Source organism: Okeania sp. SIO1H4, assembly GCF_010672695.1.
Lineage (GTDB): Bacteria > Cyanobacteriota > Cyanobacteriia > Cyanobacteriales > Microcoleaceae > Okeania > Okeania hirsuta.
This window is the reverse complement of record NZ_JAAHGB010000007.1, coordinates 306,852-421,007: the sequence shown is the minus strand read 5'-3', so window position 1 is coordinate 421,007 and position 114,156 is coordinate 306,852. Positions and strand designations below refer to the sequence as shown.

At 38.4% G+C, this 114,156-nt stretch carries 101 protein-coding genes and 3 pseudogenes; 35 read left to right on the top strand and 69 right to left on the bottom strand.

Translation table 11 applies throughout. The features are described 5' to 3' along the window. Positions 1-422 precede the first annotated feature (422 nt). From F6K06_RS09195 to F6K06_RS09185, 3 genes are all read left to right on the top strand, one after another. Positions 423-1,223 (top strand): class I SAM-dependent methyltransferase, encoded by an 801-nt coding sequence (locus F6K06_RS09195; RefSeq protein WP_124143946.1) that lies wholly within the window; start codon positions 423-425, stop codon positions 1,221-1,223. 885 nt (positions 1,224-2,108) lie between these two features. Further along, complete coding sequence (locus F6K06_RS09190) at positions 2,109-2,525, top strand: XisH family protein (protein ID WP_124143063.1); 417 nt, start codon at positions 2,109-2,111, stop codon at positions 2,523-2,525. A 160-nt stretch (positions 2,526-2,685) separates the two neighbouring features. Beyond that, a complete protein-coding gene (locus tag F6K06_RS09185; protein ID WP_124143062.1) occupies positions 2,686-3,021 on the top strand; it encodes a XisI protein in 336 nt (111 codons plus the stop codon). Positions 3,022-3,430: 409 nt separating this feature from the next. Here F6K06_RS09185 and F6K06_RS09180 read toward each other — a convergent pair whose 3' ends face one another. Together F6K06_RS09180 and F6K06_RS09175 are read right to left on the bottom strand one after the other, a co-directional pair. Further along, positions 3,431-7,318, bottom strand: coding sequence for an AAA-like domain-containing protein (locus F6K06_RS09180; RefSeq protein WP_287308942.1), 3,888 nt, complete (start codon positions 7,316-7,318; stop codon positions 3,431-3,433). A gap of 524 nt (positions 7,319-7,842) precedes the next feature. Continuing rightward, positions 7,843-8,007, bottom strand: coding sequence for a hypothetical protein (locus F6K06_RS09175; RefSeq protein WP_287240127.1), 165 nt, complete (start codon positions 8,005-8,007; stop codon positions 7,843-7,845). Positions 8,008-8,438: 431 nt separating this feature from the next. Here F6K06_RS09175 and F6K06_RS09170 point away from each other — a divergent pair, with 431 nt between their 5' ends. Together F6K06_RS09170 and F6K06_RS09165 are read left to right on the top strand one after the other, a co-directional pair. Then, the gene (locus tag F6K06_RS09170; protein ID WP_287240130.1) at positions 8,439-8,909 is read left to right on the top strand and encodes a hypothetical protein; all 471 of its coding nucleotides are present in this window, start codon (positions 8,439-8,441) and stop codon (positions 8,907-8,909) included. Between the two features lie 72 nt (positions 8,910-8,981). After that, a pseudogene (locus F6K06_RS09165) lies at positions 8,982-9,158 on the top strand (DUF2059 domain-containing protein); the annotation flags it as partial. A gap of 674 nt (positions 9,159-9,832) precedes the next feature. Here F6K06_RS09165 and F6K06_RS09160 read toward each other — a convergent pair. Beyond that, complete coding sequence (locus F6K06_RS09160; RefSeq protein WP_124155774.1) at positions 9,833-11,755, bottom strand: AAA-like domain-containing protein; 1,923 nt, start codon at positions 11,753-11,755, stop codon at positions 9,833-9,835. Between the two features lie 149 nt (positions 11,756-11,904). Between F6K06_RS09160 and F6K06_RS09155 the strand changes: the two genes are divergently transcribed. Further along, positions 11,905-12,027: a hypothetical protein gene (locus F6K06_RS09155; RefSeq protein ID WP_275670358.1), complete on the top strand. Its 123-nt coding sequence runs from the start codon at positions 11,905-11,907 to the stop codon at positions 12,025-12,027. Between the two features lie 585 nt (positions 12,028-12,612). Here F6K06_RS09155 and F6K06_RS09150 read toward each other — a convergent pair. Both F6K06_RS09150 and F6K06_RS09145 read right to left on the bottom strand, forming a co-directional pair. Then, the gene (locus tag F6K06_RS09150) at positions 12,613-12,735 is read right to left on the bottom strand and encodes a hypothetical protein (protein WP_287240135.1); all 123 of its coding nucleotides are present in this window, start codon (positions 12,733-12,735) and stop codon (positions 12,613-12,615) included. 30 nt (positions 12,736-12,765) lie between these two features. Continuing rightward, positions 12,766-13,293, bottom strand: coding sequence for a DUF4330 domain-containing protein (locus tag F6K06_RS09145; protein ID WP_124143048.1), 528 nt, complete (start codon positions 13,291-13,293; stop codon positions 12,766-12,768). A gap of 1,279 nt (positions 13,294-14,572) precedes the next feature. Between F6K06_RS09145 and F6K06_RS09140 the strand changes: the two genes are divergently transcribed. Then, entirely contained in the window at positions 14,573-15,427 is an 855-nt protein-coding gene (locus tag F6K06_RS09140; RefSeq protein ID WP_124155481.1) for a M48 family metallopeptidase, read from the top strand. Between the two features lie 514 nt (positions 15,428-15,941). Next, entirely contained in the window at positions 15,942-16,094 is a 153-nt protein-coding gene (locus F6K06_RS09135; protein WP_161564307.1) for a hypothetical protein, read from the top strand. 564 nt (positions 16,095-16,658) lie between these two features. Here F6K06_RS09135 and F6K06_RS09130 read toward each other — a convergent pair. The 5 genes from F6K06_RS09130 to F6K06_RS09110 all read right to left on the bottom strand — a co-directional run bounded on the left by F6K06_RS09130 (position 16,659) and on the right by F6K06_RS09110 (position 21,616). Continuing rightward, positions 16,659-17,471 (bottom strand): DNA-binding domain-containing protein, encoded by an 813-nt coding sequence (locus F6K06_RS09130; RefSeq protein WP_287240139.1) that lies wholly within the window; start codon positions 17,469-17,471, stop codon positions 16,659-16,661. A 411-nt stretch (positions 17,472-17,882) separates the two neighbouring features. Then, the gene (locus tag F6K06_RS09125) at positions 17,883-18,782 is read right to left on the bottom strand and encodes a DUF692 domain-containing protein (protein ID WP_124155483.1); all 900 of its coding nucleotides are present in this window, start codon (positions 18,780-18,782) and stop codon (positions 17,883-17,885) included. Positions 18,783-19,203: 421 nt separating this feature from the next. Then, a complete protein-coding gene (locus F6K06_RS09120; protein ID WP_287240142.1) occupies positions 19,204-19,476 on the bottom strand; it encodes a DUF2282 domain-containing protein in 273 nt (90 codons plus the stop codon). A 377-nt stretch (positions 19,477-19,853) separates the two neighbouring features. Next, entirely contained in the window at positions 19,854-20,123 is a 270-nt protein-coding gene (locus F6K06_RS09115; RefSeq protein ID WP_124143053.1) for a hypothetical protein, read from the bottom strand. A 161-nt stretch (positions 20,124-20,284) separates the two neighbouring features. Beyond that, on the bottom strand, positions 20,285-21,616 hold the full coding sequence (locus F6K06_RS09110) for a Rieske 2Fe-2S domain-containing protein (RefSeq protein ID WP_287240145.1): 1,332 nt from the start codon (positions 21,614-21,616) through the stop codon (positions 20,285-20,287). 428 nt (positions 21,617-22,044) lie between these two features. Between F6K06_RS09110 and F6K06_RS09105 the strand changes: the two genes are divergently transcribed. Beyond that, positions 22,045-22,917 (top strand): DUF4437 domain-containing protein, encoded by an 873-nt coding sequence (locus F6K06_RS09105; RefSeq protein WP_287287884.1) that lies wholly within the window; start codon positions 22,045-22,047, stop codon positions 22,915-22,917. A gap of 208 nt (positions 22,918-23,125) precedes the next feature. Beyond that, positions 23,126-24,145, top strand: a complete 1,020-nt coding sequence (locus F6K06_RS09100; protein ID WP_124155706.1) for a zinc-binding alcohol dehydrogenase family protein — start codon at positions 23,126-23,128, stop codon at positions 24,143-24,145. 239 nt (positions 24,146-24,384) lie between these two features. On the opposite strand, the gene F6K06_RS09095 is transcribed toward F6K06_RS09100, so the two are convergent. Next, entirely contained in the window at positions 24,385-25,182 is a 798-nt protein-coding gene (locus F6K06_RS09095) for an SDR family oxidoreductase (RefSeq protein WP_124155707.1), read from the bottom strand. 158 nt (positions 25,183-25,340) lie between these two features. On the opposite strand from F6K06_RS09095, the gene F6K06_RS09090 reads away from it, so the two are divergent. The 3 genes from F6K06_RS09090 to F6K06_RS09080 all read left to right on the top strand — a co-directional run bounded on the left by F6K06_RS09090 (position 25,341) and on the right by F6K06_RS09080 (position 27,967). Further along, entirely contained in the window at positions 25,341-26,813 is a 1,473-nt protein-coding gene (locus F6K06_RS09090; protein WP_287240151.1) for an NAD(P)/FAD-dependent oxidoreductase, read from the top strand. Between the two features lie 398 nt (positions 26,814-27,211). Further along, positions 27,212-27,337 carry a hypothetical protein gene (locus tag F6K06_RS09085; RefSeq protein WP_287323216.1) on the top strand — a complete coding sequence of 42 codons (126 nt, stop codon included), beginning with the start codon at positions 27,212-27,214 and terminating at the stop codon, positions 27,335-27,337. A 447-nt stretch (positions 27,338-27,784) separates the two neighbouring features. After that, positions 27,785-27,967: a hypothetical protein gene (locus F6K06_RS09080; RefSeq protein ID WP_192901338.1), complete on the top strand. Its 183-nt coding sequence runs from the start codon at positions 27,785-27,787 to the stop codon at positions 27,965-27,967. A 9-nt stretch (positions 27,968-27,976) separates the two neighbouring features. On the opposite strand, the gene F6K06_RS09075 is transcribed toward F6K06_RS09080, so the two are convergent. Then, on the bottom strand, positions 27,977-29,200 hold the full coding sequence (locus F6K06_RS09075) for an alpha/beta hydrolase (protein ID WP_287240156.1): 1,224 nt from the start codon (positions 29,198-29,200) through the stop codon (positions 27,977-27,979). Positions 29,201-29,243: 43 nt separating this feature from the next. On the opposite strand from F6K06_RS09075, the gene F6K06_RS09070 reads away from it, so the two are divergent. The 3 genes and pseudogenes from F6K06_RS09070 to F6K06_RS09060 form a co-directional block, all read left to right on the top strand. Next, positions 29,244-30,191, top strand: coding sequence for an SDR family NAD(P)-dependent oxidoreductase (locus F6K06_RS09070; RefSeq protein WP_287240158.1), 948 nt, complete (start codon positions 29,244-29,246; stop codon positions 30,189-30,191). 17 nt (positions 30,192-30,208) lie between these two features. Then, a complete protein-coding gene (locus tag F6K06_RS09065) occupies positions 30,209-30,583 on the top strand; it encodes a helix-turn-helix domain-containing protein (RefSeq protein WP_287240161.1) in 375 nt (124 codons plus the stop codon). Next, positions 30,525-31,010: pseudogene (locus F6K06_RS09060) on the top strand (RNA-guided endonuclease InsQ/TnpB family protein); the annotation flags it as partial. The gene F6K06_RS09065 and the pseudogene F6K06_RS09060, both read left to right, overlap by 59 nt. Positions 31,011-31,052: 42 nt before the next feature. On the opposite strand, the gene F6K06_RS09055 reads toward F6K06_RS09060, so the two are convergent. From F6K06_RS09055 to F6K06_RS09035, 5 genes are all read right to left on the bottom strand, one after another. Further along, entirely contained in the window at positions 31,053-31,205 is a 153-nt protein-coding gene (locus F6K06_RS09055; protein WP_287323220.1) for a hypothetical protein, read from the bottom strand. Between the two features lie 122 nt (positions 31,206-31,327). After that, complete coding sequence (locus F6K06_RS09050; RefSeq protein ID WP_124143182.1) at positions 31,328-32,614, bottom strand: glycosyltransferase; 1,287 nt, start codon at positions 32,612-32,614, stop codon at positions 31,328-31,330. Positions 32,615-32,631: 17 nt separating this feature from the next. After that, positions 32,632-33,918: a glycosyltransferase gene (locus F6K06_RS09045; RefSeq protein ID WP_287241343.1), complete on the bottom strand. Its 1,287-nt coding sequence runs from the start codon at positions 33,916-33,918 to the stop codon at positions 32,632-32,634. 13 nt (positions 33,919-33,931) lie between these two features. Further along, entirely contained in the window at positions 33,932-35,212 is a 1,281-nt protein-coding gene (locus F6K06_RS09040) for a glycosyltransferase (protein WP_124143180.1), read from the bottom strand. A gap of 47 nt (positions 35,213-35,259) precedes the next feature. Then, positions 35,260-36,144, bottom strand: a complete 885-nt coding sequence (locus F6K06_RS09035; protein ID WP_124143179.1) for a UTP--glucose-1-phosphate uridylyltransferase — start codon at positions 36,142-36,144, stop codon at positions 35,260-35,262. A gap of 656 nt (positions 36,145-36,800) precedes the next feature. On the opposite strand from F6K06_RS09035, the gene F6K06_RS09030 reads away from it, so the two are divergent. Then, positions 36,801-37,163 carry a Lin0512 family protein gene (locus F6K06_RS09030; RefSeq protein ID WP_124143178.1) on the top strand — a complete coding sequence of 121 codons (363 nt, stop codon included), beginning with the start codon at positions 36,801-36,803 and terminating at the stop codon, positions 37,161-37,163. A gap of 2,040 nt (positions 37,164-39,203) precedes the next feature. Continuing rightward, a pseudogene (locus F6K06_RS09025) lies at positions 39,204-39,494 on the top strand (IS1 family transposase); the annotation flags it as partial. 565 nt (positions 39,495-40,059) lie between these two features. Here the strand turns inward: F6K06_RS09025 and F6K06_RS09020 are convergent. The 7 genes from F6K06_RS09020 to F6K06_RS08990 form a co-directional block, all read right to left on the bottom strand. Next, positions 40,060-41,736, bottom strand: coding sequence for a M14 family metallopeptidase (locus tag F6K06_RS09020; RefSeq protein ID WP_287241342.1), 1,677 nt, complete (start codon positions 41,734-41,736; stop codon positions 40,060-40,062). 700 nt (positions 41,737-42,436) lie between these two features. Further along, complete coding sequence (locus F6K06_RS09015; RefSeq protein WP_287241340.1) at positions 42,437-43,015, bottom strand: CPBP family intramembrane glutamic endopeptidase; 579 nt, start codon at positions 43,013-43,015, stop codon at positions 42,437-42,439. A gap of 727 nt (positions 43,016-43,742) precedes the next feature. After that, positions 43,743-43,922 (bottom strand): hypothetical protein, encoded by a 180-nt coding sequence (locus F6K06_RS09010; protein WP_124143175.1) that lies wholly within the window; start codon positions 43,920-43,922, stop codon positions 43,743-43,745. After that, on the bottom strand, positions 43,906-44,973 hold the full coding sequence (locus F6K06_RS09005) for a DUF3326 domain-containing protein (RefSeq protein ID WP_287241338.1): 1,068 nt from the start codon (positions 44,971-44,973) through the stop codon (positions 43,906-43,908). The genes F6K06_RS09010 and F6K06_RS09005 overlap by 17 nt, the downstream gene beginning before the upstream one ends. A 165-nt stretch (positions 44,974-45,138) precedes the next feature. Beyond that, a complete protein-coding gene (locus F6K06_RS09000; protein ID WP_124143173.1) occupies positions 45,139-45,333 on the bottom strand; it encodes a hypothetical protein in 195 nt (64 codons plus the stop codon). Positions 45,334-45,559: 226 nt separating this feature from the next. Further along, positions 45,560-45,880 (bottom strand): 2Fe-2S iron-sulfur cluster-binding protein, encoded by a 321-nt coding sequence (locus tag F6K06_RS08995; protein WP_287241336.1) that lies wholly within the window; start codon positions 45,878-45,880, stop codon positions 45,560-45,562. A gap of 1,155 nt (positions 45,881-47,035) precedes the next feature. Next, a complete protein-coding gene (locus tag F6K06_RS08990; RefSeq protein WP_287241334.1) occupies positions 47,036-49,777 on the bottom strand; it encodes a phycobilisome rod-core linker polypeptide in 2,742 nt (913 codons plus the stop codon). 1,260 nt (positions 49,778-51,037) lie between these two features. Between F6K06_RS08990 and F6K06_RS08985 the strand changes: the two genes are divergently transcribed. The 5 genes from F6K06_RS08985 (at position 51,038) to F6K06_RS08965 (ending at position 63,066) form a co-directional block, all read left to right on the top strand. After that, entirely contained in the window at positions 51,038-52,234 is a 1,197-nt protein-coding gene (locus F6K06_RS08985; RefSeq protein WP_124143170.1) for a bifunctional 2-polyprenyl-6-hydroxyphenol methylase/3-demethylubiquinol 3-O-methyltransferase UbiG, read from the top strand. An 831-nt stretch (positions 52,235-53,065) separates the two neighbouring features. Then, the gene (locus F6K06_RS08980) at positions 53,066-53,710 is read left to right on the top strand and encodes a class I SAM-dependent methyltransferase (protein WP_124143169.1); all 645 of its coding nucleotides are present in this window, start codon (positions 53,066-53,068) and stop codon (positions 53,708-53,710) included. A 274-nt stretch (positions 53,711-53,984) separates the two neighbouring features. After that, positions 53,985-61,718 (top strand): polyketide synthase, encoded by a 7,734-nt coding sequence (locus F6K06_RS08975; RefSeq protein ID WP_287241332.1) that lies wholly within the window; start codon positions 53,985-53,987, stop codon positions 61,716-61,718. A gap of 26 nt (positions 61,719-61,744) precedes the next feature. Next, entirely contained in the window at positions 61,745-62,929 is a 1,185-nt protein-coding gene (locus tag F6K06_RS08970; protein ID WP_124143167.1) for a condensation domain-containing protein, read from the top strand. Further along, positions 62,923-63,066: a hypothetical protein gene (locus F6K06_RS08965; protein ID WP_287241331.1), complete on the top strand. Its 144-nt coding sequence runs from the start codon at positions 62,923-62,925 to the stop codon at positions 63,064-63,066. Before F6K06_RS08970 ends, F6K06_RS08965 begins: the two co-directional genes overlap by 7 nt. A 666-nt stretch (positions 63,067-63,732) precedes the next feature. Here the strand turns inward: F6K06_RS08965 and F6K06_RS08960 are convergent. Beyond that, on the bottom strand, positions 63,733-63,897 hold the full coding sequence (locus F6K06_RS08960) for a hypothetical protein (protein WP_161564933.1): 165 nt from the start codon (positions 63,895-63,897) through the stop codon (positions 63,733-63,735). 41 nt (positions 63,898-63,938) lie between these two features. On the opposite strand from F6K06_RS08960, the gene F6K06_RS08955 reads away from it, so the two are divergent. The 9 genes from F6K06_RS08955 to F6K06_RS08915 all read left to right on the top strand — a co-directional run bounded on the left by F6K06_RS08955 (position 63,939) and on the right by F6K06_RS08915 (position 71,845). Next, positions 63,939-64,382 (top strand): ATP synthase subunit I, encoded by a 444-nt coding sequence (locus tag F6K06_RS08955; RefSeq protein ID WP_124143165.1) that lies wholly within the window; start codon positions 63,939-63,941, stop codon positions 64,380-64,382. Positions 64,383-64,448: 66 nt separating this feature from the next. Then, positions 64,449-65,198: a F0F1 ATP synthase subunit A gene (atpB, locus tag F6K06_RS08950; RefSeq protein WP_124143164.1), complete on the top strand. Its 750-nt coding sequence runs from the start codon at positions 64,449-64,451 to the stop codon at positions 65,196-65,198. Between the two features lie 346 nt (positions 65,199-65,544). Next, complete coding sequence (gene atpE, locus F6K06_RS08945) at positions 65,545-65,790, top strand: ATP synthase F0 subunit C (protein ID WP_011611801.1); 246 nt, start codon at positions 65,545-65,547, stop codon at positions 65,788-65,790. Positions 65,791-66,134: 344 nt separating this feature from the next. After that, positions 66,135-66,620 (top strand): F0F1 ATP synthase subunit B', encoded by a 486-nt coding sequence (locus F6K06_RS08940; RefSeq protein WP_124143163.1) that lies wholly within the window; start codon positions 66,135-66,137, stop codon positions 66,618-66,620. Between the two features lie 92 nt (positions 66,621-66,712). Then, on the top strand, positions 66,713-67,246 hold the full coding sequence (locus tag F6K06_RS08935) for a F0F1 ATP synthase subunit B (RefSeq protein ID WP_124143162.1): 534 nt from the start codon (positions 66,713-66,715) through the stop codon (positions 67,244-67,246). After that, positions 67,243-67,788, top strand: coding sequence for an ATP synthase F1 subunit delta (gene atpH, locus F6K06_RS08930; RefSeq protein WP_287241326.1), 546 nt, complete (start codon positions 67,243-67,245; stop codon positions 67,786-67,788). Before F6K06_RS08935 ends, atpH begins: the two co-directional genes overlap by 4 nt. Positions 67,789-67,832: 44 nt before the next feature. Beyond that, on the top strand, positions 67,833-69,350 hold the full coding sequence (gene atpA, locus F6K06_RS08925) for a F0F1 ATP synthase subunit alpha (RefSeq protein ID WP_287241325.1): 1,518 nt from the start codon (positions 67,833-67,835) through the stop codon (positions 69,348-69,350). A gap of 325 nt (positions 69,351-69,675) precedes the next feature. After that, the gene (locus F6K06_RS08920; RefSeq protein ID WP_124143159.1) at positions 69,676-70,623 is read left to right on the top strand and encodes a F0F1 ATP synthase subunit gamma; all 948 of its coding nucleotides are present in this window, start codon (positions 69,676-69,678) and stop codon (positions 70,621-70,623) included. A gap of 340 nt (positions 70,624-70,963) precedes the next feature. Next, positions 70,964-71,845 (top strand): shikimate dehydrogenase, encoded by an 882-nt coding sequence (locus F6K06_RS08915; protein WP_124143158.1) that lies wholly within the window; start codon positions 70,964-70,966, stop codon positions 71,843-71,845. A gap of 559 nt (positions 71,846-72,404) precedes the next feature. Here the strand turns inward: F6K06_RS08915 and F6K06_RS08910 are convergent. The 11 genes from F6K06_RS08910 to F6K06_RS08860 all read right to left on the bottom strand — a co-directional run bounded on the left by F6K06_RS08910 (position 72,405) and on the right by F6K06_RS08860 (position 88,473). Continuing rightward, positions 72,405-73,442 carry a methyltransferase gene (locus tag F6K06_RS08910; protein WP_124143157.1) on the bottom strand — a complete coding sequence of 346 codons (1,038 nt, stop codon included), beginning with the start codon at positions 73,440-73,442 and terminating at the stop codon, positions 72,405-72,407. Between the two features lie 446 nt (positions 73,443-73,888). Continuing rightward, on the bottom strand, positions 73,889-77,863 hold the full coding sequence (locus tag F6K06_RS08905) for a non-ribosomal peptide synthetase (RefSeq protein WP_240038764.1): 3,975 nt from the start codon (positions 77,861-77,863) through the stop codon (positions 73,889-73,891). A 182-nt stretch (positions 77,864-78,045) separates the two neighbouring features. Continuing rightward, positions 78,046-79,017 carry a DMT family transporter gene (locus F6K06_RS08900; RefSeq protein WP_124143155.1) on the bottom strand — a complete coding sequence of 324 codons (972 nt, stop codon included), beginning with the start codon at positions 79,015-79,017 and terminating at the stop codon, positions 78,046-78,048. Positions 79,018-79,437: 420 nt separating this feature from the next. Then, positions 79,438-80,547 carry a D-alanine--D-alanine ligase gene (locus F6K06_RS08895; RefSeq protein ID WP_287241321.1) on the bottom strand — a complete coding sequence of 370 codons (1,110 nt, stop codon included), beginning with the start codon at positions 80,545-80,547 and terminating at the stop codon, positions 79,438-79,440. Between the two features lie 492 nt (positions 80,548-81,039). Next, the gene (locus F6K06_RS08890) at positions 81,040-81,291 is read right to left on the bottom strand and encodes a hypothetical protein (RefSeq protein WP_124154323.1); all 252 of its coding nucleotides are present in this window, start codon (positions 81,289-81,291) and stop codon (positions 81,040-81,042) included. Further along, a complete protein-coding gene (locus F6K06_RS08885; protein ID WP_124143154.1) occupies positions 81,288-82,283 on the bottom strand; it encodes a DMT family transporter in 996 nt (331 codons plus the stop codon). Before F6K06_RS08885 ends, F6K06_RS08890 begins: the two co-directional genes overlap by 4 nt. 44 nt (positions 82,284-82,327) lie before the next feature. Beyond that, on the bottom strand, positions 82,328-83,857 hold the full coding sequence (locus F6K06_RS08880) for a sodium/proline symporter (protein WP_240038763.1): 1,530 nt from the start codon (positions 83,855-83,857) through the stop codon (positions 82,328-82,330). A gap of 153 nt (positions 83,858-84,010) precedes the next feature. Further along, positions 84,011-85,375: an ATP-grasp domain-containing protein gene (locus F6K06_RS08875; protein WP_124143153.1), complete on the bottom strand. Its 1,365-nt coding sequence runs from the start codon at positions 85,373-85,375 to the stop codon at positions 84,011-84,013. Positions 85,376-85,450: 75 nt separating this feature from the next. Further along, positions 85,451-85,807, bottom strand: a complete 357-nt coding sequence (gene panD, locus F6K06_RS08870; protein ID WP_124143152.1) for an aspartate 1-decarboxylase — start codon at positions 85,805-85,807, stop codon at positions 85,451-85,453. 246 nt (positions 85,808-86,053) lie between these two features. Beyond that, complete coding sequence (locus F6K06_RS08865; RefSeq protein ID WP_124143151.1) at positions 86,054-86,899, bottom strand: O-methyltransferase; 846 nt, start codon at positions 86,897-86,899, stop codon at positions 86,054-86,056. A 230-nt stretch (positions 86,900-87,129) separates the two neighbouring features. Next, positions 87,130-88,473 (bottom strand): sedoheptulose 7-phosphate cyclase, encoded by a 1,344-nt coding sequence (locus tag F6K06_RS08860; protein WP_124143150.1) that lies wholly within the window; start codon positions 88,471-88,473, stop codon positions 87,130-87,132. A 1,744-nt stretch (positions 88,474-90,217) separates the two neighbouring features. On the opposite strand from F6K06_RS08860, the gene F6K06_RS08855 reads away from it, so the two are divergent. Next, positions 90,218-90,442 carry a hypothetical protein gene (locus F6K06_RS08855; protein ID WP_124143149.1) on the top strand — a complete coding sequence of 75 codons (225 nt, stop codon included), beginning with the start codon at positions 90,218-90,220 and terminating at the stop codon, positions 90,440-90,442. A gap of 305 nt (positions 90,443-90,747) precedes the next feature. Continuing rightward, positions 90,748-91,611, top strand: a complete 864-nt coding sequence (locus tag F6K06_RS08850) for a pentapeptide repeat-containing protein (RefSeq protein ID WP_124143148.1) — start codon at positions 90,748-90,750, stop codon at positions 91,609-91,611. A 242-nt stretch (positions 91,612-91,853) separates the two neighbouring features. Here the strand turns inward: F6K06_RS08850 and F6K06_RS08845 are convergent, their stop codons facing one another. Continuing rightward, positions 91,854-92,333 carry a hypothetical protein gene (locus tag F6K06_RS08845; RefSeq protein WP_124143147.1) on the bottom strand — a complete coding sequence of 160 codons (480 nt, stop codon included), beginning with the start codon at positions 92,331-92,333 and terminating at the stop codon, positions 91,854-91,856. Positions 92,334-92,596: 263 nt separating this feature from the next. Here F6K06_RS08845 and F6K06_RS08840 point away from each other — a divergent pair, with 263 nt between their 5' ends. After that, on the top strand, positions 92,597-92,785 hold the full coding sequence (locus F6K06_RS08840) for a hypothetical protein (protein ID WP_124143146.1): 189 nt from the start codon (positions 92,597-92,599) through the stop codon (positions 92,783-92,785). A gap of 535 nt (positions 92,786-93,320) precedes the next feature. Here the strand turns inward: F6K06_RS08840 and prfA are convergent. The 32 genes from prfA to rplC form a co-directional block, all read right to left on the bottom strand. Continuing rightward, entirely contained in the window at positions 93,321-94,430 is a 1,110-nt protein-coding gene (prfA, locus tag F6K06_RS08835) for a peptide chain release factor 1 (RefSeq protein WP_124143145.1), read from the bottom strand. 120 nt (positions 94,431-94,550) lie between these two features. Beyond that, the gene (gene rpmE, locus F6K06_RS08830; RefSeq protein ID WP_124143144.1) at positions 94,551-94,802 is read right to left on the bottom strand and encodes a 50S ribosomal protein L31; all 252 of its coding nucleotides are present in this window, start codon (positions 94,800-94,802) and stop codon (positions 94,551-94,553) included. Positions 94,803-95,504: 702 nt separating this feature from the next. Beyond that, a complete protein-coding gene (gene rpsI / locus F6K06_RS08825; protein ID WP_124143143.1) occupies positions 95,505-95,915 on the bottom strand; it encodes a 30S ribosomal protein S9 in 411 nt (136 codons plus the stop codon). Between the two features lie 5 nt (positions 95,916-95,920). Further along, on the bottom strand, positions 95,921-96,370 hold the full coding sequence (rplM, locus tag F6K06_RS08820) for a 50S ribosomal protein L13 (RefSeq protein ID WP_287241314.1): 450 nt from the start codon (positions 96,368-96,370) through the stop codon (positions 95,921-95,923). A gap of 344 nt (positions 96,371-96,714) precedes the next feature. Continuing rightward, the gene (truA, locus tag F6K06_RS08815) at positions 96,715-97,557 is read right to left on the bottom strand and encodes a tRNA pseudouridine(38-40) synthase TruA (RefSeq protein ID WP_338043123.1); all 843 of its coding nucleotides are present in this window, start codon (positions 97,555-97,557) and stop codon (positions 96,715-96,717) included. 202 nt (positions 97,558-97,759) lie between these two features. Further along, the gene (rplQ, locus tag F6K06_RS08810; protein WP_124143141.1) at positions 97,760-98,110 is read right to left on the bottom strand and encodes a 50S ribosomal protein L17; all 351 of its coding nucleotides are present in this window, start codon (positions 98,108-98,110) and stop codon (positions 97,760-97,762) included. A gap of 171 nt (positions 98,111-98,281) precedes the next feature. Then, positions 98,282-99,244: a DNA-directed RNA polymerase subunit alpha gene (locus F6K06_RS08805; RefSeq protein WP_124143140.1), complete on the bottom strand. Its 963-nt coding sequence runs from the start codon at positions 99,242-99,244 to the stop codon at positions 98,282-98,284. Between the two features lie 24 nt (positions 99,245-99,268). Then, complete coding sequence (gene rpsK, locus F6K06_RS08800; RefSeq protein WP_124143139.1) at positions 99,269-99,664, bottom strand: 30S ribosomal protein S11; 396 nt, start codon at positions 99,662-99,664, stop codon at positions 99,269-99,271. 809 nt (positions 99,665-100,473) lie between these two features. Then, positions 100,474-100,749 (bottom strand): zinc ribbon domain-containing protein, encoded by a 276-nt coding sequence (locus tag F6K06_RS08795; protein WP_338043122.1) that lies wholly within the window; start codon positions 100,747-100,749, stop codon positions 100,474-100,476. A gap of 19 nt (positions 100,750-100,768) precedes the next feature. Further along, complete coding sequence (gene rpsM, locus F6K06_RS08790; protein ID WP_124143138.1) at positions 100,769-101,152, bottom strand: 30S ribosomal protein S13; 384 nt, start codon at positions 101,150-101,152, stop codon at positions 100,769-100,771. Between the two features lie 87 nt (positions 101,153-101,239). Next, positions 101,240-101,353: a 50S ribosomal protein L36 gene (gene rpmJ / locus F6K06_RS08785; RefSeq protein WP_124143137.1), complete on the bottom strand. Its 114-nt coding sequence runs from the start codon at positions 101,351-101,353 to the stop codon at positions 101,240-101,242. Between the two features lie 104 nt (positions 101,354-101,457). Beyond that, positions 101,458-101,682, bottom strand: a complete 225-nt coding sequence (gene infA / locus F6K06_RS08780) for a translation initiation factor IF-1 (protein ID WP_008191178.1) — start codon at positions 101,680-101,682, stop codon at positions 101,458-101,460. 228 nt (positions 101,683-101,910) lie between these two features. Then, on the bottom strand, positions 101,911-102,504 hold the full coding sequence (locus F6K06_RS08775; RefSeq protein WP_124143136.1) for an adenylate kinase: 594 nt from the start codon (positions 102,502-102,504) through the stop codon (positions 101,911-101,913). Then, the gene (secY, locus tag F6K06_RS08770; protein WP_287241298.1) at positions 102,504-103,844 is read right to left on the bottom strand and encodes a preprotein translocase subunit SecY; all 1,341 of its coding nucleotides are present in this window, start codon (positions 103,842-103,844) and stop codon (positions 102,504-102,506) included. Before secY ends, F6K06_RS08775 begins: the two co-directional genes overlap by 1 nt. Positions 103,845-104,094: 250 nt before the next feature. Further along, positions 104,095-104,547 carry a 50S ribosomal protein L15 gene (gene rplO / locus F6K06_RS08765; protein WP_287241296.1) on the bottom strand — a complete coding sequence of 151 codons (453 nt, stop codon included), beginning with the start codon at positions 104,545-104,547 and terminating at the stop codon, positions 104,095-104,097. Between the two features lie 194 nt (positions 104,548-104,741). Further along, positions 104,742-105,275, bottom strand: coding sequence for a 30S ribosomal protein S5 (gene rpsE / locus F6K06_RS08760; RefSeq protein WP_287241294.1), 534 nt, complete (start codon positions 105,273-105,275; stop codon positions 104,742-104,744). 51 nt (positions 105,276-105,326) lie between these two features. After that, a complete protein-coding gene (gene rplR, locus F6K06_RS08755) occupies positions 105,327-105,689 on the bottom strand; it encodes a 50S ribosomal protein L18 (RefSeq protein WP_124145117.1) in 363 nt (120 codons plus the stop codon). Next, the gene (gene rplF / locus F6K06_RS08750; RefSeq protein ID WP_124145118.1) at positions 105,689-106,228 is read right to left on the bottom strand and encodes a 50S ribosomal protein L6; all 540 of its coding nucleotides are present in this window, start codon (positions 106,226-106,228) and stop codon (positions 105,689-105,691) included. Before rplF ends, rplR begins: the two co-directional genes overlap by 1 nt. Before the next feature lie 284 nt (positions 106,229-106,512). After that, a complete protein-coding gene (gene rpsH, locus F6K06_RS08745) occupies positions 106,513-106,914 on the bottom strand; it encodes a 30S ribosomal protein S8 (protein ID WP_124145119.1) in 402 nt (133 codons plus the stop codon). A 30-nt stretch (positions 106,915-106,944) separates the two neighbouring features. Continuing rightward, the gene (gene rplE, locus F6K06_RS08740; protein ID WP_124145120.1) at positions 106,945-107,490 is read right to left on the bottom strand and encodes a 50S ribosomal protein L5; all 546 of its coding nucleotides are present in this window, start codon (positions 107,488-107,490) and stop codon (positions 106,945-106,947) included. 64 nt (positions 107,491-107,554) lie between these two features. Beyond that, a complete protein-coding gene (gene rplX, locus F6K06_RS08735; protein WP_124145121.1) occupies positions 107,555-107,923 on the bottom strand; it encodes a 50S ribosomal protein L24 in 369 nt (122 codons plus the stop codon). Further along, the gene (rplN, locus tag F6K06_RS08730) at positions 107,924-108,292 is read right to left on the bottom strand and encodes a 50S ribosomal protein L14 (RefSeq protein ID WP_124145122.1); all 369 of its coding nucleotides are present in this window, start codon (positions 108,290-108,292) and stop codon (positions 107,924-107,926) included. A gap of 92 nt (positions 108,293-108,384) precedes the next feature. Continuing rightward, positions 108,385-108,633, bottom strand: a complete 249-nt coding sequence (rpsQ, locus tag F6K06_RS08725) for a 30S ribosomal protein S17 (protein ID WP_124145123.1) — start codon at positions 108,631-108,633, stop codon at positions 108,385-108,387. Between the two features lie 114 nt (positions 108,634-108,747). Further along, entirely contained in the window at positions 108,748-109,026 is a 279-nt protein-coding gene (gene rpmC, locus F6K06_RS08720) for a 50S ribosomal protein L29 (protein ID WP_124145124.1), read from the bottom strand. Continuing rightward, on the bottom strand, positions 109,027-109,443 hold the full coding sequence (gene rplP / locus F6K06_RS08715) for a 50S ribosomal protein L16 (RefSeq protein ID WP_124145125.1): 417 nt from the start codon (positions 109,441-109,443) through the stop codon (positions 109,027-109,029). A 177-nt stretch (positions 109,444-109,620) separates the two neighbouring features. Next, positions 109,621-110,349, bottom strand: a complete 729-nt coding sequence (gene rpsC / locus F6K06_RS08710) for a 30S ribosomal protein S3 (RefSeq protein ID WP_124145126.1) — start codon at positions 110,347-110,349, stop codon at positions 109,621-109,623. A gap of 51 nt (positions 110,350-110,400) precedes the next feature. After that, entirely contained in the window at positions 110,401-110,757 is a 357-nt protein-coding gene (gene rplV, locus F6K06_RS08705; protein WP_124145127.1) for a 50S ribosomal protein L22, read from the bottom strand. 37 nt (positions 110,758-110,794) lie between these two features. Next, complete coding sequence (rpsS, locus tag F6K06_RS08700) at positions 110,795-111,070, bottom strand: 30S ribosomal protein S19 (protein WP_124145128.1); 276 nt, start codon at positions 111,068-111,070, stop codon at positions 110,795-110,797. A 220-nt stretch (positions 111,071-111,290) separates the two neighbouring features. Next, on the bottom strand, positions 111,291-112,154 hold the full coding sequence (rplB, locus tag F6K06_RS08695; protein ID WP_124145129.1) for a 50S ribosomal protein L2: 864 nt from the start codon (positions 112,152-112,154) through the stop codon (positions 111,291-111,293). 64 nt (positions 112,155-112,218) lie between these two features. Next, the gene (locus F6K06_RS08690; RefSeq protein WP_124145130.1) at positions 112,219-112,530 is read right to left on the bottom strand and encodes a 50S ribosomal protein L23; all 312 of its coding nucleotides are present in this window, start codon (positions 112,528-112,530) and stop codon (positions 112,219-112,221) included. Beyond that, positions 112,514-113,152 carry a 50S ribosomal protein L4 gene (gene rplD, locus F6K06_RS08685; protein ID WP_124145131.1) on the bottom strand — a complete coding sequence of 213 codons (639 nt, stop codon included), beginning with the start codon at positions 113,150-113,152 and terminating at the stop codon, positions 112,514-112,516. Before rplD ends, F6K06_RS08690 begins: the two co-directional genes overlap by 17 nt. A 22-nt stretch (positions 113,153-113,174) precedes the next feature. Continuing rightward, entirely contained in the window at positions 113,175-113,858 is a 684-nt protein-coding gene (gene rplC, locus F6K06_RS08680; RefSeq protein WP_124145132.1) for a 50S ribosomal protein L3, read from the bottom strand. Positions 113,859-114,156 lie beyond the last annotated feature (298 nt).

The window sequence follows — 114,156 nt, the reverse complement described above, 5'->3', positions numbered from 1 at the left end:
ACCGATTTGAAGCCTGTGGAGAAGATAAGTTGCAGACAATAGTCAGTGGTCTTCTGGGAAACAGGAAGCTAGCTCCAAAGCTCATGCAATCATTCATGGGTAAGTTTGGGTAAGTTTAGTAGAACGGAACAAGAATCTATTAACTGGTAAAAGTCCCCCTTTATTGATCCCCCTCCCGTCCCCCTTGGAAAGGGGGAAGCCAGAGGATGCTGCGCTTTTTGTTGAACGGGGGATTTGGGGGGCGCGTGATGTAGCAAATGAGACTTTTCAGACAACCTCTTAAAAAGCGGGGTTTTAGACCAATGTTATTTTGATAACCTGCGTTAACTTTCCTTAACCCAACCAGCAAAACTATAAAGCATTTATTATGCTAAAATATTCTCTATTTTTATACCATATATTATTCTGAATTCCTGAAAAAAATGCAAGACAAAATATTAGCTAAAGAAAGACAATTCCACGATATCTGGGCATCAACTATTGATATAGAAGGTATTCGAGTAGTTGATTATTTTGAAAGTTGTACTGCTCCAGAAAATAGATTTATTCTCCAACAAATGGGGGATTTAACTAATAAATATTTGTTAGATTTAGGCTGTGGTGCAGGGGAAAATAGTGTTTATTTTGCTAAAAAAGGAGTGCGGTGTGTGGCGACTGATTATTCTTCTGGAATGGTGGATGTTGCTGTTAAGTTGGCTGAAACAAATGGGGTACAAATTGAGGGGAAAGTTATGGATGCAATGGCTTTAGAATTTGCCGATAATACTTTTGATTTTGTTTATGCTTCTAATTTACTTCACCACTTACCAAATCCAAAGTTAGCAATTAGAGAAATGCACCGCGTTCTTAAACCTGGTGGTAAAGCTTGTTTTTGGGACCCGTTGAAACATAATCCTGTGATTAATGTTTATCGACGTATTGCTACAAAGGTTAGAACTGAGGATGAAATGCCTCTGGATATTAATCTTGTTAATTTTATTAAATCTCTCTATTCAGAAACAGCTTACGATACTTTTTGGTTGGCAACTTTGTGGATTTTTTTAAGGTTTTATTTAATTGAAAAAGTCGATCCAAATAAGGAACGTTATTGGAAAAAAATTATTATCGAACATCAAAGATTAGAACCAATGTATCGGAAATTAGAAAGATTAGATGGGGTATTAAAAAAGTTGCCTTTGATGAAAAGATTTGCTTGGAATTTAGCAGTAGTTGCAACTAAATAGTGCAGAAGGAAGAAGGAAGAAGGAAGAAGGAAGAAGGAAGAAGGAAGAAGGAAGAAAGGGTTTAGTTAGGGTCTGCTGAATAAAGTCTTTTTGCTCTTTGTAGGAGACAGCTATACTGGAGACAGCTATACTGGAGAAATGGGAATGTAGAGGAGGTAGGAGCAAGAATTGTCTCTCAATTTTTCTGCCATAATCATCCTAAAATACCAGCATGCATGAGCTTTTTCCACCAAAAAGTTGGTACTTTTTTCAACGCTAAAACGCTAAAACCTTTATCTGTAAATACTTTTAGAATTAATCAGCAAGCCCTAGTTATCTAAGAAAGAAGGAAAAATCTCGTGTTGTCTGAGTTTTAAGCTTTCGATTATAGTATAAAATAATATAGTAATCCTATTTTATTTGTGTCAAAAATCTTACTGCTTTTTAGGGAACACTTAACTGGGAACAGGGAACAAGTAAGAGTTTCAGTTTTTTTATTTACTTTTTGATTTGTCACGACCTATTTAGGATTGCTATAGTCAAGTATTGATGTAATATCATGTCCGGATAATTAGTTATAAAAAAACTTTCTCCTTCTTCTCCTGTTGTTCTTCTTTATTACCTCTTTCCTCCTGACTCCTGACTCCTGACTCCTGAGGACTCCGTAGTTATTTATTTATCACTGTTTAACCGGACATGATATAAAATTATGCCAATTTTAAAAAATAATGTTACGAATAGTAAAAGGAATAAAAAGACAAATGTAGGATATGCTCTTTGACAAAAACGATGATTTACGACCTAAAAAACGCTTTAAATAGTATTCATTCTGACTCCTGACTCCTGACTCCTGACTCCTAAGAAATATCCTAGCTATTTGTAGCAAACATTTATCAATTTGGTATTATGCCTGCTAAAGATATCTTCCATGATGCTGTTAAAAACGCTTTAATCAAAGAAAATTGGACAATTACTGATGACCCCCTTTATCTAGAATTTGGTGGTGTTGATATGTATGTCGATCTGGGTGCTGAAAAACTTATTGGCGCTGAAAAAGAGGGAAAACAAATCGCAGTTGAAATCAAAAGTTTTCTTCGACAGTCCCTAATTTCCGAATTTCATAACGCCTTGGGGCAATTTATTAACTATCGAACAGTATTAAGGAGAAATCAACCAGGCAGAACTCTCTATTTAGCTGTGTCTGAAGATGCTTATGAAAGTTTTTTTACTCTTATTTTTACCCAAGTAGTAGTTGAAGAAAATGAAATTAAATTAATTGTCTATGATGCTAAAAAAGAGGTTATTGTTCAATGGAAAAATTAGCTAAATAGGGAACACTTAACTGGGAAAAGGGAACAGATGGGAGTTTCAGTTTTTTGATCTACTCTTTGATTTGTCACAACTTATTTAGGATTGCTATAGTAGTTGAAGAAAATGAAATTAAATTAATTGTCTATGATGCTAAAAAAGAGGTTATTGTGCAATGGAAAAATTAGCTAAATATCGAGAAAATATTAAAAAGATTATTACCGACTATAGTCAATATAAACCATCTTATGGAGAGATAGAAGTACAAGTTATTTTTGATGAAGAACGCGACCATTACCAATTAATAAATGTAGGTTGGCACGGCAATAGACGAGTACGGGGTTGTGTATTACAAATAGATATTAAAAATGAAAAAATTTGGATACAACATGATGGTACAGAAATTGGTATTGCTAGTGAATTAGTAGATTTAGGAGTACCATCGTCAGATATTGTTCTAGCTTTTCACGCACCCTATAAACGAAAATATACAGGTTTTGCTGTGTCTTGAAAAGGAAAAAAAAGACAGTTTCTATGCAAAACTGAACCTACTGTATAATTGTCAACGTTCGGAGGATATTTTGGTAATATAGCAGTGAGCGCTGGTATATTTACAAATTGTAGTAGGGGCAAAAGAGCTAGAAGTCTTATATGATTCCTACGGAATGCTTGCGCAAACGGCAATTTATTCCCCCTGTTCCCTGTTCCCTGTTCCCTGTTCCCTGCGCACAGCGCTATATTTATAATATTATGTCCGGATAATTAGTTATAAAAAAACTTTCTCCTTCAACTCCAGTTGTTCTTCTTCCTTCCCTCTTTTCTCCTGACTTCCCCTCCCCTCCTGGGAGGGGTTAGGGGTGGGTTGGGAGGGGCGAGGGGTGGGTTGACTCCTGACTCCTGAGGACTCCGCCGTTATTTATTTATAACTGTTCAACCGGACATGATATAACACCGTCACACAAATGGCGATCGCTTTCACTAACATTAGGGTTATTTTCGAGGTAGTCGCGCATCCAGTTGCAACCCCATTCATGGAGGCGATCGAATTTCCAAACGTTCCACAATTTTACTGTTTTGTCACCACTAGCAGTTGCGATCGTCTCTCCATCTCGACTAAATGCTACACCATTAACCTCATTCTCATGGCCGGTGAGAGTCTGTAATAATTTCCCTTCTAGGTTCCACAATTTCACTGTTTTGTCACGACCAGCAGTTGCGATCGTCTCTCCATCAGGACTAAATGCTACACCATTAACCTCATTCTCATGGCCGGTGAGAGTCTGCAATAATTTCCCTTCTAGGTTCCACAATTTCACTGTTTTGTCACGACTTGCAGTTGCGATCGTCTCTCCATCCGGACTAAATGCTACACCTCTGAGGGATCTCTCATGGCCGGTGAGAGTCTGCAATAATTTCCCCTGAAGGTCCCACAACTTCACCGTATAATCAGCACTTGCAGTGGCAATAGTCTTTCCATCCGGACTAAAAGCTAAACCAAAGACCCAATCCTCATGGCCGGTGAGAGTCTGCAATAATTTCCCCTGACGGTCCCACAATTTCACCGTATAATCAGCACTTGCAGTGGCAATAGTCTTTCCATCCGGACTAAAAGCTAAACCAAAGACCCAATCCTCATGGCCGGTGAGAATCTGCAATAATTTCCCCTGACGGTTCCACAGTTTTACCGTTTTGTCAGCACTTGCAGTGGCAATAGTCTCTCCATCCGGACTAAAAGCTAAACCAAAGACCCAATCCTCATGGCCGGTGAGAGTCTGCAATAATTTCCCCTGACGGTCCCACAATTTCACCGTATAATCAGCACTTGCAGTTGCGATCGTCTCTCCATCCGGACTAAAAGCTAAACCAAAGACCCAATCCTCATGGCCGGTGAGAGTCTGCAATAATTTCCCCTGACGGTTCCACAGTTTTACCGTTTTGTCAGCACTTGCAGTGGCAATAGTCTCTCCATCCGGACTAAATTCTACACCCCAGACCCAGTTCTTATGGCCGATGAGAGTCTGCAATAATTTCCCCTGACGGTTCCACAGTTTTACCGTTTTGTCAGCACTAGCAGAAGCAATCATCTGGCCATCCGGACTAAATGCTACACTATTAACCAAACTCTCATGGCCGATGAGAGTCTGCAATAATTTCCCCTGACGGTTCCACAGTTTTACCGTTTTGTCAGCACTTGCAGTGGCAATAGTCTCTCCATCCGGACTAAATTCTACACCAAAGACCGCATCCTCATGGCCGGTGAGAGTCTGCAATAATTTCCCCTGACGGTTCCACAGTTTCACCGTTTTGTCAGCACTTGCAGTGGCAATAGTCTCTCCATCCGGACTAAATTCTACACCAAAGACCGCATCCTCATGGCCGGTGAGAGTCTGCAATAATTTCCCCTGACGGTTCCACAATTTCACCGTTTTGTCATAACTTGCAGTGGCAATAGTCTCTCCATCCGGACTAAATGCTACACCCCAGACCCAGTTCTTATGGCCGATGAGAGTCTGCAATAATTTCCCCTGACGGTTCCACAATTTCACCGTATAGTCAGCACTTGCAGTGGCAATAGTCTCTCCATCCGGACTAAATTCTACACCAAAGACCGCATCCTCATGCTCTACCAGAGTCTGCAATAATTTCCCCTGACGGTTCCACAGTTTTACCGTTTTGTCATAACTTGCAGTGGCAATAGTCTCTCCATCCGGACTAAATTCTACACCAAAGACCGCATCCTTATGGCCGGTGAGAGTCTGCAATAATTTCCCCTGACGGTTCCACAATTTCACCGTATAGTCAGCACTTGCAGTGGCAATAGTCTCTCCATCCGGACTAAATGCTAAACCATTGACCTCATCCTCATGTCCCTGAAGACGGTTAAGTTCTCGGTACTTTCCATCATCTATATATATAGCTTGACTCAGAGCATCTATTATCTGCATTTTGCTCTCATCCTGGGGTTGGAATATCTCCCTAGCGAGTGGTAGTTGTTTCGCCGCTCTCAATGCTTGCAACAACCCTTCAAAATATTTGCCAGAGTTAGACAATAATTTAGAGGTAATACTTTTTCCCACTGCTTCTGCTTCTGCCAACTTCAGGTCTGCTATCTGCTTCGCTTCTTCTAATATCTGATTTGCCTTTAACTGAGCATCCAACTTTACCTGCGCTTCCAACTTCTCCAACTCGATCGCCTGTTTCTCCACCTCCTGAGCAGCAGCTAAAAATTGATAGTCGCGATCGCTCAGACTTTTATCCACAGACCACGCTAAAGCATCAGTCAATGCTTGACCCCGTAACAGTCGAGACTCGTCCTGATATTCTGACTCTTCCCAAGCAGTAAATGCTTCTGAGTAGGGACGCAACTTTTCCAACTCTTTTTCTACCCACTGGAGATTAAACACTTCTTGATAAATACGGTTAGCAACCTGCAACCGCTGTTCCTGTTTTACTACTATACCTGTAAGACGGAGTTCCATTTGGTTGGGGTTGTCATTTGCCTGGATGTGGGATTCCCTAACCCCTCCCAGGAGGGGAATATTGGGAGTGTGGGGAGTATCGCTTCTGAGTTCTGAGTTCTGAGTTCTCAGTTCTAAAGTGTGGGGAGTATCGCTTCTGAGTTCTGAGTTCTGAGTTCTCAGTTCTAAAGTGTGGGGAGTATCACTTCTGAGTTCTGAGTTCTCAGTTCTCAGTTCTAAAGTGTGGGGAGTATCACTTCTGAGTTCTGAGTTCTCAGTTCTCAGTTCTAAAGTGTGGGGAGTATCACTTCTGAGTTCTGAGTTCTCAGTTCTCAGTTCTAAAGTGTGGGGAGTATCACTTCTGAGTTCTGAGTTCTCAGTTCTCAGTTCTAAAGTGTGGGTGATTAAAATCTGCTGATACAGACCTAATAACCGACTCGCCCGTTTTTCATTCACCAACAGGCGATCGCGTATTGTCTTTAAATGTTCTGGGTCATCATGTACTTGCCAATTGTCTATTATTCTCTGTCTGAGCAAATTGGCGACCCATTCTGCCTCTTGGTCATCTGGTACAATTTCTGGACTATCCTGAATTAATTTACAAACTTTCTGGGTCAAAAATGGTTGGCCTCCGGTCCAATCTAAAATCACCTCCATCAACTTATTAATATTGGTAGTTTTGTTAATTAAACCTTGTGCTAATGGTTCGACTTCAGCTAACTGAAAACCTGTTAATTTTATGGCTCTACCAATATTAAAAGGAGTACGTTTTTTATCTTTAATTAAATCTGCGGGAGTTGCGACTCCAATCATGGCAAAAGTTAACCTTTGATAATCAGAATTATCTGCCCGTTTATTGTAACAATCTCGGACAAGTGCGAAAAAGTCATCAATGTTAAAAGGTAGGCTGATGGTACTGTCTATTTCATCGATAAAAATTACAATTTGTTGGCAAATAGAAGGCAATAAGTTTTGACTAATAAATTTACTAAACCGTTTGATATTGGAAAGTTTGTTATTGCCTTCCCAAAATTCCTCAATATCAAAATCATCATCTAAATTTAAGGCAGTTAAAATAGTATCAATAATACTGGCGTACCATTCTGAAGGGGTAATATCATAAATGCCAATTTCTGTCATATCAATGCTGACACAGGCAACATTTTCTTGTTTTAAGCGTTGCATTGTTTTGACTCGCAAGCTAGATTTTCCCATTTGCCGGGAGTTTAATACATAGCAAAATTCTCCGTTTTTTAAACCTTGATATAAGTCTTCATCTGCTTGTCTTTTTACATAAGTTTTGGCATGAATTGGCAGACTTCCACCGATGTAGTATTCGTAATTATTCATAGTTAATTTGAAGAAGGAAAAGGGAAGAAGCAAGAAGCAAGAAGTGGATAGAAATTCCCACCCTAACCTGATAGCTCAAAGCTTTTAGTTGACAGCTAGTTATACCAATTTCATAAAATATTGCAAAGGGTGAGGACACACTTAACTGGGAACACCGGAGCTGGGAACAGAGAAAGAAAAACATAAATATTAAAGAGGAAAAAAGGTGGAAATTTTAGAATTTATGGAATTTATAATTTTTTCTTTTAAGAAGAAATCACAAATTAAGATGTAACTGCCTTTGCGTGAATTTGGTATTAAAGTATTAATCTTTAGATTTCCACCAATAGACTAAAGCATCATAGCAATATTGTATGAAATTGGTATAAGTTAGGGCTTGCTGATTAAATCTACAAGCATTGATATATAAAGAAAAGTGCCTTTTTGGGGTCGAAAAAAGTGCGCCTATTTCAGTCATTAACGCTCAAAAAGTTAGTATTTTAGGCGCATAGTTGGGCAGAAAAATCTAGGGACAATTCTTACTTCTACCTCCTCGCTCCCGACCCATTTCTCCTGTCTCCTGTCTTCCCCTCCTGGGAGGGGTTGGGGGTGGGTTGTCTCCTGTCTCCTACAAAGAGCAAAAAGACTTTCCATACGCAAGCCCTAGTTAGCTTGTTGAGTTTGGCGATCGCTCTACTCAAGCTACTCAAAGGTTAGCTCCGTCTCAATTTATTAGAGTATGATATTCATCAATCAGATATACCTATTTTTATTCTTTTTATTTTTATTCTTTTCTGTTTCCTAAAATATTGATAATTAAACCTTGCAAAAAAATCATTATGTTATAATTATTATACCAATTTCATAAAATATTGCAAAGGGTGAGGACACACTTAACTGGGAACACCGGAGCTGGGAACAGAGAAAGAAAAACATAAATATTAAAGAGGAAAAAAGGTGGAAATTTTAGAATTTATGGAATTTATATTTTTTTCTTTTAAGAAGAAATCACAAATTAAGATGTAACTGCCTTTGCGTGAATTTGGTATTAGAATCAAGAACAAAGAAAATATTGGAGTTAAGGCTTCATTTTTGATTATACGTCTACCTCTAATCAACTTAAATTAACTTAATTTGACTCATGTTAAAACAAATATTCCTAATTAGTTTAACTTCATCATTGTTTTTCCTAAATTCTGAAGTTTCTAACCCTCAAATTTTTCCTAATTATTCTGAATCTAATCTGAGAGTATCCCAGAAAACTTCTACAAGAAAACAACAACTGATCGATCGATATTTGGAACTTATAGGAGGCGAAAAAACATTTCAAGAAGTAATTCGAGCTATGTTGTCTCAAATGGAACAACAATTCAGTTCTATTTTAACTTCTGAATTAGTTGAAAATCAACAACTTTCTCCCGAAGAAAGGCAACAAATTACAAATAAGCTCAACCAAGAAACAACCAGTATTATCCGGAAATCTAATCAGATGTTTCTCGAACGTATTAGCTATCAACAAATTGTTGAAGAAGTTTACTATCCTATCTATGTTGAAGAAGGAGACAGGAGACAGGAGACAGGAGACAGGAGGAAAATTACATGGGGATTCTAACCCCAAGTAATTTTGAACACCGTGTAGACGGTGGGGTATTAAACCCACAAAGAAAATGATAAATATTTTACAGAAGAAGATTTGCAGACATTAATTGAATTTTATCAAACTCCAACCGGAAGAAAAACTATTGAACTTATGCCACAATTGTTTCAAGAATCTATGCAAAGAACAGCTCAGGTACTCAACCCAAAAATTAAGAGTGTTATGCAAGAGATTATTGCTGAGGAATTACAACGTATCAACTAATACCATTTCTCAAAAACTTTTCTACATTTTGTTGAGTAGGGAACCCACCCCTAACCCCTCCCAGGAGGGGAAGTAGAGGGGTGGGGGAGAAGTAAAAAGTAAGAATAATTCATATTAACTGGGCTATTTTTAGCAAAAAAGTGATTCTATCTGTTGTGATTAATTAATAACTGAAGTATTACCCAAGTATAGTGTTACTTTTAGGAATTGGTATAATACCATTTTGATAAATGTTTGCTACAAATAACTAGGGGATTTTTTAGGAGTCAGGAGTCAGGAGTCAGGAGTCGTATGGGAATTGCTTCAATACCACTTTTTAGGTTGGAAATCATCTTTTTTGTCAAAGGGATGTCTCCTGAAAATTATTTTTATCCCTCTTACTATTCGTAACATTCTTTTTTCAAAATGGTATATTGAAGAAGGAGACAGGAGACAGGAGACAGGAGACAGGAGGAAAATTACTTATGGATAGTCAACGAAGGGCCGCTCCGCGTCTACGCTCCCCCAAGTAATTTTGAACACCCCCGTTGACGGTGGGGTATTAAATCCACAAAGAAAATGATAAACTAAAGTCCCATCATTGAGTTTTTACTTCCTAATTCTTCTGACTTTTGATTTATAACTTATAATTTTAATTTCCGTGAAACGGTATAACCCTCTTCCTTCTTCCTTCTTCAAAAATGAACTCGAAAATATTCTTTATATAAACTACACAAAGGCACCACAGCATTTCCCCGAAATTTAACTAATCCCATACTCCGCAATTTAAAAGCCTCAATTGTACCAATTTCCACAGGAGTTTTTGCATTAACAACTTTTGTCATTGCCTTCTGTAAAGTTTCATCTTTTTGCAAGTTCAACAAATGTGGATGTAAGTGATTATAGTAAGGTCCTTCATCAGTTGCTGCCAGTTCTAAAAGTCGTTCTAAAGTAATTTTTCCACTAGCAATTTGATAAAGTGCTAGACGTACTAAATAAGGATGGCCTCCTAACATTTCCATTAGTTTTTCAGACCAATTTAAAGACCATTTTAAACCATGTATTTCTACTAAATATTTTACCTGTTCTAAATTAAATTCTGGCAACTCAATTCCTAATCCCACATTGAAGGGAGACTGATTAATATTCAGAGGAATATAAACCTCCTTAGAATGAACAATTATTAATCGTAATCTTTGCCAATCAGGATTATTTTTACCTTGTTCGTGCCAAGCTCTTAATAAGGCAAAAAAATCTGTTGCTAGACCGGGATTTTGGAAAATTTTGTCAACTTCATCTAATCCTAAAACTATGGGAGCTTTAATTTCAGCGAGCAAATATTTATCAAAATATTTTGTACACCTTTTTTTCACTCCTAAGACTTTTTTCCAATATTTATCTAACTGTTCTTCTAAACCCAATTTGTCGCTAATACTTGCACAAAACCACTGCAAAAATTTGTCTAAGTTTTCGATAAATTCCGTATCTATAGTTTGAAAATTTAGATCAACTATTCGATGACCTTGCTGACTAGAATGAGCTAAAATTCGGGATAATAAAGAACTTTTTCCCATTTGTCGAGGCGCTTTAATTCTAATTAATGCGTTGGGTTTAACAATAGCTTGAAAACATTCTGATTCGATAGGCGATCGCTCAATATAAAAAGGAGAATTTAAAGGAACTTGACCAGAAGGTAGTTCTATATCAGAAATAGGTATATCAGTAGGAGTGTCTATTGAGTTTGCGTAGCATATATTATGTTTTTTCACTCTTATTAAATTTGATGTAATATTCGATAATTCTGCCAAAGCAACTTTAGCGTCTAGGTAGCGTAGAGGCCAGTGAATATTCACCATTTTTATGAAAAAACTAACTAACTCATCACTGACATCGGAAGAGGAAAAGAGTTTTTTACAGTCTATTTCTCCATAGCTATTTAGGGGAAATAGTTGGGGAGGTTTTCCTGTTAAAGCTTGAATTGCAGTTACTCCAACAGCATAAATATCGCTAGCAAATTGGGGTCTACCTTGTAGTTGTTCTATAGGCATATAACCACGAGTTCCAATGGTAATAGTGCTAGTAAATTCCCCATACTTACCAACTACTATTGTACTAACTTCTTTAACTGCTCCAAAATCAATTAATACTAATTTCCCACCAGTTTCTCGCCTCATAATATTTGCCGGTTTTATATCCCGATGAATTACATTATTTTGATGAACAAAACTCAGTAATTCCAGAATATCCGTTAAAAAATTGATGATTTGAAATTCACTCCAATAGGAATTCATTTCTCTAGTTAAATCGTGACCTACTATCAGTTCTTGAACTAGGAAAAATTCTCCTTCATCTTCAAAATAAGCATATAAAGTTGGGATTTGAGCATGGCAACCTAATTTTTTTAAAATCCTACCTTCTTGCTCAAATAACCTCTGAACTTCTAAACTTTTTTGTGTCGGTTTTAGCCTCTTAACAACACATTTTGGTTTGGGAATTTCCGGCATATCTAAATCTTCTGCAATATAAGTTTCACCAAATCCACCACCTGTGCCTAATTTTTCAATAATTTGATAACGTTGATGTAGAATTTTTCCGATAAGAGAATTATTTTTAGACATAAGTAAATACTTTGATCAAAACTTTAATTATTTTCAGAAAGAAGAAGGAAGAAGTAAGAAGGAGGAAGGCATTTAGTTATCTCGGAGATCAGGTGGATTATTGATATTTGATTATTTCTCCTGGGAAGTGCTAACCAAACAGCTATTCCTTGAAGAAGGAGACAGGAGACAGGAGACAGGAGACAGGAGGAAAATTACATGGGGATTCGCTCCCCCAAGTAATTTTGAACACGACCGTTGACGGTGGGGTATTAAACCCACAAAGAAAATGATAAATTAAGAGTAGTAATAACGACTACTATAGATAAATTTTACTCTAAATTTTTTAGGTATCCTAGAAATTTGTTAATCAAGCGATCGCTTTCTTCTTTTATACTCATAGTTTTGGTCATTTTTCCAGAAAATTTAGATGCCTTTTCTGTCTATTATTACCCCTTAATATCTGTATTCTATTTTTTAGCTTGCTTGTTCATTCCATCGAGACTTTAATTGTAGTGATTTTCAAATAGATAGACTACAGTGGCCAAAGTATTTTCCTACTCCCTCTCTTGGTGCGCTACCAGATGCGTCTGTCACCGACGCGGGGTCGCACCGCTACTCCCTAACTCAAAAGAATTTTGTAGTTACTAAAATGGGTAGTCCTGCATGGTAATGGTGAGGATATATATTTTTTAATTTTTCTCACACTCCCCATCCCCCATCTCCCCACACTTCTTTGACCATTACTATGCACCACCACCCTAAAATGAATTGCGCTGTAAAATTATCTTTTTATTTTTGGTTTAATACCCCACCCTCTACAGGGTGTTAACAATTAATTGGTTGGGGTTATAAGACACGGAGTGGCGTGTCGAAGACTATCCCCATCCATTTTTTCTTCCTTCTTCCTTCTTCCTTCTTCCTTCTTCCTTCTTCCTTCTTCCTTCTTCCTTCTTCAAGGTGTATTTTGCACAGGCCAGATATTTTGTGGAACAAAACACACCCTATTAGACTTCTATAAAATCAGAAAATTACTCTCTTACTCGCACATCAATCACACTAGCATTAAAATTATAATCCGCACCCTCCAACTCAATTGTCATACCAATTTTTACCTTAATATTTCCTAATACAGGACCATCATCAGTCACTCTACCTTTACCTTCCAAAGTTAATAAAAGATTCCGACTAAAAAGTTCTTTATCTCTAGGATCTGGCAAAGCTTTGACTGAGCCATCAGGCTGAGGAACTGCCACTTTTCGAGTCATAAATTCCACAGATTTTAGGTCAACTTTTCCATAAGGTTGATTTCTAATAATTAATTGAGTTTTCTCTCCTTCCCTTAATAATTTTTCAGGGTTCCGTCCTTTTAAACCTAAAGCAATAGCATCTACTTCCATTGGTTTAGTAATAATATTACCCACTTGAGCAACAGAAGTTTTATTAGTACCAGGAACGATAAATATTCCCAGTAATACCATTAAAATTATTAACACAGCGCCCACATCTAAGACACTGACTTTACCAAATAATCGTCCTTGAGAATCGAGAATTTTCATAATTTCATCAACTAATAATTACAAGTGATATTGGGTATCATTTATTGCCATTCTTTTGTCGATAACCAGGATGGTTAGGTAATAGACATCTCCTCCACGCATAGGGAGTAGGCAGCTTTGCTGTAGACATTAGGGAACCCACCCCTCGCCCCTCCCCCTCCCAGGAGGGGAAATAACTGATAATTTATGTGTGATAATTGATTTGATTTTGGATTTTTACCAGATTTCTAATACACATAATTTTCATTTAGAAAATCTCTTCTTAAAGATATTACCACTTAATATCATGTTTAGCCAAGCACCAATAATAGAGTTTTGTAATTGTACATTTAACACAATAAATATCATTAAAATTTGCCAGCGTAACGATAAATAAAGATTTGTATATCTGTAATTAAATTGACTTTAATAACGTGGTAAATTGTAAATTTTAGGTAATACTTATATATTTTTTTCGACGAAAATTTTATTTTCAAAATAAGTTCAATGTAAGCATTTCCTGCGGAATGCTGCGCAAACAGCTTTTTAATGAATGAAGCAAACATTCGTTTTTCTACTACATTCTCAACTAAAGATTCATACTATTAAGCTTTGATAAAAAAGCAATTTTATCCTTTAAAGCTGATAACGCAGTTCCGACCATAGGAGCCTAGCTGAAGTCCACATTTCCTCGGATAAGAGGCTAGCTGACTGCTGAATGCTTACAGTTAAATGGATGAAGATAAGGAGGTTTTTTATTAGCTAAACTCCCTTATCTTCGGTAGTAAAATCAAATTTTAGCTTTGCGGAAAAGCTATCAATAACTTTTGTAGTGAATGACAACAACAACCAAATATCATTCACTAATTTATTTGTAATAGCAGTTGAAGGAAAAATTAGGACAAATAGCAGTCGAAGGAAAGGTTAGGACAAATCAAAATATTAAAATTAAGGCAACGTCAGATTTTTCCTTCTTCCTTCTTTAATTCTTTCTTCTGCTATAGCAATGTGCGCTGGCATATTTACAAATTGCAGGAATTGTCCAATAGCTAAAAGTCTTATATTATCAGCAATTTATTCCCCCTATTGCCTTCCGGAGCTGTTGCCTGTTGCCTGCGCACAGCGCTATAACTGACCGGTGACAAAATCCTAAAACAATTACAAATCAAAAATGATTGACTTTTAACTTTTGAATGCATGACTGTCTTGAGTGCGTCTTACATTCTGAGGTTTCCTCAGAATTACGCACTCGCTCTTAACTTCCACGTAGCGGCACTAGTACCTTTTAATCTAAAAGCTCATGTTGAAAAAACTATCTCTAATTACTCGTTCTTCCTTTCGTCAAGTATCATACCCATTAATATCTGTAATGGTCGCTGCTAGTTTATGTGCAGGTACAGCATCTCCCAGTCAAGCTATTCCCTGGGGAGAATTAATTTTCCAGAGTATTCAGATGATTCAAATTTCTAACCTGTCTGACCGCCAAGAAGTTGAACTTGGTAAACAAATTAATCAACAATTATTAAAACAGAGAAATCTTAAAATTTATCGCGATCGCGCAGCTAACGAATATATTAATAGAATTGGCCAAAGATTGGCTACTGCCAGTCCCCGTCCAGACATTCCCTATACTTTTCAAGTAGTAGAGGATGACAGTATAAATGCTTTTGCCACTATGGGAGGTTTTGTCTATATCAATACTGGTTTAATGAAAGCTGCAGAGAACGAAGCAGAATTAGCTAGTGTTGTTTCTCACGAAATTGCCCATATTGCTAGTCGTCATGCAGTAAAACAGTTACGTCAGACATTATTGGCCCAGGGTTTAGCTACTGCAGCAGGTGTAGATGATAGTGTTGCTGTCCAAGTTGGGGTAGAATTAGCATTACGGCGGCCTAAAAGTAGGGAGGCAGAATTTGAAGCGGATGCAATAGGTATTGAAACATTAGGTAGAGCGGGATATGCTCAGTATGGTGCAATTACATTTATGGAAAAATTGCTAAAAAAAGGTTCTCCACCATCTTTTCTTAGCACTCATCCCGCAACATCAGCGAGGATCGAGCAAATGAAACAAATGATTGATCCGGAATTTGCTTACAATGGTGATGGGTTGGATGATAGACGTTATCAGGTTATTGTAAGTCAATTAATTCCGTAGTTAAAATTCACTGAAAAATTGGGTCTGAAATGTAAGCATTTCCTGCGGAATGCTGCGCAAACAGCAGTCAGCTACAGCTATCAGCTATTAATTTATTGCCTTGAGAGCAGGAATTAGTATTAAAAAATTCAAGGAGAATTATAAAATATGGGAAAAAAACTGACCTTGACCTTAGCAGTGTATATACATTATCTATGAAACAGCTAAAAGCTGACCGCTAATAGCTGAATGCTTACTCTGAAATTTCCCCCTTCTAGGGGAATTTTTTCATTTTAGGGAATAGGGAATAGGGAGCAAGGGGAAATTTGTTGGTGCAGCATTCCGCACGAAAATAATATTCTCGCTTCAACAGTTATATACAGCAGATTTCAGGTAAATGAGGTACACATAAGAATGGTAAAGTGTTTCCAGTGCGGGCATCTTGCCCGCGACTGATGTATCTTACTAATATGAAATACGTTTTCATTAATCGATAATGGATAATTGATAATTAGGGTTTGCTGAATAAAGTCTGTTGGTGGGGGTAGGAGACAGGAGACAGGAGACAACCCACCCCTCGCCCCTCCCCCTCCCAGGAGGGGAAGACAGGAGAAATGGGGATGAGCGAGGAGGTAGTAGTAAAAATTGTAAGAGTGATTTTTCTGCCATAATCATCCCAAAATACTAGCATGCATGAGCTTTTTAGACCGAAAAGCTTGCACTTTTTAAAGACAAAAAAAGGCAGCAAACCAATATCAGTCAATGCTTTGATATTTAATCAGCAAGCCCTAATTACCTCTGGTTAAAACCGTTACGGAATTGAATATAAGGAAATATTATTTCTTTTCTTGGTTGATTGGATATGGCGAGGAGACCCGTTCTTGCAGACCCGCTCCGAAGATCGCCATTCCACCCTTCGGGAAGCTACGAAGATCGACCGCTGTCTTGGTTGATTGGATATGGCGAGGAGACCTCGCCATCCCTCAACCGCTTTTTTCCCCTTAAAAGGGTCGGCTTTAAACCTGAATTATTTAATTATTAATTATTAATTATTCGGTAATTTTTACTATGGCTAATTAATGAGACTTGATATTAGATAATTATATCTATTATTTTGACTTTTTATAGTAGTCGAAGGAAAGGTTAGGACACCTCAAAAGCTTAAAACTCAAACAACATAATATTTTTCCTTCTTCCTTCTTTCTTCTTCCTTCTTCCTTCTGCTATACCTATTTTTTTCTTCAATATCTGTTTATTCATCCTTCTTCCCTCTTCCCTCTTCCTTCTTAACACAAAAATTATCAATCCAACCTCGCTGTACAAACAATGGAAGTAATGAACCCACATCAACTTGAGGTTCAATATCAGCGACTTTTTCGCAAACAATTTCAAATGGATAATTCCCTTGAAAAATCTTTAGTAATTCCCATTCTTCATTATTGGGTAAATCAATTCGCATATCATAACCCTGTCGCCACAAAAATATTTTTACTCCACCTTCATCTAGACTTACCGTTTTATCATCTTGATAATCTGGTTGATTGACTTGCCAAATTCTATGAATAGGATAAATAGACTCTAATAAAACACTATTTTTCGGTAAATACAAAATCAAATCTCCCCATTTTTCTTGAGGAATTTCACCCAAAGCTTGAAAATCTAAACCCTTTGTATCTTCACCACAAAAAACTCGATGCCAATGCCATTCTAAACGTGCTATATCTGGCAGATATGCTAAATGTTTTACTGGTTCAAAATCTGTCAGGAAATCTGCAAACTGTTCCCCATAATCTCCTAAATCAGGTGATAAACAAGGAAACTGATTAATAAATTTTAATGCCATTGCTTCAAAAAACTTTTCTCCTACTAACTGGCATAACACAGGATAAATTGACATTAATGTATTACTCAAATTTCCAACAACATTACCCCTGTAAATTGCCAAACTTTCCGCAGGTGTTAAATTATTTGGTGCCTTAATATGTTTGCTTAATTCTTCTATACTAATACTGTCTTTTTTCCATACAGCTTGCAGAAATAAATTTTGTAGATTAATATTTTCCATTACCAAATAATTAATAATTAGGGTTTGCGCTCAAAAGTCTTTTAGTAGGGGTAGGAGACAGGAGACAGGAGACAGGAGACAGGAGACAGGAGACAGGAGAAATGGGAATGAGCGAGGAGATAGGAGCAAGAATTGTAAGAATGATTTTTCTGCCCAACTATGAGCCTAAAATACTAAATTTTTGAGCATGAATAGCTGAAAAATTTGCACTTTTTTATACCAAAAAAAAGCTAAAGTTTTTATATGTAAATGCTTTTAGATTTAATCAGCAAGCTCTAATTAAATAATTAAATAATTCAGCTTAAAAGCCTCCCCTTGAAAGGGAAAAAAATAAATTTTTTCCTTAAGGGTCAATCTTCTCCCTAAAAGGGAGAGGTAATTATCCATTATCCATTATCCATTATCCATTAATCAACTGACCTTTTGTAATAATTTTTCAGCTTTATTTGCTTCTGCCATTAACACTTCAAAACTTGGAATATCTGTATCCCATTCTATTAAAGTAGGTACACTACCAAACCTTACCAAGGCTTCTTCATACAACTCCCAAACTGGAGGATGTACAGGATAACCGTGAGTATCTAATAGATAATTTTCCTTTTCTTCATAACCTGCCAAATGAATTTGTTTAACCCTTGTTGGTGGGATGCCATCCAGATATTTTAGAGGGTCAATTCCATTATTTATAGCATTAACATAAAGATTATTTATATCCAGAAGTAAGTAACAGTCAGCTTTTTTTACTAATCCCTCAATAAACTCCCATTCCGACATAGTTGAATCTGTAAAAGTTAAATATGGAGAAGGATTTTCAATCAAAATTTGCCTACCTAAAAATTCTTGTACTTGTAGGATACGCGATGCCACAAAATCCATCACCTTTTCTGTATAAACCAGCGGAATTAAATCGTTAAGATAGTGACCACTGACAGATATCCAAGATAAATGGTCAGAAATAAAATCTGGTTCAACTTTTGCTGCTAAATTTTTTAGGCGAGTTAAATAATCTAAATCTAATGGGTCTGTTGAACCCAAAGACATTCCTACTCCATGTAAAGTAACAGGATAATCTTGACGAATTTTTTCTAAATAAAATAGTGGTAAACCACCAGCACATAAATAGTTATCTGATAAAACTTCAAACCAATTTACTTTCGGTTTTTGAGTCAGAATATATTGATAGTGGAGCGAACGTAAAGCAATTCCTGAACCTTGAATTGAGGAGGACTGAATACAGGGTAAATATCCCTTGCTTTGCCACTTTGGATTAACATCAAATTCTAGTTTTTGAGATTGTATTTTGGTTGTCATAAACTGTTTTTATTTAAGAATAAATAAGGAAGAAGGAAAAAGGAAGAAGGAAGAAAGAAGAAGGTAAAACCGAAGAACGGGAAAAGTTGATTGGGCTGAAAAGTTGTCGCCCCACATCTACAAACCCCAATTGAGTGCATCTCATATTTGTAAAAATACTTTTTTCCTATTCCCTATTCCCTATTGCCTAAAAGCAATAAATTTTTGGCTTTATTCTTGCATTGAGATGTACCCATAAAAAAATATGGCATTTTTTAATTATAAGCTAATTTGACGAGAGATAGAAATAAAGAAAGAGATACTTTATATAAAATATTTTTCCCTTCTCAATTCTATTAACCTCAAATCATAACTTTATTAAAAAATACCACAAACAATTTTTGTAATAATAATTTAACTTTTTAGTTAATATGTAGCGAGTCTATTTCTTAAGAGTTGCACCAACAATTTTTTCACAAGTACCTTCTGGAACATAAATCCACTCGTTAGGATCTCCACTTACTGTTGACTGACCTGAACAGCTATGGCCATTAGCACCACAATCATTCATACCTTTTCTAACAATACCAGCACATTTTTCCATACCTTCTTTGCCAGCAAGAGCTTCCTGACTATTACCAAAAGTGGTAAGACCAACAGCTAAGACACCAGTTATTGCACTAGCTACAACTAATTTTTTGTTGATGTTTTTCATAATATTATTTTCTCCAATTAATTTAGTTCAACCTTACACTTATAAAGTATTCAGTATCCATATTAACATAGTCTATGAAAAATCTGAGATTCACCTGAGAAAGTGGTAAGGGTTTAGTGAGTATTTTTTTGCACTAATATCGGGTCATTCCTACACCAGTTCAGAACTTACTTAACTCCTATTTCTCATCAGATAAAGTTTTCTTAATTTATCATAAATTATTAGATAATTTATTCTTATTTATCCTCTACTTTCTATTCAATAAAATAAAATTCTCATTCCTGGCTTTTAGGTTAATTAAATTGATGATATTAGTTGAACTCATAGACATCTCCAAAAATTAAAAATCAAAGCAATTATTATCTATAAATTGTCAATTATTTATCCCTGTTCCCTATTCCCTCTTTTCTAGATATTTCTATTAAATAATTTGCGATTATCCTAGCTTCTACTTCGTAGCATGGATAGTGAACGCACTCGCGCGGAATCTCGACGTGTTTGGCAACTGCTGCTCCTCCATCCAATTGCGATCGCGGTACAAACCAAATCTGGTCCCCAGGTACAGTTCCCTCAATAGTATTGAGATTGAGATCGAGGGATTTAGTGTTTTGATAGGGGGTCTTGTTGGGAAGAGCGACAGAATTCATAGATTTCCTCTGTGGAAGTTATTTTAAACCATTTTAATTCAGAACATTTAATATCACAAAATGAGTAATTTTGCAAGATATTTATCAGACTTATTTAGTGACTATCTAAATTAATATTTGTATCTTATTATCACAGATTGTTGCATACTTTTGAAAGCAATTCATTTTTTAGCATGGATATAATCAACAAAGTAAAATTGAGGAATTAACCACAATTTCAACCAAGCATAAACTCCCATTCCTAAAAGTGCAGTAATTACTAAAGGTAAACCGACTTTGATACGCAACTCATCTGGAAAAATAGCAACTCCAGACACAATAATTATGAAATAAGTTATCAGGAAAATTTGTAATCTTTGTAGATTTTTCAATGCTTGCCGACAACTTCTACAATGCTGAGTATGTTGTTGATAACGATCCAATATAAAAGCACGATTATTATTTATTAGTGAGTTATTTGGTATGCTAATTCCTACTTTACTCCAAGGTAGTTGACCATCACAATATTTATCAAACCAGTTCCTAAATTCAATTACTAAACGGTCTGCACTTGTAGGTAACTTGTAAGCTGTTTTCCAACTTTCACTTAATTGTTTTTGTTGAAGTAAATGCTCTTGTTGACTTAATATAATCATATCTCCATCGATAACTAAATTACGAGTTTGAATATGATCCCACCAACGCGGTGTCAGTCGATGAATTGTTTTAGCAAAATTCCTGGGAAACTGAGCAACAATTCTAGATTTACCAGGGGATACAGGCAAACAATAAGTAACAAGTCCTATTTTTTTTCCACTGCCACCAATACTAATTTCATACTCTAAACGACAAGGTGGTTCAAAAGTAATTTTTGTCGGCAAATTTCCAGGACTAGAAACTTCAATTAAATCAATAGTAGATTCCACAATTTCCATAACTATTGGTCCAGCTTTTTCTCTATTCCCCTGAACCCCGTGATGAGCAAAAGGAACATGACTAGGATCTGCTACATTTTCTACTAAAGTTTGCCAATCATATTCGAGATCGCGGACATAAGAAGACCACACAAAACCCTTCTCAGCATCTATTTGTGGTGATAATGGTAAGGGTGTAGTATCAGCTAAGTCTGCTGTTTTCGCATCAGGCCAAACCCATAGTAAATCATTTTCTTGACGCACTGGTAAGGCAGTTACACAGAAATTTCTTTGATTTTTGGCAATAATTTCAGGATTTTCAGCTTGGGGAATATGAGTACAGATACCTTGAGAATCAAATTGCCAACCATGATAACTACACATTAAATTACCAGTTTTATCATCAACACGACCCTCACTTAAGGGTGCTAGACGGTGAGGACAAACATCTAAAAATACCTGGTAATTCTCAGAATATCTTGGCTTCCAGATAACTAAACGTATTCCCAGCAGAGTGACGGGAACTGGGATTTCTGGATCTAGGTCTTCAATAGGTGAAAGAGGATACCAGTGCTGAAAAAAGTTAAATTCGGTTTGCATTGTATTTTAGGTAGTCAGTTATCAGTACCTCTGCAATAAGGAGGCTTGAAATATCGAATATTCTGTTCTCTTGGTCGATTAGATATGGCGTTCCCTTCAGGATCGGAGGGAAGGGAAACCCACTCTCGCAGAGCCACTCCAATTTTACCTTTCCTGTCGAATCCTATGCAAACGCATAGTTCTAGTTTATGATTGTATTTTGGCAAAAATAGTTTGCATTCTTAGCTATTTTATTGTATAATATAGCACAAATAAACTGCTTTACCATCCAAATTTATTCTATTACTTGATACAGACGAGGACTCATCAGATTTTAAATTCATCTGCTCGGTTCCGCAGTCTCTCATGGAAATCATAATTTGCTCCAGAGTAAGACTGTAATGGTGATTGGGTAGTCTGACGCTCTTGGAGAAATTAAAATGATCAAAATGAAGAACATAAGAACGTTTCTATTACTCGCACTAGCACTTATAAGCATCGTAATCGTCGCTTATACTAGCTCCCAGGTCACATCCCAAACCATAGAGCTGGAATCAGCAGCCAAGCCAACCTCCGAGGTCGTCTTAAGGTCCGAAGTCCAGTGGGGACCGCTCAACCCCGCCCGCGGCGACCAAAGCCCGAGGGCTGGTACCCTTTGGGGCGATCGCACTAGCTCCGGGCCTTCAGGCTTCCTCGTAGAGTTTGTGGACGGCTTCTCGTCGCCACCTCACATTCACAATATCACCTACCGTGGAGTGGCCATTAGCGGCACAGTTCACAACGATGACCCGAATGCCGAGAAGATGTGGCTGCCGACGGGTTCTTTCTGGACACAGCCAGCCGGAGGTGTGCACATTACCGCTGCCGAGGGCAGCAACAACCTGGCATACATAGAGATCGATGAGGGGCCGTATCTCGTCCTTCCTACTGAGGAGGCGTTTTCTAGCGATGACAAGCCGATTAATGTGGACCCATCGAACATTGTTTGGATCGATCAGCCCGGAATGCCTGCCTCTGCCAATGGACAAAAGGTAGCTTTTCTTTGGGGCAACCCGCAGGACGATCAATTATACGGAAGTTTTGTCAAGCTACCTGCTGGGTTTACTGGAAAGATACGTAGCCACGGCTCGACATTCCATGCTGTGGTAATCCAGGGTCAACCACAGTACCAAGTGACGAGTGAGACCGATCTCAAGACCTTGGTGCCGGGCAGTTATTTCACCTTGAAGGAAGAGTCGGTGCATCAAGTCTCGTCTAAAGCAACAGAGGAGAGCATCATCTATATACGCACGAATGGCAAGTTCGACGTTATTCCGGCGTAGTCCAAGAAGTAACCTCGCCCGATCCTAATAAGCTAGCTAATATAGCACTACGCATTAAGGTTAAGACATTTACCCATCCTGTTCGCGGAGCGTTTCCGCACCGAAAACCCTTTGACAGTCTACTGTTCCCTGTTCCCTATTCCCTATTCCCTATTCCCTATTCCCTAGCGCGTAGCGCCATAATATTTAAAATTTGGAGGTAAAAACTATGAAAGCAGTAGGTTTAACTCAATATTTACCGATTAACAACGAAAATAGTCTATTAGACGTTGAAATTCCTAAACCCACAGCTAAAGGCAAAGATTTATTGGTACAGGTTAAAGCAATTTCTGTTAACCCAGTAGATACTAAAGTCCGCGCACCTAAAGATAAAGTTGAATCCGAACCCCGCATTCTTGGTTGGGATGCAGCAGGTATCGTGGTAGAAGTTGGAGAAGCAGTAACAGAATTCCAACCTGGAGACGAGGTTTATTATGCAGGAGATATTACTCGTCCTGGTAGCAACAGCGAATTTCATTTAGTGGATGCCAGAATTGTTGGTCGCAAACCCCAGAATTTAGATTTTGCTCATGCAGCAGCTTTTCCTCTTACTGGTATCACTGCTTGGGAAGCTCTATTTGAAAGATTGAATATTGATCAAAAAGGAGCAGATGCGGGTAAATCAATTTTAATTATCAATGGTGCAGGGGGAGTTGGTTCTATTGCGATTCAAATAGCGAAAAAGTTAGCCAAGCTGAATGTTATTGCTACAGCTTCTCGTCCTGAAACTATCGCTTGGTGTCAAAAACTTGGTGCTGATGAGGTGGTCAATCATCGCAATAATCTTGCGGAAGAAATTGATAAAGTTGGTTATCAAAATGTCGATTATATTCTGTGCTTGAATGACACCGATGGTCACTGGCAAGCTATGACTAAAGCGATTAAACCCCAAGGCACGATCTGTTCCATTGTCGAAAACGAACAACCGCTAGATATGAATACTTTGAAGAGTAAGAGTGCTGGCTTTGTTTGGGAATTTATGTTTACTCGCTCCATGTATCAAACAGAAGATATGGCAGAGCAAAGCAATTTACTTAATGAGTTGAGTCAACTGATCGAAGATGGTGTAATTGTTACAACTTGCAATGAGGTAGTCAAACCGATCGATGCTAAAAATCTACGGGATGTTCATCAACGTCTTGAAAAGGGTAGAACTATTGGAAAAATTGTTTTAGCTGAATGGAATTAATTTTTAACTAGCTATCAGCTATCAGCTTTCAGGTATAACACTAGGATTGACACATAACTACCAGATATTGTAAGGGTTAACGGCCGTTAACCCTTACAAATGCTGTATAATACCAAATTGATAAATGTTTGCTACAAATATCTAGGGTATTTCTTAGGAGTCAACCCACCCCTAACCCCTCCTGACTTAACCATTCTATAACTGTTTAACCAGATTTGATATTAGATTGTCTTTTGATTTCAAATCAATCGATCGCTAATCCAATCAACCAACCCAGGGAAATACTGCTTGAAAATATGCAAACTTTGAGCTGCTCCATCGGGAAATACATGAAGTTGGTTACGAACAATGGCTTTAATTGTTTTTTCCATTACTTTAGCTGGATTAGTTGCGAAGCGTTCAGGAAAACCTTCCTTGCCTTGAGCTAGCGTTCCATAACGTTCCGAGAGAAGAATAGGGGTACGACTGAAAAAGGGATAAACAACAGTGACTTTAACATTATAGCTTTTTACTTCATTAAAAAGTCCTTCACTAAAACCACGCAAGCCAAATTTACTGCTGGAATAGTGAGCCATTCCCCCAGCACCTATCCAACCTGCTAGAGAAGAAATATTGACAATGTGTCCTTTTTGGCGCTCGATCATCCCTGCAGCAAAAAGAGAACTCAACCGCATTGGTGCTAGTAAATTGACCTGCATCAACCGTTCCCATTTATCAGGGGGAACTTCGTCCATCCGACCAAATAATCCTATTCCCGCATTATTAATTAAAATATCAATGGGTATATCTAATGCTTTAACTCGATCGTAGAGATTCAAGCAGCCTTCGCGGTGAGAAAGATCGCTCTCAATACAAGAAATTATTTTCCCTGTAGTGATTTCGCTGGTTATTTTAGAAGCTTGCTCATCTAGAGAATCTTGTTTGATATCGCTCAGGACTAAATGGCTGCCAGCTTGTAATAACTGGCGCGTAAGTTCCTGGCCAAAACCCCCTGTGGCACCAGTCAGGACTACTGTAGCGTGATTTAGTTCGGTCATCTGATTTGGTTGTATGATAACTCACTTATATTGACGTGCTTAATTCTAAGGTAAGACAGTTAGCTGTATATATTTTTTTTCGCGTAGAAGATTTAGAATGTAAAAAACAGTGAGGTGAGCGGGTTCGCAGCCAAATAAGAAGAGAGGAGAATTAAATCATGTCCACGAAACACTTTGATATTGCAATTGTCGGAGCTGGACTTTCTGGTATCGCAGCCGCTTACTATCTACAGCTCAAGTGTCCCAGCAAAAACTACATCATTCTGGAAGGTAGAGACTCAATGGGCGGAACTTGGGACTTCTTCCGTTATCCAGGCATCCGCTCCGATAGTGATATGTATACCCTGGGTTATAGCTTTAAGCCCTGGCCCAAAGCCAAATCTATTGCTGACGGGCCATCAATTTTGAAATATATTCAGGAAACAGCCTCCGAGAACGGCATTGACAAACACATTCGCTATAGTCTCCTGGTGAAGAAAGCTAGTTGGTCAAGCGATCGCGCTGTCTGGACAGTTGAAACTGAATGCAAGAAGACGGCTGAGACCCTTCTCTTTAGCTGCAACTTCCTTCTAATGTGTTCTGGGTATTACAGTTACAAAGAGGGTTATACACCTAAATTCAAAGGGATGGAGTCCTTCAAGGGGGAAATAGTTCATCCACAGGATTGGCCAGAAAACCTCAACTATCGCGATCAGAAAGTGGTTGTCATTGGCTCTGGGGCTACTGCAATTACCCTAATCCCGGAAATTGCAAAGGATGCAAAACACGTAGTAATGTTGCAGCGATCGCCTACTTATGTTGTCTCAAACTCTGAGTCTGATGTGCTTGCCAATCTCTTAAACAAGTTCATGCCCAAAAAGCTGGCTTATGCTATACTTCGTTGGAAGTATATCCAACGCCAACAATTACTTTACCGTGCTACGCGCACGAAACCTGAGAAGGTTAAGCAGAAACTGCTCGAGCTGGTCCGCAAAGAACTTGGAGATGACTACGATGTCGAGACTCATTTCACCCCACGCTACAACCCTTGGGACCAGCGCCTTTGTCTCGCACCGAACGGCGATTTATTTGAGGCAATCAAGTCAGGTAATGCCTCCGTCATCACTGATATAATTGAGACCTTCACTGAGAAGGGTATACTCCTGAAATCGGGCAAAGAGTTAGAAGCTGACCTCATTGTTACAGCGACAGGGCTAAACATGATTATACTCGGTGGCGTGCAATTCAGTGTAGACAACCAGGCAATTGAATTTCCGAATGCCTATACTTATAAGGGTATGATGTATTCGGATATACCGAACCTGGTCTCGGTCTTTGGCTACATCAATGCTTCCTGGACTCTGCGTGCCGAACTCGTGGCGGAATATGTGTGTCGGTTGGTTAACTACATGGACAAGATGGGATTTCGTCAGTGTACGCCACGTTTGCGCGATCGAGATGGGAATATGCAAGGACGATCTTTAATCAAAGATTTTTCTTCTGGCTATATCCAGCGGGTGATGCACTTATTCCCGAAGCAGGGTGACTGCGAACCCTGGTTCTACCCGCAGAACTACCAGCGTGACAAGAAAATGATTCGTCATGGGGCACTTGAAGATGGTGCGTTGATATTTAGCAACAAGGAAACATAACTTTAACGCCCCTACAGAATTTATTTTTGTAATGGGGATGCGTGAGCAACTCTCCAAAAATATTGCGCCTTAAAAGGCGGGGTTGCACGACCCATATTATCAGGAATTACGCACCAAGCGCCATATATTGTAGGGGCGAATGGCATTCGCACCCTACTGATAGCGTACTGTCTAAGAATTTGCGTAAGTCCTGATCTTATCTGGATAATTAGTTATTGTATGATGAGAGGAGTCAGGAGTCAGGAGTCAGAAAGGATGAGAGTTGGAGTGATCTGGGGATATTCCGGCATTTTATGTCTGCATTGAATGGAAGTAGAAAGTGCGATAACTGTATAACCGGATTTTATATTAGACCCATATTATTTTGATAAATCATATCATGTCCGGTAGCATCGGTCTTGTATAGCAAAGGTAAGGAAGAAGAAAGAGGGAAGAGGGAAGAAGGCTACCCTCGCAAGAAAAAAACCATCATTTCCTGTAGATATTCACCCTTGGGTTTACACAAACGATATAAACGGACATGATATCAGGACTTACGCAAAGGCACTATGTATAGAGTCCAATGACTATTGGACAATAGTTTTGAGGGCTATATATAGCGTATCTGCGTAAGTCCTAAAATGATTATTATTATCAAACGCGAAAAATCAATATTTTAGACAGGGTCTTACAGCGGTTTTCATTTGGGTAAACCACAGTAGGAGCGATTTCCTACGGAATGCTCCTAATTACGCGAATCGCCCCTACAAGATTTTGCTTGTGAAGATGTGGTTCATCAAGAGTGAAAAGCGTTGTAATAGTTGAAACCATTATCCCACAATGGTTTTGAAGCTATTTTCATATCAAGTCCGTTGAATTCGGTATAAAAAAATGTTCCATCTTCAACCATTACCAAATATTTCTCAAGCTCCCCATCTCCCCTACTCCCCCAGGGTGAATTTATTGTCACGCCTAGAAAAAAAGAGGAGGGGGTGGGGAGTGTGGGAGGTGTGGGGAGTGTGGGAGGTGTGGGGAGTGTGGGAGGTGTGGGGAGTGTGGGGAGTGTAGAAAGCACAGGAACTCAACAAAAAATAGGGTTGCAAATATTCTCGCTACGACAAAGAATTAGCCCTGCCCTACTCCCCTACTTCCCTACTCCCCTACTCCCCATCTAATTACGGATTCTATATCACCCCGTGAAGCACAGATGCTAAAAAGCGTTCGGTATAATACAAAGCAAGCTGATTGCTAATCCCAGGAAAAACTGCGTCAAAGGAGTGTTCTGCCCAGGGGATTTCTAAAAAAATAGCCTGGTTGCCAGTTGCTCGCAGTTGATTGTATAAAACTCGTCCAAACTTAGGTTCTACGATATGGTCGCGACCTGCATAAACCAGTAAAGAAGGGGGAAGAGCAGGTCTAACATAACTTTTGGGAGAAGCTTTTTGATACAGTTCTAAGAGTTCGTCTGGTGTTCCTCCCAAAAAATCCCGCAGGACAGTATTTATATTGATAGGATTGGGAAAAGGTAGATTGCGGAACTGTTCTATTAAGTCACTAGGTGCGTAGTAACTTACCACTGCTCGAAAAGGCATAGCACCTTGCTCGTAAGCAGCCAGAGTTGCTAAATGGCCTCCTGCTGAACGACCCATTATCGCTATGCGTTCAATATCTACTTCCAAATTATCCGCATGGGCTTGAATATACTGCAAGGCTGCTCGTACATCTTCGAGTTGAGCGGGAAATTTATACTTGGGTGCATGGCGGTAATCAATAGCTATTACTGAGTAGCCTTGAGCTGCTATGTAACAACTAAACCTCTCATAATTATCAGGACTGCCTTGTCTCCAAGCTCCACCGTAGACAATTACCACAGTAGGAAAGTTCTGCAACTTTTGTGTAACTAAAGGCTGGTAAACATTTAGTTTGAGGTCTACTCCATCGGGACTGGCAAAGACAATACCTCTTTGAGTCTGAACTTCCTTTTTAGGAAGCCCACGAAAAACATCTGCAAGGACAAATGGTTGGGGACGCATTTGGGCTTTTAAGTCTTCAGGAACACTTTGTAAATAGTCTGTTCCCAAAACCGTCTCCATCTCAACAGCAAAGTTAGTGTTGGTAGTAGCTAGCTGGCTCAGTGGAAGTAAACTTAATATTAGGCCAAGTAAGCTACAGATGAAGATGAGAGCAGACCACCAAGTTTTGTGAACAAAAACTGTTAGTATCAGCGCAAGCAGATTCAGGCAAATCAGCCAAGGGCTAATTTCTGGAGTTGCCACTGCCAAAGGTAAAAGAAAAGAATTCGGAGCAGGAACTACAATCCAGAGACTGAAAAAAAGTCCTAATATACTCAATAGCAACGGAACTAACCACCAGAACTGTAAAATCTCTGATAAGTTTGGTTGAAGCATCGTTTTTCGCTAAACTGTATTTGGTAAACTATAGTAAGTAATTATGACAGACCTGAAAGGTAAAGTAGCATTGGTTACAGGAGCAACGCGGGGTATAGGTAAGGGCATTGCAATAGGTTTAGGTGAGGCCGGTGCTACTATCTATATTACAGGTCGTAGTCTCGAAAAACCTTGTGTTAATGATGGCGTTTCCGGTACTCTCCAGGAAACACAGTTAGCTATTGAAAAAGCTGGTGGTAAGTGTATTCCCGTTCAAGTAGATCATGCGGATGACGAGCAAGTACGGTTACTCTTTGAGCGCATTGAAAATGAACAACAGGGGCAACTCCATATATTAGTGAACAATGTCTTCTCAGGAGTAAAGGCCATTAGAGATGCCTACGGTCGGCCATTCTGGAAATCTGAACCTAGTCTTTGGGATCTGGTTAATAATGTCGGTCTTCGCAGTCACTATATTAGCAGTGTATTTGCTGCCCGAATGATGGCTCCTCGTGGGGGGGGAATTATCTTTACTATCTCTTCCTGGGGTAGTATGTCTTATCTATTTGGTGCTGCTTATGGTGCGGGTAAGGCAGCAAGCGATCGCCTGGCAGCAGATATGGCAGTAGAGTTAAAAGCAGATAATATTGCTTCTATATCTATTTGGCCGGGGATTGTCGGTACAGAGCATATAATTAATTTTACCAATCAATTGAGTCAAAGTAATACTGTAGATATTTTTGGCGATCGTGAAAATTGGGAAACTCCTTTGTTTACAGGTAGAGTTATTGCGAATCTGGCTGCTGAACCAAGTATTATGAGTCATACGGGTAAGGTGCGGATTGTTGCTGAACTTGCTGAAAAATATAATATTGTAGATGAGAATGGTAATTGTCCTATATCTCTACGTTCCCTTCGTTTTTTAATTCCTTTTACTGTTCCTGCACTGAGAAAATATGCGTGGTTAATACCAAATTTCAAAATCCCTTGGTTTTTATTGCTATGGGGCTAACTACTGAAGCCGAATAATTGGACAAAGTTGGAAAAATATTAATAAATCTTGAAAACCTGCTGATTATCTGCTATGGTATATTAAACTTTTTTAAACTATCAGAGACTTTTTTTCATGGTGTGCGTGTTCAAATGCAATCAATTAAGACCAAATTAAAAGTTAACAATCAGCAGAAAACAATACTTGCCAAACACGCAGGAGTAGCTCGTCATGCTTATAACTGGGGATTGGCAACCTGTATAAAAGAGTACGAAGAAACTAAAAAACGCCCAAGCGCCATCACCCTGCATAAGCGTTTAGTAGCTGAAGTCAAATCAATTAATCCTTGGTATTATGAGGTATCGATCGGGTGCCCCACAACAAGCATTAAGAGATTTAGAGAGGGCATTTAAAAACTTTCTAACTATTCCTAAATGTGGATTTCCAGTCTTGAAGAAAAAAGGTAGAAAAGACAGTTTTTACTTAGAAGGTAGTATCAAGATTATTCAAGGAAATTACATACAACTACCAAGAATAGGAATAGTAAAAACTTATGAAATCTTACCATCTGTACCAGTTAAAAATGTGAGAATATCAAAAAAAGCAGATAGTTGGTACATCAGTTTTAAATATGATTTTGAACCAGCTCCAACAGAAAAAGTTGGAGAAACTATTGGCGTAGATATAGGCATAAATACATTAGCAACCTGTTCTGATGGCAGTAAATTTGCCAACGTTAAAGCCTATAGGCAAGCCAAAAAACAATTAGTTCGCCATCAACGTGCAGTCAGCAAAAAAGTTATTGGTTCTAAAAACAGACGCAAAGCAGTAAAAAAACTAGCAAAGGTTCACAAGAAAGTCGCCGATATTAGAGCAGACGCACTACATAAACTCACAACATTGTCTCCTGTCTCCTGTCTCCTGTCTCCTGTCTCCTGTCTCCTGTCTCCTGTCTCCTGTCTCCTGTCTCCTGTCTCCTGTCTCCTGTCTCCTGTCTCCTGTCTCCTGTCTCCTGTCTCCTGTCTCCTTCTTCAAAGGTTTTTTATTCCCTCTTCCGGAGCTGTTGCCTGCGCACAGCGCTATATAAAGTGCGACAAATGTATAACCGGATTTCAGATCAGGAGAAAAGTAGAAGTTGAAAAATTGTTTCTGCCTTCCTAGTTTATCGTTTCAGCTAAGACTGGTTTCCCTGTAGAAACTGCCTGTTCAATAATATCAGCAGCACGAGTTACTCCACCTGATCGCTTAATTGCTGACTGTAATCTTAAAGCATTTTGTTTATATGAAGGTTGTGTTAGTACCTGGGAAATTTCTGTTCGTAACCGTTCCACAGTCAAACGCTTCAGTGGTATAGCTTCCCCTGCTCCACTCCAAGCTATTCGTGCTGCTATTCCTGGTTGATCCAGAGCAATAGGAATAGCAATCATTGGTACTCCATTGTTTAAACATTCTAGAGTTGTGTTCATTCCTGCATGAGTAATAGTCAGAGTAACTTTTTGCAGCAGTTCTAACTGAGGTGCATATTTGACAACTAGGGGATTTCCCGGTAAGTTCGGTAGAGATTCTGGAGTTGCCGAACCCCCCAGAGACATTACTAACTGAGCATCCAACCCGTCACAAGCTGCTGCAATTTTATCAAAGACATCAATAAAACGATTTACTAAGCTTCCCAGAGAAGCGTAAATCAAAGGTTTCCCAGTCAACTTATCCCAAGGGAAGGGAACAGGTTCTCTAGTGCCTGAATAATGATAGGGTCCTGTGAAATGAAACCACTTAGGCAAATTTTCCCTGGGAAATTCTAACTCAGCAGGTTGTTGACTAATTTGAGCTAGTTGGGAATATACATCATTAGGATGAGAGTACAAAGGCAAATTCCATTGGCGACGATACTCTGCTATCAAATCTCTCACAGGTTTTCTGAGTAGTCCAGACCAGGTATAAGCAGATAGGTTGCGGAGTTTTCCCCACAAGGTAGGGTTATATTCCCAACTTTTAAAATGAGGTGGAATAGCATAATCTAGATGAAATACCACTGCACTACAAATAGTAATAAAAGGAATTTCCAAAAGATCGGCGATCGTTCCTCCTGCGATTGAAATTGAGTCAATGAGCAAAGCATCTATGCCAGCATTTTTAATAAGTTGTGGAGCATCCTTAAGTAAAACATTCGCCCCATTTTTTTTGAGCTGAATACCATAACGTAAAGCAGCTATTCCACTGAGTTGACTTAAATGATACAAAGATTTTTTCATTGCCTCTGGAGAAAGGTCTTCTTGACCATAGTCAAGATATTCCAATCCTGCTGCCAATACCTTAGCTTCATAACCAACTATTCCAATAAAGGTGACGCGATGACCTCGCCTTTTTAATTCTTGTGCCAAAGGTAGCATTGTATTTAGATGTCCTGTAAATTGTGTAGGACAGATCGCACCAAAATGAGTCACAATAAGTTGTTTTCTAGTTAGATAGTTCCTGCTAAGACAGGTTTTCCTGTAGATACTGCTTGTTCAATAATATCAGCAGCACGAGTTACCCCACCCGATCGCTGAATTGCTGACTGTAATCTCAAAGCATTTTGTTTATATGACGGTTGTGTTAGCACTTTGGAAATTGCTTTTCTTAATCGAGCTACAGTCAAACGCTGCACTGGTATTGCTTCCCCTGCTCCACTCCAAGCTATTCGTGCTGCTACTCCAGGTTGGTCAAAAGCAATAGGAATAGCAACCATTGGTACTGCATTATTTAAACATTCTAGAGTTGTGTTCAGACCTGCATGAGTAATAGTCAGAGTAACTTTTTGCAGCATTTCTAACTGAGGAGCATATTTGACAACTAGGGGATTTCCGGGTAAGTCGGGTAGAGATTCTGGAGTTGCCGAACCACCAAGAGAAATAACTAACTGAGCATCTAACCCTTCACAAGCTGCTGCAATTTTATAAAAGACATCAACAAAACGATTTACTAAACTCCCCAGAGAAGCATAAATCAAAGGTTTTCCTGTCAACTTATCCCAAGGGAAGGGAACAGGTTCTCTAGTACCTGAATAATGATAAGGTCCGGTGAAATGAAACCACTCAGGCAAATTTTCCCTGGGAAATTCCAACTCAGCAGGTTGTTGACTAATTTGAGCCAGTTGATAATTAGGAGTATTAGACTGAGGTTGCAAAGGTAAATTCCATTGAGTACGATATTTACTCACCACATCTATCAAAGGTTTAGTCCAGCGTCTAGACCTACGGTACTCAAATTCGTTACGCAGTTTTGCCCACCAGGTGGGGTTATATTTCCAGTTAGTGAAAATAGGAGGAACGGTATTCTCTTGAAGAGATAGCACTACGCTATAAATAGTGATAAAAGGAATTTCCAGAAGCTCGGCGATCGCTACCCCTCCTGTTGAAACTGAGTCAATCAGTAAAGCATCAATGCCAGCATCTTTGATCAGTTGTGGAGTATCCTGAAGCAAAGCGTTTGCCTCTTTTTTTAAAATTTTAACTATAATATAGCGGAAAGCAGGTATCCCGCTGAGTTTACTCAGATGATGCAAATACTCTGTCATTGCCCCTTCAGGAAATTCTTCTTTGCCATAGCCAAGATATTCTAATCCTGCTTCTAGTACCTTGGCTTCATAACCAACTATTCCAATAAAGGTGACGCGATGACCCCGCCTTTTTAATTCTTGCGCCAAAGGTAGCATTGTGTTTAGATGTCCTGTAAATTGTGTAGGACAGATAGCACCAAAATGAGTCATAATTAGTTTTTTCCTAGTTTATAGTTTCAGATAAGACTGGTTTTTTTATAGATACTGCTTGTTCAATAATATCAGCAGCACGAGTTACCCCACCTGCTGTATCGATCGCTTTCTGTAGTCTCAAAGCATTTTGTTTATATGAAGGTTGTGTTAATACCTGGGAAATGGCGTTTTTTAACCTAGGTACAGTCAAACGTTTCAGAGGTACAGCTTCCCCTGCTCCACTCCAAGCAATTCGCGCTGCTATTCCTGGTTGGTCGTTAGCAATAGGAATAGCAACCATTGGCACTGCATTATTTAAACATTCCAAAGTTGTATTCATACCTGCATGAGTAATAGTAAGAGTGACTTTCTTGAGCAATTCTAACTGGGGCGCATATTCCACAACTAAAGGACTTCCTGGCAAGTTGGGTAGAGATTCTGGAGTTGCAGACCCACCCAGAGAAATTACTAACTGAGCATCCAACCCCTCACAAGCTGCTGCAATTTTATAAAAGACATCAATCAGACGATTTTGCACAGTTCCCATAGAAGCATAAATCAGAGGTTTTCCTGTCAATTTATCCCAAGGAAAGCAAACAGGTTCTCGACTACTGGAATAATGATAGGGTCCAGTAAAATGAAACCACTGGGGCAAATTTTTCCTGGGAAATTCTAACTCAGCAGGTTGGTGACTAATTTGAGCTAGTTGAGAATAAGCATCACCAAGTTGAGAGTATAGAGGTAAATTCCATTGGCGACGATACTCAGCTACTACTTGCGCGATCGGTTTTCTCAGCCGTTTATACAAAGCATAACCAGCTTGATTGCGTAATTTTGCCCACCAGGCGGTGCTATATTTCCAGTTGGTCAAATAAGGGGGGACATTCTCATCTGGATTTAATACTACTGCGCTACAGATAGTGATAAAAGGAATGTTGAGAAAATCGGCGATCGAACCTGCTGATGAAGCTTGGTCAATTAGTAAAGCATCTACGCCAGCATTTTTGATAACTTGCGGAGCATCCCGAAGCAAAACATTTGCCCCGTCTTTAAATAGGTTAATGGTATAGCGAAAGGCAGCTAACCCGCTAAGTTTACTCAGCTGATTTAAAGATTCTGCCATCCCTCCTTTGGGATATTCTTCTGTACCATAAGCTAGAAATTCTAATCCTGCTGCTAATGTTTTAGCTTCAGCATCAAGCACCCCGATCATAGTAACGCGATGACCGCGCCTTTTTAATTCTTGCCCCAAGGGAAGCATTGTGTTTAGGTGTCCTGTCGATCCGGGACATATTAAACCAAAATGAGTCATAGTAAGTTTTTCCCTTGTTTTCTAAATTTTTCTCTACAATGATACTATCAAGTATTACGAAAATCAATCATTGTCTGCCAATACACATCTGGCATTCCGGTGTCAAAGCATCTCCCTTTTACCAAATACCCGTTCATTCCTTCTGTTTTTTGCAATTTATCCAAACAAGATGTCAGTTGAAATTCACCTTTTTCTCTAACATTTTGTTTGATATTTTCTTCTAGGTAATCAAATATTTTTGCTGTCAATAAATATATGCCAAAAACTCCTAGAAATTCATCTTCTTTCATTCCTGCCACATGAAGTTTTTGTCTGGCATAATTTAGTTCTGGTTTTTCATAAATTGTATCTATATTAATTATGCCATCGGCAACTAAACTCCCACTAATACAACCATAATGATGTATTTCTGTCCCTGGTATTATTCTCACGCCAATTACACTTTTATTGGTCTGTTCGTAGACTTGCAAAATTTGACTTGCACAAGATTTTTTTACCTCTGAAGTATAAATATGGTCTCCTAGTAATAACACAAAAGGTTCATCTCCCACCCACTCTTTAGCACAGAAAACTGCATGACCATAACCAGCTTGTTCTGACTGAGTTAATAGAGTAATTTTACTGCCTAAATTTTGTAAATATTCACAATATTCTTGTTTCTCTGGTGAAAGTTTCTGATAATAACTAGGGATAGCTTGGAAAAAATCTTTAAAAACTTGGAAATCGCTTTTTTGTATTACTATTCCCACATTTTCTATTCCTGCACTTATGGCTTCTTCCACAATTATTTGAATTATCGGTTTTGCTCTACCATCCTTGTCAATAATTGGAAAGAGTTCTTTTTTGACAACTTTAGTAGCTGGAAACATCCGCGTACCAAAACCTGCTGCTGGAATTACTGCTTTTCTAACTTTAGCTTTTGATTCTGTCATATAATTTTAGTTTTTTGGCTAACCAATAGACTTGTCGCTTGATAACTTAAAAAATCCCCAAAACCTTTATTCTGTAAGGATTGTAGCTATTAGTAATACAAAAGTATTGGAATTATTGCTCTGTCTAGGTTGGAGCGATTTCTTCCCTCTATTTAGCGACAACTCTTATAAATGATAATGAATATGTTGGTAGTTTTTACAGTTGTCTCAATTTAATTTTTAACAAACTTTGTTTCGAGTTGTATACCATTGCTGAAAGCTATCAGTTTTTTTTGATCATTTTCTTTGTGGGTTTAATACCCCACCGTCAACTGGAGTGTTCAAAATTACTTGGGGGAGCGTAGACGCGGAGCGGCCCTTCGTTGACTATCCATAAGTAATTTTCCTCCTGTCTCCTGTCTCCTGTCTCCTGTCTCCTTCTTCAAAGCATAGGATAATAGAATCATATCACGTCCGCTTGAATACTTATACTTTGGTGGAAGGAAAGCAGAGGGCAGCTATGCTGCTATGCTGTTTGCGTAGCATTCCGTAGGAAAGGGTTTCTTTTAATTGAAACTTAATTCTATATACGCTACGATCCTACCGGAGATGATATCACTGGGAAATTCCTGGTGATTCTATTATTTTGAACAAATTGTAGTTAATTTTGGGTAGTTATGACGAGAAAACGTTTAATTATTGAAATGGGTATGGGGATAGACCAACATGGCCAGGAACCAACAGTAGCTGCAGCTAGAGCTGTCAGAAATGCGATCGCTCATAATGCTTTACCCGGAGTCTGGGAAGTAGCAGGTTTAAGTCATCCCAATGAAATGATTGTAGAAGTACAGGTTGCTGTACCTTATCCAGAAGAGGTGAAGGTAGAAGAAGTTTTAGCTGTATTGCCTTTTGGCCAGAAAAGTATCACTATTGAAGATGGGGGTATGGTAATACAGGGTAGGGCGATCGCTGAATTGGAAGATAAAAATGATGAAATGTTAATTGCTGTAGCAGCGGTTACTGTATTGGTAGAGACTTAAATCGGTTGTTTGGGTTTATACGGACATGATGTAGTTCATAGTTTTTGAAACAAGAAAAAATCTGCTATGCTTGACTACAAAATACATAGCAGATATATCTAGGTTACTTAGTTGAGGTTAATAAGTTAGTTGAAATTCACACTTACTATTATGAACTTTTTTTTTTGAAAAAACATCAATTTTTGCTGATCTTCATCAAATCTTTAAATAAGAATGGAGTATTTTAAAGTTCTGATGAAGATTGCTATATTTAAACTTGGTGGTTATCCTACCCTACTTTCCACTCCCAGCGCGTAGTGTTATAATTCCTGGAAATTTGAGTGAAAGCTCTCATTAAAATGAAATTAAATCAACTAACTTGTCTGTTCTTATGCAGAAAAAAACAGAATAAATCAGCCTTGGCAACTGAAATAACTGGTTGATAAAAAGAAAGTTTTAAGTGTTAGGTGATATCATTTCCGTTTAATAGCGTTCAGGAAAAACTTTCTTCTCTTCTTAACTCCTGACTCCTTCATCGTTATTTATAACTCACATTCGTACTTCAATTTGTAACATAAAAGTAGTAGAAAAATCCGTAATATCATGTCCGTTGGTATCGTTTGTGTAAAAGTTAGCGTGGATATCTACAGGAAATTTAAGTTTTTTTCTTGCTAAATTGCCTTCCTGTTTGTTGCCTGTTGCCTGTTGCCTGTTGCCTGTTGCCTACCTTTGCTATACAATACCGATGCTACCGGACATGATATAACTTGGTAGATATTTATACTATATAGCTCCTACATTTGACCTTTCTCAGCAGTCAGATTCTCAGGAAAATATTAAGTATAAATACTCAATTATATCATGTCCGCTGGGGCGCGTTTGTGTAAACCCAAGGGTGAATATCTACAGGGAATTTAAGTTTTTTTTATTGCCCTTAAGTATTCCTGCCTGTTCCCTGTTCCCAGTTAAGTGTTCCCTGTTGCCTACCTTTGCTATACAATACCGATGCTACCGGACATGATATTACTTACTCCTATTGACAACTATAATTGTCTCCTGTCTCCTGTCTCCAGTATAGCTGTCTCCTGTCTCCTATTTTTTATACGACATTTTGTCGTGCGGAATGTAGGTTATAAGTATTCAACCGGACATGGCATAATACATAATTATTTTGGTGTTGGTGATTTGAGGTATGATATCATGCCTGGATAATTAGTTAACAAAAAACTTTCGGTAGTCCTGTATATGTAGTGATCAGTCAATATAAATGATTAGTTCTTGACATTAATCTTGAAAATATTAAGTTTTTCCTGCTTAAAAAAAATCAAAATTATTGCCTAGGCGATCGCTACATATAATCAGAAATAAAAATATCAGGAATCAATCCCAAGTATCCTGAAAAAAAGTATGCTATTATCTATGACAGTAATCATAAAAAAATCTCTATAATTCAGATGTCAAATTATCAATTAATATGTCCTAGTTGTGGTAGTAATTATATTGTCAAAAACGGGACTATTCACAACAAAAAACAAAAATATCAATGTCAAAATAGTCTCTGAAAATTTGTCGAAAATAGTCACAGAAATTATATTAGTCATGAAACCAAAGAACTGATTGATCAGTTATTACTAGAAAAAATTAGTTTGGCTGGTATAATTCCTGTAATAGGTGTGTCATAAAAATGGCTCCAGAATCAGGTCAATAATAGAGTTGTCGCTAAATAAAGGGAAAAAATCACTCTAACCTAGACAGAGCAATAATTCCCAGCATTTTTGCCATCCAATAGCTACAATCTTTACATAACAAGGTTTTTGGGGGATTTTTAAGTTATAAAGCGACAAGTCTAATAAGTATGCTCATGTTTCACAGTCTATTAAATGTACAAAAAAAACAGGTAATATCATGTCCGGTAGCATCGGTATTGTATAGCAAAGGTAGGCAACAGGCAACAGCTCCGGAAGGCAACAAACAGGAAGGCAATTGAGCAAGAAAAAAACTTAAATTTCCTGTAGATATCCACGCTAACTTTTACACAAACGATACCAACGGACATGATATAAACTCACTATCCAATTTGATGAAATGTGGTCATTTGTAGGTAATAAAAATCACAAACAATGGCTCTGGTTAGCTATGGATATAGACAGTAAAGAAATTGTGGGTTTTTACTTAGGGGAAAGAGGAGAAAAAGGGGCATTAGGATTGTGGAATTCATGACCAGGTATCTATAGACACTGTGCAGTTTGTTATACAGATTTTTGGTCAGCTTACGATCTTGTTTTTCCTGATTTAAGACATAAATCAGTGGGGAAAGAAACAGGTTTAACAGCTTATATAGAAAGATTAAATATAGCGCTGTGCGCAGGCAACAGGCAACAGGCAACAGCTCATCTGGGGGAATAAATTGCCGATAATATAAGATTTTTAGCTATTTGGCCACTCCTGCAATTTGTAAATATACCAGCGCTCATTGCTATAATACTTGGCGTCAAAGAATTTCTCGGTTGGTCAGAAAGAGTTTATCCTTTTCTAAAAAGCTATAAAACCATTTAGGAGTTATTTGGTATTTCATTGATAATTATAATGAAGCGTTGGCGGATCCTAGCGGCAGCTATATCGCCTGACCACCATTTGATCACTACATATACAGGACTACCAAAACTTTCTCTGATACTACTCTTTCTTCTTATTTCTTCTCTCCTGACTCGGTTCTCCTGACTCCCCCTCCTGGGAGGGGTTAGGGATGGGTTGACTCCTAAAGAATAGACATCTGGTAAAAATCCAAAATAAAATCAATTCTCACACTAGATATATCAATTCTTTCTCCCTACTGCCTACAGCAAAGCTGCCTACTCCCTCTTTTCTGGAGATATCTAATTAAGATTAATACCATACACGATTTTCAGCAACGCCATTATTTTAAAGTAATCACAGTTTTCACCACACCCGCACGTTGCCCCCACGCCGTAATTTCAATTTCACAACCAGCAAAACCTTTAACTACCCACTCAACATGACAACGATAATCATTACCTCGAGCAGAATTAGCAAACGCTTTATTCGATCGCCCCTCTAAATGACCTATTTCCTGTAACTGCTTCCCACTAAGCAACATTACACTTTCAGGCAAAGTCAACATAACCTCTATAGGTCGAACACTTTTTCCTTCCCTAGCTTTTTCACTGGTATAAGTAGGCAAAAATCCCTGATTTTCCAACTGCACCACTACCAAATAAATATCCCCACCCTGATGCTCAACAACGGTCTGACTCACTGCCAAACGAGGAGACATCAAAGCATGAGAAATAGCAAACTGACAATGTTGTTCGCACAACTTTTGTAAATATTCCACAGGAGCATTTTGCCAAACCTCCTTATGATTCCATCCACCAATTTCTACAGTACCTAGTTGTGGATGTTCAAACGGTTGCCAGTCAATAAAACCCTTCCCACCCAACTTTTCATCATTCCACTGCATCAATTTCAAATCATCTGAAACAGGATGGCGTTGTAACCACTTAACATAATCTTCCTTCTTAACTCCCGCTGCCGTAGGTGCATCCCAAAGTTCTATAACAAAACCAAACCAACCAAAGCGCTCATAACAATAATCATCCATTGCACCATAAGTCTTCCGATTAGCAGGATAGCAAAAGTTATGATAAACCGAAACACATTCATAACCAGTAATTTCAGTACCCTTTTCCCCAATCAACTTGTAAATTTCCAAATCCTCCACAGGCAAACGGTCGTCTGGGTAAATGCTATAAGGACGTAAAATTACCGCAGAAAAGGTATGATAACTAATAAAACCATTAATATTAGAATGCTCGCGCCAAAATTCTGCTACAGCACGAGTTTCCGGTTCAGAAAAAGGAAAATCTCCAGCACCTTTTTGTTTTCCCTCCGGTTGCCATTTATAAGGATAGTTGCGATTAAAATCCATTCCTTCTAATGCGGGAGCAATTTTAATATCGTAACCGTTATAGTTTTTGATAATTCCCTCTGGCAGAATAGTGTAGTAAGTACCTCCAAATTCATCAGGTTCGCGACGCACCATTATTCTTGGGTCTTCTGGCGAAATTTTCCACGCTCCACAATCATCCTTGAGTCGCATCTGCAAAATTAACCCATCCCCGTTTATATCTTCCCAGTGGAGTCCATCACGTTCTTCGGGATATGGATAATGACGAATACTCGATCGCAATCTTTGGGGAGTTGTTAAATATTGTTCTGCTCCATCAACAGCAATACGAGGTAATACATAAACTGTGTAGTTATCTAATAAACGAGTAATTTGAGGTTCCCTAGCATAATTATTTAGTAGATGATAAATAATATATAGAGCAACAGCAGAACCTGTAACTTCTCCAGCATGAATATTAGCATCAATCCAATATCCAGGTTTTTCTTTTGCTTTTCCTGTATTTTGATTAGTAACAGTAGCTAAGAAAATATCTAATCCACCATAGCTTTTACCAATAACTTCTAACTTAATCAAATGGGGATTACTTTCACTCATTTGATGCAAAAAACTTACCACTTCTTGATATGTATAGTAGTGGCTAAAATCAAACCCTGATTCTGTCATCTTAAATTATTAAGTCTCTATATATGTAATTAAATTAGAATTAGTATTTGTTAGAATTATCCAGCCAAACTGGAGACTAACATTATCAGTTTTAACCATAATCATTAAACTCTTTGTGACTATTAGAAATGTCCAATAATAAAAAATAAAATCAATTATCTCACATAAATTATCAATTATTTTCCCTTACCGAAAAATTCAGGTATCAAGCCTCTCCATTCATGGAGAAAAAGCGGTCGTTTGTGGAGCATTCCGTAGGATGGGATGGCGATCTTCGGAGCGGGTCTGCAAGAACGGGTCTCCTCGCCATATCCAATCGACCAAGAGAAGAAAAAAAATCCTTTTATTCAATCTTCTTATTTATAAGAAGAGGTAATTCTAAACTCTTAATTCTAAATTCTAAATTCTAAATTCTTGAATCCCTACTCCCTCTTTTGTGAAGATCTCTATTTGTAATTAGGGCTTGCTGATTAAATATAAAACCATTGACTGATATTGGTTTTAGGCTTTTTATGTCTTGAAAAAGTATGAGCTTTTCGGTAGCTTAGGTTAAAAAAGTGAGGATTTTCGGGAAGCAAAAGCCGAAAAATCACTCTGACAATTCTTACTCCTACCTCCTCGCTCCCGACCCATTTCTCCTGTCTCCTGTCTCCTATCTCCTGTCTCCTACCCCAGCAAAAAGACTTTCCATAAGCAAACCCTAATTATGTTCCCATTTCCACGTACTACTAGAAATCAAATTTGTCAAAATGTGCGCAATAATTGGTATTAATAAATTACCTGTTGCTAAAGCACTATATCCCAACACCATTCCAACTATTATTGCCCAAATCATATAAGGCCATTGTTGCTTACCACTCAAATGTAAAACACCAAAGAAAATACTTGAAGCAATTAATGCCACTGTATCCAATCCCAAGGCAGACAAAATTACACCTCGAAATAACAATTCTTCACTCAATCCTGGTAGTAACCCCAACCAGATTAAATCGGGCCATAACAAAGGAGTCACAACTAATTTAAGATATTGATCTGCACTACGACGGTAGGTAGGCCAAATGCGATAAACTAAGGAACTGGCGATAGTAATACCTAAAGCGATCGCTACTCCCCACAATAATGCTCTTGGATTCCAACTCACAGGTAATAAATTAACACCAAGTAGCAAGCAGGTTTTAGAGATTGCCAGTAGTACCAATGCTGTTACTCCCATTGCCACCAATACTTGAGTACGAGTTAGAGGCTCGATTTCTGGATTTTCAGGAATTTGCTCTGTCACTTGTCCGCCATCAAATTAAGTTTGGATTTTATATTTAACTATTGTACAGGATGGTATAGCAGAAGAAAGAAGGAAGAAGAAAGAAGGAACAAGGAAAAACCTTGCCTTGTCTGAGTTTGACCGCACTTTTTAAGATAGTGAGGTACAGTTCAATATTAATCTCTATCCCCTCTTTCCTACTCCCTCTCTTGGTGCGCGTTCCCTCACAGGAGTCAGCATTCCCTTGCGTTTGTTGCCGACGCGGGGTCGCACCGCTACTCCCAAGATGTACCTCATCCACTAGAAAACTGCTGTAAGCTTTTTATCCCACATTCCGCACTTCATTTTGCAACATTAAAAGTAGTATAAAAAAAACCGTGGCTTGGTAGGTATTTAGAGCTTGCTGATTAAATCTAAAAGCATTGACATATAAAGACAAGTGCCTTTTTGGGGTCGAATTGCAGTGCAAATTTTTCAGCTATTCATGCTCATGCATGGCTCGTATTTTAGGCTCATAGTTGGACAGAAAAATCTCAAATTGACAATTGTTACTCCTACCTCCTCGCTCCCGACCCATTTCTCCTGTCTTCCCCTACACAGGAGGGGTTAGGGGTGAGTTGCCTCCTACCCCTACTAAAAGACTTTTTCAGCAAACCCTATTTATACTATGCAAATCATCTCAATTACTTTTTTCGTTGATCAAATTCCGAGTAAACAATTAAGCATAAATACTTGCTTGATTATGTACTCAATCACGATAGCTATGATTTTCTCCTAAATTCTGACTCCTGTCTTCCCCTACACAGGAGGGGTTAGGGGTGGGTTGTCTCCTGACTCCTTCTTCTATTATAATACATTTTGTGGTGCGGAATGTGGGTTTATATGTCCTAACCTTTGCTTCGACTACTGTACTACTGAATTTTAGCAATTGGTAATATTTCTGGCCTTAAAGCTTCTGGATTAATGCCAGACCGATGAGCAACCAATACCCCCAACGCCTCCAAATATGAATTAACCTCTAATGCTTTTATCCCCAAACTTTCTGGTGAAGCTTGCATTTGAGTTTGATTTTCTCTAACAGCAATAATTTGCGCTGGAGTTTGACTGAAACTCATTACTGCACTACCGCCACAAGCAGTAGCAGGTACAACCACAGCATCTACTTGTTTTGCCAAAATGGTATTAGTCAGTAGGGGAGTATCTTTTGTGTTTACTAATTGTGGCGCTCGACTCAACCCCACTAATACACAAGGTAAAAATGTGTAACCAATTTCTTCCGCAGCAGACCGAGGCGATAAGTTAGGGTCTAAAGGTAGAGGTAATAAAGCAGGAGCATGAGCACAGGGAACCTGAAAAGTTTTGACAATCAGATGACTAATAACTGCTTCTGCACCAGCTAAAGGGTCAACTCCTTGTCCATGGCGATATAATTGTAATCCTGTACTACCTTCATCATCGGGAAATCTGGCAACAACAGCGATCGCTTCTGCTTTAGCTTTGTGAATTAGAGTTTCTGCTGCTCGTAGCAAACTATCTGAATTAGCTATTGTGCCCCAGGATGCTCCAGAATCAGATTTTTGTAATTGTACTTCTAGTGGAGCATCTGTAATTATATAATCTGTGAGATTTAGCCCTAAAGTTGCTCTAGTCGCATCCGCGGCTTGTAAATGGCGCAGTTGCAATTCTGGTTCAATGCCTTGGTCAAGGATTAAACCGACTCGGTTTTGATGTACAGGTTTTAATCCATACCATCCCTGAGCAAATTTGTCAAGGGCATAGCCTTCTACATAGAGAGCATTAGATAATGGCCAATAGAGTTGTGCCCCATTCAGAACATTGGGGTGAGTAATTAGGAGGTCGCAAGTTTGCGCGATCGCTCGTGCCACTGGTAAAGCATCACCAGCATAACCACCAATAGATGCACCGATACCAGTGGGAATAATTAAGACTACTGTATAAGGTTTTAAGTCGAAGGTCAAAAGTCAAAAAGTAAGTTCAAAAGTTTTAACAAGTTTTTGATTCAATAATTTCAGCAGGAAAGCTAATTTTTAAACTCTATTAAAAATAATTTTAGGTTAGGTATTATCTTAGATAAACCCAACCCTACACTCAACAATTATCAATCAAAAAGCATGAATAACTAATTAAGCATTAGTGCTTAAACTTTCTGATTCAATTACAACAGCTTCTACATGAGCTGTTTGTTTTTCTGTATCTATCTTTGTTACTGCCCAACGTAGAGGTTCGCCACGCCTTTCTAACTCTTTTTCAATTTCTTGATTGAGTTTATTTGGTGATTCTTGCAGGTCAATTTCAGCATTAATAAAATGAGTAGTCATTTCAGTTATCAGTTATCTGTACAATTTTAAGTTAATTAGTTTACGAAATAAACTTTATTTACCGAATAATTAAGCTTTAAAGCCTCTCCTTTAAAGGATAAAAAAGCGGTCGTTTCGACCAAGAGAAGAAAAATTTTTCCTTTTACCTTTTCTTTTCTAGGAGAGGTAATTATTAATTATTAATTATTAATTTTCAAGTCTTCCTTTTCATTCATTTTGAAGCTATTTATGAAGAACCAAATTGGCGATCGTAAACCTCATCTTCCTTTCCAGTTTCTATCTTTAAATTAGACCGAGGATAGGCAACACATAATAAGACATAACCCTCTGCTTGGAGTTCTGGACCAACTCCCATACCATCAGCTTGATCTACAGTACCCTCTCCAATAATTTTTGCTGCACAGGTTGTACAAACCCCTGCGTTGCAAGAATTAGGCAAACCTAGTTCAGCTTCCTCAGCAACCTCTAATATTTTTTGATCATCTGGCACCTGAATAGTGTGAGTTTGTCCCTGGTGTTGAATTTCAACAGTATAAGTCTTTGACATATTGTAATTTGTAGATTTAATTCCAGAGAGGAATTTAGGCTCCTTGATTTTATGAAATCCTATGTATATTAGCCCTTTTAGAGATTGAGGGCAACGCTAATTCTCCGAATAGTTACAAAATTTTACAATCCGAATAGTTACAAAATTTTTCAATATTCAAAAATCATTTATCTGAGATAAAAATAATTTTTCTCTTTTAATTATTTTTTATTCAAATGACATTTTTATTAACAGCAGGTATTACTAATTCAAGAAAATCTAAAAGTAATTTTATCTAGAAAATAAATTTCAAAATCCTCTTTGATTTATTATGATTTTTTATTTTTTAGCTTTACTTCAAGACAAATTTAAATAGCCATGCTAGAAATATACAACAGTGGAAAGAAAGGGTGCTGACATATCAAAAGCTTAAAACTTATACCAATTTCATAAAATATTGTTACAGTGAAGACACAGGGAACAGGGAACAGGGAACAGAGAAAGAAAAACATAAATATTAAAGAGGAAAAAAAGTGGAAATTTTAGAATTTATAGAATTTATAATTTTTTCTTTTAGGAATAAATCACAAATTAAGATGTAACTGCCTTTTTTGAATTTGGTATTAGACAAAGCAATATTTTTCCTTCTTCCTTTTTCCTTCTTCTTTTTTGATTCTGCTATACTATAAAAAAACCTTGCAGGATTAAAAAAAATAACTTAAGTAGCTAGACATAATTCAACGCAAAAAAAATGAAATTACTTGATTTAATCAAAACTATTATGTAGTTCATAAAACTGTCAACTTCTATACCTGTAATCTCCTGATTAAAATTAATTTCAAAGTAAAATCAGACCGCTTTTGATATTTTTATTGCTTGTTCTTTGTTTTGGTAACTATTTGACTGTTGAAGTATAGCATTACTTTTGGTAATTGGTATTATATAATCGGGTTTTATATAAATACGCTACTTTAGCACTTGCTAGTAACAGGCAGCAGAGAATAATTTAACGTATCACCAAATCTGACTTAGTACATTATTACCTGCCTCTCTAATATTATTTCCCTTTTTTCCTTCCCTTTTCCCTCTTCCTTCTACTATAAAAAATCCCCTGCTATAAAAAATCTATAGCAGAGGATAAATGCAATTTAAAACCTCAGAAAAATAATTACTGGTTTAACTGCGGTCAGCTATAGCTACAGGTTCAAAACTCGGTATAACCAAATCATCATTTTGCTTAGTTAACTGGTTATACAGTTTTTCAGTATTCGGGAAATTAGCAGCAGGTAGAGTCGGGAAGCGACGATAAGGAACAGTATCCTCCCCAAACATCTCAATATACTCAGCACTATTCACCATAGCGTTGATAAAACCTTTAATACCCAAAGTTGCCAGAATCTGATTATACTTACGAATCTCAACTTGATTGCGAGGAGCACGTCCTAAGAAATGTTTAGTACCAAGTTCAATTACCTTAGTATTAGGATAGGGTGTATAAAACTCCTTAACATAAAGTTTAGAACAACCTAACCCTTCAATAAATTCCTTGAGGTTGATTTCATCATTGCCTAACTTACTTTCTAAGGAAGAGAACTCACTCTTAACAATGTAAGGATCGATATCGCGTTCAAAAATCTGACGATAAGCAGCAGCAATAATCAATTTCACCTGTTGCTTATCTTGGGTACTTGTCAACTTAAATACCTTAGACTGCTCCCGTTGCTTGTTAACACCTTGACCAACCCGGAACTCAATATCAGGTTCAGTGCGCATTTCGGCAGGAGTACCCAACTCCACAAATCTTGGCGTAACTTCTTTCTCAACTTGTAGATTTTTGTCACCAATACTGCCAACTCTTGTATTTCGTAATGACAAACCACCAGGAGTTAGATAACGTTCATAAGGAATAGTATCTTCTCCAAAAGATTCATTGTATTCTTGACTATCGATGATTGCATCTACTAGAGCATAGAAACCCTTCTTGGCACAAATATCGAAGTAAGAATTAATTTCCTTACGTCCATAAGTCGGACGACCTAACAACCGCCGATGAATGTACTCAATAGCTTTGCACACATACAAAGAACTCCAGTACATATTACGGAAAGTATCAGACTTCGCTAAAGCACGAATGAACTCGCGAATAGTGATATCACCATTTTCTAGTTTGTTCTCAGCACTCTTTAGACGCTGACCATCGTAAACATCACGACCGAATACCTGACGATAAGCGGCTGTAATAATTTTTTGAGTAGAACTTTCAGAGAACTTAATGCTAGCACCGTTGCTGCCACCAGAGTTACTGAAACCACTACTAACATAACCTCCAGGCAGTTGGTCAAGTTTGAAAACCTTTGGACCAAGAGAACCAGGATTTTTAGCTCTTGCACCAGGGTTACTAATTTGGCTATCAATACCAGCACCCTGATGAATTAGAATCCGGCGAGTATCTTTGCCAAAAGGTGCAGGACGATTTTTGGGACTACGGGTTTCTTTCGGGAAGATTGCCCCAAACTGGATTTCTAATGGATCGTTACCCCTACCATAAACGTGTTGGTCTGGCAAGGGCTGATTGTAGTCAGCAAATAAGGTAACAAATTGAGGTACTTTGCGGAAAGGGGCACTGAAGTTAAACAGATCGATTTGTGGTCCCCAGTTACGACATTCCTGAGCCTCTTGACCTAAACCACGGAGATATGGTAAGGTCTCTTCGCCAAAATAATCCGAGTATTCTTGAGAGTCCACCATGGCATCTACCAAAGCTGACAAACCACCTTTGGTAACAATGTTAAAGTATTTGCTGAACTCTTGGGGCGAACTCAAACCCCTACCCAAAAAGTGACGAGCTGCCAATTCCACAACACGACTATTGACAAAACCTTCATAAAACTGTTTCCGGTACAAAGGAGATTTACCCAAACGACGGATAAACTCTTTCATGGAGATTTCGCAATTCTTCGCTTGAGATTCTAGGTAGGAAATATTCAGACTATAAGCTCGGAAAATATCCCTCTCAAATACCTGGCGATAAGCAGCTTTAATGACATCCTGTTTCTCAAAATTAGACAAACCAGGTTTCATCACAAATTTTTGTCGCTTTTCAGCAGCATTAAAGTAAATTTGTGGTAGTGCTAAACCTTGTTGGTCTGAACTTTGACCCCGGCGTTGCTTATTAGAGGGTGTTGAGCCACGGAATTCAGTTAAAAGGACATCAAAGTATTGCGCAACAATTTCCCTTGCTTCCTGGTCTTGAAAATATCTAATCGAAGCTTGTCGCATCTGTTGGATAGCTACAATTGTAGCTGCAGAGGAACAGGCATTCTCAATGATTTCTCTTAAACCACGAACGTTGACTGAGATAATATTAGGGTCTCCCGCCACAATAGCGTAAGTAATATAGCGTAAGAACCAAGATAAATCCCGCAAGGATTTGGTCATATTAACTGGACCATACCGAGACACACTAATTGGCCTAAAACCGGCAGGTACAGGGCCAGCACTACTAGCTCCTAAATTAGTGAACAGCGAGCGTATACCCTGCAATGGGTTGTTTCCTTTCTTGTTCTCTACATAAGTAACAGTACCTAGCTTCATGCCTTCAGAAACTGATGTTGTTGCAGCCGTAACAGCACTCATGGCCATTTCTTCTTCATCTGGCTTTTCTAAAAAGGCTAAAGGCGAACCACCAGTAAAAATAGTATTGGCAGCAACAGAAACAATTCTTTCTGAATTATTAGTCAGTATCTGAGCAATTTCTAAACGTTTTGCTCCTGAACTAAAAAAAGTTGCTAGTTCATCTAGTTCTCCTTTTCCTAAAAAGCGGTCTTGTTGTTCCGCTTGAGAAATAGTTGATACTGGTACAGTTTGATATAGTTGCGGACGTGCAACTGAGCTTCCACCACTTGCTTTGACAGTCATTCGATTATTATTGCTCCCTATTTTGAAGTTTTTACAGCTTCTATTCAGACTGTTAGCTTGAATTTTTATGACATTTCCCAGACATTTTCTCTAGAGAGTAAGTATGGGTTTTTCTGAAGTTGCAATGAAGATTTTCCCTACTGTAAAAGCTGGTTTCCACAGACTAGAAAATATTCTTTACTATCTGTGTTTTATTGACTTTCATCAGCAACTTAATTGATACTTAAGGCGATGCCCCACCTCAAAGTTTATATCTTATTTAAGCTACTTTCTCTGCTTACCTCTGGATTATTGCTGAAAGCATAGTTATTTTTCTTAACACCATACTTGCTGAATTTCCACAGATAAACTACTGTAGCTTTACATCAAAATTTTTCGTTCAGATGTTTCTCACATCAGCATTAGAAACCTATACCTTATTTTTGCAGATATTCTAACTGAATATCCTTAAAAACTAGGCTGAATTTATATTAAGTATTGCCTAGCCCAATGTACCTGTTTTATTTCTAATCTTGGCTTAGTTATTTAACCTTAAGTTGTCTAACACTAACCATATAGAAATATTGAGGCATAAAGAAAGTAAGTATTTTTGCTATTTTTATGTTCTAGCTTTTCCTTACTTTGTTTCAAAGGTAAAATATTTTAGGCTAATTACCCGTGTTTGTTAAAAACCTTACAGAATTTTATTTTATAGATTTATGGTCATTTATCTTAGAAAAAATAATAATTTTTGTTAAGTAGAGTTTGCTGAAAAAGTCTTTTGGCAAGAGTAGGAGTCAGAAGTCAGGAGTCAGAAGTCAGAAGCTTATAAGTCAAAAGTCAAAAGTTAGAAGTCAAAAGTTAGGAGTTAAAAGTTTGAAGTCAAAAGTTAGGAGTTAAAAGTTTGAAGTCAAAAGTTAGGAGTTAAAAGTTTGAAGTCAAAAGTTAGGAGTTAAAAGTTTGAAGTCAAAAGTTAGGAGTTAAAAGTTTGAAGTCAAAAGCCAAAAGTCAAAAGTTAGAAGTTTAGAACTTAGGAGTTATACCAATTCTCTATGAAGCTGCGCTTAATATAAAGATGAGAATAGTCAGTGTAATAAGGTCTGAGCAAAAATTATTAAGTGCATTGTTACAGAGAAATGGTATTAGAAGTCAGAAGTTAGGAAAAATCGGAATTGTAGAGGAGATAATGGAAAGAATTGTTACTTGATTTTTCTGCTCTTGTCTGCCCAAAATGCTAATACGCATGAGCTTTTTGGACCCATTTGAACATTCAATTTCATTATGAAGGATAAATTAGATATCAGTTCTGCTGTTGAGGGACTGTACGATACTTTTCCATTTCCACCAGACCCTTTAGTAGATGAAGCACCACCTGGATATAACTGGCGCTGGAGTTGGCCAGTAGCTTACAGTTTTTGCACTGGTCAAATACCCCAAAAACAAGATATTAGAATTTTAGATGCAGGTTGTGGTACTGGTTCTAGTACAGATTATTTGGTTCATCTTAATCCTCAAGCATCTGTAGTTGGAATTGATTTGAGTAGTGGTGCTTTACAAGTGGCCAAGGAACGGTGTAGTCGTTCGGGAGCTTCGCGAGTAGAATTTCATCATCTCAGCATATATGATGTAGGCCAAATAGAAGGAGAGTTTGATTTTATTAATTGTGTAGGAGTTCTACATCATTTACCCGATCCAATTAAAGGTATTCAAAATCTTACTTTGAAGTTAGCTCCTGGCGGAATTATGCACATCTTTGTTTATGCAGAGTTGGGTCGCTGGGAAATTAGACTCATGCAACAGGCGATCGCTATCCTTCAAGGTAATCAACCTAGAAATTACAAAGATGGAGTAAAAATCGGACGTCAACTTTTTGCTTCTCTACCAGAGAATAACCGTCTTGTCAAATATGAACAGGAAAGATGGGCTTTTGAAAATAAAAGAGATGAGTGTTTTGCAGATATGTATGTCCATCCCCAAGAGATTGATTATAATATCGATACTCTGTTTGAGTTGATAGAAGCATCTGGTTTAAAGTTTCTGGGATTTTCTAATCGTGAATACTGGAATATAGAGCGACTTATCGGAAAATCTTCCGAGTTAGTGGAAAGAGTTGTTGATTTGGACGATCGGGAACGTTATCGTTTGATTGAATTATTAGACCCTCAGATTAGTCATTACGAGTTTTTCTTAGGTAGGCCACCTTTACCCAAGATTGATTGGTCTGACGATCGCCTTCTATTAGCAGCAATACCTGAATTAAGTCCTTGTATTCAGGGATGGCCTAGTGAGAATATATTTGATGGTGAATATAAATTGGTAAATTTGTCAAGGAAAGAATATGAATTTCTACAAGCTTGTGATACTAACTCAAACAGTCAATCCCCATCCACAGTAGGAGAAATATTAGCTAATATACCAGTGGAATTAGAAATTGTGCGATCGCTTCAGTCCAGACTTTTGATTCTACTTACCGAATAATTAAGGTAAAATGCCTCTTCTTTAAAGGAGAAACAAGCGGTCGAGGGATGGCGAGGTCTCCTCGCCATATCCAATCGACCAAGAGAGAAAAAATTTTCCTTTTATTCAATCCTCTTCCTTTTAGGGCTATGCTTTACCCACATCTTTAACTTAGCAGAAAACTTGACAAAATAGACGAGTTATGCATAAGTCTTGGTTCAGGTTTTTCGGGAGAAAAAATGTATGTAAAAAGACTTTTTTTTGACAACTTCAGTAGTTTTACTTAGCTACTATGATTTTTTCTCCTTTCTCCCCTGCTCCCTCTCTTGGTGCGCGTTCCCTTGGGTCTGTCGCCGACGCGGGGTCGCACCGCTGCTCTCCTCCTCCCCACAAGGGTTTCAAGACTTATGGGTAAGGGATAGCTTTTAGGGAGAGGTAATTAGGGTTTGCTGATTAAATCTAAAAGCACTGAAATATAAAGGTTGAGCGCATTTTTTAGTTAAAAAAAGTCCAAGCTTAATGGTCATAATGGTTCAAAAAAGAGCGCATTTTAGGCTCATAGTTGCGCAGAATAATCCCTTGGTTATTCTTCCTCCTACCTCCTAATTAATTCCCATTTCTCCTGTCTTCCCCTCCACCGGAGGGGGAGGGGCGAGGGGTGAGTTGTCTCCTGTCTCCTACCCTTGCCCATAAGACTTTTTCAGCAAACCCTAATTATCAATTATTGAACAATGCCCAACAGAGAATATAAAAAAATATAAATGATTCTTAGGTAAGTCATACCTAAGTGATGTCTAATTTTAGGTATCACTTAAACTTTTTTTTTCAAAATTAACCTAAATTGATAAAACTATGAGTCAAGAACCTCAGAGTATTAGTTCTGCTTGGGCACATAAACCTCCTGTAAATGCTTCAAAAGTCGAGGCCGATTATGACTTTTTAGCCGATGATTATGACGATCTCATCAAGCAATGGGCGTATGAAGGCCCTCGAATTGGTGTTGAGCTAGCCAAGCAGTTTTTCTCACTTGAAGACTTGATTCTAGATGCTGGTTGTGGTACTGGCCTTACTGGAGAATTTCTCTACAATCAGGGTTTTACCAATATCATAGGTGTTGACATCTCCCAAAAATCACTGGATAAGGCGGTTCAGCGCCAGGTATATCGTGAATTAGTGAAAGCCAACCTGCAGGAACCGCTTTCATGGCCAGACAACACCTTTGATGCTACATACTGTATTGGAGTTCTTACCTATTTTCCAAATCACTTCCCTTTACAAGAATTTTGCCGTGTCACCCGTCCTGGGGGATGGGTGATCTTTTCACAGCGGGTTGATTTATTTGAAGACGGGGGTCACGGAACAGAATATAACTCTATGGAATCCCAAGGGTTATGGCAGCAAAAATACATCTCTCAGCCAATGGCTTACCTTCCTGGACATTCAGAATATGCCCAGAAAATTCTTGTTTATTACCTTGCTTATCAAGTGACTCAATAACTAGGGCTTGCTGATTAAATCTAAAAGTTTTTATAGATAAAGGTTTTAGCCTTTTTAAGTATCAAAAAGTGCGAGGTTTTAAGTGGTAATGGTTCAATTTAGGAGCGGATTTTGGTCAAGATTTGGGCAGAAAAATTAAGGGACAATTCTTACTCCTACCTCCTCGCTCATTTCCATTTCTTCTGTCTCCTGTCTCCTGCCCCTACTAAAAGACTTTTTCAGCAAACCCTAACTACATTGCATTGATTCTAAAGAATTTCTAAAGGACTCATCCATGTCTACATTTGCATCTAACCTGAATGAGGCTGATATCCCTTGTATTTCAGGCCCATTTCTCTCTGAGGAAACTAAGAGCACTTCACAGCTAATTGATCGGCAAGCAGAACTTAGACCCCAGGCAACAGCTCTATGTCAAGCTAACAATCAACTAAGCTATTCAGAATTGAAAACGCGATCGAATCAACTAGCCCATTTCCTGCAATCTAGAGGATTAGGTTCGGGTCAATTTGTGGGGATTTGCATGGATCACAGTTTTGAAATGGTGATTGGATTGCTAGGGATTATGAAATCTGGAGCTACTTATGTTCCTCTAGATCCAAGCTTTCCAGCAGAACGGTTGAAGTTTATGATAACTGATGCTGGAATTCAGTATATTTTATCAACCACAAAGTTTGCCTCCGCGATTCCAACGCTTAATGTGGAAGTTCTACAGTTAGATTCATTATATGAACAACTTACCACACTACCAATTGATTCGCCAGAGGAAACTCCCTTACCACAAGCTCCTGTTTATCTAATCTATACATCTGGCTCCACTGGGAACCCAAAAGGGGTTATGATACCTCATAGTGCCTTGGTGAACTTCTTACTATCCATGCAGATTTCACCAGGGATTAAGGCTAGCGATCGCCTACTTGCTCTTACTACCATTTCCTTTGATATATCTGGTCTAGAACTCTATATCCCCTTAATTACTGGTGCGAGTATTCGCTTGCTAACCCGCAGGGAAGCACGCAATGGCAAGATTCTGAATCAACTTACTGAAAGTGGTGATATCACGATCATGCAGGCAACACCCACAACCTGGCAAATGATGCTCAATTTAGGTTGGCAAGGACATCCTAACCTCAAAGTCCTGGTTGGAGGAGAAGCATTTCCACCCGCATTAGCCAAACGAATGATTGGCAAATGTGCTGAAATTTGGAATATGTTTGGTCCAACCGAAACCACAATTTGGTCAACCCTAGCTCCAATTACAGATGCAAAAATCTCAATTGGAGTCCCAATTCACAACACTCGCATCTACATTCTGGATAATAACGAGATCGGTATTGGTGGCAAAGGTTTAGCCTTGGGTTATAAAGACCGCCACCAGTTGAATGCAGAAAAGTTTGTGGATTCAGAAATCGCAGGCGAACGCATTTATCGCACTGGTGATATGGGTCGCATTGATGAGTCTGGACAATTACATTTCCTGGGTCGCATCGATCATCAAGTGAAGGTGAATGGATTTCGCATTGAAACGGGTGAAATCGAAGCCCATATTGACGAATCTGAAGGTGTACAGCAATCCCTAGTTACGGTTAAATCCTATGGATCCGATGACTCCAGATTGGTAGCTTATGTAGTTCCTCAGTTGCACACTACACCCGACATGGTTGCACTTTGGGAACAGGTTTGGACTAAAGCACACAGCGATGAATCGGCAGTTTACGATCCAACCTTTAATTACAGTGGCTACAACAATAGCTTCACTGGTAAACCGATGCCTGAAGCCGAAATGCGGGAATGGGGTCAAAATACCCTAGAGCGCATTCGATCACTGAATCCCACCCAGGTGCTAGAAGTTGGCTGTGGAACTGGTATCCTGCTTTTTGCTCTTGCTCAAGATATCAGACGTTATGTGGGAACCGATATTTCTCAGGCAGCCATATCCTATATCCAAAAACAGCTAAACCAGAATTCAGAGTTAGGCTCCAAGGTAGAGTTACACCATCGTTCTGCCCACAATCTACCGAGTCTGAAGTCTGGAACTTTCGATGCCATCATTCTGAATTCAGTGGTGCAATATTTCCCAAGTATTGATTATTTGGAAAATGTCATTAAACAGTTAATTCCGTTGCTTTGTTCCCATGGCTCTATTTTTATAGGGGATGTTCGTAACCTTTTGTTATTGCATAGGTTCCACAAAAAACTGTTGGAAACGGTTACATCTCAAACGGTTAGTGACCAGCAAATACAGCAGTCCATGAGCAAAGAAGAAGAGCTAGTAATTAGCCCGGAATGGTTTTTAGCCTTGAAAAAAGCGATTCCAGCCATTTCCGAAGTCCGGATCGTGCCTAAAGCAGGAAACTTTGAAAACGAGTTCACCTGCTATCGCTATGATGTGGTGATTTCAATGGGTTCCCGTCCAACTGAGACATTCGAGTGGGTCCATTGGACGCAACAAAACTGGACAAAAACTTACCTAACACAAACACTTCAGAATCAACCAAAGGTCTTAGGTTTGGCAGCGGTTCATAATTCCCTGATTGTTCCAACGGATAATGATAGCGCCATCAAACCAGCAGAATGTTTTGATATAGGTGAAATTTATAACTATAGCGTTTACGTCAGTTGGGCTAATAGTGATGAAAACGGTGTATTTGATGTTGTTTTTCTCAAGGATAACCAGGTAGCTCCGATTTTTCCAGAGTCAAACTCAGTAGCATCGGCTAAAAAAATGGCTAATTGCCCGATACTACTGAATTTGGGGCGACAAATAGAACCTCGCTTGCGGAAGCATTTGCGGGAATTTCTACCCGACTATATGATTCCAAAGGCATTTGTATTTCTAGACTCCTTTCCGCAAACACTCAATGGCAAGATTGATCGCAAGCAACTTCCTGAACCAGATATCAAACGACCAGTACTCACAAACAGTTTTCAACCACCCAACACAAATGAAGAACATCTTTTAGTCGAAATTTGGGCTGAAACACTACAAATTGAAGAAGTAGGAATCACAGACAACTTCTTTGAGCTAGGAGGAAGTTCCATTCTTTTAACCCTACTCCATGCCAAAATTCAAGAGCGGTTTGAAGGATCTAATGTCATCGATCAAGTTGACCTCTTTCAATACCCAACAATTCAAGCCCAAGCGAGATATTTACGAAATCAAAAAAATATAAATCTCTCTGAGGAAACGGAGCAAATTCAAAAGAATTCTGAGCAAAATTTCCCTACACAACCCCACCGAGATTTTAGAAAAACTCTAAACAAACAATCAACTAAAAGTCAAGTTGCAGAAACAGATATTGCCATCATTGGACTCAGTTGTCGGTTTCCTGGTGCAGATAACCCAGAAAAATTTTGGCAAAACTTGCAGGAAGGAGTTGAGTCTATTACATTATTTACGGATGAAGAGTTACTGGAAAGTGGTGTTGAGCGAGAATTATTACAGAATCCAAATTACGTCAAAGCCAACCCCATTCTGAAAGATATCCAGAATTTTGATGCCAGTTTCTTTGGTATTCCCGCATTTGAAGCCGAGATTATGGACCCACAACAACGCCTATTCTTGGAATGTGCTTGGGAAGCTTTGGAAAGTGCTGGTACTATTCCTACCCAAACCACAGATACCATTGGTCTATTTGCTGGGGCCGGAATTAGCTCTTACTTACATCAGGTTTTGTCCCATAGAGGTGACTTCTTTTCATCAGTGGACAACTTTCAGGTGATGCTTGGCAACGACAAGGATTACCTACCAACCAGGGTCTCCTACCGATTAAACCTAACTGGTCCCAGTATCAACGTCCAAACTGCCTGTTCTACATCGCTAGTGGCCCTTCACCTAGCGTGCCAAAGCATCCGCAACGGCGATTGCGATCTAGCCTTAGCTGGAGGTACTTCGGTCGTTCATCCCCACCAAGCTGGCTATATTTTCCAGGAAGGCATGATTTTCTCTCCAGACGGCCATTGTCGCCCCTTTGATGCCAAGGCTAAAGGGACCACTTTTGGCAGCGGAGTCGGCGTAGTCCTCCTCAAACCCTTGAGTCAGGCATTGGAAGACGGCGATCCAATTCGGGCTGTGGTCAAAGGTTCAGCTATTAATAATGATGGTGCCGAGAAGGTTGGGTTTACAGCCCCATCAGTACAGGGGCAAGCTACTGTAATTGCTGAGGCCATGAGAGTCGCCGGAGTTTCACCAGAATCTATTTCCTATGTGGAAGCCCACGGAACGGCAACAGAGTTGGGAGATCCTATTGAAATTAGAGCACTCACCCAAGCATTTGGGAGTCAGAGCGATCGGCGTAGCTATTGTGCCATCGGCTCGGTAAAGAGCAATATTGGACACCTGATTTCAGCCGCTGGCGTTGCCGGATTGATAAAAACAGTCCTGGCTTTGGAAAATCAACAAATTCCACCGAGTCTCCACTTCCAATCCCCTAATCCTGCAATTGATTTTGAACAGACTCCTTTCTTTGTCAACGCTCAACTCAATCCTTGGACGACCGATGGTAATCCCCGTATTGCCGGTGTTTCTGCATTTGGTATTGGTGGCACCAATGCCCACACCATCATTGCTGAAGCTCCAACAGTTAAGGCGCAAACTAGACCCAGTAGCCGACCTAGAGTATTACTTACCCTTTCCGGCCAATCCGAGCAAGCCGTCGTCGAACTGGCTGCTAAGTATACTCACTTTTTCCAAACACATCCAGATATCTCCCTACCCGATGCTGCCTACACAACCCATTTAGGTAGGAAGCACTTCAACGTTCGAGCAGCCTATGTGGCAAGCGATCATAGTGAGATGATTCGGGAACTGGAACGCAACCCTGTCCTACTCTCCAGCACCACTGCTTCTGGTAAACTGGCATTCCTATTTACAGGGCAAGGTTCACAATTTGCCGGTATGGGCCGCAGATTGTATGAAACTGAACCCGTGTTTAAAGATGTATTAAATCGCTGTGAAACAGCATTTTTGGGCCATTGCGGGCACTCTCTTCTAGATGTTCTATTGGCAAAAGACGAGGACACCTCGATCCACAGAACCGAATTTGCTCAACCAGGACTCTATGCTCTTGAATGTGGCATTGCTGCCTTGTTCCTTTCTTGGGGCATTCAACCCAGCATGGTGATTGGTCATAGTGTGGGTGAATTTGCAGCCGCATGGGTGGCTGGGGTTTTCCAGTTGGAAGAAGGGTTAATGCTGGTGGCTGAACGTGGACGCCTGATGCAGGAACTCCCAGAGTCAGGGAGCATGATCAGTGTTTTCGCTGCCCAGGATGTGGTTATGGGCTACATACAGGACTACACAGATGTTTCCATTGCTGCAATTAATGGGCCAAAAGCTGTGGTGATTTCAGGTAAACAGGAATCATTAACACAGATTATCCAGCACCTACAAGCAGAACATATCAACTACAGAGAATTAGTTGTGTCCCATGGGTTTCATTCCTCACTGATGGACCCCATTCTGGATACTTTTGAACGATTTGCCTCCCAGTTCGACTTCCATCCACCCCAAATCCCCTTCATTTCTAACTTGACAGGGGATCTTTTGGATGCAGATCGGACCCTAGATGCCACCTATTGGACAGACCATATTCGAGGAACTGTTCGTTTTCATGATGGATTAAAAACTATTGTGGATTCTGGACTAACTATGTTTCTGGAAATTGGACCTAAACCAATCCTCTGTGGTCTAGGACAACGAGAGTTTCCAGAACTGAACTGGATTCCCACTCTTGAAGGACCGCAAAAGGGTTATGGTGATATTTTAGATAGCCTTGCTTGTCTCTATAACTGTGGGATTTCTATAGATTGGAATGCTTTTCATGTCAATGAAAACCGACGGAAAATCCCCCTACCTACCTACGCTTTTCAACGTCAATGTTACTGGCCAGAAACAACTATGATTTCTACACAATCCTCTAGAACTGCTTCACCATCTGCTATTTCAGAGCGGATCGGACGGGAAATGACGGAAATGATTGCAACTATGATGCGAATGGACAGCAGTGCCATCGATCGTGAAACATCTTTCCTCAGCCTAGGACTAGATTCCCTCACCTTATTAAATGTTATTGCCCGTATTGAAAAAGACTACGGCATTACTCTAGCTATTCACCAATTCCTGGATGAGTTGACCAACCTTCAACAACTCATTGACTTCTTAAGTCAGAAAGTCCCACCAGAAAAGGTTTCTCTACCAGTTGTCACCCCATCGGCCAATGGAGCAGCTCTTCTTCACCAACCTGCCCAACCATCTGAACCCACTGTTACCCTTGAAACTAAACTCCCTCAGGAACCAACGGTTTCTTTTGCACCAGTGGAAAACGGCACCTCGACAGCCTTAGAGCGCATTGTTCAGCAGCAACTACTGGTGATGACGAAACAACTGGAAGCTATTCAAGAGAAATCCAGCATGGCTGTGGTCCCCGTGAGTCCCCCTTCTCATCAACAGCAACCCCTGGTTAAGGCAATGGAACCAATGGAACCTGCCAAGCCGGTGGAGGCCACTAAACCAAAACCAGCGGAAAAAATCGGATCGACACCTGCTCCATTCTCATTTTGGGGAGCAAAAGGCAAAGCCGGCAAACCACCAACAGCTGAACAACAGGCATTCATCGACAATTTGGTCCAAGCCTACTCCCAACGCACCAAGGGATCAAAAGAAAATGCCGCTGCCTATCGCAATTACCTGGCAGATCGCCGATCAATTAGGGGCCTTCGTCCCAAACTGAAGGAGATTTTCTACCCAATTGTTGCAGAGCGTGCCGAAGGTTCCCACATTTGGGATATTGATGGCAATGAATACATTGATATTACGATGGGCTTTGGGGTTCATCTGTTGGGTCATAATCCAGATTTCATCATGAATCCGGTTCGCTACACCCTAACCACTGGCGTACAAATGGGTCCTCAAACACCATTGGCCGGAGAAGTTGCCAAACTATTCTCTGAGGTCACGGGGAAAGAACGGGTGACTTTCTGTAATTCTGGGACTGAAGCTGTGATGACCGCAGTAAGGATTGCTCGCGCGGCTTGTGGTAAGCATAAAATTGTGAAGTTTAAAGGTGCTTATCATGGTCACTTTGATGGTACGTTAGCCATTCCGGCACAAACTGATGGAACACCCTATGGCCAACCTATGTTCCCAGGAACGTCACCTAATATGGTGAAAGATGTTATTGTGCTGGACTATGGCAAAGCAGAGAGTCTAGAGGTTATTCGACAACATCGACATGAACTGGCCGCTGTGCTGGTAGAACCTGTTCAAAGCAGACTGCTTAGTCTTGCGCCAAGGGAGTTTTTGCATGAGCTACGTGCCCTGACCCACTCAGAAGATATTCCCCTGATCTTTGATGAAGTGATTCTGGGATTCCGGGCCGCGCCTGGTGGTGCTCAGGAATATTTTGGGATTGAAGCCGATCTTGCAACCTATGGAAAAGCGGTTGGCGGTGGGATGCCGATCGGGGTCGTAGCTGGAAAAGCTAGGTATATGGATCGCATTGACGGGGGCACTTGGAACTATGGAGACCAATCGTATCCCCAAACGGAACCCACTTATTTTGCTGGTACTTTTTGCAAACATCCTCTGGCCATGTCAGCGGCCAAAGCAGTTCTTCTCCATATCAAGGAGCAAGGTGGAGCATTACAAGCCAAATTGAATGACTCTACGGCCCGACTTGCTCAAGCCTTGAATCACTATTTTCAAACTGAGGGACTCATGCTGCGGGCCGATCAGTTTGCGTCGATTTTTAGAATTGAGTTCCAAAGTATGTTTAGTGAACTGTACCTTCCCATTGAAATGGATCTCTTGTTTTACCTATTGATCCACAAAGGGGTTTATGTTTGGGAAGGTCGCGTCTGTTTTCTCTCCGCAGCTCACACTGACCAGGATATCGATCGCATTATTACCGTGGTTAAAGAAAGTGTTGAAGAGTTGCGTTCCGTTGGGTATTTCCCGTCACAAACTTCGCAAAAACCAGTTGCTCAAAAAAAAAACGCACTTATCCCCTAACGGAAGAACAGCAACGCCTACTTCAAATTTCCCAGGATAAACATGGTTCGACTGCCTATAATGAATCGATTACGTTTGAGCTGACAGGAAAACTGGCCATCGATCGGTTACGGAATGCGATTCACACTGTCATCCATCGGCATGATGCTCTGAGAACATCCATTGCTGCCGATGGATTTGCTCAAATTGTTAGGCCACTCCTGAATGTTGAAATTCCTTTGCTAGATTATTCATCTGAAGATGCTCCAGATGAAGCCCTAAATGAGTGGCTCTTAGCAGAAAGCCAACAGCCATTCGATCTTTATCAAGGACCTCTAATTCGGACAACAATTGTCAAACTTTCTCCAGAGAGATACGCATTCAATATCTGTATTCATCATTTAGTTTCCGATGGATGGTCTCTGGTTGTGATTTTGGAGGAAATTAGTAAGATTTATTCCGGTTGTCTAGATATTCCCCCAATTCAACAATTCACAGACTATTTGCAATGGTATAACCAAGATACCCAAAGCGATATCTTCAAGAAGTCCGAACTATTTTGGAGCGAAAATCTCAGGGCGGTATCCCCCTTACGTTTACCTCTGGACTACTCTGCTCCAAAACAACGAACCTACAACGGCGATCGCATTAGTATACAGATACCATCGGACTTAACATTTGCTCTTAAACAACGTTCGATGGCCTGGAATGCCACCCTATTTCACACACTATTGGGAGCTTATGCTTACCAGATGACCCAGTTTTGCCAGCAAAATACCATCACGATTGGAATTTCTGTGAGTGGCCGTCCAACACATCTGGCCGAACATTTAGTGGGCTACTGTTCACATTTCATTCCCATCTACCTGAAAACTGATGAGAACTTAACCTGGCACAAGCAAGTAGAACGAACTAAAGCTGCCATTAGCAAAGCATTCAAGCATCAAAATGTGCCCTTAGCCCGAATCTTAGGCCAATGTCCCCAGGCACAACAGCAAAACCTCATGCAAGTTACTTTTAACCTTGACATCCCGATGACCCTTGATTTAGTCGATCTGCAAACTCAGATTATTTCTCAGCCAGTAACCTCCGCACGATATGCAATGGGCCTTAATGTCATCCCTGAACTCGATAGCCTTCATTTTGATCTGGATTACAACACAGATTGCTTCAAGACAGAAACAATGCAAGAATTTCTAATGAATTTGATAGAAATGCTTCGGGTTTGTTGAAAAAGTCTTTTAGTAGGGGTAGGAGACAACCCACCCCTCGCCCCTCCCCCTCCCAGGAGGGGAAGACAGGAGGAACGGGGAATGAGCGAGGAGATAGGAGTAAGCAATTGTCCCTTGATTTTTCTGCCCAACTATGAGCCTAAAATACTAACTTTTTGAGCGTTTTAGACTGAAATAGGCGCACTTTTTTTGACCTCAAAAAGGCTAAAATCTTTATATTTCAATGCTTTGATATTTAATTAGGGTTTGCGTATGGAAAGTCTTTTTGCTGGGGTAGGAGACAGGATACAGGAGACAGGAGACAGGAGTTATGGGAATGAGTGAGGAGGTAGGAGTTAAGAATTGCCTCTCAATTTTTCTGCCATAATCATCCCAAAATACTAGCATGCATGAGCTTTTTCCACCAAAAAGTTGGTACTTTTTTCAACTCTAAAACCCTAAAACCTTTATATTTCAATACTTTTAGGATTAATCAGCAAACCCTAATTAGCAAGCCCTACTTCAAGGCATTCTTACGGGCTGTGTTGCAAAATAGTGAGGGTTGTGAGCTACTTGGGGCTATTTTTACCATGAATCAGTTATAAAAAACCTTATATCTTTGAACCAATATTCCCTTCTGCCTTCTGCCCTCTGCCCTCTGCCCTCTGCCTTTGTACTACGTTTTGAAGTGCGGAATTTAGGTTCTATCAAGTCTTATTAATTAGCCATAATCAAAATCTTTTCCCCGATCAATTTCTCTCTGTTCCCTGTTCCCTATTCCCTCAATTTTTTATTGTGGGTATTCAAAGATACATAAAATTATATCATGTCCGGATAATTAGTGATAAAAAACTTTCTTCTTCTCTTCCTTCTTTTTTCCTCCTGACTCCTGACTCCTGACTCCTGACTCCTCCGACTTCTGGCCTATAAATTTTAACTTTTGACTTCTGGGTATGCTTGCTCCAACATGGTATGATGACTATTGGCATATAAAAAAAGCCTACCACTTGTGATTAGTATCTAAATTTTTGTGAATACATCTGATACATCACCAGAAACCATAACTGTTGACGATAGTGATACTCCAGAAGTTGGCACTGCAGGCGCAGAACCAAATACTTCAATGCAAGAGTATTACAAACTGCAGCAGGAACTATATGTAATCACCTTGACAATTACAGGTATAATATTTGTCTTTGTCTGGGTTTTTTACTCCCTAAACATTGCTCTTAATTATTTGATAGGAGCAACGACAAGTGTGGTTTACTTAAGGATGTTAGCTAAAGAAGTTGAGAGTATTGGCGGGGATAAAAGAAGTGTAGGTAAAACAAGGTTAGCAATATTTGTCGGGCTGATGATATTAGCAACTCAGTTGAATCAGCTCAAAATTTTGCCGATTTTCCTTGGGTTTCTGACTTACAAAGCAGCACTAATAATATATGTAGTGCGAACATCCTTGATGCCAAACTCATAACAATTGAAGCAAATTCTAATTCTTGAAAAATCCACTTGATATAAATCGGGAAGCCTGAGAATCAAAATGCTAGATATTTTGCATACTATTAACTATTTACCCCTGGCCGAACTAGAAGTTGGCCAGCATTTTTACTGGGAGCTAGGCAGCCTCAAAATACATGGGCAAATTTTACTTACATCTTGGTTTGTAATTGCCCTGATAGTTTTGGCTGCTTTAACAGCAACACTCAATGTGCAGCGAATTCCTAGTGGGATGCAAAATTTCATGGAGTACATCCTAGAATTTATACGCAGCCTAACAAAAGACCAAATTGGTGAAAAAGATTATCGCCCTTGGGTGCCATTTGTTGGTACTTTGTTCCTATTTATATTTGTGTCAAATTGGTCAGGAGCGCTAGTACCATGGAAAGTAATAGAACTACCTTCGGGAGAACTAGCTGCCCCCACAAGTGACATTAATACAACAGTAGCATTGGCACTACTGACTTCCATAGCATATTTTTATGCAGGTATCAGCAAAAAAGGCTTAGGATATTTTGCGGGCTATGCTGAACCAGTACCATTTATGGTCCCCTTTAAGATCATAGAAGATTTTACCAAGCCTTTGTCCCTAAGCTTCCGTTTATTTGGTAATATTCTTGCTGATGAATTGGTTGTGGGAGTGCTAGTTCTGCTAGTACCTCTATTTATTCCTTTACCACTAATGGTTTTGGGTCTATTTTTAAGTGCTATTCAAGCATTGATTTTTGCAACCCTAGCTGCTAACTACATCGGAGAAGCGTTAGAAGAACATGGCGCAGAACATCACGATTAAGAATTAGGTGGGTAGTAGAAAAAAAATTTGCTTAAAAGTAACTCAAAGTCTGGTATTCTAAGCAGTGAATGGGATGAATTATCGCCAGATTCACGGAAACTGGAAATGGTAGAGCAATAAGTCCCCCAAAACAACAAAACAAGTAAACTTCAGAGTTGACGAGTGATGTGAGATAAAAGCATGAAACTTGAACTTATTGAGTTTCATATTTCACTTCAATCATCACATCAGTTCATCGAAAAAAGTGACAATTGTGTATGTAGTTGATTACGCAACAGTGTAATCAATATAGTTCTAGTTAATCGTCAAGTTTGTACTTTAGGTTAAAAAAGGAAAGAAAATTATTATGGATCCATTGATTGCTGCTGCTTCCGTCGTTGCTGCTGCCTTAGCTGTAGGTTTAGGTGCGATTGGTCCTGGAATTGGTCAAGGAAATGCAGCAGGTCAAGCTGTAGAAGGTATTGCCCGTCAACCAGAAGCAGAAGGAAAAATTCGAGGCACATTATTGTTGAGTTTGGCATTTATGGAAGCTTTAACAATTTACGGTTTGGTGGTATCACTAGTGTTGCTATTTGCCAACCCCTTTGCATAAACAACCCTCATTATAGAAAATAGGGATTTTAGATTTTTGATTTTGGAGATCGAAAATCTAAAATCTTTAACAAGCATTTCCTGACGGAATTCTTCCCTACGGGATGCTACGCAAACGCAAACAGCAGTTCAGCAGTCAGCTTTTTAGAAGGGAATTTAAGCCTCTCCTAAAATTAAGCGACTTTATAGAAGTTGGGGATGTTTTATCCAAGCTTTTCCGTTCCGGAATGCTCCGCAAACAAATACCTAATTGCGCAAATTTTTAGGCTGATAGCTGAAGCGCTAATAGCTGATAGCTAGTTAAATCCTACTTAAACTATGGGAACCACCTAAAGATTAGAGAAAATGATAAATTGGACAATATTACTAGCCGTTGAAGAAGTAGCAGAAAAGGGTGGTTTGTTTGACATTAATGCAACTCTACCCTTAATGGCAATTCAGTTTCTGATTCTGGCTTTTGTCTTGGATAAAATTTTTTACAAACCACTGGGTAAAGCTATAGATTCTCGTGCAGATTATATCCGCGACAATCAAATCAAAGCACAAGAGGGTTTGGCAAAAACAAAAAAATTAGCTGAACAATACGAGCAAGACCTAGCAGAAACTCGTAAAAAATCTCAAGCAATTATTACTGAAGCTCAAGCAGAAGCTCAGAAAATAGTAGCCGAAAAAGTGGCTAAAGCTCAACAGGAAGCACAAGCCAAAAGAGAACAAGCAGCTCAAGAAATAGAAGAGCAAAAGCAAGCAGCTTTGCAACAGTTAGAAGAACAGGTAGACTCTTTGAGCCACCAAATTCTAGAAAAACTATTAGGACCAGAATTGGTCAGATAGCCAAAGAAAATTCCAGGTGGAAAAGTTGAGGCGATAGATCGTAAAACTCAGCATCCAACAAGATAATTTAAGGCTAACTATCACAGGATATCATGGTAAATGTTTTATGGCTAGCCACAGAAGCTAGCGCAGAAGAAGGTTTCGGTTTAAACCTGGATCTTTTAGACACTAACCTAATTAATTTAGGAATTTTGATTGTAGTTTTAATTTATTTTGGGCGAGGCTTTATTGGGAAAATTCTTAGTGAAAGACGCGCCACTATTGAACAAGCAATCAAAGAAGCAGAAAAACGTCAACAAGAAGCAGCATCAGCTCTAGCAGCTCAACAACAAAAGTTGACCCAAGCTCAAGTAGAGGCTGAAACAATTCTAGCCACTGCTGAAACAAGAGCACAGGAAGTCAAGCAAAAAATTGAGCAACAGGCAGAACAAGATATTGAGCGGATGAAAGCTACTGCTAGCCAAGAGATGGACTCGGAAAGAGATAAAGCAATTGCCCAACTGCGCTCAATTGTAGCATCTAAAGCATTGGCACAAGTAGAATCTCGCCTCAAAGAAACTTTAGATGAGAATGCCCAGCAACAATTAATAGATCGTAGTCTGGGGTTATTAGGAGGTCAATCATGACTGTAATTGCTGGTGAAATTGTAGAACCCTACGCAGCAGCTCTAATGTCCTTGGCTAAATCAAAAGACCTTGCTGAGAGATTTGGGGAAGATATACGTTCCCTGATTAATATTATGGATGAATCCCCAGAATTGAAGCAATTTATGGGAAATCCAATTATTAAACCAGAAGACAAAAAAGCAGTGCTGCAACGCATGATGGGTGATGAAGCCGCTCCCTATATGCGTAATTTTTTAATGCTGCTAGTTGATAGAGGTCGGATTATTTTTCTAGAAGAGATAGGGAAAAAATACCTAGCACTATTGCGAGAACTAAATCAAACTGTTCTAGCAGAAGTGACCTCCGCAGTAGAATTAAACGAAGACCAAAAAAATACAGTCCGCGAACGAGTCAAATCAATGACTGATGCAAGAGATGTAGATATTGAAACCAAAATCGATTCAAGTTTACTCGGTGGTGTCATTATCAAAATAGGCTCTCAGATAATTGACTCTAGTCTGCAAGGACAACTACGCCGAATTGGCAATAGCCTCAAAGCATAATTCACTCATTTTTTGTAATAAAGACTGGACAATAAAAAAGAAAAATGGTATCAATCAGACCTGACGAAATTAGCCAAATTATTCGCGACCAAATAGAACAGTACGACCAAGATGTCAAAGTATCTAACGTTGGTACTGTTCTACAAGTGGGTGACGGTATTGCCAGGATTTATGGCCTAGACAAGGTAATGGCAGGAGAACTGGTAGAGTTCTCAGATGGTACAGTAGGTATTGCCCAAAACTTAGAAGAAGATAACGTAGCGGCAGTATTGATGGGTGAAGGCCGGGAAATTCAAGAAGGATCTGCCGTAACTGCCACAGGTAGAATTGCTCAAGTGCCAGTAGGAGAGGCCATGGTTGGCCGGGTGGTAGATGGTCTCGGTCGAGCTGTTGATGGTAAAGGAGATATTCAAACCGATGACAGTCGTCTGATTGAATCTCCTGCTCCAGGAATTATCGAACGCCGTTCTGTTTGTGAACCTATGCAAACAGGTATCACTGCTATAGACTCGATGATTCCCATCGGTAGAGGTCAAAGGGAATTGATTATCGGTGACAGACAAACAGGTAAAACAGCGATCGCCATCGATACTATCATTAATCAAAAAGGTGAAGATGTTATCTGTGTATATGTGGCTATTGGTCAAAAAGCTTCTACTGTAGTTCAGGTAGTAAGTACCCTTGAAGAAAAAGGTGCAATGGATTACACCGTTGTAGTAGCTGCTAATGCCAGTGACCCTGCAACTCTCCAATACTTGGCTCCTTATACTGGTGCTACTATTGCTGAATACTTTATGTATAAAGGCAAAGCAACTCTGGTAATCTATGATGACCTTTCCAAGCAAGCTCAAGCTTATCGCCAGGTATCTTTGCTACTGCGTCGTCCACCAGGTCGTGAAGCATATCCAGGAGATGTATTCTATCTCCACTCCCGTCTCTTAGAAAGAGCTGCTAAACTCAATGATGATTTAGGTGGAGGCAGTATGACTGCTCTACCAATTATTGAAACTCAAGCTGGTGACGTTTCGGCCTATATTCCTACCAACGTTATCTCTATTACGGATGGTCAAATCTTCCTCTCCAGTGACCTATTCAACGCAGGTTTCCGCCCAGCAGTAAACGCAGGTGTTTCTGTGTCGAGGGTAGGTTCGGCTGCTCAGACCAAGGCTATGAAAAAAGTTGCTGGTAAGATTAAGCTAGAGCTAGCACAGTTTGCTGAATTAGAAGCGTTCTCTCAATTTGCCTCAGACTTGGATAAAGCTACCCAAAACCAACTGGCAAGAGGTCAGCGCTTGCGGGAGATTTTGAAACAATCTCAAAACTCACCTCGCTCTCTTCCCGAACAAGTAGCAGTGATTTATTCTGGTATTAATGGTTACTTGGATGATATCCCTCTTGAGAAGGTGACTAAATTTATTTCTGGTTTACTGGATTACTTGAACAACAGTAAGCCCAAGTTCGGTGAAATTATCGGTACTGAAAAGGTACTGACTGATGAAGCTCAAACTGTCTTAAAAGAAGGTATTACTGAGTATAAGCAAACATTCTTGGTATCTGCTTAAATTAGTTACTTTTAAGTATTAACATTTAGTGGTTAGTTGTTAATGCTCAAAAGCAACTAGCCACTAATTATTAGTTAGATGTAGTAATTAAAAGTCAGTTATCAGCAGTCAGCTTTGTTGTTTACCTGATACTACCTAACTTTTAAGACTAATTCGCACTTAATTTATAGGCGAATCTCTATAGATTTATTGAAAAAAAAGGGTTGAGAGTAACTAGATAGACAGATATGAGAAAGTTTAATCTAGTTGACTTAGTTGAGAATAAATTAAAAATTTCCCTTCTTCTTTCTTCCTTGTTACTTCTTACTTCTTCCTACACAAAATCATGCCTAATTTAAAAGCTATTCGCGATCGCATCAACTCGGTCAAAAACACTAAAAAAATTACAGAAGCAATGCGCCTAGTGGCCGCTGCTAAAGTACGTCGTGCCCAGGAACAAGTGATTAATACTCGGCCCTTTGCCGACCGCCTTGCCCAAGTTTTATACGGACTTGCCGAACGTTTACAATTTGAAAGTGTAGATTTACCCCTACTAAAACAAAGGGAAGTTAAAACAGTTGGGTTATTAGTAATTTCTGGAAATCGTGGTTTATGTGGTAGCTATAACAGCAGCATAATTAAACGTGCAGAAATTAGAGCTCGTGAACTCACTGAGCAAGGAGTTGATTATAAATATTTATTGATTGGACGTAAAGCAATTCAATATTTCCAACGTCGGGAAGCTCCAATTTTAAACACTTATGATAATCCTGAAAAAATTCCTACAGCTGATGATGCTTCTGCAGTTACTGATGAAGTACTTGCTGATTTTCTCTCAGGATCAGTAGATAGAATAGAGTTGGTTTATACCAAATTTATTTCACTAATTAGCTCTAAACCAGTTATTCAAACTCTCTTACCTCTCGATCCTCAAGGTTTAGAAGTTCAAGATGATGAAATCTTCCGTTTAACTACTAAAGGTGGTCACTTTGAAGTATCACGGGATAAAGTAACAGCACCTACTAAAAGCTTTCCCCGCGATATGATTTTTGAGCAAGACCCAACTCAAATTTTAGAAGCTCTCTTGCCATTATTTTTAACTAACCAGTTATTGAGGGCGTGGCAAGAATCATCTGCTAGTGAATTAGCATCTCGGATGACAGCAATGAGTAATGCTAGTGATAATGCTAGTGAATTAGTTGGTACATTAACTCTTTCTTACAATAAAGCTCGGCAAGCTGCTATTACTCAAGAAATTCTGGAAGTTGTGGGTGGTGCTAGTGCTTTAGAATAATAGGCTACTTTGGAAAATTATTTATATTGTTAATACGTCTAATACGTCTGGCATGACTCAGGCGTATTTTTTTTCTTATTTAGGGGTTGCTAAATAATACCAAGTAGTAATTTATCTTTTTCCTCCAATAGATATTTCCTACAAATTATTTTAATACTGCTTATTATTTGTAACATTCTTTTTTCAAATTGGTATAATATATAGCACTAATCACAACAAGTATAAATACTTACTCAAGTTTAACTACTTTCGCATACTACATTTTGTCGTGCGGAATGTGGGTTTTATTGTTTAATTTTTATAAAATAGACTATAGCAATTTTTACTTATATTTATCATAATGATTACAGGTAAAACAAAATTATTAGGAGTCATTGGCTATCCCGTTGAACATTCTTTGTCTCCAGTAATGCACAATGCTGCAATTAAAGCAATAAATAATCAACAAAACTTAATAGATTATGTTTATCTGCCTTTTCCAATTAAACCAGAAAATTTAAAAACAGCTATTGCTGGGTTTTCTGCTATTGGCATTCAGGGTTTTAATATTACTATTCCCCACAAACAAACAATATTACCACTTTTGTCAAAAGTTTCAGACCTTGCTCAAGCAGTGGGGGCAGTTAATACTGTTTATCAAATAGACAAAGGATGGGAGGGAACAAATACAGATGTGGAAGGGTTTCTTTCTCCACTAAAAACTTATAATTGGGATTGGCATCAAAAAGTAGCGTTGATTTTAGGTAATGGTGGTGCATCTCGCGCAGTAGTGGCTGGTTGTGCACAATTGGGTTGTGCAGAAATTCATGTTATTGGTCGGTCTCAAGAAAAGTTAGCTGCTTTTAGGCAAAGTTGGATTAATTCTCCTTTACCAGTAAGTTTAAAGATACATAAGTGGGATGAAATGTCAAGATTAGTTTCACAGGCAGATTTGCTAGTTAATACTACTCCGATTGGAATGTATCCTAATATTGAGCAGTCTCCAATAGATGAGAAAGTGTTCGATCTATTATCACCAGGAGCAATAGTCTATGATTTAATCTATATTCCCAACCCTACTAAATTTCTTCAACAAGCTCTGGTTAGAGGAGCGATCGCTATTGATGGATTAGAAATGTTGGTTCAACAAGGGGCTGCAGCTTTGGAATTATGGTTACAAAAGTCTGTACCAGTTGATATTATGCGCTATTCTCTACGCCAACATTTAGGCTTGAATGATTAGACCTGTAATATCATGTCCGGTTGAATACTTATTATATAGTTGTGGGAGATGGGGAGATGGGGAGATTGAAGTGTGGATAGAATTATAAACATATACTGTATAACCGGATTCTATATCAGAGTGCGATAGAACTCCGTTCCGCGCTCCGCGTTTTCGGTCCTGAATGTACGCTTTCCATCTCAAGTAGCGTTAACGTGGGTTGTGCACCAGCTAAACAAAAAACTTTCTCCTTCTATTCCTCTTTCTTCTTCTTTCTTCCCTCCTGACTCAGTCCTCCCCCTCCTGGGAGGGAGTTAGGGGTGGGTTGACTCCTGAGTAATTAAGATTAATATCATACACGCGCTTCACCAACGCCGATTATTCTTATCTTTACTTCTTTCCTATCTCCCCTACTCTCCTACTTCCCCCAACTATATAAAACTATATAATAAGTGTTCAACCGGATTTGATATCAGGTTCATCATCCATCTCTGTCAAACACCAACTCGTTCCTTGCTATATATGAAAATCAATGTGGGAAACAGCGCATCACATTACAGTAATGTGATGCGCCGATTATTTAAAGAGGACTGAACTCCATAACTGTCACACTTGTGCCAGTATGAACGATTTGTTCGAGTTGGAAACCACTTGCTGCAAACAAATCTTTGTATTCTTGTTCGGTACGCCAATAACCTCCAGGATTAGTAATCATCATTTGCACTGCAGCTAAAGCTGGTATTGTGCCATCGGGATATTCTACAGGCGCTCCCACAGAAGGAACTAAAGTTTGTAAAAGTATAACCCGACCATCTTTTGAGAGAGCTTCTCGACAGTTAGTCAGTACCTTGATAGAATCTTCGCGACTAAATACCGATAGAAAATATTTCATTACAATTGCATCGGCACCTTTTGGTAAAGATTCCAAAGCACTCCCACCAATAACTGTTACTGCATCATTAACTCCATGTTTTGCCAGATTATTAGGAGCAGTTTCTACTTCATGGGGTAAGTCAAACAAAATACCTTTACAGCCGAATCTTTTCACAATATTGGCAATTAATGTACCTTGATTTCCTCCCACATCCATTACTGTCTGAAAACGACCAAAATCATAAACTGCAAATAACGGGTCAACAACTTCAGTAGTTAAATAACTCATGGCATTGTTGAACAGGTTTTTACTTTTGGGATTTTCTGTCATATAGGAAGTATAAAAATCCTTACCTTTTGCTAATTCAAAAGGAACTTCTCCAGTCTTTAAACTGTTTTCTAATTCTCGCCAACCATCCCACATATTAGGCTCTGTAATGTGCATTAAAAAATCACCGATAGAAGGGGAACCATTAGTAATCAGAAGTTCCGATAATTCTGTAGAAGCAAATACCCGTCCAGGTTTTTCTAAAAAGACACCTAAATGAGCTAAAGCACGCAGCACAACATAAAGTTTTTCTACTTTTGTGCCTGTTTTTTCTGCTATTGCTTCAACGGTTTGTTGTCCGTTATGCAGCAATTCTGGTATACCTAAATTTGTTGCTACATAAACACACTGACTTTGCCAGTAACCGTAAATAATTCGATAGATTTTCTTCTTAGATTCTGAGGCAGATCCTAACATAATTAAGCTCCAATTTTTTTACTAACTATATGATAAAAGCAAATACTCTCAAAAAGGTACTTAAACTTATTTGTTCCATTAGACATCTCCTCCAAAAGACGGAACAGGGTTAACGAAGTCAGAAGTCAGAAGTCAACCCACCCCTAACCCCTCCCAGGAGGGGAAGTCAGAAGTTATTTTTGTAATACCAATTTGAAAAAAGAATGTTACGAATAATCAGCGTGATTAAAAGATTTTAAAAGAGATGTCCCTTTGACAAAAAAGATAATTTATGCCCTAAAAAAATGGTATTAAAGCCATTCCTATACGACTCCTGACTCCTAAGAAATATCCTAGCTATTTGTAGCAAAAATTTATCAATTTGGTATAACGGGGATTTGAGCAAGCCTCCAAATAATTGCGAATTGCTATAACTGATAGCTGGTAGCTAACTGCTGAATACTTACCTACTTTAAATGCTCACTCAAACGTTCTGCTAATACTTTATTGTTTGGTTCCTTGATAAATGTAAAATGATTGCCAGGAACCATAACTACCTCCATATCAACTACATCTAAAATAGCATACATTTCTACCCAAACTAATTGCGGATCTATTCCATGAGGATGCTTTTCTTCCGCACGAAAGACTGTTACTTTACCGGAATAAGGCCGACGTTTATAACTATAAGTTGCCTTCAAAGTGCCAATAATTACATCAATAAACCGCCGATTTTGTTCGCGAGTCGCTTCCTGGGGAAATAACTCTAATTTTTCCGCTTTATCAATAATAAACTCTATTTGCTCCTCTGAACTTAGCCCAATTAATTCATCCTCGCTAACTAAATTAGTTATACCAAACATTCCTCCAAAATAACGACTTAATACACCCCTCATGTACAAATTATCAATCTTTTTATTGTGGTCTAATAGAATAGGAACCCAAGGATCTAACAAAGCCAATAAACTAACTTTTTGCCCTTGTTGAAGTAACTGCTGTGCCATTTCAAAAGCAACAACTCCACCAAAAGACCAACCACCAATTTGATAAGGCCCTTCTGGTTGAAATTCTTGAATAGTTTTGATATAGAACTCAGCCATATCTTCCACATTTGTGAAGATTTTTTCTCCTTCATTAAACCCCTGTGCTTGTAAGCCATAAAAAGGTTGATTATTACCTAAATAACGGGACAATTCTTGGTAATAAAATACATGACCTCCCGCCGGATGTACGCAGAAAAATGGTTGCTTATTTCCCTGAGTTTGCAGCGGAACTAGAGAAGAAGAAATAACTTGATTTTCTCCTCGGATTAAACTTGCTAAATCTTCAATTGTGGGATTAGTAAACAGAGTAGATAAAGGTAATTGTTTGGCAAACTTTTGCTGAATTTTTGCCATTAAGTTAACTGCTAAAACAGAATGACCTCCTAACTCAAAGAAATTATTTTTAATTCCCACCGGATTAATATTGAGAATATTTGACCAAATTTCTGCTAACTTCCCTTCAATATCATCTCGTGGTGCAACAATATTATTACTCTCACTAAAACTAGAAATATCTGGTACAGGTAAAGCACGACGGTTAACTTTCCCATTCGGAGTTAACGGTAGTTGTGACAAAACCACAAAAGCTGAAGGCACCATATACTCTGCCAACTTTTGTTTTAGATATTGTTTGAGTTGCGACACAATTTCTTGATTTGCCTCAGTTTCGGGCACAATATACGCTACTAAACGTTTATTACCAGGATTATCTTCCCTTGCCAAAACTACTGTTTCTTTAACAGTGGGATGTTGACTGATAGTCGTTTCAATTTCTCCGATTTCGATCCGAAAACCTCGAATTTTGACTTGGTTATCGATGCGACCAATAAATTCGATATTACCATCAGGAAGATAGCGAGCTAAATCTCCTGTTTTGTATAGTCTGCTTTTTCCTCGATCGCTAAACGGATTGGAGATAAATTTTTCCGCAGTCAGCTCCGGACGATTAAGATAACCATTTGCTACACCAACTCCACCAATATATAGCTCCCCAGGAACACCCATGGGAAGTGGTTGTAGATCGCGACTAAGAATGTAGAGTTGATTGTTAGCAATAGGACGACCAATGGGAGGAAGTGCTGGCCAATTTACCGCAGTTCCTTGTAAAGTATAAGCAGAAACCACATGACTTTCTGACGGTCCGTACTGATTTTGCAACCTACAGTTGGGGAGTCGTTTCATCAACTCAATTAGGTCTGGAGTAATCTGTAATTGTTCGCCTGCTGTCACAATTTCACGCAGTTGTGGCAAAGTTTGACATTGAGCAGCAACTGTAGCTAACTGTTGCAAGGCGACAAAGGGTACAAATAGTTTATCTACTTCGTTATCAACCATAAATTGCATCAAAGCAAAACTATCGCGCCTGACTTCTGGAGAAACTAAAACTAAAGTACCACCTGAATATAACGTGGAAAAAATTTCTTGGAAAGATACGTCAAAACTGATGGGAGCAAATTGTAATGTTTTTGCACCTTCACCAATAATTGCTTCCTGCTGCTGCCACATAATTAGGTTGACCAAAGCGCGTTGACTCATGGCAACTCCTTTAGGTTTACCTGTGGAACCGGAAGTATAGATGATGTAGCCTAGATTTTCGGGTTTAGCCACTTTTGCTAAATTTTCTGTAGGCAATTGAGCGATCGCTTCCCAATCTTTATCCAAACAAACAACCTGTGCTTGATGCTCCGGCAATGATGTCACTAATGATTCCTGAGTTAGCAACACTGATACTTGTGCATCAGCAAGCATATAAGCTAAACGTTCTGAGGGATAGCTTGAGTCGAGCGGTACATAAGCTCCTCCTGCTTTCAGGATTCCTAATATACCTACGACCATTTCCAAAGAACGTTCTACACATATTCCCAAGTGTGTTTCTGGCTTTACTCCCAACTTTTGTAAGTACTGAGCTAGTTGATTTGCTTTGGCATTCAACTCTGAATAAGTCAGTTTTTTATCTTCAAAAATTACTGCTATTCCATCTGAGTTTTTTTCTACTTGACTCTCAAATAATTCATGGATACATTTGCCTTGAGGATAATCTGTTTTTGTATTGTTCCACTCCACCAATATTTGCTGTTTTTCCCTCTCACTCAGTATCGGTAACTTATCTACTTCTGTCTGAGGATTTTCTATAATTGCTATTAGTAAATTCTGGAAATGTTCAGCAATTTGAGTCACAGTTTCCGCTGCTAATACATCACTATTGTATTTCCAATCAACCCAGAAATATTCCTCTAACTGAATTGCTTCTAAACTGAGTTCAAAATCTACCTTTTGTTGTGGGAGTTGATAATATTCTAATTCTAATTCTTTGGCATTAAATAACTTATCAAATTTGTAATAACCAAAGGCTGCTTGACAGATAGGAGGATAACTCAGATTAGATAATTTGAGTTGTTGTACAAGTAGAGCAAATTGATAATCTTTGTAGCTTTCTGTTTCAAATACTTTTTTACTGACTTGAGTCAAAAAATCTGTAAACTTGAGATTCCCTGAAATAGAATCTCTGATCACCGTAACATTAGTAAAATTGCCAATAACTCCAGGGAATAATGGTTGATTTTCTCGGTTTTGTAATAAACCTACAAGTAAATCTTCTTCTCCTGTGTAGCGGTAAAGCAGGACTTTAAATACTGCTAATAGTATTTCTTCGACCTTGACTGTTTCTGTTTTTGCCAGTTGTTGAATTTGTTGACTTAATTGTAAATTTATGGTACGCCTTATTGATTTTCCATTATAAGTTCTAATGGTTGGACGAGGAGAATTTGTGGGTAATTCTAACACTGGTAATTCATCAGCCAAATTCTGTTGCCAATAATCACCCAATTGTTTTCCTTCTGAACTATTGAGCAAGTCTAATTCTTTCTGAATATAATCTTCATAAGACTTATTTAATATGGGTAAATCTAGAGATTCATGATTAATTTTTGATTCATAGAGAGCAACAAATTCATTTACTAATATTAATAAAGACTCCCAATCTCCAGCTATTTGATGAACAGTCAATAACAAAATATTCTCTGTTACCGAACGTTTAAATAAACAAGCACGAAATACCCCGCTATTTTCTAAGTTAAAAGGACGTTTGAGCGAGTCAGATAAATGCCCTTCTAATTCCTCGTCGCTCCAAGATGAAGCAGAAATTTGTTCAAAATTAATATCGACATTTTCCTGAATTGTTTGAACTATTTTTCCATCTTGTTCGTAATAGATACTGCGAAGAATAGAGTGACGTTCAATTAATACTTGTAGTGTATCTTTTACACTTTGAATATCCAGAGGTGATTTAATCTGAAATGCTACAGACACTTTGTCTGTTAAACCTGTAGCTTTGAATTTATACAGAAACCAATTTGCTTGCTGTATGTAGGAAGTAGAAATTGATCGTAAAGTAGACAAAATTTGATTCCTCTTTAATTTAGCGAATATTGGCGTTGCTGATTTGAGGTATGATATCAGTTCTGGAGAAGAGCGCTAACAAAAAACTTTCTCTTCTACTACTTTCTTCTTATTTCTTCCCTCCTGAGTCCTGACTCTTGACTCCTAAAAAATTAATATCATACACTAATTCAGCAATGCCTTTAGTCATTTTCCAGCTTGATAGCAGATGTGCTAGAAATAGCCAAATACATTCCAAATAAAATTACAAAGAAACTTACAACAGTCAAAAAATTCAGGCTTTCTGAGAAAATAGCCCAACCTTCCACCGCACTGAGAGCAGGAATAATCAACGCCACTAAGCTACTAAACCCGGCAGATAACTTTTTGAGACAATAAGCCCAAAGTCCCATAGCAAGCATTTGACTAACGAGAGCTTGGGCAATTACTGCAAACCACCCATTTATCGAAGTTGGGAAAAGTTGCTCTTTGGCAATTAGAACAACAGGTAACATAAATAGAAAACTTGTTGTTGTAGACCAAGTCATAATAGTGACAGGGCTTAAATTACTACGGAGTCGCTGAATGACAAGTGGATGTATTCCAAAAAACACTGCTGAGAGCAAAGCTGCTAAACTTCCTAATAGTTCTTGGCTCATCCTCAATGATAACAGTTCTTTTGCTTCTAGTAAAGTTGCTCCAAAAATCGCAACTACCATACCAATCAAAAATCGATTGTCGAAAGTTTGACCTAAAGCTAGCCATCCTCCTAAGACGGTAAATATTGGCACCAGATTATGAATCATACTAGAGTTAGCAATACTCGTTTGATTTAAAGACCAAGCCCAAAGCATTAGACCTACTGATATAAGAACACCATCTATTATTAGTAGCTTTGCCCTATTAACTAGATGGTGCTTTTGTTGTTCGAGTTGAGTTTCTTTATTTCGGTATCGATGGCGTACTGTCAATAAAGTATTTAGCAGCCAAAAGGCAACAGCGGCTATCCAAAAACGATTAAATGCTGTAGCGTTTGGTCCTATTTCCAGTTCGCTCAAACGGATAAAAATGGGTGAAAAAGAGAGACAGATTATGCTAGCTGTTAATGCAACTAAGGAATCTATCGGTAAAAATGAGACAAACTGTAGCTTTAATAATTTTGCTTGAGCATTCATCTTTTTTTTCTAGGCTAAGTCAAATGGGAATGATAATAACGATAAATTAAGGCTGCTGAATAGCCAGTGTCCTAATTAGAACAGGACTTACCCATGAGGTACGAAAAACTAGGACTTGAGATTGCTTCCCTAGACGGAAATACGTTGAGGTGCTTGTCACCCCTTGAGACTCTAATGTTTACTTATCTGTAGGGACGTTGCATGCAATGTCCCTACCCACTCCCCTACTCCCCACTCCCTAACTCCTCTGCTCAATAAAATGAGAAATGGTATTATCAAAATAATATGGGTCGCGCAACCCTGCCTTTTAAGGCGAAATGTTTTTGGAGGCTTGCTCAAATCCCCTACTTCCCCTCCTGGGAGGGGGAGGGGCGAGGGGTGGGTTAACTTCTGACTTTTGACTTCTGACTTCTGACTTCATTAAATCTTTGCTACTTGCTCTGATTTGCTGTACTTAAACAATGAACCACAAGCTACGCGAGTTCTCCCTGCTGCTGCACTCCACAGTTGCAAAGCCACATCTTCTAAACTTTGCCCATCAGCTTGAAGCATCCGAGAAATCATGCTAATTTTGCCGAAAGACCAAAATAATCCTGCTTCAAGCAGATATGGCTCATTGGTTTCTGCGTGTACTCGGAAGTCATACAAGGAGTAATCACGACATCCCAATGCAATATGAGCCTTCTTAGCACTATCGCCAAGTTTCTTGAATAGTTCTGGTGTGACATTCGCTGGACATACTGGCTTCACTTCTGGTTTCTCAGGTTGTTTTCCAGGAGTTCCGTCTGATTTTAGCTCCAACTTATCATGTACAGTTCTAATAGGGTGTTCCTCCGTGACTAAGTACTCTATCATCGGCAAGACGGACAACTTACCTTCATACTCAACCACACCTACACGAAATTCCCTTCCAGGAATATAATCCTCCACTAACAACGTCTCGTCTAGTTTAAACCCAACTTTCAATGCTCCCTCTATTTGAGATTCATCCCACACCAATGTCACACCCAAAGAATTGTCTTCCGAGGTAGGTTTCACTACAAAGGGCGGCTCCATTGTTAATTTATCTCCTCGGCGTAGTTGTTGTGCTTTGGCAACCAGGACATCAGATGCAGAAACAATGCTCCTTGTCTGTGCTTTGTTAGTTGCTAATGCTGTGCAATGGGATGGCGACCCAACCACGGGGATACCAATGATATCCTCAAATAAAGCCCTGAAACTGGTCATTCCAGGAAAGCAGAACATATGGGGAACTACTACATCAATCTGAGGTAGTCGAGGAATCATATCCTGGAGAGACATCTTTTCTGACAAGGAATCTAAGGATGTTCCTAACTGCCAAAGACTGTCAGGATTTACGACTGCATAGTAGCTACTGACACCCACTGGTTGTACTACTTCTTTGGCGTAGATTATTGATAAGTTGTAGTAAAAGTCAGAGACAATGGAACCTGCGAGGTGCAATACTCGTAACATTGGCATTGTCTTTAAGGATGAAGGTTGAGTCTGAGAAATTTTTTCTAATGTCATAATGGCGTTGTTTTGTTTCTATTAAATTAGTTAATTGTGTCCTAAATTTTAACAAAACAAAAAAAGTAGAAAAATTAATTTTTATTAATTTTGACTAGTTTCATATCACGAATATTAAATATATTACCAAAAACTGTAGGACTTTTCTAGGTGATTTTGTATTGAGTCTACTGTGGACTACAGCCAGACAATAACATCCCCTAGCTTCCACTTAAATATTACTGCATTTTTCTATTTTTTTTCCCCAATTATTTAGCCTAATATTCTGTTATTTTACTTTGAAGGTAGTTCTTTTTCATTAGTTTTCAATGTTTTATCTTCATCTGAAAAAAAACTGTAATTTTATCTTAGATGAAGCTAAACTAGTGCCGCTACACGGAAGTTAAAAGTCAAAACTTAAAAGTCAATCATTTTTGATTTGTAATTGTTTTAGGATTTTGTAACTGGTCAGTTATTTCCACCATCCTGCACTAAGGAGATTTTCAATCAAGTTCATAAAATAAAATTAAGGGGTTGCTGAATCAATGAATATTTAGGGAAGTTGACATTCCATGTACTTCCCTTATACCTTCCCTCCAACTCCTGACTCCTGACTCCTGGCAAAAAACTGAATCGCCGACAAATATCCCAAATGCGTTCTATAAATACTGATGATATTAAAGCTTCTAAATCCCCGAGTATTTCGTCTCTGGTTAATAATGAGATGTCATTTATTCTAGCAAAGCTCTCAACTTTTGCCTTCAATAAGAAGGTTCAACTTTCGGTTTGATAGCAGACCTACTAGAGATAGCCAAATACATTCCCAATAAAATTACAAAGAAACTTACCGAAGTCAACAAGCTAAGATTTTCTGAGAAAATTGCCCAACCTTCGACAGCGCTGAGAACAGGAATAAATAACGCAACTAGACTAGTAAGTCCAGCAGATAACCTTTTGAGAGAATAAGCCAAAAGTCCTATACCTAACATTTGAGCAACAACGGCTTGAGCAATAACTGAAAACCAACCAGTGAAAGAACTTGGAAAAAGTTGCTCTTCAACAATTAGAGCAAAAGGCAATAATAATAGAGAGCTAGTTGCCGAAGACCAAGTCATAATCGTGATTGGGTTGATATGAGCTCGGAGTTGCTCAACTATCAGTGGGTGTATGCCAAAAAATACTGCTGAAAGTAATGCTGCCAAATCTCCTAGTAGTTGTTGGCTGACTCTTAGTGATAAAAGGTCATTCATTTCTAATAATGCAGATCCAGCGAGCGCCACAAACATACCTAGCAGAAATCGATGGTCAAAGGTTTGACTTAAAGCTAGCCACCCTCCTAAAACAGTAAATATGGGAACCAGATTATGCATCATGCTAGCGTTGGCAATGCTTGTCTGAGTCAAAGACCAAGCCCAAAATGTTAGACCCATCGAGAGAATAACCCCATCTGCTATCATCAGTAGCTTGGCTCTGTGAAGTAGATGGGGTTTTTGTTGATCTGATTGGATTTCCTTTTGGGTTTCCTTTTTTCGTTCTCGGTGGCGCACAGCCAAAAATCGACTCACTAACCCAAAGGCAACAGTCGCAATCCACAAGCGATTAAATATTGCGGCATTGGGACCGATTTCATATTCGCTCAAACGGATGAAAATTGGTGATAAAGATAGACATATCGTCCCACCCATTAATGCAGCTAAACAGTCTATCGGTAATGATAAGAATAATTGTAATCGTGATACTTTATTTGGAGCATCCATCTTTTTCCGTCTCGATCAAACTGATACAAAGTAGTACAATTTTTTTATTTACTCAACTCTCTAGAGTCGGTCAAAAAATAAACAATTCCATAAACAATAAAGCCTGTAGCCATACCGGGAAGTACTTCATAAATAGCACTAGATAACCCAAGTCCTAAATTCCAGGCTATGGAAACAATAATACCAATAATCATCATGGCGATCGCTACTGGCACACTTATAGGTTTTTGCCAAACCCGCAATACCAATAACGGGCCTAAACCACAAGCTAAAATTGACCAAGAGAAAATTACTAAAGCGAATACGTTATTGTCTCCTGTTAGGGCTATTACTAATACAATAGCTGTGACAACTAACGTGGTAATTTTAGCCATTCTATAAGAATTAGCTGTATTAGGAATCAAGTCTTGACTCAATGCAGCCGAACAAGATAGAATCTGAGAGTCTGCTGTGGAAATTGCTGCTGAAAATAATCCTGCTAACATTAACCCCACCATCACTGCTGGTAAAAGTTCCATAGATAGATAAGGTAATGCCAATTCTGGGTCACTTGATGTGATTAAATCTGGCAACAATGCTCTTGCAGTTAACCCAACACCGAAGGCTGTGGCAGAGTTTATTTGACCGCAGACAAATTTGATGTTTCGAGCAAAAGCCACATTCTCTGCGGAGTCAATTGCCATTGCTCGTACTAATATATGAGGCTGACCGACAGCGCCAAATCCTGCCACTATCCATCCCAAAAAGTAAGGGAAAAATCCCCAAGGCAGATTAGCGGGAATCAAATTTGTTAAGGTGGGGTCAATTGCATTGAGTTTTGTCCAAAGTTCTCCAAACCCACCACAGTTAATCAAACCGACTATACACAGAACTAATAAGGAGCCAATCATCAAAATTGCCTGCACTGAATCAGTCCATATAGAAGCACGAATGCCTCCTGAAAAACAGTATATAACGACAATTACAGCTCCAATGATAACTCCTAATTGATAGTTCCAGCCAAATATTGCATTTAGTCCTTTGCTTGCTGCTACCAGTTGAGCTGAAGCATAAGTACCGAGAAAAGCAATAGTAATTAAGGCTGAAATTATTGTAATCAAGCGCCCGTTATTTTTTCCTGACCTTAGATTTTCTTGACCGAGGAATGAGGAAACTGTATCTGAATTTGTTTGTTGAGAGACTAACCTCAACTTTTTGAATATCAACCACCAAGCAATATAGTCTCCTATTGCCCAAGCAACAGGTATCCAAATGGAAGCAACTCCTACTTTGTAGGTAAAGCCAATTACTCCAATGAATAAATATCCACTCTGACCTGTTGCCATTGCTGATAAAGCTGTCAACCAGGGATTAACATTTCTACTAGCAAGTAGGTAATCATTTGTTGTGTTTTGTTTTTGGGTTGCGGAGTAAATGCCTACTACTGTAAATGAAAGTAAAAAGGCAATAAATGTTATCGCAATCCAAATTTGTTGATCCATAAAAATTGATGATTTAACCTTAGTAGAAATCTGTTTTTTCTTTCTTAATTTCTGGTAAGCATTTAGCTGCCAGCTATCAGATCTCAGCTTCATTTAAAGCAAGCTAGTCCTTCTTGTACTTCAATTCTCTTGTTGAAAATGTAGTAGAAGTTAAACAAATGCTTGCTTCATTTATTCATTCATTAAAGAAAATGAGAGCTAAACGCTTACGGTTTCTGAGCTTACATTCTACAGAAATCCAATTTGTTAATCTCCGCCCAATTCTACTAATTTCCCAATATTAAAATCAATTCTTACCCACCCCTTTAATTTTTGCAGATTACCTAACAAAAGTAAAGGAATTTGCCAATGGTGTACCATCAAAAATGGTAAGGGGTCATTTATTTGAAAAATACCATCTGTTCCTTGAAAAATTCTGTTAATCCAAGTTTTTAATTGTCCCAAAGATCTAATTCCTGTCAGTCGCCATAATTCATGGTAAGTCCAATAAGTAGGTTTACTATTTGGCAGTGGTATTAGTGAGGCTTCATTTTCATCTTTACTATCTTTCAAATAAGCATCTGCTACTCCTGGATGGTCGTAAAATGTTGTAATAGCTGAGTGAGTTCTAGGATTACATTCTATGGGATAAACTCGACCATCTTCTGTTTGAATAAAGTCAAAGGATATTTGCCCAGTAATATTTAATTCTCTGACAAATTTTTCTACCCATTGATAGATTTGAGGTCTATCTACATGATGATAATTGACTTGAAATTCTGATGATTCGCAACAACAATAGAGTCTAACTTTACCCTTTCTGACAGTGCTATGGGTACAATATTCTTTGCCTTTCACAAATTCTTGCATAATCCAGGGTCTCTGTTCGCTAATCGGCAAACTATTGACAAATTCCTCCATTTCTGCTTTTGAATTCATGGGCAGTTTTGTCATATCTAAACGACGCACTGAATCGTAAGGGATACTTTTGAGAATATATTTACTCCCATCAGTAGCAAAGTCAAAATTGAGAACTTGTTCAGGATTTGTAATTAAAAATGATTTTGGTACAGATAAACCAAAACTTTTAGCTTTTTCAATAAATGTAAATTTATTATCTAATAGTTGCGTAATTTCAGCGTCAAAATGCAATACTTCACAATGTTCCGATATAAGTGGTTTTGCTAAAGATTCATAGTAGCTTCCTGCCGGACTAGAAACTGGAATAAATACATCTATCTTTTCTTTTTTAATAATCTCTAATAATCCTTGAGAATAGCCTTCCCAATCTTTTTGGGGAAAGGGTAATGTGTAGAAACCTGTAACAGCATTAGAAAATCTATTTCCTGATAACCAATATTTATTTGCTTCTAGCAGAAAAACTTTGTGCCCTGCGGCATGGAATGAACGGGCAAGTTGCAAACATTTTGTCATTTTTGCACCCGTAATTAGGATGTTTTTTGGGTTTTCAGCTACTACTTTTTTTTGAAAAGGTTGACTGATAAAATTCCATAGCAGCGATGGTATTACTTTCAGGAAATTGAAAGGTAAAACAATTAATAATAAAATTAGAGTGCCGAGATTTTGGAAAAGTGCATAAGCACGTCCTTGAACAAATAAAATTAGTGCCATGTTATTATTTATAATCAGGAAAAAAGTGTTAAGTTTTTGAGAATAAAAATTTAGCTGTAGAGGTAGGTCTAAGTATTAGCTTTTCTGTAGAGGATTATTATTTTTATCCACTAAAATAACTTGAGGACGATGTAGAAGTGCTTCTTCTGGTGTCATTTGAGCATAAGCGATGACTATTATCTCGTCCCCAACAGCATTTATTCGGGCTGCTGGACCGTTGAGACAGACAATACGACTACCCCATTCCCCTGGAATAGTGTAGGTTTCTAGCCGTGAACCGTTATTGACATTAACTACTTGTACTTTTTCATAAGCTAAGATACTGGCAGTTTTTAGTAGTTCTTCATCAATGGTAATTGAACCCTCATAATATAGTTGTGCTTCAGTTACTTTGAGTCGATGCAGTTTACTCTTAAAAATTGTCAGTAGCATTTGATTATAATTATTTATATCGGTAACACCTATGATGTTATATCATGTCAGGTAGCATCGGTATTGTATAGCAAGGGTAGGGAACAGGGAACAGGCAAGAATACTTAAGAGCAAGAAAAAAACTTAAATTCCCTGTAGATATTCACCTTTGGGTTTACACTAATGATACCAGCTGACATGATGTTACCGAATATTCAGGAGTTATATCCAATTATTTATTGGGTTAATAATATCCTCAAACCATAACTACTTTCGTTTAATAATAGTTACCCCATCTCGTAAAGGTAGCAAAACTTGTTCTACTCTGGTATCTTCTGCAACAAAACGGTTAAATTTAGCGATCGCTTCTCCATTAGCAGCACGCTTTTCTGGTGGGAGATAAGGTTGCCCTTGCAATAAAGTATTATCAACACAAATAAATCCATTTGGTGCTAATAAACTTGTATCTAAGAGAATTCTGAAATATTCTATATACTCTTTTTTATCGGCATCAATAAACACTAAATCAAAAGTTTCTCCGGCATCTGCCAATTTTTGCATAGTTTCCAAAGCTGGTGCAACTTCGACTGATATTTTCTTCCCAGCAGGAGACTTTTCAAAACAAGCTTTCGCAAAGTCAGCTACATATTGATCCACTTCACAAGCAACTTCATGTCCATCTTCTGGTAGCGCTTCTGCCATTGCTAATGCAGAATACCCGGTAAACATTCCAATTTCTAGGATACGTTTCGCCCCAGTCATGTGAACGAACATTTTGAGAATTTGACCCTCAATATGCCCAGATAACATTTCCTGTTCTAACTGGCGCACTGTTTCGCCATCAGAAAATCGTAAATTCCAGGGTTCCCGGCGAGTCTTTTCTGCTAATGCTGCCAACGCATCTGACTCCTGGGTAGTATTTTTTTCAATGTAGGGGTCAAGACCTTCTGCTAATTGGTAAGCATCTTTAATAGCTTCAGCAAGTTGGGCAGGTATTTCTACGGTTTCTGCCATCTTGACAGTTTTTTCAAGTTGCTCTACTAAAATACCCAATGGTGTAACTGGTCTGGCAGTGTTTGTATTTACAGTTTCTGTATTTACAACGGTTATCATATTTCTATTCCATTACTATTACTATTGGATAAGTAGAATGGGCAAATACTAAATCATCTATAGCAAACGAAAACAAAGTTTTATCCTAAGCATTACAAGGCTTTGAGATTAATTATCGCAGAGGTCTGATGAAAAGTTTGCAGTCTTTGCCCACTATTGTTCTTTTTTTCAAAAGGGAGCAGGGAGGAATTTCTTGTTTTCTCCACCCCACATCACAACTTCTATTTATTTTACTCCAAACCAAGATCACTTAAATACATTTGTTCGCCTTTTCCTTCATTTGGCACAGAGGTACAAAAATTCTTATGTTCCTCCACAGCAGATATTAATAAGTCTGAGGGAACTTCTCCAGCAAAACTACAACTACCAATACCTGTAGGTAAAGGTGCCCATAACCCACTACTACCGCGCTTGCGACGCATATTTTTCTGTCCTTGAATCATCAAATCACTGTCTTCGAGGATAGGATGATAAACTGATAAACCAAGAGAAGAACATAGTGCAACTATTCTGTCGCGATCGCCTTTTTCTAACCAACCCATTTCCATTGCTAAGGTTGCTCCAAAAGCCATGCCAATAGTAACAGCATGACCGTGCATCAATTTGACTGCTGGCTCAAATTTGGGACTCCAGGTGTGACCGTAAGCATGGGGTCTGTCTTGATAGGTCTCGAACATATTTGTTCCCTCATGCTTCATGTAGGAATACAATGCTCGATAAATTACTTCATCAGCTACCTGGATCAGTTCCTCATCCGCATCAAAGTTAGCAAAATGGGTTTCAATTAACCGTGGGCCGTATTCTTCTAGTAAATCAAATAGCACTGGGTCATCAGTTACTGCCATTTTGATAATTTCTGCCATCCCATTACGGATATGACCTTTTGCCAAAGTGCGGAATAAGCTACGGTCTACTATTGTGATAACTGGGGGATGATATGCACCGATACTATTTTTAAATAGCTGACCATTTGTGCAGGTACGAGGGGATGGTCCAGCATCAATAGCTGCAACAATAGAACTTCCGATCATCACATAAGGTGTTCGTCGGTGCTGCAAAGCACAGGCCAAACCTGCCACATCGCTGAGTACGCCACCTCCAATGATTAGTACAGGTTCGTTGCGGGATACATCACAGCCATCTTTACCTAAGAATTGGAGTATGCGCTGAACTGTTTCTGGAGTTTTGTCTGATTCCCATGCACGACAAACTAGAGTTTCTAGGGGAATCTCATTGTGCTTAAAATAAGCTTTCAGTGATTCTCCATAAAGTTCATCGACCGTTTGATCGACAACTGCTACACAACGACCACGACTTTTGTAGATTTCTGCCAACACTGGGTTAGATGGGTTTAGTACTCCATATACCAACTTTACTTCTGACTTGAGAGTAAAGGTTGCAGAAATCTCAAATGAGCGACCGTCTTCTACCGCTTTAATTTCTCCACGACCATCGTACCACTCTGAGGTTCGGTACTTCTTTGCATGATCGCGTCGAATACTGGGGTCAAATGTGAAGTCTGGCTTGCTAATTTCTTCGGTTAATGCTGTAGGGGGTAATATTGTGTTGGTCATAATTTTAGTTAGTTAATGGTTTGCTCCGAAATTTTACTTCTTAATAACACACAATCGAAGTTTTTGGTTAAACTTAAAGTCAGTTTATCAGCACATTATAGTACACGAATTCAGTGGTTTTTAGGGATATTACTACTTGCTGAGAGCAGTTTTTTTTCATTAATGCTAATTCAACAACTAATATTTAACGATTAATCATTAGTAATCACCTTTTCTTCAAAAGAATATGACTGACTAATACCACTATCATCAAATCTTGCTACAGTAGTTTATTTTCCTGGTGAAAATATGGATCTTAATACTGTAACCACCTTTGTATTCATTTGGTATCAAAAGGCATAATAATATTTTCTCTTGAAAGGATAGGCTTTAAACCTAAAATTATTAATCATCAATTATTCAGTGAATTTTTTTTGCTACTACAGTATTTCCGATCAGTGTACTCTAGTACTGAATGTAAATATTTTAGTACATTTACAATTAATTTTGATCGCTATCTAGGAAATATCTATTAAGTCCTTAGAAATACATTGAAGCAATTTTAGACATCATAAACATAGACAATCTTTGTATAATTTAAAGATTGACTGATGCTATAGACTTAAGAAGTCCTGTCGTCAGAGGTTAACTAGGTGCTAATAATCACTATTTTGTCAACACCAAAACCTATTACAGTTTCCTTATTTGATAGCAAAACTGAATTGATGTCACCATTGGTGTTTTCTTGTTATTTTACTTGTGATCAAAATTATAGCAGAAAAACGATACTCTTGTCGATCTTCTAACTTCCACTTCAAGTTACAACCGTGATTCACGTTTTGATCTGGATTTAACGGCTGCTTGATAGGTATTGTGTTTAGCATAGTTGTCAAATCCTTGTATTAATGACTAATTGACTGACTTGGTAATTTTAATTATGGCGACGTGAATCTAATTTACATTTATGTTTGCGATCGCTTTTTATTCTTTACCACTTGGAATTATAAATTACTTCGTACTGAAGGAGTATTTTAGTAATGCTACTAGAATAACTAGCTTAATGTGTGCCTGAAGGCAGGCAAGGTAAAAGTTCTACATTTTCAACACTGTTAGGAGGTTGGAACTTTGTGCCTCACTTTTAGGGAAGTCACCCTAGAAAAATACTTCATTATCTATGAAATTGTATTAGTGAGGAATGCGTTTTCTCCAACTTTCCAAACTTCATTTCACTATCTTGAGGTTTTAGCCAACACATTCTCAAGGTTTACTGTGTAGCTATTTTCCCCATTCATTCAATAAATTTGGTAGAGCCGTTAGATCACCAAGATATACTGACGTTTTTAGTAATATCCTTAAATTAGGGACATTCAATTTTTTGGACTGTACTAATAAATTCACTTTTGGTTTGCAATGGTTAGGTCATGGCTCTTCAATATGTTAACTATTGTTCTCGTTTGTTAGTTTAACTCTTGATTCGTATCATTTTACTTAATATTAAGTAAATCTTTATTAATTTTTAATAATTATACATAAATTTAATTAATATTATGCATATATATGATGTTTATATGATATAGTAAATATTTTGATTACCTTTTTTTTTAAGACCATAGCTTTTACTATAGCTAGAAATACTTAGAACTACATCAGCAAAGTGTGGAATAAGTAATATCATGTCTGGAATAATAACCCTGAAAAAAACTTTCTCATCCTTCTTCTTTTCCTCCTATATAAGCTATTTGGTATCTTGACCTTGATAATAATTTTGAGCCATGGAGTCGTCCGTGAGATAGAGGCAATAGGAGAAAAAGGTGGAAAAATATTTCCATACTCCTCCATAAAGAGTCTGGGGAGATGGGGAGTGTGGGGATATGGGGATATGGGGATATGGAGACCCACCCCTAACCCCTACCAGGATGGGAATATTGAGAAAGATTTGGCAATGGCGCTCAGATGGAAAATTTCTTTATATCGAATTAAACGGATTTGATATAATTAGGATCTTTAGTTTTGCTGTATTGCTATGTTCGACTATAAACCCAAATTCAGTTGAAGTAAGGGATTTAGCCGACACACTAATCTTTGCCAATATCATTCCATAATGTCCAACTCCTTAATACTCGGTATGTTCGGTGGGTTACAGTGGACAGTTAAGATTTTGGTTCGCGACTCATAATTATTGTTGCCTAACCCACCCTACGCCTGGATTTAACATTCCTTTTACAAACAGTCTCTTATAGTTATTACTCCATAACAGAAATATATAAATATCTCTAAGAAGTTATCTAATAAAAAATGGCAAATAAAGAATATCTCGCCCTACTTAATCGGGATGTAATTACATGGAATGAATGGAGACAGAAAAATCTACATCTACAAGCAGATCTTACTAATGTCAACCTCAGAGGTATTAACCTGCAAGGTATTAATTTTCAAGGAGTAAATCTCACAGGAGCGAATCTCTGTTTAACTCAATTAAAAACAGCTAACTTAAGATATGCTAATTTAACTTCAGCTCAACTGATTCATGCTAACCTTACTTCTATTAATCTTCAGGGAGCTAACTTAAGATATGCTAATTTGATTTCTGCAGATCTAAGACAGGCTAACTTAATAGATGCTGATTTAGTTGGTGCAAATTTAATTGGAACTGATTTACAAAATGCTATTTGTCGATATGCTGATGCTACTTCAGCAGACCTGAGAAGAAGCAACTTAGCCAAAGCAGATTTAATAGAAACTAACTTCAGTTATGCTAATCTTAGTCATGCTAATCTCCATGAAGCTGAATTGATTGGGGCTTATTTTTACCAGACTAATTTAGACAAAGCTAATCTGATTGAAGCTCATCTGAGTAGAATTCATTTATCAAATGCTTCTTTAAAGGAAGCAAATCTTTATAAAGCAGATTTTAGGTTTGCAAACCTCAAAAAAGTTAATTTTCTAGGTGCAAATTTGAGGGGGGTTTATTTCCGAGGAACTAATCTAAGTAAGGCTATTTTAATTAGAGCTGATTTGAGAGGTGCTGATTTGAGAGGTGCTGATTTGAGAGGTGCTAATCTTACTGATGCTTTGATTAATGATATTAACCTTTCTGAAGCTAATCTTCAGGAAACAATTATGCCTAATGGTAAAGTTAATTATAATGATGAAACTTGATATTTTTAGTATTTTAACTATGTAGTATAAATACCATTTATGTTTGAGATATGAACAGGGAATTCAATATTTTAGAAAATAGGGAAGAGGTGTAGATTTGAAAAAGTTTTTGTAAGCAGAAAAAATAATAATCTAATTGAAAAACTCATCTAAAAAGATGATAAATCATATTAATTAAAATTTCAGACATACTCTAAGACCGAGAAAATCAAAAAACTAAGTGCTAATGACAAATTACAATATTATTCGCTAGGGCCTTCTAATATTTCTTGTACTTCATTATTAGTTTTGCCTAAAATTCTTGCTATAGGTCCTACTAAGTTTGTATCTACTGCTTTGCCTGCATAAATATCTTTGAGTTGCTCAGGAGAAATTTTATGAATATCACAAAATTTAATAAACTCATGGCCACTAACCTGCAGTTGTTCTTGCCTTTCTCGCAACAAGAGGGCTACCGCTCTTGGTCCATATTTAGGTCGTTCAGCCAGAGCTATATATTTCTGCATTAAGTCATTGACTCTACTTCTTTTTCCTCCCACCCTTCGCAGTAAATCTAGACAAGCTAGCCTTAAAGCTTTGTGTAGCCTTTCCTGCTCATTCATAACTTCTAGAATTTCTTCGGCATATTCAGGTTTACAAATGCCCACTAATTCTCCATCATTTAAAATTGGCACATAGAAACCCATTCCACATTCCCAAGATAATTCTTCATTGGTAGTCATGCCCAAATCTCCTACTTTTCTTTAATTTGCTAGAATTAGAATACTTTACTACGTTATATCAAATTCATTTCTGAGCTGCATAGAATAATATACAACCCATATTCCGCACCACAAAATGTAGTATAGAAGAAGGAGTAAGGAGTCAGAATTTACGAGAAAATCATAGCTACAGTGATTGAGTAAACAATCAAGCAAGTATTTATGATTAATTATTTACTCGGGATTTGATGAACGAAAAAAGTAATTGAGATGATTTGCATAGTATGAATACCTACCAAGCTACAGATTTTTATAATACTTTTAATGTTACAAATCGAAGTGCGGAATGTGGGATACAAGACTTATGGCGTTGCACAGTGACAAATGATTTTAGATTTTTGATGAACAATATTTTGGGTTTGAGAATTGCTAAAATGATTAATATTAGGTTTTTTACTCAAAATCTAAACTAATTTTTGGCAATATCATTCCATAATGTGCAAACCCAGACTTATATAATGTTCGGACGGGTCAGTTATAAATATGGTTTGCTGATTAAATCTCAAAACATTGACAGATAAAGGCTTTAGTCTTTTTATTGTCGAAAAAATTGCCTGGTTTTCAGTGCCTCAAGCTCATGCTTATGAGCATTTTGAGCAGACAAGGGCAGAAAAATCAAGGGACAAAACATCCAACTACCTCCTCTATAATTCCCATTTCTCCTGACTCAGTCCTCCCTTGACCATGCATACTTTTTCAGCAAACCCTAAATAAAATTGGTGTTGCTGAAATTTAATGGTAAGTAGCTGAAGGTAAAATTGAAAAACTTATGTTTTACATAGCTAAAAGTCTTATACTATCAGCTTTTTATCCCCCATATTGCCTGTTCCTGCGCACAGCGCTATACTTGCTAATATAAGCATATTTTATAAAAAAAACGAGAACTTTGTCCTCGCTTTTTGAGTGATATTGATATTATGTGAATAAGTCCATTTCACAAAATGTCAATTAGACTGACATTGGAGTAGATGTGGATGCTGCCAACTCTTGCAAACGTTCCTGCTGGTCTTGGGTAATACAAGCTTGAATTACATTTTCTATATCTCCCTCAAGAAGAGGTGCAAGGGAAAAGTTCTGACTCAAGCGATGATCTGTCACCCTATTATCTTTATAGTTATAAGTCCGAATTTTTTCTGAGCGGGAACCAGTACCTACTTGCGATCGCCTCATCGAACTAACTTCTTGTTGTTGCTCTTGTAGCTTAATCTCATAAAGTTTAGCTCGTAAAATTTGCATTGCCCTCTCTCTGTTTTGTAGCTGACTGCGCTCCTGAGTACAGAAAATTCTAATTCCTGTGGGTTTATGAAATAAATCCACAGCAGTTTCCACCTTGTTCACATTTTGTCCACCTGCTCCACCAGAACGAGCCGTTGTTAGTTCAATATCTTTTGCATCTATTTCCACTTCTACATCATCCACTTCTGGCATAATGGCCACCGTTGCTGTTGAAGTATGTACCCTCCCACCTGCTTCTGTCACTGGAACTCTTTGAACCCGATGAACTCCTGCTTCAAACTTCAGCTTACTATAAACCTGTTCTCCCTTAATCTCTAAAATTGCTTCTTTAAAACCTCCCATATCTGCTAAAGATTCACTCAGTAAACTCACCTTCCATTTTTGAGTTTCTGAGTAACGGGAGTACATTCTCACCAGATCCCCTGCCCAAATACTAGCTTCATCCCCTCCTGTACCAGCTCTAATCTCCAACATAATATTCTTATCATCGTTGGGGTCTCGTGGTAGTAGGGCAATTTTCATTTGAATTTCCAGAGATTCCAGCTTGGCTTCCAATTCCTCTACTTCCATTCTGGCCATCTCTTCCATTTCTTGGTCGCCACCAGCTTCTTTCAAGATTTCCTTAGCATCCGCTAATTCTTGCTGACTATTTTTCCACTCTTCATAAGTATTTACCACCTCTTCTAATGAGGAGCGTGCCTTAGCTACTTTTTGGAACTCAGTTGGATCTTTTGCAATATCTGGATCTGCTAAACGTAGAGTTAATTCATTGTAAGTTTGCTCAACGGATTTTAATTTTTCTAGTAAATATGTTTCAGCCATTGTCAGTTGTCCCTTGTCTTAATTAGTATTTTATTTATGGGGAATTTTTGTGAGATGTTGATGTTAATTGTTGTCCATAAAATATTACAGACAACTAATTAAGGACAATTGACATTCCAGCTATTTTTTATCTTTACTCTTCTTAGATTTAGAGCTTTTCCCTCCATCTTTTTTACTATACTTACGCATAAATCTCTCAACTCTTCCTTCAGTATCAATAATTTTCTGAGTACCTGTAAAAAAGGGATGATTTCCCGACCAAACATCAACATTAATCTCTGGTTTTGTAGAACCAATTGTCATTACTACTTCACCATTGCAGTAAACTTTGGCTTCTGGATACCACTCAGGATGAATTCCAGCTTTAGGCATTTTCTTTACTCTACTTAAAATTACAAATATTTTTTCTATACAATATCTTAGCTTATTGCACTGAATTGACAAAGCTAATTTTGTGCATTCAATTGTTGGGTTGGGGGCGGGTTCATCTAAATAATTTGTAACACCATTAACTTAATGCAGAACCCGCCCCTACTACACTATTGCAAAATTTTAGATGTGTCATACCAATTTTATAAATTTTTGCTACAAATATTTGGACTGTTTCGAGTAGTCAATAGTCAGTAGAAGTAGCTTTTATTCTCATTTTTTGCCATGAAAAAATCTATTATAGTAAATTTGCATCTGACTTAAATTACTTTAGTTGACTAAACTATTCGTAACATTCTTTTTTCAAATTGGTATCACACCACTAGGGCCTGTCATCAATTAGAACTATAAGCTTTGTGAGTCAAGGTTTTTAGCGCCTGTAGTCTTTCCCAGCCAAAAGTTCAAAACTCTTGCTACATAGTACTTTCAGATTTAATTGATGACACGCCCTACTATAGCGCTATTGAAAATTTTATCAAAAGACATCTGGTGAAAATCAAAAATCAAATCAATTCTTATCCATAAATTATCAATTATTTCTCCCTGTTCCCTGTTCCCTGTTCCCTGTTCCCTCTTTTGGTGGAGATGTCTAAAGTTTTTGCCAATTATCATCAATCTTGTAACAATTGGCAATTTTTCAGTATATCATCGTTTAGAATATTGAGGTGCTTTACGAGCTTTGCGTAAACCATACTTTTTCCGTTCTTTTGCCCGGGGGTCGCGAGTCAAATATCCTTCTGTCTTCAGAGGTTTACGATTATCTGGGTCTAACTGGCATAAAGCTCTAGCAACGCCTAATTTAATAGAATCAGCTTGTCCTGTTAACCCACCTCCTGTAGCTTTCACTAGAATGTCATACTCATTTTCCAAACCTAAAGTCTCTAGTGGAGCTTTGGCAGATGATAAATAACCATGATTATATTGCAGGTATAACTCACCATCTTTGCCATTAATAATCAATTTGCCTGTACCTGGAACTAGGCGTACTGAAGCGATCGAAGACTTACGACGACCAGTCCCCCAATACATAGCACGGCCACTTTCTTTTGCTTGCATTATTTTTATTCTCCTGGAGTAGTTTCAATAATTAACGTTTCAGGTTTTTGAGCTTGGTGAGGATGGTCAGGTCCTGGATAAACTTTTAGTTTAGCATGAAGTTTTCTGCCTAGAGAATTTTTTGGTAGCATTCCGTAAACTGCCTCCTCAATAATTCTTTGAGGCAAACGAGCTTGCAACTTAGAAAAAACCTCTGTTTTCATCCCTCCTGGCCTTCCAGAATGGCGACGATAAAGTTTCTGACTACTTTTTTTACCAGTTACATTCACCTTTTCAGCATTAACGACAATCACAAAATCTCCTGTATCGAGATGTGGAGTATAAGTTGGTTTATTCTTACCCCTAATAATCATCGCAATAGCAGTAGCTAATCGCCCTAAACGCTGTTCTTTAGCATCAATAACATACCATTTTTGCTCTAGAGCCTTCAGTGGTGGAACGTATGTTGTATTCATAATTTACTTAATTTAGTTGTTTTTTTACTGCTTATATTGGCTTTTATTGTCAGTTTAATCTGATTGAATTATTTGCTCAGTTTACCCAATTGTCAGTTATTATTCTTTGATACTTAATCAGGAATTACGCATTTTTCCGACATAAACACTATATGTACCATAGTGCTATAGTTTTTATCTACTATATGTAGTGCCTTTGCGTAATTCCTGTTAATGGAAAGTCTCAATAGAGATACTTATAGCGGTTTTTTAGAAAGAAGTCTCCAGTAACAGCAGTGAGTAAACCAGTTTCGCAACATTTTAGGAGTGACTGAATCCATCAAAGTAGCGATCGCCTGCTCTAATCAATAAAAAATAAATTGAGGCATATTATTATACCAAACTTCTTGAGTAAAAGGAAACTCCAGATAACCAACCCGCAATAAACAGAGGCCACTAGCCGGAGCTGAGTGCTTCACAACATCCCTTCTTTGATTAACCCAGATATCTGTAAAATTTTTCACAGATAGCTTCTGTTGACCCACTTGAATGAGTAACCCCACCAATAATCGCATCATTCCATATAGAAACCCACTAGCTTGAACCTCTATATGAATAAATGGCCCCTGACTTTCACACTTAACCTCTTGTACATCTACCCAAGAATGAGGACGAGAAGAGCCAGCTCTTTGAAAAGCAGCCAAGTGATGACAGCCAATTAAAGGATTCAAAGCTGCTTGAATCAACAATGGATCTAACTGTGCTTGATAGTAATGCCAAACAAAAGGCATCACAAACAAATTAGGCCGTTTTTCTGTATATAGGGTGTAGCGATAACGCCGCGAAGTTGCAGAAAATCGAGCGTGCCAGGTAGATTCAACTTGAGCCGAACTTGCGATTAAGATATCATTAGCTAGCCGTGAATTGAGAATAGTAGCCCACTTATGGGCAGGAATTGGGCCTGGAACATCGAAATGGGCTACTTGTGCTGCGGCATGAACTCCCGCATCTGTTCTTCCTGCACCATGTAATATTACAGACTGGTTAACCACAGAAGAAATAGTATTTTCAATCTCTTCTTGTACAGTTCGTTGATTTGGCTGTCTTTGCCACCCATGAAAATGAGTGCCTTGATATTGAATTACAAGAGCAACACGCTGAACTAAAGGTTGGTTATTAGCCATGGGAAAGTTGAAAGTTTGTGACATACTCCCACAATGCTGATCAAGAATCAGATGTAGGCTTCTCAGGGACTTCTCTATGAGAACATTGACTGAGCTACCAAGGGATGCCCCACCTCTCTAAAGCTTAAAAGTCAATCTTTGTCACCATTAAATTTTTACTATTAATAAAATGGTCAAGTACTAACTTTTTCTGATTGATTTCCCAACTATCTCTTAACTATAGACCTTAAACCAGTTCAATAATTGCCATTTCTGCGTTATCTCCACGACGGCGAACAGTTCTTAAAACACGGGTATAACCTCCATTACGAGAACCGTATCTATCCTGTGCTCCTTCAAATAGAGAGTGAACTAGCTTTTTGTCATAGATATAACCTAAAGCTTGTCGGCGAGCTGCTAACGATCCATCCTTTGCCAAGGAAATCATTTTTTCTGCTTCTGACTGTACAGCTTTAGCACGGGTTTTTGTGGTAGTAATCCTACCATGACGGATTAATTCAGTGGCTAGAGACCGCAGAAGAGCGCGACGCTGATCTGCTGGTTTTCCTAGCTTTGGAACACGACGACTATGACGCATGACTACTTTGAGTATCTAAAATATTTGAGCTAATTTTTTCAATTTGTGTTTCCGTACTGCTACTAACAGCTTCAAAAACTCAGTCGGTCATCTTTGAAAGCAAATAGTATTTCAGATTGACATTTTTGATGCCATTGACAAAAACTGGTTTTAATTTCTAACTTTTGGCCTCTAAGTAGCTTTAGCAACTTTTTCTTGAGGCAAAGTTATTCCCAAGCGTTTCTGTAAAGCTTCTATAACTTCCTCAGCCGATTTTTGACCAAAGTTTTTGATCTCTAAAAGGTCTTCTTGACTGTACTCCAGTAGGTCTGCAACAGAGTTAATTTGCGCTCTTTTCAGACAGTTATAAGCCCGAACCGATAGTTGTAATTCTTCTATTGGAATCTGACTTGTTGGGTCTGTAGGCTCTCCTGATGGAGCCTCTGCCATATTAGTAATATCTTTAAGTGGCTCAAACAAACTCATTAAGATACTAGCAGCATGACTCAAAGCATCTTGAGGTGTGTAACTGCCATTTGTCCAAACCTCCATAATAAGTCGGTCTTCTTCTATAGAGCTACCTATACGAGCTTCAACTGTATAGTTAACCTTACGAACTGGCATAAAAATGGCATCAATTTGCAGAAAATCAAGAGCTGTAACATCATCGCGAGTACGATCTACCGCTCTATAACCAGTCCCTTTCTCAATTCTAAACTCCATTTCCAGAATTGACCCAGGAGATAGGGTAGCGACATATTGGCTGCGATCGATTATTTCTACCTCCGAAGGTACATCAAAACGATCTGCAGTTAATGTTGCTGGCCCTTCTATCCTGACTCTACCAATTTGTGGTTGGTTGGAATGGCTTTTGAGAACAACCTCTTTCATGTTCAGTAGGATCTCTAGAACATCTTCCCTTACCCCTTTGATTGTGGCAAATTCATGATTAACCCCAGCTATCCTCACTGATGTAATGGCTGTTCCTTCTAAGTTAGATAGTAGAACCCGCCTCAGTGCATTCCCTACTGTTGTCCCTTGACCGCGAGCTAGTGGCTCTATAATAAATTTTCCGTACTGACTACGATCTTTGTCAGTTTTAGACTCTATACACTCGTAATGAAACTGCGCCACGGAGTGACCTCCCTTGAACATTGAACCCCAGAGTTAATAATTTGATTAGACTCTACGCCGTTTTGGTGGACGGCAGCCATTGTGAGGAATTGGGGTAATATCTCGGATCAAAGTTATCTCTAGTCCTGCCCCTTGTAAAGCCCTAATAGCAGTTTCTCTTCCTGCTCCAGGACCACTAACCATTACTTGAATCTGACGCATTCCTTGGTCGTTAGCTCGACGTGCTGCGCTTTCTGCTGCTGTTTGTGCGGCAAAGGGAGTTCCTTTTTTTGCTCCTTTGAAACCACTAGAACCTGCTGAGGCCCAAGAAATTACTTCACCATTCAAGTCAGTAATGGTTACAATTGTATTATTGAAGGTAGACTGAATGTAAGCCACCCCATTGGGCACATTCTTTTTTTGCTTTTTTGCACCTGTTTTTTTACCTGGTTGTCGTGCCATATTTGTCTTTATGAGTGGTATCTTAAGGTAATAATGTACTTTTCTCAGAACAAGTTGACTTATTTCTAATCTTAAACTTATAAGAATTGTTTACTTTGATATAGCTTTAAAAGCTATGCTATATCCTTATATGACTAGCTAGAAATATTGTATTTTGGTTTTACATGACTTAATGTCTGAGAAATAAACTTTTTTGCTGGCTATTGAATTTTTAAATGCTATACTTTTAGTAGTAATACCCACATTTTACTTACATATGAGAGATGATTTTTTTGCGCCAGTAAAGTTTTTACTTTTATTTACTAGAACTATGAGTCTAGAGTTTTTGTTGTAATATCTGAAGTAGCAGATTTTTTGTGTTTCAACCCTGGCAAGTTTTTCTCACTTAAGTCAACAGACTTAACTATAAATAATTCTTTTTTCTCCTTAATTTAATAGTTATAATTAGACAATAACAATTGACTTTCAGAGTTGATCGTTTAATTCGATTAATTTCTTTTCAATCTGACTGAATTACATTACTATAATCACTGTCAATTACTCATAATTTCAGATAATTTGCTATTATTAATAGTATTAATAATTTGTTTGTACTTAAGTAAGCTATACAGAAATAGAATTAAGACTTAAGTAGATAATCAAATCAAATAATACTCAGTAGCAAGTAAGGCTTTAACTAAATTGTTCCCCCCCTTTGGCGAGCTTGGTCTTTACTAATGATAGTAATAGCTTTACTTGACATCCTCCCGGCGTTGAATCTAAAGATTACAACGCGGGATTCCTAACCATCACAGGTTAGGTCTTTCTGCTTAAATGCAAGCCCTCCGGAGCTTAATCCTTTCAGGCCTTACAGTCACTCCACAGACTGACACTGCGAGTCCCGCAGCCTTCTTGGTGGGCGTTCCCTTGCGTCTGTCGCCGACGCGGGTTCCCATCCGCAAAATATTTATACTAGCGTTGATATCTCTATCATGGTGAGCTGGACATTCTGGGCAATCCCACTCTCTAATATGTAGAGGTAGTTTATCTACTACATCTCCACAGTCTGAACAAAGCTTAGAACTGGGAAAGTATCTATCAATCATAAAAGATAGAACCAAACTTCTATTTCTTAGCACTGGCTTTTTTCTTACCAGCTACAGTTCGACGTACACCTCTACGAGTTCTGGCGTTAGTGCGAGTCTGCTGTCCTCTAACTGGTAGACCCATCCTGTGCCGACGACCCCGGTAAGTACCAATATCCATCAACCGCTTGATGTTCATGGCTTCCAATCGTCTAAGGTCTCCTTCAACTTGGTAGTTATTTTGAACCGTAGAACGAAGTTCTGCTATATCAGAATCACTTAAATCCTTGACCCGGGTATCAGGATTTACACCAGTTTCATCTAAAATTTCTTGAGACCGAGATAGTCCAATTCCATAGATGTATGTCAGACCAATTTCTATACGCTTATCGCGTGGGAGATCTACTCCTGCAATTCGTGCCACTTTACTTTATCTCCATCACCTTAAAATTAAACTTAAACTAGGTTAATGAGTAGACAACAAATAATCTGATGCCTGTATCGAATATGCTTAACCTTGACGTTGTTTATGTTTGGGATTAACACATATAACCATTACTCGTCCTCGACGACGAATAACACGACACTTTTCACACATTTTTTTGACAGATGCTCTAACTTTCATGCCTTATTATGGCAATACTACAAATTTAGTATTGTATCATTTACTAATGTTTTCAGCAAGTAGATAATCTCCCTACAAATTATTGAGTAGAGATTCAATCATTACTACTTTTTCCTCAGCCGATATGTAATTCGACCTTTTGTCAAGTCATAGGGTGTTAACTCTACCTTGACTCGATCGCCTGGTAGAATTTTGATGTAATTGCGACGGATTTTTCCAGAAATATGAGCTAGCACATTAAACCCATTATCTAAGTCTACTCTGAACATAGCATTAGGTAGAGATTCCGTCACTGTACCCTCCATTTCTATGAGATCTTGTTTTGCCAACTGTTAATCACCTCAACGCTGCAAGTAACCATTTTTTTGTATTGAGAACAGCCTGTTATTTCAGGTGATTCCCCTCAACATATCCTATCAAAAAGTTTTTAATTTTTAGAGGTTATTGAGCATGAGTTATAAATAATATATATCTATAATATTTAATTGGCATTTAGAGAGCTACAACTAAATATTTCCAGGTAGAAACAATTTATCAAAATCTAATTCTTATTTACCCTATGATATATTAACCGATAGCTTGAGAGAATTAGTCACAGCATCAACAGACTGATTTCCATCTATTGTAAATAGCTGTTGACGTTCTTTGTAAAATTCAATCAGAGGTTGTGTTTGTTGGTCGTAGACTTTTAAACGATTTCTAATAGTTTCCTCATTATCATCTTGCCGACCCCTTGATAATAAGCGACCGACTAAAACCTCATCTGGCACTTGTAAATTTATGACCATCAAAGAATTACTAATTTCAGCTATTTCTTCTTGAGTGTCATTTCCATTTTTGCTTCCAGATAAAAGTTTTTCTACAAAATGTGCTTGAGCCACATTTCTAGGAAACCCATCTAGAACCCAACCATTTTGAGCATCATCTTTTTTCAGTCTTTCTTCAACCATGTCAAGGATTAGTCCATCGGGAACCAAATCACCTTTGTCCATATATTCTTTAGCTTGTAAACCCAGGGTTGATTTTTGTGCCACATTATTGCGTAAAATATCACCTGTAGAAATATGAGGAACTTGGTAAAATTCTGCTATTCGAGATGCCTGTGTTCCCTTGCCTGCTCCTGGCGGACCTAAGAATATCAGTTTTACCACTATTGCTTCACCATTCCTTCGTATCTTTGGGAGATAACGTAAGTTTGAATTTGTTTTGCTGTATCTATTGCTACACCTACTAGAATTAATAGAGAGGTAGCTCCTAATCCTCTAAAGGTAGGTACACGAGTTGCACTTTCTACTACCGTAGGGATAATTGCTACTACACCAAGGAAAATAGCTCCTAAGAAAGTCAACCTATTCAAAACTTTCTCTATATAATCGCTGGTAGTTTTACCTGGGCGAATGCCTGGGATACTTGCTCCCATTTTCTTCAAATTCTGCGACATATCCACTGGGTTCATAATGAGGGAGGCGTAGAAATAACTGAAGAATAATATTAGAACAAAGTAAAATAGAGCATACAACCAAGGAGTCGGGCCACTAGGACTGATAGAAGTAATAATCTGAGATAAAAGTGGATTGTTAGAAAACTGAGCTAAAGATACAGGTAATATGAGGACGGCAGAAGCAAAGATAATTGGCATTACTCCACCCTGATTTAATCGTAAAGGTAAATAGCTTTTTGTTTCCCGATAAAGTTTTCTACCTACTTGACGACGAGCTGAAAGTATAGGAATTCTGCGACTTCCCTCTTGTACAAAGACAATACCTACAATCATCACGAGGAATACCAGAAGCAGAATAATCGCACGACCTACGATAGCACGGTCTCCTCCTTCAAACAATTTAATAGTGTCGCCTAGTGATTGAGGTAACACAGCCACAATGTTGACAAATATCAACAATGATGCTCCATTACCAATTCCTCTTTCTGTAATTAATTCAGATATCCACATCACAAACATGGAACCTGCCGTAATTGCTAAAATAGTCTTAGCAATAAATAGAGGCCCTGGGCTAATCGCTACACTTACCGACGATCCATTGATATCTACAGATGAACTATTCAGAAATATTGCTAAACCAAAGCTTTGTAAAACTGACCATCCCAAGGCCACATAGCGAGTGATTTGAGAAATTTTACGACGTCCTGCTTCTCCTTCATTCTTCTGCAGATTTTCTAAACTGGGTAAGGCTGCTGTCATCAATTGAATGATGATTGAAGCATTAATATAAGGTATAATGCCTAATGCAAAAATACCTAATGCCGAGAAACCTCCACCAGAAAACAAATCCAGAAATCCAGTTAAAGCCTGATCTCCGATACTTGCTTCAAAAGCTCCTCTATTTATTCCTGGTACTGGTAAGTACACACCTAGACGCACCAAAAGAAGTAAACCTATTGTCACTAGCAGTCGCCCCCGCAACCCTGCTGCTTGGGCCATCTGCAAGAATGTTTCTTGAGCAGTTGGTGACTTATCTCTACTAATGTCCATATTTATTTGAGATTTATATTTTATATTTTTGATTTTAGCAAAATTAGATAGAATCCTCCGCTTCTAGAGATTTTATATGTTTGAGAACCAAGGTTTTTCTTCAATTAAAGCTTTTGAAACTCTACTTGAGATAACCTGAAAAAACTAGAAAGTTTACTGAAAATCATGAAGAAAAAAGAAAAAAAATCCTTCTAACCAATCCTCTTAAATTTATAAGAAAAGGTAATTCTAAATTCTAAATTCTAAATTCTTAATTCTTACCTATTTGTTCGCAACTACCACCTGCTGCTTCTATTTTGGAACGAGCTGTAGCTGTAAAACCTATAGCATGAACATTTAGTGCAACATTCAACTCTCCATCTCCGAGCACTTTGAGCGGTCCATCATTACTTGTAATAATTCCCGCTTCCATTAGAGAGGCAAGAGTTACCTCTGTGTTAGTTGGTAATGATGCCAACTTACCCACATTGATAATTGTATATTTCTTCCGATTGACCATCGGAAAGCTTTTTAACTTTGGCAAGCGACGATAAAGAGGATTTTGACCACCTTCAAAACCTGGTCTAGTACTGCTACCAGACCGAGATTTTTGACCACGCATCCCCTTACCACAACTTGCACCTTGACCTGCTGAGATGCCTCGTCCTAATCTACGAGGGCGTTTCTGAGAACCTTTTTTAGGAATTGCATCTTTTAATCTCATATTGTTTTATCTTGCCACCGATGAATTTGCCATTAACGAAGATTCAAATTTTATTACCTAACTAACTAATGTCAAGTCTATAGCAAAGAATAGGTTGGTTAGGACTTATGCAGATAATAAACAGTAAGATAAGGAAATATTTTTCCTACTGTTGCCTGTTGCCTATTCCCTGTTGCCTATTCCCTGTTCCCTGCTTAAGCATATAGATGTTCCACAGGCAGGTCTCGTTCTTGAGCAACATCGGCCAATGTTCTCAAAGCAGATAAGGCGTTAACAGCAGCTCTAGCATTGTTTAATGGATTATTAGACCCTAACTGTTTGGCTAATATATTCTGAACACCTGCTAGCTCCAGAACTGTTCTCACCGCTCCTCCCGCGATCACTCCCGTACCTGGTGCTGCTGGACGCATTATCACTTTAGCTCCACCACCAAAACCATTTACAAGGTGAGGAATAGAGTTAGATTTTGTCAGAGGGACTTCTACTATATGTTTCTTGCCGTCTGCAACTCCTTTCTTGACAGCGCCGATAACATCTGCTGCTTTACCCACTCCTACGCCTACTTGACCTTTTTCATTGCCTATAACGACAATAGCCCGGAAACTGAGGTTTTTACCACCTTTAACAACTTTAGTGACTCGGCGGATTTGGACAACCCTTTCCTGCCATTCACTTTCTTTCTCTTTTGTACGGTTATTTTTTTTACGACGCTGCTGTTGTTCTGCCATAGTTGTTACCTTTTGTCAAGTTCTTTTTTTGTGTGTAACTTTACTAATTATCTAGAAGTCTAATCCCGCTTCACGAGCTGCCTCAGCTAAAGCTTTTACACGGCCATGATAGATATTTCCACCACGGTCGAAAACTACTTTTTCTATTCCTTTTTCTAGCGATCGCTGTGCAATTAATTTTCCTACTTGCACAGAAGCATCACAGTTAGCTCCTGAACTAATACTTGATTTTAATTCTGGTTCTACAGTTGATGCTGCAACTAAGGTATGTTGTTTAGTATCATCAATTACTTGAGCATAGATATGCAGATTTGAGCGAAATACTGACAGTCTAGGGCGTTCTGATGTACCAAATACCTTTTTTCGCACCCGACGATGCCGCTTTCTGACAGAGTCTTTACGAGTATACTTCATTATTTCTTACCTGATTTACCTGCTTTGAGTTTAATCATTTCACCTGCATAGCGAATACCTTTGCCTTTGTATACTTCTGGTGGACGAACAGCACGAATTCGCGCAGCAGTATTTCCTACTAATTCTTTATTGATACCAGTAACAATTACATTAGTATTATTTTCTACTGCCACCTGAATACCTTCCGGAGGAGGCATTTCTACTGGTTTACTGTAACCTACGTTTAAGATCAAGTTCTTCCCTTGAACTTGAGCACGATATCCTACTCCTTGAATCTGTAGTCGCTTTTCATATCCTTTTGATACCCCTTCGACCATATTGGCAACTAAAGTTCGAGATAGACCATATTGCTGACGAGCACGACGAGTTTCAGTTTGTGGTTTAACCACAATAGTATCTTCCTGCTGTTCAACAGCTATTTCTGGGGACAGTACTCTAGAAAGTTCACCTTTCGGGCCTTTTACTGTTACTTTTTGACCATCAATGGTAATGGTCACTTTGTTGGGAATCTTGATGGGAAGCTTACCAATTCGAGACATAGCTTTCTTTGTATATATATAAGGTTGCTAGATATTGTTTTCTTTGGGTTAGTGAATAGCTCTTGATTAGACCTCTTGCAAAAGTTTTAATCAAATCAATTCAAGACACGAAATCAACAATTTTACCAAAAAATTGTGCTTTCAAGCTTCCTTTTTTTAGGAGATAAAAAGACAAAAATTTCTTTGAGTCAATCCTGTTCTTTTAGAGGAGAGGTAATTATTAATTATTAATTGTTAAACTCCCTATTCCCTGACTTCTGCAAGAAGTCTATTCATTTTGTTTACTACCAAACATAACAAAGGACTTCTCCTCCGATGCCTCTTTTTCTAGCTTCTCTATCAGTCATAATTCCACTGGATGTGGAAATAATAGCTATTCCTATTCCACCTAAAACTCGTGGTAATTCTTTACGATTTTTATAGACCCGGAGTCCAGGTTTACTAACTCGCTTCAGATATCTAATAATGGGTTGTCGATTTTTACCTTTGTATTTTAAAGAAATTACTAGGAACTTCTTGAGACCTTCGCCTTCTTGTTCAAATCCACCAATAAAACCTTCCTCGTTCAATACTTTGGCAATACTGCGAGTCATCTTTGTTGCTGGAACTTTTGTTGTTGTATGTTGCGCCATGCAGGAGTTGCGAATTCGCGTCAACATATCTGATATTGTGTCGTTAGCCGCCATTTTTTCCTTTTTTTCCTTAACTACTTTAAGTTAATTAGTCCGAAAGGGCATTCCCATTTCTTTAAGTAAGGCGCGGCCTTCCTCATCAGTGTTAGCTGTGGTAATAATTGAAATGTCCATTCCCCGAATTTGATCGATACTGTCATATTCTATCTCTGGAAATATTAGTTGCTCTTTTAAACCTAAGCTGTAATTTCCTCGACCGTCAAAGCTTTTAGGATTTATGCCTCTAAAGTCTCTAATTCTAGGTAATGCTAAATTAATTAGTCGGTCTAGAAATTCATACATTCTTCCAGAACGTAGAGTCACCATAACTCCTACTGGCATTCCGTTACGGATTTTAAATCCGGCGATCGCTTTTTTTGCCCTAGTTACTACTGGTTTTTGGCCTGTAATTGTAGCTATTTCTTTGATTGATGAGTCTAGAGCTTTAGCATTTTGAGATGCTTCCCCTAAACCCCGGTTCAATGTTACTTTAACCAGTTTTGGTACCTGGTGAATATTTTTATACTTAAACTGCTCCATCATTTTGGGAACAATTTTTTCTTGGTAAAAATTCTTTAGTCTTTCTGCCATAGTTTTAGTAACTATATAGTTTAGTAAATTTACTTAGTAATAAAGTAATTTGATTTTGGTCTGTTTAATCAATAATTTCTCCTGTTTTTTTGAGCTTTCGCACTTTGCGACCATCATCTGTAAATGTATAACAAATGCGACTAGCTACTTTTTCTTTGCTAGAGTAGAGCATAACGTTAGAACTATGAATCGGAGCTTCAATGGTAACAATTTTACCTGACTCTCCTTCTTGCTGAGGTTTAACGTGCTTTGTTTTGACGTTAATTTCTTTCACTACAACTTTGCTAACTTTTGGCAACACCTTCAGAATTTCGCCTACTTTGCCTTTATCTTTTCCGGCAATTATTTGAACTGTGTCACCTTTCTTAACGTGCATCTTATAGCGTATAGGTTTTCCCTGTGCGCTCATTTGAGATTTTTTCTTTTTAGCCATTTACAGTACCTCCGGTGCTAGGGATACGATTTTAGTAAAATTTTTGTCTCGTAATTCACGAGCTACTGGGCCAAATACACGAGTCCCTCGTGGATTTCCATCCTGGTTGATAATTACTGCTGCATTATCATCAAATCTAATGCTCATACCAGTATCTCGACGTAAACCTTTCCTAGTACGGACAACAACAGCTCTCACTACATCTGACTTTTTGACAGCCATGTTAGGAGATGCGTCTTTGACTACAGCTATTATAACGTCACCTATACGAGCATAGCGACGATTGCCACCACCTATTACACGGATGCACATTAATTTTCGGGCACCGCTATTATCAGCTACATTTAATATGGACTGTTGTTGAATCATTGCTGTCTCTGTGATGTTTTATAGATGTGTTAGAATTAAAGTTAATTGATTTGTTAATTTTAATAGTTTTATTCGACCAATAAAACCAACCATTAACTAATCTTGGAATTTAGGATTTCAGCAAGTTGCCAACGTTTAGTACGACTCATGGGACGAGTTTCTGTAATCCGAACGCGATCGCCTTCGTTACATTTATTTTCTTCGTCGTGAACTTTATATTTTTTAGTTTTCACGACTGTTTTGCCGTACTTCGGGTGAGCAGACCTGTTTTCGATCGCCACCACTATTGTTTTGTCCATTTTGTTGCTGACAACTACACCTACTCTTTCTTTAGCTGCCATAATTTTCCTTGTTTTATGAGTAATAAAGTGTTCTTTAATTTTCCCGATAAATACTTGTAAAATGTCAACAATTAATAATTTACTAATTGCAACACATATTAAGTTTTTAATTTTTTATTCTGGACTATCTGCTGTTTCAACAGATGTACTTGAAACTGATGCTGCTACTTCTTGAGTAGAAGCTTCTGCTTCTTTAACTAATTCTCGTTCTCTTTCTATTGTTAACAATTGAGCCAGTCGATGACGATTGTATTTAAACAGGTGAGGTTTTTCCAACCTTCCGGTAGCTTTTAACATTCGTAAATCGAACAATTCTCGCTTAACTTTTACTATCTCAGCGACAAGTTCTTCATCACTCAAATTCCTAACTTCTTCTACTTTAGGAAAAGGCATCTAGAAATCTCCCTCGCGTGTAATAAACTTAGTCTTAATTGGTAACTTAAATGATGCTAAACGCATAGCTTCGCGGGCGATGTCTTCTGCAACTCCACCTAACTCAAACATTATGCGTCCTGGTTTAACTACTGCTACCCAATATTCTGGGGCCCCTTTACCGGAACCCATACGGGTTTCTGCGGCTCGCATTGTCACGGGTTTATCTGGAAATATACGAATCCAAATTTTCCCACCCCTACGGATATAACGAGTCATCGCACGACGGGAAGCTTCTATTTGACGGGAAGTAATCCAAGAAGGTTCTAATGCTTGGAGAGCAAATTCACCGAAGGCAATACTATTGCCACTATTTGCATTACCTCTCATTCGTCCGCGTTGCTGTTTACGGAATTTTGTTCTTTTAGGACTTAACATAGTCTACTATTTACTGCTTAATTTAGTATTTTCCTAGAAAGTCAGTTAAATGCTTTGAAGTTATTTATCAAAATAATTGGCTCTAAAACCCCGCCTGGAAATGGCGAAATGTTTTTGGATTATTGCTCGCGCATCCCCGTTACAAAAACAACTTCTGACTTCTGACTTCTAACTTCATTAACCTTCGTTAGACCTGTCTTCATATTGCTGACGACGTTTTTGTTGTCTACGTTTTGGTTGATTTACTTGAGCATTTCCCATATCTTCTTGACCAGGAATAATTTCTCCTTTGAAGATCCAAATCTTGATTCCCAGGATGCCATAAATTGTTTTAGCAGTACAGTAAGCATAATCAATGTCAGCTCTCAATGTATGCAATGGCACACTACCTTCTCTTGTCACCTCGGTACGAGCAATTTCTGCTCCATTGACTCTTCCACTTACCTGCACTTTTATGCCTTCTACACCAGCTTTTTGAGCCCTAGTTATAGCTTGACGTACAACTCTACGAAAAGAAACCCTTTTCTCTAGTTGTTGAGCAATGTATTCACCAATAAGCATGGCATCAGTGTCTACTTTTGTCACTTCAACAACATTGATTCTGATTTGACGGTTGCTACCCAAAAGTTGTTGTAAACCTACTCTCAAAGACTCAATACCTGCACCACCTCTACCAACCACTACACCTGGTCTAGCGGTGCTAACTTCTAAGTCTATCTGGTCTGCTTTTCGCTCAATTCTGATTTGAGAGATGCCTGCATTTGCCAAAGTTTGCTTGACATATTTACGAATTTTGTGGTCTTCTTCCAACAGTTCTGGGTAGTTTTTAGCATCAGCGTACCAACGAGAGCGATGCTCTTGGGTTACGCCTAATCTAAAACCAATTGGATGTATTTTTTGTCCCATTACTTCTATACTTAAATTAATGTCTTGTAATCGTTCAAATTCCTTTCTTTACTAATCAACTACAGGAGCTACTGCAACTGTAATGTGACAAGTAGGTTTACGAATTCTGTAAGCACGACCTTGAGCGCGGGGTCGGTAGCGTGGCAAACAAGGCCCTTGATCGGCAAAAGCTTTGGATACAACTAAAGTTTCTGGATCTATTCCTTTATTATGCTCGGCATTCGCTGCTGCTGAACGCAATGCTTTTCGCACTGGGTCGCAGGAACGATATGGCATAAATTCAAGTATAATCAACGCTTTCCGGTAAGATATCCCACGAATTTGGTCAAGTACGCGTCGCACTTTAAAGGGAGACATTCGGATGTAACGTGCTACTGCTTTTACTTCTTCACTGGTATCTACAGGCATACCTTTCTCCAATTATCAATTTCAACGAGTTTTCTATTTATCTTTTAGATTTTCTATCTGAGCCGTGACCTCGATATGTCCTAGTCGGTGCAAATTCCCCTAATTTATGGCCTACCATCTGATCGGAGATGAACACCGGGACGTGTTGACGTCCGTTATGTACTGCGATCGTATGACCTACCATATCTGGGATAATAGTTGAAGCTCTTGACCAAGTTTTAATTACTTGTTTTTGATTTTTCTCGTTTAAATCTTCTATTTTTTTCAATAGATGATCTGCGATGAATGGTCCTTTTTTTAATGATCGAGCCATAATTTAATTTATGATTGATTTAATACAATTCCAGTTAGAGCTGTTATGCCGTTTCACTGAAGTCAGAATTGCTCAAGTTGATGAACTATATTAGATTTATCAAAATAATTGAGTCGCGCAACCCCGCTTTTTAAGGCAAAATGTTTTTTGGGAATTGCTCAGATCCCCGTTACAAAAACAACTTCTGACTTAGTTAACGCTCATCAACCAGATACTGATTTTAGCTTTGCCGTCCACCTTTACCTCGTTTAGAGGATTTACGACGACGTTGTACGATTAAAGCATCACTCCGTTTTCTCTTCTTACGAGTTTTCAGACCTAATGCTGGCTTACCCCAAGGAGTAACTGGTCCGCTTCTACCGACTGGTGCCCGGCCTTCACCACCACCATGAGGGTGATCGACTGGGTTCATCACACTACCTCTAACTGTTGGTCTCTTTCCTTTCCAGCGATTGCGACCTGCTTTTCCTAAGCTAATATTTCGATGATCGATGTTGCCTACTTGACCAATACTGGCGTAGCAACTTGCTCTGACTTTACGCCGTTCGCCAGAAGGGAGTTTGATTGTTACATATTCGCCTTCTTTTGCTACCAATTGAGCAGCGGCACCAGCAGCACGGACTATTTGTCCTCCTTTACCTGGAACAAGTTCCACATTATGAACATCTGTACCCAGAGGAATTTGACTCAGAGGTAATGCGTTGCCAATTTCTATTGGAGCGTTTATGCCAGAAATAATGGATGCACCAACTTTTAATCCTACAGGATGAAGGATATAACGTTTTTCTCCATCTTGATAATGTAGTAGTGCTATTCTGGCGTTCCGGTTCGGATCGTATTCTACTGATGCTACTTTGGCCGGAATATTATGTTTGTTACGACGGAAGTCAATAACACGATATAGTTTCTTGCTACCTCCGCCTCGGTGACGACAGGTAATTACACCACGGTTATTACGACCCTTTCGTCTATGCTTGTTTTTTACCAGAGATTTTTCTGGTGTTGAGGTAGTTATCTCAGCAAAGTCTGATACGCTATGTTCTCGGGTACTTGGTGTATAGGGTCGATAGGAACGAATACCCATAATTAATTTTCTATGCCACTTGAGATTTTACAGATTTAAAGATTTTAAATTGAGTTGAGTTTTTTTAGAGGTCTGGGAATAGAACTTTTCTAATTGGTTCTCCATCTTCTAAGCTGACAATAGCTCTTTTATATCTAGGTTTGAAGCCTTGAAATTTACCTACTCTTTTCTTTTTTCTTGGTAAATTTAGGGTATTCATACCTGTTACTTTTACCTCAAATAGTTGTTCAATTGCTGCTTTGATCATTGGCTTTGTTGCCCTTGGATCTACATCAAATGTGTATTGATTTAGTTCCATTAATCTAGTAGCTTTTTCTGTAACAACTGGACATTTGACTATATCTACTAAGTCTCGTGAATCAACTTTTATCCCCATACATCTCCTGAATTTTCTCTATTGCTGCTGCTGTAGCTATGATTTTATCTGCTTCTAGAATATCGTAAATATTCAAGTTATTAGCTAGGGAGATTTTCAGTTTCGCAATATTACGACCTGAGAGATATACATTTTCTTGTTTCTCTTCTAATACCAGCAGAACTTTAGATTCTGGTTCTACTCCCCAACGAGCGATCGCTTCGACTAATTCTTTGGTTTTCGGTCTTGTTAATTGCTCGGAAATATTTTCGACCGCAATTAAGTCTTCTGAACGACTTTGAAAGGCGGTGCTTAGTGCTAGACGTTTTTCCTTGCGGTTCATTTTATGAGAGTAGTCTCTTGGCTTCGGCCCAAAGATTACACCACCACCACGCCATAGAGGCGAACGGATGGAACCTGCTCTTGCTCTACCTGTTCCTTTTTGTCGCCAAGGTTTACGACCTCCACCTCTGACTTCAGATCTTGTTTTTGTGCTAGCTGTTCCTTGGCGGTTATTCGCCATTTGTAGTCTTAAGGACCTGTGAACAACATGAGCTGCACTTTCTTCTTTTGCTACTCGTAAGTTGAGAGTTGCTTGTCCAACTTCTTCACCTTGCCAGTTTTTTATGACACAATCAACCATCTTTTTTTCTCAAAAATTTTTTTTATTTTTGACCTACTATTGTGGCTGGAGCAACGCTAACTAATGTGCCTGGTTTACCAGGAATGCTTCCTTTTATCAGCAATAGGTCTCTTTCTGTATCTATTCTCACTACTTTGAGTTTTCTAGTAGTGACTCGCACGTTTCCTAAATGTCCTGCCATTTTCTTACCTGGATAAACACGCCCTGGTGTTGTTCCTGGACCTGTGGAGCCTGGCAAACGATGGTTTTTGGAACCGTGAGCCATTGGTCCACGTCTAAAGTTATGACGTTTTTGATAACCAGCAAAGCCTTTACCTATACTTTTTCCTGTAACATCAACGAGTTGGCCAGCTTCAAATAGATCGACTTTTATTTGTTGACCTAGTTCAAAGTCACCTGTGTTTTCTACTCTGTATTCTCGTAGATGACGTAAGGGAATACCGCCTGATTTAACTAAATGCCCTTGTTGAGCATTAGTCAAGTATCTATTAACTTCTTTTGGTTCTTTGATATTGAGTTGACGGGTTTTATTTTTGGCTTCTCCATATCCTATTTGAATTGAAGTATAGCCGTCTGTTTGTTCGGTTTTGATTTGGGTAACTACACATGGACCTGCTTGTACTACTGTTACAGGAATTGCTGCTCCTGTTTCAGGTTCAAATACTTGTGTCATGCCTAGTTTTTTGCCAAGGATACCAACTGCCACTGTCGCTCTCCTATTTTTTTTTATCCACTACAACAATAATGTTTTTTAACTAGCTATCAGCTTAAAAATTTGTATTAGGTCTCTGTTTACGGAGCATTCCGTCAGGAAAGGCTTTTTAATTGAAATAATTTATTTTTTTTTACAGATAGTTTTATACCTAATAAATAATTAATAAATCATACTATTTACATATAATTAATTGTTTAAACTTATCCTGATATCTTAATTACAACAGTGGTTAATTTTCTGACTATTTCTTAGGAGCGATCGCCTAAGTCTATTGCTAGTAATACTTAAC

Bases quoted from the DNA above. Each gene is read 5' to 3' on its own strand.
- F6K06_RS08910 (WP_124143157.1), bottom strand. From the start codon at position 73,442: ATGTTAGGATCTGCCTCAGAATCTAAGAAGAAAATCTATCGAATTATT.
- F6K06_RS09110 (WP_287240145.1), bottom strand. From the start codon at position 21,616: ATGCAAACCGAATTTAACTTTTTTCAGCACTGGTATCCTCTTTCACCT.
- F6K06_RS09020 (WP_287241342.1), bottom strand. From the start codon at position 41,736: ATGACAGAATCAGGGTTTGATTTTAGCCACTACTATACATATCAAGAA.
- rpsQ (WP_124145123.1), bottom strand. From the start codon at position 108,633: ATGGCAGCTAAAGAAAGAGTAGGTGTAGTTGTCAGCAACAAAATGGAC.
- rplF (WP_124145118.1), bottom strand. From the start codon at position 106,228: ATGTCTCGAATTGGTAAGCTTCCCATCAAGATTCCCAACAAAGTGACC.
- rplP (WP_124145125.1), bottom strand. From the start codon at position 109,443: ATGTTAAGTCCTAAAAGAACAAAATTCCGTAAACAGCAACGCGGACGA.
- F6K06_RS09125 (WP_124155483.1), bottom strand. From the start codon at position 18,782: ATGACAACCAAAATACAATCTCAAAAACTAGAATTTGATGTTAATCCA.
- atpH (WP_287241326.1), top strand. From the start codon at position 67,243: ATGACTGTAATTGCTGGTGAAATTGTAGAACCCTACGCAGCAGCTCTA.
- rplV (WP_124145127.1), bottom strand. From the start codon at position 110,757: ATGCCTGTAGATACCAGTGAAGAAGTAAAAGCAGTAGCACGTTACATC.
- F6K06_RS09100 (WP_124155706.1), top strand. From the start codon at position 23,126: ATGAAAGCAGTAGGTTTAACTCAATATTTACCGATTAACAACGAAAAT.
- atpB (WP_124143164.1), top strand. From the start codon at position 64,449: ATGCTAGATATTTTGCATACTATTAACTATTTACCCCTGGCCGAACTA.
- rpsE (WP_287241294.1), bottom strand. From the start codon at position 105,275: ATGGCAGAACAACAGCAGCGTCGTAAAAAAAATAACCGTACAAAAGAG.
- F6K06_RS09030 (WP_124143178.1), top strand. From the start codon at position 36,801: ATGACGAGAAAACGTTTAATTATTGAAATGGGTATGGGGATAGACCAA.
- rplE (WP_124145120.1), bottom strand. From the start codon at position 107,490: ATGGCAGAAAGACTAAAGAATTTTTACCAAGAAAAAATTGTTCCCAAA.
- F6K06_RS08995 (WP_287241336.1), bottom strand. From the start codon at position 45,880: ATGTCAAAGACTTATACTGTTGAAATTCAACACCAGGGACAAACTCAC.
- F6K06_RS09115 (WP_124143053.1), bottom strand. From the start codon at position 20,123: ATGAATTCTGTCGCTCTTCCCAACAAGACCCCCTATCAAAACACTAAA.
- F6K06_RS09190 (WP_124143063.1), top strand. From the start codon at position 2,109: ATGCCTGCTAAAGATATCTTCCATGATGCTGTTAAAAACGCTTTAATC.
- rpsK (WP_124143139.1), bottom strand. From the start codon at position 99,664: ATGGCACGACAACCAGGTAAAAAAACAGGTGCAAAAAAGCAAAAAAAG.
- F6K06_RS08845 (WP_124143147.1), bottom strand. From the start codon at position 92,333: ATGACTACCAATGAAGAATTATCTTGGGAATGTGGAATGGGTTTCTAT.
- F6K06_RS09145 (WP_124143048.1), bottom strand. From the start codon at position 13,293: ATGAAAATTCTCGATTCTCAAGGACGATTATTTGGTAAAGTCAGTGTC.
- rpsH (WP_124145119.1), bottom strand. From the start codon at position 106,914: ATGGCGGCTAACGACACAATATCAGATATGTTGACGCGAATTCGCAAC.
- F6K06_RS08805 (WP_124143140.1), bottom strand. From the start codon at position 99,244: ATGTTCAAGGGAGGTCACTCCGTGGCGCAGTTTCATTACGAGTGTATA.
- F6K06_RS09075 (WP_287240156.1), bottom strand. From the start codon at position 29,200: ATGCTTCAACCAAACTTATCAGAGATTTTACAGTTCTGGTGGTTAGTT.
- F6K06_RS08990 (WP_287241334.1), bottom strand. From the start codon at position 49,777: ATGACTGTCAAAGCAAGTGGTGGAAGCTCAGTTGCACGTCCGCAACTA.
- F6K06_RS09195 (WP_124143946.1), top strand. From the start codon at position 423: ATGCAAGACAAAATATTAGCTAAAGAAAGACAATTCCACGATATCTGG.
- rplD (WP_124145131.1), bottom strand. From the start codon at position 113,152: ATGGTTGATTGTGTCATAAAAAACTGGCAAGGTGAAGAAGTTGGACAA.
- F6K06_RS08840 (WP_124143146.1), top strand. From the start codon at position 92,597: ATGAATACCTACCAAGCTACAGATTTTTATAATACTTTTAATGTTACA.
- F6K06_RS08860 (WP_124143150.1), bottom strand. From the start codon at position 88,473: ATGACCAACACAATATTACCCCCTACAGCATTAACCGAAGAAATTAGC.
- rpsC (WP_124145126.1), bottom strand. From the start codon at position 110,349: ATGGGACAAAAAATACATCCAATTGGTTTTAGATTAGGCGTAACCCAA.
- F6K06_RS08875 (WP_124143153.1), bottom strand. From the start codon at position 85,375: ATGGCACTAATTTTATTTGTTCAAGGACGTGCTTATGCACTTTTCCAA.
- rpmE (WP_124143144.1), bottom strand. From the start codon at position 94,802: ATGCCTAAAGCTGGAATTCATCCTGAGTGGTATCCAGAAGCCAAAGTT.
- rpmJ (WP_124143137.1), bottom strand. From the start codon at position 101,353: ATGAAAGTTAGAGCATCTGTCAAAAAAATGTGTGAAAAGTGTCGTGTT.
- truA (WP_338043123.1), bottom strand. From the start codon at position 97,557: ATGTCACAAACTTTCAACTTTCCCATGGCTAATAACCAACCTTTAGTT.
- F6K06_RS08900 (WP_124143155.1), bottom strand. From the start codon at position 79,017: ATGAATGCTCAAGCAAAATTATTAAAGCTACAGTTTGTCTCATTTTTA.
- F6K06_RS09000 (WP_124143173.1), bottom strand. From the start codon at position 45,333: ATGACTACTCATTTTATTAATGCTGAAATTGACCTGCAAGAATCACCA.
- F6K06_RS09090 (WP_287240151.1), top strand. From the start codon at position 25,341: ATGTCCACGAAACACTTTGATATTGCAATTGTCGGAGCTGGACTTTCT.
- F6K06_RS08915 (WP_124143158.1), top strand. From the start codon at position 70,964: ATGATTACAGGTAAAACAAAATTATTAGGAGTCATTGGCTATCCCGTT.
- panD (WP_124143152.1), bottom strand. From the start codon at position 85,807: ATGCTACTGACAATTTTTAAGAGTAAACTGCATCGACTCAAAGTAACT.
- F6K06_RS08975 (WP_287241332.1), top strand. From the start codon at position 53,985: ATGTCTACATTTGCATCTAACCTGAATGAGGCTGATATCCCTTGTATT.
- rpmC (WP_124145124.1), bottom strand. From the start codon at position 109,026: ATGCCTTTTCCTAAAGTAGAAGAAGTTAGGAATTTGAGTGATGAAGAA.
- rplB (WP_124145129.1), bottom strand. From the start codon at position 112,154: ATGGGTATTCGTTCCTATCGACCCTATACACCAAGTACCCGAGAACAT.
- F6K06_RS09095 (WP_124155707.1), bottom strand. From the start codon at position 25,182: ATGACCGAACTAAATCACGCTACAGTAGTCCTGACTGGTGCCACAGGG.
- F6K06_RS08880 (WP_240038763.1), bottom strand. From the start codon at position 83,857: ATGAAGCTGAGATCTGATAGCTGGCAGCTAAATGCTTACCAGAAATTA.
- atpE (WP_011611801.1), top strand. From the start codon at position 65,545: ATGGATCCATTGATTGCTGCTGCTTCCGTCGTTGCTGCTGCCTTAGCT.
- F6K06_RS08980 (WP_124143169.1), top strand. From the start codon at position 53,066: ATGAGTCAAGAACCTCAGAGTATTAGTTCTGCTTGGGCACATAAACCT.
- rplR (WP_124145117.1), bottom strand. From the start codon at position 105,689: ATGAAGTATACTCGTAAAGACTCTGTCAGAAAGCGGCATCGTCGGGTG.
- atpA (WP_287241325.1), top strand. From the start codon at position 67,833: ATGGTATCAATCAGACCTGACGAAATTAGCCAAATTATTCGCGACCAA.
- F6K06_RS08865 (WP_124143151.1), bottom strand. From the start codon at position 86,899: ATGATAACCGTTGTAAATACAGAAACTGTAAATACAAACACTGCCAGA.
- F6K06_RS09130 (WP_287240139.1), bottom strand. From the start codon at position 17,471: ATGGAAAATATTAATCTACAAAATTTATTTCTGCAAGCTGTATGGAAA.
- F6K06_RS08895 (WP_287241321.1), bottom strand. From the start codon at position 80,547: ATGACATTAGAAAAAATTTCTCAGACTCAACCTTCATCCTTAAAGACA.
- F6K06_RS09170 (WP_287240130.1), top strand. From the start codon at position 8,439: ATGTTAAAACAAATATTCCTAATTAGTTTAACTTCATCATTGTTTTTC.
- F6K06_RS08940 (WP_124143163.1), top strand. From the start codon at position 66,135: ATGATAAATTGGACAATATTACTAGCCGTTGAAGAAGTAGCAGAAAAG.
- F6K06_RS09180 (WP_287308942.1), bottom strand. From the start codon at position 7,318: ATGAATAATTACGAATACTACATCGGTGGAAGTCTGCCAATTCATGCC.
- rplQ (WP_124143141.1), bottom strand. From the start codon at position 98,110: ATGCGTCATAGTCGTCGTGTTCCAAAGCTAGGAAAACCAGCAGATCAG.
- rpsS (WP_124145128.1), bottom strand. From the start codon at position 111,070: ATGGCTCGATCATTAAAAAAAGGACCATTCATCGCAGATCATCTATTG.
- F6K06_RS08960 (WP_161564933.1), bottom strand. From the start codon at position 63,897: ATGCCAATAGTCATCATACCATGTTGGAGCAAGCATACCCAGAAGTCA.
- F6K06_RS09120 (WP_287240142.1), bottom strand. From the start codon at position 19,476: ATGAAAAACATCAACAAAAAATTAGTTGTAGCTAGTGCAATAACTGGT.
- F6K06_RS08850 (WP_124143148.1), top strand. From the start codon at position 90,748: ATGGCAAATAAAGAATATCTCGCCCTACTTAATCGGGATGTAATTACA.
- F6K06_RS08985 (WP_124143170.1), top strand. From the start codon at position 51,038: ATGAAGGATAAATTAGATATCAGTTCTGCTGTTGAGGGACTGTACGAT.
- rplX (WP_124145121.1), bottom strand. From the start codon at position 107,923: ATGGCTAAAAAGAAAAAATCTCAAATGAGCGCACAGGGAAAACCTATA.
- F6K06_RS09185 (WP_124143062.1), top strand. From the start codon at position 2,686: ATGGAAAAATTAGCTAAATATCGAGAAAATATTAAAAAGATTATTACC.
- F6K06_RS08795 (WP_338043122.1), bottom strand. From the start codon at position 100,749: ATGATTGATAGATACTTTCCCAGTTCTAAGCTTTGTTCAGACTGTGGA.
- F6K06_RS09070 (WP_287240158.1), top strand. From the start codon at position 29,244: ATGACAGACCTGAAAGGTAAAGTAGCATTGGTTACAGGAGCAACGCGG.
- rplM (WP_287241314.1), bottom strand. From the start codon at position 96,370: ATGAATACAACATACGTTCCACCACTGAAGGCTCTAGAGCAAAAATGG.
- secY (WP_287241298.1), bottom strand. From the start codon at position 103,844: ATGGACATTAGTAGAGATAAGTCACCAACTGCTCAAGAAACATTCTTG.
- F6K06_RS08935 (WP_124143162.1), top strand. From the start codon at position 66,713: ATGGTAAATGTTTTATGGCTAGCCACAGAAGCTAGCGCAGAAGAAGGT.
- F6K06_RS09160 (WP_124155774.1), bottom strand. From the start codon at position 11,755: ATGTCTAAAAATAATTCTCTTATCGGAAAAATTCTACATCAACGTTAT.
- F6K06_RS09035 (WP_124143179.1), bottom strand. From the start codon at position 36,144: ATGACAGAATCAAAAGCTAAAGTTAGAAAAGCAGTAATTCCAGCAGCA.
- F6K06_RS09040 (WP_124143180.1), bottom strand. From the start codon at position 35,212: ATGACTCATTTTGGTTTAATATGTCCCGGATCGACAGGACACCTAAAC.
- F6K06_RS09105 (WP_287287884.1), top strand. From the start codon at position 22,045: ATGAAGAACATAAGAACGTTTCTATTACTCGCACTAGCACTTATAAGC.
- F6K06_RS08920 (WP_124143159.1), top strand. From the start codon at position 69,676: ATGCCTAATTTAAAAGCTATTCGCGATCGCATCAACTCGGTCAAAAAC.
- rplN (WP_124145122.1), bottom strand. From the start codon at position 108,292: ATGATTCAACAACAGTCCATATTAAATGTAGCTGATAATAGCGGTGCC.
- rpsI (WP_124143143.1), bottom strand. From the start codon at position 95,915: ATGCAAGCAAAAGAAAGTGGCCGTGCTATGTATTGGGGGACTGGTCGT.
- F6K06_RS09140 (WP_124155481.1), top strand. From the start codon at position 14,573: ATGTTGAAAAAACTATCTCTAATTACTCGTTCTTCCTTTCGTCAAGTA.
- rplO (WP_287241296.1), bottom strand. From the start codon at position 104,547: ATGAGATTAAAAGATGCAATTCCTAAAAAAGGTTCTCAGAAACGCCCT.
- F6K06_RS09045 (WP_287241343.1), bottom strand. From the start codon at position 33,918: ATGACTCATTTTGGTGCTATCTGTCCTACACAATTTACAGGACATCTA.
- F6K06_RS08690 (WP_124145130.1), bottom strand. From the start codon at position 112,530: ATGGGGATAAAAGTTGATTCACGAGACTTAGTAGATATAGTCAAATGT.
- F6K06_RS08885 (WP_124143154.1), bottom strand. From the start codon at position 82,283: ATGGATGCTCCAAATAAAGTATCACGATTACAATTATTCTTATCATTA.
- prfA (WP_124143145.1), bottom strand. From the start codon at position 94,430: ATGGCTGAAACATATTTACTAGAAAAATTAAAATCCGTTGAGCAAACT.